At 70.3% G+C, this 111,693-nt stretch carries 109 protein-coding genes, 1 tRNA gene, 2 rRNA genes, 4 pseudogenes and 1 riboswitch (1 of these 117 only partly in view); of the genes and pseudogenes, 54 read left to right on the top strand and 62 right to left on the bottom strand.

The genetic code is table 11. From position 1 onward, the window contains the following. Positions 1–94: riboswitch (SAM riboswitch) on the bottom strand (it extends 49 nt beyond the left edge of the window). Positions 95–279: 185 nt separating this feature from the next. Together AB0M62_RS00580 and AB0M62_RS00575 are read left to right on the top strand one after the other, a co-directional pair. After that, positions 280–1,218, top strand: a complete 939-nt coding sequence (locus AB0M62_RS00580) for a glucosyl-3-phosphoglycerate synthase (protein ID WP_366071858.1) — start codon at positions 280–282, stop codon at positions 1,216–1,218. A gap of 78 nt (positions 1,219–1,296) precedes the next feature. Then, entirely contained in the window at positions 1,297–2,769 is a 1,473-nt protein-coding gene (locus tag AB0M62_RS00575) for a trehalose-6-phosphate synthase (protein ID WP_366071857.1), read from the top strand. A gap of 87 nt (positions 2,770–2,856) precedes the next feature. Here AB0M62_RS00575 and otsB read toward each other — a convergent pair whose 3' ends face one another. From otsB to AB0M62_RS00560, 3 genes are all read right to left on the bottom strand, one after another. After that, a complete protein-coding gene (otsB, locus tag AB0M62_RS00570) occupies positions 2,857–3,717 on the bottom strand; it encodes a trehalose-phosphatase (protein ID WP_366071856.1) in 861 nt (286 codons plus the stop codon). Between the two features lie 67 nt (positions 3,718–3,784). Further along, the gene (locus AB0M62_RS00565) at positions 3,785–4,099 is read right to left on the bottom strand and encodes a DUF3263 domain-containing protein (protein ID WP_366071855.1); all 315 of its coding nucleotides are present in this window, start codon (positions 4,097–4,099) and stop codon (positions 3,785–3,787) included. Positions 4,100–4,146: 47 nt separating this feature from the next. Next, complete coding sequence (locus tag AB0M62_RS00560; RefSeq protein WP_366071854.1) at positions 4,147–5,397, bottom strand: extracellular solute-binding protein; 1,251 nt, start codon at positions 5,395–5,397, stop codon at positions 4,147–4,149. Between the two features lie 204 nt (positions 5,398–5,601). Between AB0M62_RS00560 and AB0M62_RS00555 the strand changes: the two genes are divergently transcribed. The 3 genes from AB0M62_RS00555 to AB0M62_RS00545 all read left to right on the top strand — a co-directional run bounded on the left by AB0M62_RS00555 (position 5,602) and on the right by AB0M62_RS00545 (position 8,737). Continuing rightward, positions 5,602–6,534 carry an ROK family protein gene (locus AB0M62_RS00555; RefSeq protein WP_366071853.1) on the top strand — a complete coding sequence of 311 codons (933 nt, stop codon included), beginning with the start codon at positions 5,602–5,604 and terminating at the stop codon, positions 6,532–6,534. Further along, positions 6,534–7,688: an N-acetylglucosamine-6-phosphate deacetylase gene (gene nagA / locus AB0M62_RS00550; protein ID WP_366071852.1), complete on the top strand. Its 1,155-nt coding sequence runs from the start codon at positions 6,534–6,536 to the stop codon at positions 7,686–7,688. The genes AB0M62_RS00555 and nagA overlap by 1 nt, the downstream gene beginning before the upstream one ends. A gap of 122 nt (positions 7,689–7,810) precedes the next feature. After that, complete coding sequence (locus AB0M62_RS00545) at positions 7,811–8,737, top strand: 1-phosphofructokinase family hexose kinase (RefSeq protein ID WP_366071851.1); 927 nt, start codon at positions 7,811–7,813, stop codon at positions 8,735–8,737. Between the two features lie 57 nt (positions 8,738–8,794). Here AB0M62_RS00545 and AB0M62_RS00540 read toward each other — a convergent pair whose 3' ends face one another. After that, complete coding sequence (locus AB0M62_RS00540; RefSeq protein ID WP_366071850.1) at positions 8,795–9,766, bottom strand: CBM35 domain-containing protein; 972 nt, start codon at positions 9,764–9,766, stop codon at positions 8,795–8,797. Positions 9,767–9,855: 89 nt separating this feature from the next. Continuing rightward, positions 9,856–11,517 (bottom strand): diguanylate cyclase CdgB, encoded by a 1,662-nt coding sequence (gene cdgB / locus AB0M62_RS00535; RefSeq protein ID WP_366071849.1) that lies wholly within the window; start codon positions 11,515–11,517, stop codon positions 9,856–9,858. Between the two features lie 349 nt (positions 11,518–11,866). Here cdgB and AB0M62_RS00530 point away from each other — a divergent pair, with 349 nt between their 5' ends. Further along, positions 11,867–12,433, top strand: coding sequence for a flavin reductase family protein (locus AB0M62_RS00530; RefSeq protein WP_366071848.1), 567 nt, complete (start codon positions 11,867–11,869; stop codon positions 12,431–12,433). Positions 12,434–12,544: 111 nt separating this feature from the next. On the opposite strand, the gene arfB is transcribed toward AB0M62_RS00530, so the two are convergent. Beyond that, entirely contained in the window at positions 12,545–12,973 is a 429-nt protein-coding gene (gene arfB, locus AB0M62_RS00525) for an alternative ribosome rescue aminoacyl-tRNA hydrolase ArfB (RefSeq protein WP_366071847.1), read from the bottom strand. A gap of 163 nt (positions 12,974–13,136) precedes the next feature. Here arfB and AB0M62_RS00520 point away from each other — a divergent pair, with 163 nt between their 5' ends. The 3 genes from AB0M62_RS00520 to AB0M62_RS00510 all read left to right on the top strand — a co-directional run bounded on the left by AB0M62_RS00520 (position 13,137) and on the right by AB0M62_RS00510 (position 14,818). Then, positions 13,137–13,712: a TerD family protein gene (locus AB0M62_RS00520; RefSeq protein ID WP_366071846.1), complete on the top strand. Its 576-nt coding sequence runs from the start codon at positions 13,137–13,139 to the stop codon at positions 13,710–13,712. Positions 13,713–13,821: 109 nt separating this feature from the next. Beyond that, complete coding sequence (locus AB0M62_RS00515; protein WP_366071845.1) at positions 13,822–14,280, top strand: TIGR03618 family F420-dependent PPOX class oxidoreductase; 459 nt, start codon at positions 13,822–13,824, stop codon at positions 14,278–14,280. Between the two features lie 28 nt (positions 14,281–14,308). Continuing rightward, positions 14,309–14,818, top strand: coding sequence for a GNAT family N-acetyltransferase (locus AB0M62_RS00510; RefSeq protein WP_366071844.1), 510 nt, complete (start codon positions 14,309–14,311; stop codon positions 14,816–14,818). 7 nt (positions 14,819–14,825) lie between these two features. Here the strand turns inward: AB0M62_RS00510 and AB0M62_RS00505 are convergent, their stop codons facing one another. Both AB0M62_RS00505 and AB0M62_RS00500 read right to left on the bottom strand, forming a co-directional pair. Then, on the bottom strand, positions 14,826–16,169 hold the full coding sequence (locus tag AB0M62_RS00505; protein ID WP_366072225.1) for a M1 family metallopeptidase: 1,344 nt from the start codon (positions 16,167–16,169) through the stop codon (positions 14,826–14,828). A gap of 179 nt (positions 16,170–16,348) precedes the next feature. Beyond that, positions 16,349–16,492 (bottom strand): annotated as a pseudogene (locus AB0M62_RS00500) (heme-binding protein); the annotation flags it as partial. A gap of 240 nt (positions 16,493–16,732) precedes the next feature. Between AB0M62_RS00500 and AB0M62_RS00495 the strand changes: the two are divergent. Beyond that, positions 16,733–17,230: a hypothetical protein gene (locus tag AB0M62_RS00495; RefSeq protein WP_366071843.1), complete on the top strand. Its 498-nt coding sequence runs from the start codon at positions 16,733–16,735 to the stop codon at positions 17,228–17,230. Positions 17,231–17,243: 13 nt separating this feature from the next. On the opposite strand, the gene AB0M62_RS00490 is transcribed toward AB0M62_RS00495, so the two are convergent. Next, positions 17,244–17,921 (bottom strand): pentapeptide repeat-containing protein, encoded by a 678-nt coding sequence (locus AB0M62_RS00490; protein WP_366071842.1) that lies wholly within the window; start codon positions 17,919–17,921, stop codon positions 17,244–17,246. 118 nt (positions 17,922–18,039) lie between these two features. Here AB0M62_RS00490 and AB0M62_RS00485 point away from each other — a divergent pair, with 118 nt between their 5' ends. After that, positions 18,040–19,233 (top strand): FAD-dependent oxidoreductase, encoded by a 1,194-nt coding sequence (locus AB0M62_RS00485; protein ID WP_366071841.1) that lies wholly within the window; start codon positions 18,040–18,042, stop codon positions 19,231–19,233. 116 nt (positions 19,234–19,349) lie between these two features. After that, a complete protein-coding gene (locus AB0M62_RS00480; protein WP_366071840.1) occupies positions 19,350–20,354 on the top strand; it encodes a zinc-binding dehydrogenase in 1,005 nt (334 codons plus the stop codon). A gap of 271 nt (positions 20,355–20,625) precedes the next feature. On the opposite strand, the gene AB0M62_RS00475 is transcribed toward AB0M62_RS00480, so the two are convergent. After that, positions 20,626–21,102 carry a GNAT family N-acetyltransferase gene (locus tag AB0M62_RS00475; protein ID WP_366071839.1) on the bottom strand — a complete coding sequence of 159 codons (477 nt, stop codon included), beginning with the start codon at positions 21,100–21,102 and terminating at the stop codon, positions 20,626–20,628. A gap of 59 nt (positions 21,103–21,161) precedes the next feature. Then, positions 21,162–21,299, bottom strand: coding sequence for a hypothetical protein (locus AB0M62_RS00470; RefSeq protein ID WP_366071838.1), 138 nt, complete (start codon positions 21,297–21,299; stop codon positions 21,162–21,164). A gap of 24 nt (positions 21,300–21,323) precedes the next feature. Between AB0M62_RS00470 and AB0M62_RS00465 the strand changes: the two genes are divergently transcribed. Then, complete coding sequence (locus AB0M62_RS00465) at positions 21,324–22,715, top strand: FAD-dependent oxidoreductase (RefSeq protein ID WP_366071837.1); 1,392 nt, start codon at positions 21,324–21,326, stop codon at positions 22,713–22,715. Between the two features lie 11 nt (positions 22,716–22,726). Here the strand turns inward: AB0M62_RS00465 and AB0M62_RS00460 are convergent, their stop codons facing one another. Continuing rightward, positions 22,727–24,850 (bottom strand): restriction endonuclease, encoded by a 2,124-nt coding sequence (locus tag AB0M62_RS00460; RefSeq protein ID WP_366071836.1) that lies wholly within the window; start codon positions 24,848–24,850, stop codon positions 22,727–22,729. Between the two features lie 270 nt (positions 24,851–25,120). On the opposite strand from AB0M62_RS00460, the gene AB0M62_RS00455 reads away from it, so the two are divergent. Continuing rightward, on the top strand, positions 25,121–26,263 hold the full coding sequence (locus tag AB0M62_RS00455) for an amidase domain-containing protein (RefSeq protein WP_366071835.1): 1,143 nt from the start codon (positions 25,121–25,123) through the stop codon (positions 26,261–26,263). 62 nt (positions 26,264–26,325) lie between these two features. Here AB0M62_RS00455 and AB0M62_RS00450 read toward each other — a convergent pair. After that, a tRNA-Thr gene (locus tag AB0M62_RS00450) sits at positions 26,326–26,402 on the bottom strand. A gap of 181 nt (positions 26,403–26,583) precedes the next feature. Here AB0M62_RS00450 and ugpC point away from each other — a divergent pair. From ugpC to AB0M62_RS00435, 3 genes are all read left to right on the top strand, one after another. Continuing rightward, positions 26,584–27,720, top strand: a complete 1,137-nt coding sequence (gene ugpC, locus AB0M62_RS00445; protein ID WP_366071834.1) for a sn-glycerol-3-phosphate ABC transporter ATP-binding protein UgpC — start codon at positions 26,584–26,586, stop codon at positions 27,718–27,720. 222 nt (positions 27,721–27,942) lie between these two features. Then, positions 27,943–28,356, top strand: a complete 414-nt coding sequence (locus AB0M62_RS00440) for a hypothetical protein (protein WP_366071833.1) — start codon at positions 27,943–27,945, stop codon at positions 28,354–28,356. A gap of 89 nt (positions 28,357–28,445) precedes the next feature. Next, complete coding sequence (locus AB0M62_RS00435) at positions 28,446–29,198, top strand: nucleotidyltransferase family protein (RefSeq protein ID WP_366071832.1); 753 nt, start codon at positions 28,446–28,448, stop codon at positions 29,196–29,198. 172 nt (positions 29,199–29,370) lie between these two features. Here the strand turns inward: AB0M62_RS00435 and AB0M62_RS00430 are convergent, their stop codons facing one another. The 6 genes from AB0M62_RS00430 to AB0M62_RS00405 form a co-directional block, all read right to left on the bottom strand. After that, the gene (locus AB0M62_RS00430) at positions 29,371–30,969 is read right to left on the bottom strand and encodes a DoxX family membrane protein (RefSeq protein WP_366071831.1); all 1,599 of its coding nucleotides are present in this window, start codon (positions 30,967–30,969) and stop codon (positions 29,371–29,373) included. 366 nt (positions 30,970–31,335) lie between these two features. Beyond that, a complete protein-coding gene (rlmB, locus tag AB0M62_RS00425) occupies positions 31,336–32,292 on the bottom strand; it encodes a 23S rRNA (guanosine(2251)-2'-O)-methyltransferase RlmB (RefSeq protein ID WP_366071830.1) in 957 nt (318 codons plus the stop codon). Between the two features lie 85 nt (positions 32,293–32,377). Then, positions 32,378–33,781, bottom strand: coding sequence for a cysteine--tRNA ligase (gene cysS, locus AB0M62_RS00420; RefSeq protein WP_366071829.1), 1,404 nt, complete (start codon positions 33,779–33,781; stop codon positions 32,378–32,380). A 267-nt stretch (positions 33,782–34,048) separates the two neighbouring features. Beyond that, a complete protein-coding gene (gene ispF, locus AB0M62_RS00415) occupies positions 34,049–34,564 on the bottom strand; it encodes a 2-C-methyl-D-erythritol 2,4-cyclodiphosphate synthase (protein WP_366071828.1) in 516 nt (171 codons plus the stop codon). Then, positions 34,554–35,309 (bottom strand): 2-C-methyl-D-erythritol 4-phosphate cytidylyltransferase, encoded by a 756-nt coding sequence (gene ispD, locus AB0M62_RS00410; protein WP_366071827.1) that lies wholly within the window; start codon positions 35,307–35,309, stop codon positions 34,554–34,556. The genes ispF and ispD overlap by 11 nt, the downstream gene beginning before the upstream one ends. A 318-nt stretch (positions 35,310–35,627) precedes the next feature. Then, positions 35,628–36,110, bottom strand: coding sequence for a CarD family transcriptional regulator (locus tag AB0M62_RS00405; protein WP_003953493.1), 483 nt, complete (start codon positions 36,108–36,110; stop codon positions 35,628–35,630). Between the two features lie 585 nt (positions 36,111–36,695). Here AB0M62_RS00405 and AB0M62_RS00400 point away from each other — a divergent pair. Further along, a complete protein-coding gene (locus AB0M62_RS00400; RefSeq protein ID WP_366071826.1) occupies positions 36,696–37,391 on the top strand; it encodes a DUF461 domain-containing protein in 696 nt (231 codons plus the stop codon). Positions 37,392–37,526: 135 nt separating this feature from the next. Here the strand turns inward: AB0M62_RS00400 and AB0M62_RS00395 are convergent, their stop codons facing one another. Both AB0M62_RS00395 and AB0M62_RS00390 read right to left on the bottom strand, forming a co-directional pair. Next, the gene (locus AB0M62_RS00395) at positions 37,527–38,207 is read right to left on the bottom strand and encodes a response regulator transcription factor (protein ID WP_232268924.1); all 681 of its coding nucleotides are present in this window, start codon (positions 38,205–38,207) and stop codon (positions 37,527–37,529) included. Continuing rightward, a complete protein-coding gene (locus tag AB0M62_RS00390; protein ID WP_366071825.1) occupies positions 38,204–39,541 on the bottom strand; it encodes an ATP-binding protein in 1,338 nt (445 codons plus the stop codon). Before AB0M62_RS00390 ends, AB0M62_RS00395 begins: the two co-directional genes overlap by 4 nt. A 189-nt stretch (positions 39,542–39,730) precedes the next feature. On the opposite strand from AB0M62_RS00390, the gene phoU reads away from it, so the two are divergent. Both phoU and AB0M62_RS00380 read left to right on the top strand, forming a co-directional pair. Next, on the top strand, positions 39,731–40,411 hold the full coding sequence (gene phoU / locus AB0M62_RS00385) for a phosphate signaling complex protein PhoU (protein WP_366071824.1): 681 nt from the start codon (positions 39,731–39,733) through the stop codon (positions 40,409–40,411). Positions 40,412–40,530: 119 nt separating this feature from the next. Further along, positions 40,531–40,671: a hypothetical protein gene (locus AB0M62_RS00380; RefSeq protein ID WP_366071823.1), complete on the top strand. Its 141-nt coding sequence runs from the start codon at positions 40,531–40,533 to the stop codon at positions 40,669–40,671. Positions 40,672–40,818: 147 nt separating this feature from the next. On the opposite strand, the gene AB0M62_RS00375 is transcribed toward AB0M62_RS00380, so the two are convergent. Continuing rightward, positions 40,819–41,289, bottom strand: a complete 471-nt coding sequence (locus AB0M62_RS00375) for an SgcJ/EcaC family oxidoreductase (RefSeq protein ID WP_366071822.1) — start codon at positions 41,287–41,289, stop codon at positions 40,819–40,821. A gap of 186 nt (positions 41,290–41,475) precedes the next feature. Beyond that, complete coding sequence (locus tag AB0M62_RS00370) at positions 41,476–42,237, bottom strand: phosphoglyceromutase (protein WP_366071821.1); 762 nt, start codon at positions 42,235–42,237, stop codon at positions 41,476–41,478. A gap of 197 nt (positions 42,238–42,434) precedes the next feature. On the opposite strand from AB0M62_RS00370, the gene AB0M62_RS00365 reads away from it, so the two are divergent. Further along, positions 42,435–43,889 carry an MFS transporter gene (locus AB0M62_RS00365; protein ID WP_366071820.1) on the top strand — a complete coding sequence of 485 codons (1,455 nt, stop codon included), beginning with the start codon at positions 42,435–42,437 and terminating at the stop codon, positions 43,887–43,889. Positions 43,890–43,980: 91 nt separating this feature from the next. On the opposite strand, the pseudogene AB0M62_RS00360 reads toward AB0M62_RS00365, so the two are convergent. The 3 genes and pseudogenes from AB0M62_RS00360 to mshA form a co-directional block, all read right to left on the bottom strand. Continuing rightward, positions 43,981–44,360 (bottom strand): annotated as a pseudogene (locus tag AB0M62_RS00360) (glycosyl hydrolase family 28-related protein); the annotation flags it as partial. 162 nt (positions 44,361–44,522) lie between these two features. Then, entirely contained in the window at positions 44,523–45,026 is a 504-nt protein-coding gene (locus tag AB0M62_RS00355) for a YbjN domain-containing protein (protein WP_366071819.1), read from the bottom strand. Beyond that, entirely contained in the window at positions 45,019–46,362 is a 1,344-nt protein-coding gene (gene mshA, locus AB0M62_RS00350) for a D-inositol-3-phosphate glycosyltransferase (protein ID WP_366071818.1), read from the bottom strand. The genes AB0M62_RS00355 and mshA overlap by 8 nt, the downstream gene beginning before the upstream one ends. Positions 46,363–46,660: 298 nt before the next feature. Between mshA and AB0M62_RS00345 the strand changes: the two genes are divergently transcribed. From AB0M62_RS00345 to AB0M62_RS00335, 3 genes are all read left to right on the top strand, one after another. Further along, entirely contained in the window at positions 46,661–47,440 is a 780-nt protein-coding gene (locus tag AB0M62_RS00345) for a class I SAM-dependent methyltransferase (protein ID WP_366072224.1), read from the top strand. A gap of 262 nt (positions 47,441–47,702) precedes the next feature. Next, positions 47,703–48,737: a C40 family peptidase gene (locus AB0M62_RS00340; RefSeq protein ID WP_366071817.1), complete on the top strand. Its 1,035-nt coding sequence runs from the start codon at positions 47,703–47,705 to the stop codon at positions 48,735–48,737. 569 nt (positions 48,738–49,306) lie between these two features. Further along, a complete protein-coding gene (locus tag AB0M62_RS00335) occupies positions 49,307–50,641 on the top strand; it encodes a fused response regulator/phosphatase (RefSeq protein ID WP_366071816.1) in 1,335 nt (444 codons plus the stop codon). 51 nt (positions 50,642–50,692) lie between these two features. On the opposite strand, the gene AB0M62_RS00330 is transcribed toward AB0M62_RS00335, so the two are convergent. The 3 genes from AB0M62_RS00330 to AB0M62_RS00320 all read right to left on the bottom strand — a co-directional run bounded on the left by AB0M62_RS00330 (position 50,693) and on the right by AB0M62_RS00320 (position 52,181). Then, positions 50,693–51,025 carry a DUF2516 family protein gene (locus AB0M62_RS00330; protein WP_366071815.1) on the bottom strand — a complete coding sequence of 111 codons (333 nt, stop codon included), beginning with the start codon at positions 51,023–51,025 and terminating at the stop codon, positions 50,693–50,695. A 104-nt stretch (positions 51,026–51,129) separates the two neighbouring features. Then, positions 51,130–51,717, bottom strand: coding sequence for a hypothetical protein (locus AB0M62_RS00325; RefSeq protein ID WP_366071814.1), 588 nt, complete (start codon positions 51,715–51,717; stop codon positions 51,130–51,132). A gap of 32 nt (positions 51,718–51,749) precedes the next feature. Further along, a complete protein-coding gene (locus AB0M62_RS00320; protein ID WP_366071813.1) occupies positions 51,750–52,181 on the bottom strand; it encodes a helix-turn-helix transcriptional regulator in 432 nt (143 codons plus the stop codon). A 252-nt stretch (positions 52,182–52,433) separates the two neighbouring features. Here AB0M62_RS00320 and AB0M62_RS00315 point away from each other — a divergent pair, with 252 nt between their 5' ends. The 4 genes and pseudogenes from AB0M62_RS00315 to AB0M62_RS00300 form a co-directional block, all read left to right on the top strand. Beyond that, positions 52,434–52,877 carry a helix-turn-helix transcriptional regulator gene (locus tag AB0M62_RS00315; protein WP_366071812.1) on the top strand — a complete coding sequence of 148 codons (444 nt, stop codon included), beginning with the start codon at positions 52,434–52,436 and terminating at the stop codon, positions 52,875–52,877. 10 nt (positions 52,878–52,887) lie between these two features. Then, on the top strand, positions 52,888–53,298 hold the full coding sequence (locus tag AB0M62_RS00310; protein ID WP_366071811.1) for a VOC family protein: 411 nt from the start codon (positions 52,888–52,890) through the stop codon (positions 53,296–53,298). Positions 53,299–53,650: 352 nt separating this feature from the next. Further along, complete coding sequence (locus AB0M62_RS00305; protein WP_366072223.1) at positions 53,651–56,050, top strand: excinuclease ABC subunit UvrA; 2,400 nt, start codon at positions 53,651–53,653, stop codon at positions 56,048–56,050. A 190-nt stretch (positions 56,051–56,240) separates the two neighbouring features. Further along, a pseudogene (locus AB0M62_RS00300) lies at positions 56,241–56,765 on the top strand (ABC transporter permease); the annotation flags it as partial. On the opposite strand, the gene AB0M62_RS00295 reads toward AB0M62_RS00300, so the two are convergent. The 3 genes from AB0M62_RS00295 to AB0M62_RS00285 all read right to left on the bottom strand — a co-directional run bounded on the left by AB0M62_RS00295 (position 56,746) and on the right by AB0M62_RS00285 (position 59,739). Then, the gene (locus AB0M62_RS00295; RefSeq protein ID WP_366071810.1) at positions 56,746–57,798 is read right to left on the bottom strand and encodes an aminoglycoside phosphotransferase family protein; all 1,053 of its coding nucleotides are present in this window, start codon (positions 57,796–57,798) and stop codon (positions 56,746–56,748) included. The pseudogene AB0M62_RS00300 and the gene AB0M62_RS00295 sit on opposite strands and share 20 nt — an antisense overlap. 295 nt (positions 57,799–58,093) lie before the next feature. Next, on the bottom strand, positions 58,094–58,837 hold the full coding sequence (locus AB0M62_RS00290) for an HAD-IA family hydrolase (RefSeq protein ID WP_366071809.1): 744 nt from the start codon (positions 58,835–58,837) through the stop codon (positions 58,094–58,096). Continuing rightward, a complete protein-coding gene (locus AB0M62_RS00285; protein ID WP_366071808.1) occupies positions 58,837–59,739 on the bottom strand; it encodes a GntR family transcriptional regulator in 903 nt (300 codons plus the stop codon). The genes AB0M62_RS00290 and AB0M62_RS00285 overlap by 1 nt, the downstream gene beginning before the upstream one ends. Before the next feature lie 173 nt (positions 59,740–59,912). Between AB0M62_RS00285 and AB0M62_RS00280 the strand changes: the two genes are divergently transcribed. Then, the gene (locus AB0M62_RS00280; RefSeq protein WP_366071807.1) at positions 59,913–60,101 is read left to right on the top strand and encodes a hypothetical protein; all 189 of its coding nucleotides are present in this window, start codon (positions 59,913–59,915) and stop codon (positions 60,099–60,101) included. Positions 60,102–60,141: 40 nt separating this feature from the next. Here the strand turns inward: AB0M62_RS00280 and AB0M62_RS00275 are convergent, their stop codons facing one another. After that, on the bottom strand, positions 60,142–60,981 hold the full coding sequence (locus AB0M62_RS00275; protein WP_366072222.1) for a GntR family transcriptional regulator: 840 nt from the start codon (positions 60,979–60,981) through the stop codon (positions 60,142–60,144). Between the two features lie 149 nt (positions 60,982–61,130). Between AB0M62_RS00275 and AB0M62_RS00270 the strand changes: the two genes are divergently transcribed. After that, positions 61,131–61,319, top strand: coding sequence for a hypothetical protein (locus AB0M62_RS00270; protein WP_366071806.1), 189 nt, complete (start codon positions 61,131–61,133; stop codon positions 61,317–61,319). A 4-nt stretch (positions 61,320–61,323) separates the two neighbouring features. On the opposite strand, the gene AB0M62_RS00265 is transcribed toward AB0M62_RS00270, so the two are convergent. Genes AB0M62_RS00265 through AB0M62_RS00255 form a run of 3 tightly spaced genes read right to left on the bottom strand, consistent with a single transcriptional unit; the run spans position 61,324 to position 64,166 of the window. Continuing rightward, positions 61,324–62,577, bottom strand: coding sequence for a GNAT family N-acetyltransferase (locus tag AB0M62_RS00265; RefSeq protein WP_366071805.1), 1,254 nt, complete (start codon positions 62,575–62,577; stop codon positions 61,324–61,326). Positions 62,578–62,600: 23 nt separating this feature from the next. Continuing rightward, positions 62,601–63,560 carry an asparaginase gene (locus AB0M62_RS00260; RefSeq protein ID WP_366071804.1) on the bottom strand — a complete coding sequence of 320 codons (960 nt, stop codon included), beginning with the start codon at positions 63,558–63,560 and terminating at the stop codon, positions 62,601–62,603. A gap of 21 nt (positions 63,561–63,581) precedes the next feature. Then, the gene (locus AB0M62_RS00255) at positions 63,582–64,166 is read right to left on the bottom strand and encodes an ABC transporter substrate-binding protein (RefSeq protein ID WP_366071803.1); all 585 of its coding nucleotides are present in this window, start codon (positions 64,164–64,166) and stop codon (positions 63,582–63,584) included. 158 nt (positions 64,167–64,324) lie between these two features. On the opposite strand from AB0M62_RS00255, the gene dtd reads away from it, so the two are divergent. Beyond that, positions 64,325–64,762, top strand: coding sequence for a D-aminoacyl-tRNA deacylase (gene dtd, locus AB0M62_RS00250; protein ID WP_366071802.1), 438 nt, complete (start codon positions 64,325–64,327; stop codon positions 64,760–64,762). Positions 64,763–64,799: 37 nt separating this feature from the next. Here the strand turns inward: dtd and AB0M62_RS00245 are convergent, their stop codons facing one another. From AB0M62_RS00245 to AB0M62_RS00220, 6 genes are all read right to left on the bottom strand, one after another. Then, positions 64,800–65,768, bottom strand: coding sequence for a folate-binding protein (locus tag AB0M62_RS00245; protein ID WP_366072221.1), 969 nt, complete (start codon positions 65,766–65,768; stop codon positions 64,800–64,802). A 36-nt stretch (positions 65,769–65,804) separates the two neighbouring features. Further along, positions 65,805–66,242: a transcriptional repressor gene (locus tag AB0M62_RS00240; protein ID WP_366071801.1), complete on the bottom strand. Its 438-nt coding sequence runs from the start codon at positions 66,240–66,242 to the stop codon at positions 65,805–65,807. A gap of 76 nt (positions 66,243–66,318) precedes the next feature. Continuing rightward, positions 66,319–66,891, bottom strand: a complete 573-nt coding sequence (locus tag AB0M62_RS00235) for an FABP family protein (protein WP_366071800.1) — start codon at positions 66,889–66,891, stop codon at positions 66,319–66,321. Positions 66,892–67,120: 229 nt separating this feature from the next. After that, positions 67,121–68,041 (bottom strand): hypothetical protein, encoded by a 921-nt coding sequence (locus tag AB0M62_RS00230; protein ID WP_366071799.1) that lies wholly within the window; start codon positions 68,039–68,041, stop codon positions 67,121–67,123. Further along, entirely contained in the window at positions 68,038–68,823 is a 786-nt protein-coding gene (locus AB0M62_RS00225) for a hypothetical protein (RefSeq protein ID WP_366071798.1), read from the bottom strand. The genes AB0M62_RS00230 and AB0M62_RS00225 overlap by 4 nt, the downstream gene beginning before the upstream one ends. Beyond that, positions 68,820–69,566: a hypothetical protein gene (locus tag AB0M62_RS00220; protein ID WP_366071797.1), complete on the bottom strand. Its 747-nt coding sequence runs from the start codon at positions 69,564–69,566 to the stop codon at positions 68,820–68,822. The genes AB0M62_RS00225 and AB0M62_RS00220 overlap by 4 nt, the downstream gene beginning before the upstream one ends. A 157-nt stretch (positions 69,567–69,723) precedes the next feature. Here AB0M62_RS00220 and AB0M62_RS00215 point away from each other — a divergent pair, with 157 nt between their 5' ends. Beyond that, entirely contained in the window at positions 69,724–70,086 is a 363-nt protein-coding gene (locus tag AB0M62_RS00215; RefSeq protein ID WP_366071796.1) for a DsrE family protein, read from the top strand. A 35-nt stretch (positions 70,087–70,121) separates the two neighbouring features. Here AB0M62_RS00215 and AB0M62_RS00210 read toward each other — a convergent pair whose 3' ends face one another. The 7 genes from AB0M62_RS00210 to AB0M62_RS00180 form a co-directional block, all read right to left on the bottom strand. Further along, entirely contained in the window at positions 70,122–70,379 is a 258-nt protein-coding gene (locus AB0M62_RS00210) for a DUF3099 domain-containing protein (RefSeq protein ID WP_366071795.1), read from the bottom strand. 111 nt (positions 70,380–70,490) lie between these two features. Then, on the bottom strand, positions 70,491–70,778 hold the full coding sequence (locus AB0M62_RS00205) for a DUF1416 domain-containing protein (RefSeq protein WP_366071794.1): 288 nt from the start codon (positions 70,776–70,778) through the stop codon (positions 70,491–70,493). Between the two features lie 48 nt (positions 70,779–70,826). Further along, a complete protein-coding gene (locus AB0M62_RS00200) occupies positions 70,827–71,666 on the bottom strand; it encodes a sulfurtransferase (RefSeq protein WP_366071793.1) in 840 nt (279 codons plus the stop codon). Between the two features lie 487 nt (positions 71,667–72,153). Continuing rightward, positions 72,154–72,903, bottom strand: coding sequence for a DUF2993 domain-containing protein (locus AB0M62_RS00195; RefSeq protein WP_366071792.1), 750 nt, complete (start codon positions 72,901–72,903; stop codon positions 72,154–72,156). Between the two features lie 76 nt (positions 72,904–72,979). Further along, on the bottom strand, positions 72,980–74,119 hold the full coding sequence (locus AB0M62_RS00190; protein ID WP_366071791.1) for a hypothetical protein: 1,140 nt from the start codon (positions 74,117–74,119) through the stop codon (positions 72,980–72,982). Between the two features lie 8 nt (positions 74,120–74,127). Further along, on the bottom strand, positions 74,128–74,382 hold the full coding sequence (locus tag AB0M62_RS00185) for a MoaD/ThiS family protein (protein ID WP_366071790.1): 255 nt from the start codon (positions 74,380–74,382) through the stop codon (positions 74,128–74,130). Positions 74,383–74,427: 45 nt separating this feature from the next. Then, on the bottom strand, positions 74,428–75,300 hold the full coding sequence (locus AB0M62_RS00180) for an alpha/beta hydrolase (RefSeq protein ID WP_366071789.1): 873 nt from the start codon (positions 75,298–75,300) through the stop codon (positions 74,428–74,430). A 221-nt stretch (positions 75,301–75,521) separates the two neighbouring features. Between AB0M62_RS00180 and AB0M62_RS00175 the strand changes: the two genes are divergently transcribed. The 5 genes from AB0M62_RS00175 (at position 75,522) to AB0M62_RS00155 (ending at position 80,712) form a co-directional block, all read left to right on the top strand. Further along, positions 75,522–76,325 (top strand): response regulator transcription factor, encoded by an 804-nt coding sequence (locus AB0M62_RS00175; RefSeq protein ID WP_366071788.1) that lies wholly within the window; start codon positions 75,522–75,524, stop codon positions 76,323–76,325. Between the two features lie 24 nt (positions 76,326–76,349). Beyond that, a complete protein-coding gene (locus tag AB0M62_RS00170; protein ID WP_366071787.1) occupies positions 76,350–77,372 on the top strand; it encodes a LacI family DNA-binding transcriptional regulator in 1,023 nt (340 codons plus the stop codon). 93 nt (positions 77,373–77,465) lie between these two features. Next, complete coding sequence (locus tag AB0M62_RS00165; protein WP_366071786.1) at positions 77,466–78,464, top strand: trypsin-like peptidase domain-containing protein; 999 nt, start codon at positions 77,466–77,468, stop codon at positions 78,462–78,464. Positions 78,465–78,532: 68 nt separating this feature from the next. After that, positions 78,533–79,246, top strand: coding sequence for a response regulator transcription factor (locus AB0M62_RS00160; RefSeq protein WP_366071785.1), 714 nt, complete (start codon positions 78,533–78,535; stop codon positions 79,244–79,246). Beyond that, positions 79,243–80,712, top strand: a complete 1,470-nt coding sequence (locus tag AB0M62_RS00155; protein ID WP_366071784.1) for a HAMP domain-containing sensor histidine kinase — start codon at positions 79,243–79,245, stop codon at positions 80,710–80,712. Before AB0M62_RS00160 ends, AB0M62_RS00155 begins: the two co-directional genes overlap by 4 nt. On the opposite strand, the gene AB0M62_RS00150 is transcribed toward AB0M62_RS00155, so the two are convergent. Next, complete coding sequence (locus tag AB0M62_RS00150; protein WP_366071783.1) at positions 80,674–81,549, bottom strand: phosphatidylinositol-specific phospholipase C; 876 nt, start codon at positions 81,547–81,549, stop codon at positions 80,674–80,676. The genes AB0M62_RS00155 and AB0M62_RS00150 overlap by 39 nt on opposite strands. 235 nt (positions 81,550–81,784) lie before the next feature. Further along, the gene (locus AB0M62_RS00145) at positions 81,785–83,608 is read right to left on the bottom strand and encodes a bifunctional metallophosphatase/5'-nucleotidase (protein WP_366071782.1); all 1,824 of its coding nucleotides are present in this window, start codon (positions 83,606–83,608) and stop codon (positions 81,785–81,787) included. A 159-nt stretch (positions 83,609–83,767) separates the two neighbouring features. Between AB0M62_RS00145 and mshD the strand changes: the two genes are divergently transcribed. From mshD to pstB, 8 genes are all read left to right on the top strand, one after another. Continuing rightward, positions 83,768–84,694: a mycothiol synthase gene (gene mshD, locus AB0M62_RS00140; protein WP_366071781.1), complete on the top strand. Its 927-nt coding sequence runs from the start codon at positions 83,768–83,770 to the stop codon at positions 84,692–84,694. 226 nt (positions 84,695–84,920) lie between these two features. After that, positions 84,921–87,155 carry an RNA degradosome polyphosphate kinase gene (locus AB0M62_RS00135; protein WP_366071780.1) on the top strand — a complete coding sequence of 745 codons (2,235 nt, stop codon included), beginning with the start codon at positions 84,921–84,923 and terminating at the stop codon, positions 87,153–87,155. Next, entirely contained in the window at positions 87,136–88,137 is a 1,002-nt protein-coding gene (locus AB0M62_RS00130) for a CHAD domain-containing protein (protein ID WP_366071779.1), read from the top strand. The genes AB0M62_RS00135 and AB0M62_RS00130 overlap by 20 nt, the downstream gene beginning before the upstream one ends. Positions 88,138–88,147: 10 nt before the next feature. Next, positions 88,148–88,552, top strand: coding sequence for an NUDIX hydrolase (locus tag AB0M62_RS00125; RefSeq protein ID WP_366071778.1), 405 nt, complete (start codon positions 88,148–88,150; stop codon positions 88,550–88,552). A 546-nt stretch (positions 88,553–89,098) separates the two neighbouring features. Next, positions 89,099–90,235 (top strand): phosphate ABC transporter substrate-binding protein PstS, encoded by a 1,137-nt coding sequence (pstS, locus tag AB0M62_RS00120; protein ID WP_366071777.1) that lies wholly within the window; start codon positions 89,099–89,101, stop codon positions 90,233–90,235. Between the two features lie 97 nt (positions 90,236–90,332). Continuing rightward, positions 90,333–91,331 (top strand): phosphate ABC transporter permease subunit PstC, encoded by a 999-nt coding sequence (gene pstC, locus AB0M62_RS00115; RefSeq protein WP_366071776.1) that lies wholly within the window; start codon positions 90,333–90,335, stop codon positions 91,329–91,331. Continuing rightward, positions 91,328–92,401 (top strand): phosphate ABC transporter permease PstA, encoded by a 1,074-nt coding sequence (gene pstA, locus AB0M62_RS00110; RefSeq protein ID WP_366071775.1) that lies wholly within the window; start codon positions 91,328–91,330, stop codon positions 92,399–92,401. The genes pstC and pstA overlap by 4 nt, the downstream gene beginning before the upstream one ends. A gap of 29 nt (positions 92,402–92,430) precedes the next feature. After that, positions 92,431–93,207, top strand: a complete 777-nt coding sequence (gene pstB, locus AB0M62_RS00105) for a phosphate ABC transporter ATP-binding protein PstB (RefSeq protein WP_366071774.1) — start codon at positions 92,431–92,433, stop codon at positions 93,205–93,207. Between the two features lie 142 nt (positions 93,208–93,349). On the opposite strand, the gene AB0M62_RS00100 is transcribed toward pstB, so the two are convergent. Continuing rightward, the gene (locus tag AB0M62_RS00100; RefSeq protein ID WP_366071773.1) at positions 93,350–94,348 is read right to left on the bottom strand and encodes an inorganic phosphate transporter; all 999 of its coding nucleotides are present in this window, start codon (positions 94,346–94,348) and stop codon (positions 93,350–93,352) included. A 5-nt stretch (positions 94,349–94,353) separates the two neighbouring features. Next, the gene (locus AB0M62_RS00095; RefSeq protein WP_030858724.1) at positions 94,354–94,974 is read right to left on the bottom strand and encodes a DUF47 family protein; all 621 of its coding nucleotides are present in this window, start codon (positions 94,972–94,974) and stop codon (positions 94,354–94,356) included. A 195-nt stretch (positions 94,975–95,169) separates the two neighbouring features. Between AB0M62_RS00095 and AB0M62_RS00090 the strand changes: the two genes are divergently transcribed. After that, the gene (locus tag AB0M62_RS00090; RefSeq protein WP_366071772.1) at positions 95,170–95,514 is read left to right on the top strand and encodes a metal-sensitive transcriptional regulator; all 345 of its coding nucleotides are present in this window, start codon (positions 95,170–95,172) and stop codon (positions 95,512–95,514) included. 47 nt (positions 95,515–95,561) lie between these two features. On the opposite strand, the gene AB0M62_RS00085 is transcribed toward AB0M62_RS00090, so the two are convergent. Continuing rightward, the gene (locus AB0M62_RS00085) at positions 95,562–95,756 is read right to left on the bottom strand and encodes a hypothetical protein (protein WP_366071771.1); all 195 of its coding nucleotides are present in this window, start codon (positions 95,754–95,756) and stop codon (positions 95,562–95,564) included. Between the two features lie 119 nt (positions 95,757–95,875). Continuing rightward, positions 95,876–96,721, bottom strand: coding sequence for a hypothetical protein (locus AB0M62_RS00080; protein ID WP_366071770.1), 846 nt, complete (start codon positions 96,719–96,721; stop codon positions 95,876–95,878). Positions 96,722–97,149: 428 nt separating this feature from the next. Here AB0M62_RS00080 and AB0M62_RS00075 point away from each other — a divergent pair, with 428 nt between their 5' ends. Beyond that, complete coding sequence (locus AB0M62_RS00075) at positions 97,150–97,935, top strand: hypothetical protein (RefSeq protein WP_366071769.1); 786 nt, start codon at positions 97,150–97,152, stop codon at positions 97,933–97,935. Further along, a pseudogene (locus AB0M62_RS00070) lies at positions 97,890–98,567 on the top strand (sortase); the annotation flags it as partial. The gene AB0M62_RS00075 and the pseudogene AB0M62_RS00070, both read left to right, overlap by 46 nt. Positions 98,568–98,599: 32 nt before the next feature. On the opposite strand, the gene AB0M62_RS00065 reads toward AB0M62_RS00070, so the two are convergent. The 4 genes from AB0M62_RS00065 to AB0M62_RS00050 form a co-directional block, all read right to left on the bottom strand. Next, on the bottom strand, positions 98,600–99,310 hold the full coding sequence (locus tag AB0M62_RS00065; RefSeq protein WP_366071768.1) for a phosphatase PAP2 family protein: 711 nt from the start codon (positions 99,308–99,310) through the stop codon (positions 98,600–98,602). A gap of 268 nt (positions 99,311–99,578) precedes the next feature. Continuing rightward, on the bottom strand, positions 99,579–100,589 hold the full coding sequence (locus AB0M62_RS00060; RefSeq protein ID WP_366071767.1) for a bifunctional lytic transglycosylase/C40 family peptidase: 1,011 nt from the start codon (positions 100,587–100,589) through the stop codon (positions 99,579–99,581). 59 nt (positions 100,590–100,648) lie between these two features. Continuing rightward, a complete protein-coding gene (locus AB0M62_RS00055) occupies positions 100,649–102,355 on the bottom strand; it encodes a serine/threonine-protein kinase (RefSeq protein ID WP_366071766.1) in 1,707 nt (568 codons plus the stop codon). A 122-nt stretch (positions 102,356–102,477) separates the two neighbouring features. Next, the gene (locus AB0M62_RS00050) at positions 102,478–103,065 is read right to left on the bottom strand and encodes a hypothetical protein (protein WP_366071765.1); all 588 of its coding nucleotides are present in this window, start codon (positions 103,063–103,065) and stop codon (positions 102,478–102,480) included. A gap of 470 nt (positions 103,066–103,535) precedes the next feature. On the opposite strand from AB0M62_RS00050, the gene AB0M62_RS00045 reads away from it, so the two are divergent. The 6 genes from AB0M62_RS00045 (at position 103,536) to AB0M62_RS00020 (ending at position 110,758) form a co-directional block, all read left to right on the top strand. Further along, positions 103,536–103,844: a hypothetical protein gene (locus tag AB0M62_RS00045; RefSeq protein ID WP_254373822.1), complete on the top strand. Its 309-nt coding sequence runs from the start codon at positions 103,536–103,538 to the stop codon at positions 103,842–103,844. A 192-nt stretch (positions 103,845–104,036) separates the two neighbouring features. Then, a complete protein-coding gene (locus AB0M62_RS00040) occupies positions 104,037–104,879 on the top strand; it encodes a hypothetical protein (RefSeq protein WP_366071764.1) in 843 nt (280 codons plus the stop codon). Further along, a complete protein-coding gene (locus AB0M62_RS00035; protein ID WP_366071763.1) occupies positions 104,869–106,209 on the top strand; it encodes a hypothetical protein in 1,341 nt (446 codons plus the stop codon). The genes AB0M62_RS00040 and AB0M62_RS00035 overlap by 11 nt, the downstream gene beginning before the upstream one ends. Beyond that, complete coding sequence (locus tag AB0M62_RS00030) at positions 106,206–107,756, top strand: SCO6880 family protein (protein WP_366071762.1); 1,551 nt, start codon at positions 106,206–106,208, stop codon at positions 107,754–107,756. Before AB0M62_RS00035 ends, AB0M62_RS00030 begins: the two co-directional genes overlap by 4 nt. A 25-nt stretch (positions 107,757–107,781) precedes the next feature. Further along, entirely contained in the window at positions 107,782–109,200 is a 1,419-nt protein-coding gene (locus tag AB0M62_RS00025) for an ATP-binding protein (protein WP_366071761.1), read from the top strand. Between the two features lies 1 nt (position 109,201). Then, positions 109,202–110,758 carry a type IV secretory system conjugative DNA transfer family protein gene (locus AB0M62_RS00020; RefSeq protein ID WP_366071760.1) on the top strand — a complete coding sequence of 519 codons (1,557 nt, stop codon included), beginning with the start codon at positions 109,202–109,204 and terminating at the stop codon, positions 110,756–110,758. A gap of 12 nt (positions 110,759–110,770) precedes the next feature. On the opposite strand, the gene AB0M62_RS00015 is transcribed toward AB0M62_RS00020, so the two are convergent. From AB0M62_RS00015 to AB0M62_RS00005, 3 genes are all read right to left on the bottom strand, one after another. Continuing rightward, complete coding sequence (locus AB0M62_RS00015; RefSeq protein ID WP_366071759.1) at positions 110,771–111,322, bottom strand: N-acetyltransferase; 552 nt, start codon at positions 111,320–111,322, stop codon at positions 110,771–110,773. A 106-nt stretch (positions 111,323–111,428) separates the two neighbouring features. After that, a 5S ribosomal RNA gene (rrf, locus tag AB0M62_RS00010) occupies positions 111,429–111,545 on the bottom strand. Between the two features lie 74 nt (positions 111,546–111,619). After that, positions 111,620–111,693: ribosomal RNA gene (locus AB0M62_RS00005) — 23S ribosomal RNA — on the bottom strand; the annotation flags it as partial.

Here is a 111,693-nt window from a genome sequence, read left to right as displayed (position 1 = left end):
TCCCTAGCCGGGAGCCTCGCGGTGATATGCGAGACCGACTGGAGGGTTGCCGGGGCTTCAACGGGCCGTTTCCCTCTGCCCCTCTGGATGAGCGGTATGGCACTGGGCACGGGCCCAGGCGTTTGTGTGCGTATCGACCCCCGGCATGCGAGGGTCGTCCGCGTTGTTCAAGACTGTAACCGAAGGCCCGGACGGTTGAGACAGTCGTCCGAACCGCGAGATGGATCAACGGTTCACCGGGCCGGCTCATACGACTCATACGGTCAAGGAGACGCGCACGTGCTGGAAGAGGTGGAACGCTGGCTGCGCCGGCGTTCCTGGTCCGCCGCCGACCGCCCGCTCGACCAGCTCATCGCGGCCAAGCGTGGCACCGCGGTGAGCGTGGTACTGCCCGCGCTCAACGAGCAGGAGACCGTCGGCGACATCGTCGCCGTGATCCGCCGCGAGCTGATGGAGGCCGTCCCGCTCGTCGACGAACTGGTGGTCGTCGACTCCGGTTCGACCGACCGCACCGCCGAGGTGGCGGCTGCGGCCGGCGCGCGGGTCGTACACCGCGACACGATCCTGCCGCGGCTGCCCGCCGTGCCCGGCAAGGGCGAGGTGCTGTGGCGCTCGCTGCTGGTGACCGGTGGCGACCTCGTCTGCTTCGTCGACGCCGACCTGAAGGACTTCTCCGCGGACTTCGTGTCCGGGATCGTCGGGCCGCTCCTCACCGATCCGGACGTGCAGTTCGTGAAGGCGATGTACGACCGGCCGCTGGCCGGCGCCGCGGGCCAGGGCGGGCGGGTGACGGAGCTCGTGGCCCGGCCCCTGCTGAACCTGCACTGGCCCCAGCTGGCCGGGTTCGTGCAGCCGCTGGGGGGCGAGTACGCGGCGCGGCGCTCGCTGCTGGAGCGGCTGCCCTTCCCGGTCGGATACGGCGTGGAGCTGGGTCTGCTCGTCGACTCGCTGCACACCGTGGGCCTGGACGCGATGGCGCAGGTGGACGTCGGCGAACGCGTCCACCGCCATCAGGACGGGCAGGCGCTCGGCCGGATGGCGGCAGCGATCTACCGGACCGCGCAGCTGCGGCTCTCACGCGGACATCTGGTGCGGCCGGCGCTCACCCAGTTCGAGCGGGGTGCGGAGGGGTTCGTACCGCAGACTCACGCCGTGGACACCGAGGAGCGGCCGCCGATGCTGGACATCCGCGAGTACGCGGCGCGGCGCGCCGCATAGGGGCGCGGCGTGGGGAGCGCGGTGTAAGTGTCCTCTTCCGTACGTTTGAGCGTTTCCGTGACGGGCTAGGTTCGCGTCATGGCTTCCCTGCTCGGTGCCCAGGTCCTTGTCGCCTCCAACCGCGGCCCGGTGTCGTACGCGCTAGGTGAGGACGGCTCGCTCGTCGCCAGGCGCGGCGGCGGCGGGCTCGTCTCCGGCCTGTCGTCCATCGGCCCGGAGACAGAGGCGGTGTGGGTCTGCGCGGCCCTCGGAGACGGCGACCGGGAGGCCGCTCGCCGCACCGGCGGGTCCCTCGACCCGGCCGACACCGGCGGACAGAGCGTCCGGATGCTGGACATCAATCCCGGCGTCTACACCGACGCGTACAACGGGGTCGCCAACTCCACGCTTTGGTTTATCCACCATCTGCTCTACCAGACCCCGCTGGAGCCCGTGTTCGGCGCGGAGTTCCGGTCGCAGTGGGCGGCTTACGAGGCGTACAACACGGCCTTCGCGGACGCGCTCGCCGAGGAGGCGGCGGAGGGCGCGGCCGTCCTGGTGCAGGATTACCACCTCGCCCTGGTACCCGGGATGCTCCGCGAGCGCCGCCCCGACGTGCGGATCGGCCACTTCTCGCACACACCGTGGGCGCCGGTGGAGTACTTCCGGATGCTCCCGGACGACATCGCCGAAAAGCTGCTCCACGGCATCCTGGGCGCGGACCGGGCGGGGTTCCTCACCCTCCGGTGGGCGCAGGCGTTCATGCAATGCTGCCAGCGGATCCTTGGCCCGGACTGCCTGGTCCAGTGGCCCAAGGACGACACGCCCAGCCTCGTGTCGTTCGAGCCGGGGCGGGCGCACAAGACGTGGATCGGGGTGCACGGGCTCGGCGCCGACGCCGACTTCCTGCGCGAGCGTGCGCACCGGCCGGACGTGGACGAGCGGATGGCGGCGCTGCGTGAGCAGATCGGCCCCGGCCGCAAGACCGTCGTCCGCGTCGACCGGACGGAACTGTCGAAGAACATCGTGCGCGGGCTGCTCGCCTACCGGCAGCTGCTGGCGGACCGCCCGGAGTGGCGGGAACGGGTCGTGCATGTCGCCTTCGCCTACCCCTCGCGCCAGGACCTCGAGGTGTACCGGACGTACACGGCGGAGGTCCAGCGCGTCTCGGACGAGATCAACGCGGAGTTCGGCACGGCTGGCTGGACGCCGGTGATCCTCCACGTCAAGGACGACTTCGCGCGCTCCCTGGCGGCGTACCGGCTGGCGGACGTGGCCCTGGTCAACCCGATCCGCGACGGCATGAACCTGGTCGCGAAGGAGATCCCGGTCGTCTCGGACGAGGGCTGTGCGCTGGTCCTGTCGCGGGAGGCGGGGGCGTACGAGGAGCTGGGCGACGAGTCGATCGTCGTCAACCCCTACGACGTCCTGGGCACGGCGGAGGCGCTGCACGAGGCGCTGACGATGCCGGACGCCGAACGGGCGGAGCGCACCAAGCGCCTGGCGGCCGCGGCGACGGCCCTGCCCCCGCAGCAATGGTTCCTGGACCAGCTCCACGCCCTGACGGACTGACCCGGTGGCGGCCCTCACCAACCGGCGCCGCCCCGCGCGCGTCGGGCCCGGGCGTCGGGCACCAGGCTCAGGTGTCGGGCTCGGGCGTCAGGCTGCCGCCGGCGGAGGGAGCACCTGCGCCAGCCCGGACAGGAAGTCGACCACCGCGGAGGGCCCCGGCACCAGGAGGTCGGCCCGCTCCGCCAGTTCCGGCACTTCGCCGCTGCCGCTGCATACCAGCAGGCCCGGTACGCCGTCCGAGCGGAGCTTCTCGACCGCCGCGAACGCGGCGAGGTCGCCCAGGTCGTCGCCCGCGTAGAGGACGGACCCGGCCTCCACCTCACGCACGTACTCGGCGAGCGCCACACCCTTGTCCATGCCGGGGGGCCGCAGTTCCAGCACCGCGCGGCCCGGTTCCAGCAGGAGGCCGTGGCGGGTGGCGAGCGCGGCGAGCGGTTCCCGCAGGGCCTCGAACGCCGCCTGAGGGTCGGAGGCACGGCGGGTGTGGACCGCGACCGCCTGGCCCTTCTCCTCGATCCAGGTGCCCCGCCAGGCGCCGATGGACTCCAGGAAGCCGGGGAGCTCGGCCCGCGCCGCGGCCACGCCGGGGTGCGGCGCGGGGGCGCGCACCGTACCGCTGACGGCGTCCCAGCGTTCCGCCCCGTAGTGGCCGAGGACCACGAGATGTTCGAGGCCCGGTACTCCGGCGAAGCCGCCGTACCGGACGGCGACACCGGCCGGCCGTCCAGTGATCACCGCGACCGACCCGACGCACGGCGCGAGCGCGGAGAGGGCCGGGACCGCGCCGGGATGGGCGCGGGCCTGTTCCGGGTCGGGGACGATGTCGGCGAGCGTGCCGTCGAAGTCGAGGCCGATGACGGCACGCCGCGGCTCACGCAGCAGTGCGTCGAGGCCCTCACGCCCGGCATCGGTGACCGGCGTCGGCAGGCTGTGCGGTTGGCTGCCCATGCCTACGACCCTACCGGCGGCGGACGGCTCCGTGAGGGGCGTACGTCCTCACTGGCTTGCGGAATCCTCAGCGGCGCTCACGCTGGGCCGCCCTGATACGGCGGAGGCGGTTGACCGTCACCGGATCGTGGGCCAGCGCACGGGGATCGTCGAGCAGGGCATTGAGCAACTGGTAGTAGCGCGTCGGCGAGATACCCAGCTGCTCCCTGATCGCCCGCTCCTTGGCGCCGGGACCGGGCCACGCCCGGTGCTCGACGGCGAGCACCGCCCGGGCGCGCTCGGAGAGCGCGGGCGGAGCCAGGGGCTCGGCCGAGGCAGGGGGCGTGGCCTGGGCAGGGGGCGTGGCCTGGGCCGGGGGCTGCTCACGACCGTCGTCAGTCATATGACCAACATAATCGCGCCCCCGCTCCAACCCCGCGCTGCCCGGCGCTACTCGGCGCTCTCCGCCGCCCCCGCCTCCTGGCTGATCTGGGTCAGGACGCTTTCCGGACTGCCGTTGGGAGTGACGGCCTTGCCGATCCGCAGCTTGACGTTCTCGCTGACCTTCGCCCAGGACTTCTTGCCCACCGGGTAGAGCTTCGAGGTCGGCAAGGCCTCCAGGAACTTCTTCAGGTCGTCGTTGCCCGGGGTCTCCGCCATCGCGCGGGAGCCGCTCGTGGTGACGGGCAGCAGACCGTACTGGTTGGTGAACTTCGTGACGTTCTGCTCGGCGTAGACGAAGTCGAGGAACTTACCGGCCTCCACCCGGTGGCCGTTGTTCTTGAACGCCATGATCCAGTCGGCGACGCCCATCGCCGCCTGCTCGTTGCCCTGGGCGCCGGGCATCGGCACCATGGCGAACTTCACGCCCTTCGCCTCGGCCTGCTTCATCAGCGTCGGGTGTCCGTTGAGCATGCCGACCTCGCCGCGCGAGAACGCGTCGAACGCCTCCTGCCGGTTGAGCTTCCCGGGGGCAACCGGACCGGTGAGGCCCTCACCGACGAGTTCGTTCTTCAGCCATTTGAGCGTCTTGATGTTCTCGGTGGAGTCGATCGTGTACGCGTCGTCGGCGTCGGTGTAGCCGCCACCTCCGCTGAGCAGCCACATCATGGTCTCGGCCTGGGCTTCTTCCTTGCCCAGCGGCAGCGCGAACGGGTACTTCGCGACGCCCCGGAGCTTCTTGGCGTCGCGTTGCAGCTCGCCCCAGGTCGTCGGCGGGCTCTTGATGCCGGCCTCGTCGAAGAGCTCCGTGTTGTAGAAGAGCAGCCGCGTGCTGGCGACGAACGGCAGGCCGTACTGGACGCGCCGCACCTGGCCGGCTTCCGCGAGCGGGCGAAGGAAGTCGGCCTGGGTGGCCACGGAGAGCAGCTCGTCCGCGCTGTAGAGCTTGTCGTCGGCGGCGTAGTCGGCGTAGGCGCCGATCTGTGCGACGTCGGGCGCCTCGCCGGCCTTGACCATCCCGGCGACCTTGGCGTCCACGTCCTCCCAGGAGTAGACGCTGACGTCGACCTTGATACCGGGGTTCTCGGCCTCGAAGGTCTGGGCGAGGTTCTTCCAGTACGTCTTGGAACTGTTGCCGGGATTGTCCCCGTAGTCCGCCGCGACCACCTTGAGGGTGACCTCGTCGGAGCTGCCGAGGCTGCCGCAGCCGGTCAGCGTCGCCGTTATGCCCAGTGCGGCTCCGGCCGCTGTCAGACCCAAGAAGCGACGCTGCACAGCGCTATCCCACCCTCAATTGTCAGCCCGGCCCCCGTGACCACCTGTGATTACGAACTGGCATCTTCACCCAGGTCACCGCCTGAGGTCTACACCAGTCCCATATCACTTCTGCAACACCGTGCTTCCGGATCACTGGCCGGGACAGTGGACTAGACCTTTCCCGGGTCGGCGCGCGAGACTGTCCTCGTGAGACACGTCATCGCCCTCGATGTGGGCGGCACCGGGATGAAGGCCGCCCTGGTCGGGCCGGACGGCGCACTGCTGCACGAGGCGCGGCGGGCCACCGGCCGCGAGCGCGGGCCGGCGGCCGTCGTGGAGTCGATCGTCGGCTTCGCGGCAGAGCTGAGCACCCTCGGCCTGGAGCGGTACGGCCGGAGCGCGGCGGCCGCCGGCGTCGCCGTGCCGGGCATCGTCGACGCCGCGAACGGCGTCGCGGTGTACGCCGCCAACCTCGGCTGGCGGGATGTACCGCTGCGGGAGCTGCTCAGCACCCGGCTCCAGGGCATCCCTGTAGCGCTCGGCCACGACGTCCGTACCGGTGGCCTCGCCGAGGGCCGGATCGGCGCGGGCCGGGGGGCCGACCGGTTCCTCTTCGTACCTCTCGGCACCGGGATCGCGGGGGCCATCGGCATCGCCGGACAGATCGAGGCAGGCGCCCACGGCTGCGCCGGGGAGATCGGCCACATCGTCGTACGCCCCGGTGGGCCCGAATGCGGCTGCGGGCAGCGCGGCTGTCTGGAGACCCTGGCCTCGGCGTCCGCCGTGACCCGCGCCTGGGCCGCCGCGAGCGGCGATCCGGAGGCCGACGCGGCGGACTGTGCCAAGGCCGTGGAGTCAGGGGACACGCGTGCGGCGGCGGTCTGGGCGGACGCGGTCGGCGCGCTCGCGGACGGCCTCGTCACCGCGCTCACCCTGCTCGACCCGCGCACGCTCATCATCGGTGGCGGCCTGGCCGAAGCCGGGGAAACGTTGTTCACACCCCTGCGGACCGCCGTGCGGGAACGCGTGACGTTCCAGCGGCTGCCCGACATCGTCCCGGCGGCCCTCGGGGACACCGCCGGATGCCTGGGCGCGGGGCTGCTCGCCTGGGATCTTCTCTCCACGGAGGTAACCGCCTGATGGCCGGACGCGCAGGAATCACCGTTCTCTCCGGCGCCCGGGTGGTGCTGCCCACCGGAACCGTCGAGGGCGGGCGGGTGATCGTCGAGGGAGGCACGTTCGCGGGCAGTGCCCCTGCCGGCGCCCCCTCGCTCGACCTGACCGGCCACTGGGTGGTTCCCGGCTTCGTCGACATGCACAACCACGGCGGAGGCGGCGCCTCCTTCACCTCCGGTACACCGGAGGACGTCCTCAAGGGCGTCCGTACGCACCGCGAGCACGGCACCACGACCCTGGTGGCCTCCACGGTCACCGGCGACCTCGACGTTCTGGCCAGGCGTGCCGCGCTGCTCGCCGAACTGGTCCAGCAGGGCGACCTGGCCGGCGTGCACTTCGAGGGGCCGTTCATCTCGCCGTGCCGCAAGGGCGCGCACAGCGAGGACCTGCTGCGCGACCCGGACCCGGCCGAGGTGCGCAAGCTGATGGACGCGGCGCACGGCACGGCGAAGATGTTCACCCTGGCCACCGAACTGCCGGGCGGCATCGATTCCGTACGGCTGCTCGCCGAGCACGGGGTGATCGCGGCGGTCGGGCACACCGACGCGACGTACGAGCAGACGGTGGAGGCCATCGAGGCGGGCGCCACCGTCGCGACGCACCTCTTCAACGCGATGCCCGCGCTCGGCCACCGCTCACCCGGGCCGATCGCCGCGCTGCTGGAGGATGAGCGGGTCACCGTCGAGCTGATCAACGACGGCACGCACCTGCACCCGGCCGCGCTGGAACTGGCCTTCCACCACGCCGGCCCTGCCCGGGTCGCCCTGATCACGGACGCGATGGACGCGGCCGGGTTCGGCGACGGCACGTATCTGCTCGGCCCGCTGGCGGTGGAGGTCAAGGAGGGTGTCGCGCGGCTGGCGGAGGGCGGCTCGATCGCCGGCTCGACACTCACCCTGGACACGGCGTTCAAGCGAGCGGTGACCATCGACAAGCTCCCCGTCGAAGCGGTCGTCCAGGCAATCTCGGCCAATCCGGCGCGGCTGCTCGGCATGGACGACAGGATCGGCTCGCTGGAGCCCGGCAAGGACGCCGACCTGGTCGTACTGGACGGGGAGTTCTCACTCGTCGGCGTGATGCGCAGGGGCGAATGGGTGGTCCATCCCCAACTGGGCTGATTCGGAGGCCGTTCAAGCCAGGGAGGTTGGCCGGGAGGTCTGGGCCGACCGCCCCTCCTTTGGCATGATCGCCCCCTGATGGGCAAGCACGTTCTAATAAAGCAGCCGGGAGGTGTCGGCAGGTGATCCTGACGGTCACACTCAACACCGCCCTGGACCTGACCTACCGGGTCCCCCGCCTCACCCCGCACACCTCGCACCGCGTGACGGAAGTCGTCGAACGCCCAGGCGGCAAGGGGCTGAACGTGGCCCGGGTGCTCGCGGCACTGGGCCACCAGGTCACGGTGACGGGCTTCGCGGGCGGTACGACGGGCGCCGTCCTGCGCGATCTGCTCACGCAGTACCCGCTCACCGACGCCCTGGTCCCGGTCACGGGCAACACCCGCCGGACGATCGCCGTGGCCGACGCCGCCTCGGGCGACACGACCCAGCTCAACGAGCCTGGCCCGGCGATCACTTCGACCGAGTGGCACGCCTTCCTCGCCAGGTACACCGAGCTCCTGCACACCTGTGAGGCGGTCGCCCTCTGCGGCAGCCTGCCGCCGGGCATCCACGTCGGCGCGTACGCCGACCTGGTACGCAGGGCCCGCGCCGCCGGGGTTCCCGTACTCCTCGACACCAGCGGCGAGCCCCTGCGCCGAGGCATCGCCGCCCGCCCGGACCTGATCAAGCCGAACGCCGGTGAACTGGCCGAACTCACCGGCTCCCGCGACCCGTTGCGGGCCACGCTGGACGCGCGCCGCCGGGGCGCCCACACGGTGGTCGCCTCACTGGGCCCGGACGGCCTGCTGGCGGCCACCCCGCGGGGTACCTGGCAGGCGACCCCGCCCCGCGGCCTCAAGGGCAACCCGACCGGAGCGGGCGACTCGGCGGTGGCGGGCCTGCTTTCGGCCCTTGCGGAGGCCCAGGACTGGCCAACTCGACTGACCAGGGCCGTAGCCCTCTCGGCGGCAACGGTACTGGCGCCGGTGGCGGGCGAGTTCGACCACGAGACGTACGAGGCGATGCTGCCCCGGGTGACGGTGACGGAACACGCACGGGCGGCGTGAACGCCTCCGCCCCGGCTCGCGGAGCGAGGCCGGGGCGGAGGGTGAGTCGCGGTGGGGTCAGCCGTTGACGCCGGTGATCCAGAGCTGGTCGATGGCGGCGTTGCACTGATTGCCCTGCTCGCAGGAGACCTTGATGGTGTTGGTGCCCTTGTTCAGGTTCACCTGACCCCAGGTGGTCTTCCAGCCCTTCTCCCAGTCGCCCTTCGGAGTGTTGCCGAAGTTCTTCAGGTTGAGCGGCGAGGTGTTCGGCTTCCCGTTCGCCGTGAGGGTTGCGTTGGCGTCCTCACCAGGAGTGCCGTAGCGCAGGTAGACGCGGTACGTGCCCGCCTCCGGCACGTCGACCGTCCACGTCACCGACGCGCCCACCTGGTTGAAGCCGCCCACGTACGAGCCGCCCGCAGCCTTCGCGCCCGGCACCGTGGTCTCCGCCGCCGCGCCGCCCGCCAGGACCAGGCCGGGGCCCGTCGCGTCCGTCTTGGGGAGTTCCGCCGGCTTCTCCTCGGACTCGCTCGGCTGGGGGCTCGGGTCCTGGGGCGCCGCGTTGTTGCCGCCGGCGTTGCCCGCCTGGGGGGCGCCCTTGGGGTCGTCGTCGCCCGACGCCAGCGCGATGCCGATGCCGATCACGACGGCCGCGACCACCGCGACCGCACCGATCAGAAGGCCCTTGGTGTTGGGGCCACGGCCCCGGCCACCGCCGTGGCCGCCGGAGCCGGAATCCGGGTGCGGCTGGTACTGGGTGGCGGCAGTCGGGCCGTAGCCCTCGGCCCGCAGTGCCTCGGGGGCCTGGTACTGAGCCTGGGGCGGGACCTGGGGACGGGCGCCGCCGTACTGGCGGTCGCCGACGGTACGCACGTGGTTGTACGACGTTCTCGGGACGCCGGGCTGTGCGGCTCCGCCCGCTGCAGGACCCGGGTATCCGTAGCCGCCCGAGTTGGGCGGGGTGGCACCGGCCGCCTGGCCATCCTCGTACAGATAGCCGAACGGATCGTCGTTCTCGGGCGTGCCTGCGCCGTTGTTCGCGGGCGTCATCCCTGGTCACTCCTCAACATGTCGCCGGACGCGGGCGAGCCTACCCCGAACGGGTGCCTCCCCGGGGTGGCAGTGACCTGGCGCACGTGCTAACCGGCCCTCCGATGAGCCTTGGAGCGGGAGCGCTTTTCGATGTACATCCGCTGATCGGCGGATTGCAGCACCTCTTCGGCCGACATCCCGCAACTGGCCCAGCCGATTCCGAAGCTGGCCCCCACCCGGACGGCCCGTCCGTCGACGCGGATCGGCGGGATGATCGCGTTCCGCAGCCGCACCGCGAGGTCGGCGGCGTCCGCGGCACCGAGCCCGTCTGCGAGCACCACGAACTCGTCGCCACCCAGCCGGGCGACCGTGTCGCCGTCCCTGACGCCGGTGGTCAGGCGCCGCGCGACCTCGATGAGAACCGCGTCACCCGTGTGGTGCCCGAAACGGTCGTTGATCGACTTGAAGCCGTCCAGGTCGCAGAAGAGGACCGCGAGCCCCTTCGTGCCGTCGTCGATGTCCGTCGCCGGGGCGACCATGTGCACATGGTGGTCGTACAGGCCCGCGCCGGGCGCGGCGGGGAAGTCGAGCCCGCCGGCCCGGAAGCCGTGGTCGTCCGCGTGGATGCGGACGTCGCCACCCGTCTCGTACGCCGCGTCGAGCGCTTCCACCGCCGTCGCCCGCACCGACTGCGGCCGCCGGCACAGCCTGGCCCCGAGGCGGGCACGCAGCTCGGCACTGTTGGGCAGCCCGGTGAGGGCGTCGTGGCTGGCCCGGTGGGCGAGCTGGAGTTCGTGGCGCTTGCGCTCCTCGATGTCCTCGACGTGGGTGAGGAGGAAGCGCGGCCCGTCGGCGGCATCGGCGACGACCGAGTTGCGGAGGGAGACCCAGACGTACGTACCGTCGCGCCGCCCGAGTCTGAGCTCCGCCCGGCCGCCCTCGGCCGAGGTCCGCAGCAGGGTGCCGATGTCCTCGGGGTGGACGAGGTCGGAGAAGGAGTAGCGGCGCATCACCGAGGCGGGGCGCCCCAGCAGCCGGCACAGCGCGTCGTTGGTGCGCAGCAGACGGCCGTGCTGGTCACCGCCCATCTCGGCGATGGCCATGCCGCTCGGCGCGTACTCGAAGGCCTGCCGGAAGGATTCCTCGCTGGCGCGCAGCGCCTGCTGCTCGCGCTCCAGGCGGACCAGAGCGCGCTGCATGTTTGCTCTGAGGCGAGCGTTGCTGATCGCAATGGCGGCCTGGAACGCGTACATCTGGAGCGCCTCGCGTCCCCACGCGCCCGGGCGGCGGCCGTTGCGCGGCCGGTCGACCGAGATGACACCGAGGAGCTCGCCGGCGGACGCGTACATCGGGGCGTAGAGCCGGTCCTCGGGGTGCCACTCGTCCTCGAAGCGGGGGTCGGGGCCTTCGGTGTGCCACTGCGGGACGTCGTCCTCGATCAGGACCCAGCCCTCGGTGTGCGGGATGAATCGCAGGCCGTCCCAGGCCTCGCCCATGGAGAGCCTGCGTTCCCAGGAGGAGCGGGAGCCGACCCGGCCGGTGATCAGCGCTTCGGCGGCGGAGTTGCCCGCGAAGGCGGCGACGACGAGGTCCCCGTCGGGGCGTACGAGATTGACGCACGCCAGCTCATAGCCGAGCCCGGCGACGATGCCGTCCACGACGGTCTGCAGCGTGTCTGCCAGACTCCGGGCCGTGTTGAGGTCCGCGACCACCTTGTGCAGCTGCCGCAGGGTCGCAAGACGGACGTACGGCTCCGACTCGGTCTCCATTGCTCGCTCTCCCCGAGACCTCGACAGCAACTCCAGGATTCTGATCGGCGTTCATGTTGCAGTGTCTCCGCCACTGAATCACAGTGAGCTGTTCCGCCGGTACACAGGGTCAACAAATCTTGCGCTCTGTGACTCAAGTCACATCAGGTGATGAAGAGTCCGAGGGGTCCTATGGGAGCGCTCCATAGGTTTCTTGTACGCAAATCCGCACGCAGGTCTGCGCGGATCTGTACGGGAAATGAACCGGAAATGTACGGGATCTGTACGGCGGTTCGGTCTCCGGACCTAGGCCGCGGCCGGGTCCATGGGCCGATGCGCCCGCGGGGCGGACGGGGCTAGCGTTCCAGACGTGCTGAAAACGACCCCTGCCGCCACACCGGTGCAAAGCCCGGAATCCGTCCCCCATCCTGAGGGGGTGAGCAATGACGAGTTCCGCGCCGCCATGTCCCGGCTGGCAGCGGGCGTGGTCCTGGTGACGGCGCACGATCCCGACGACGGGCCCCGCGGCGAGGACGTCGGCATGACGGCGACCGCGTTCATGTCGGTCTCACTGGACCCGCCGCTGGTACTGGTCAGCGTGCGCAACGGCTCGCGGATGGACGACCTGCTGGCGGAACAGCCGTTGTGGGCGGCCTCGCTGCTCTCCGAGAACCAGCGGCAGGTGGCCGGCCGGTTCGCGATGAAGGGACGGATCAGCGACCGGCTGCTCTTCGAGGACATCCCGTTCGAACGGGGGAAGGAGAGCGGCGCCCCGCTGGTGACCGGCGCGGTCGCCACCCTCGAGTGCCGGACGGAGCAGCGGGTGGAGGCCGGGGACCACACTCTGGTCATCGGCCGGGTCCTCGCGACAGACCTGCCCGATATGGACAGCGGACCGCTGACGCACTTCCGGGGCCGCTACCGGCACCTGCGCTGAGCGGACACCTGGGCTGAGCGCGGAGACGGGCAGCCCTGCGGTCGGCTCAGCGGGACGGGTCCGGCGCGGACGGACGCCCGCCGGTCGGATCCGGCCCGGACAGCCCGGCGGTCAGGTCCAGCCCTGTCCGGTACGGCCGCGCTTGGTCTCGCTGCGCTGCTTCTTGTTGCGCAGCCGGCGCTCGTTGATACCGCGGGGGATCTTCGTCGCGCGGCGGGGCTTCGGCGGCGGCGCGGTCGCCTCCGCGAGCAGCGAGGCGAGCCGGACGGCGGCCATCTCACGGTTGCGCCACTGGGACCGGTGCTCGGAGGCCCGCACCGATACGACCCCGTCGACGAGACGGGATGCGAGGCGCTCCAGGGCGCGCTCCTTCCAGACCGGCGGCAGCGCCTCGGTGTTGACCAGGTCGAAGCGGAGCTCCACCTGCGTGTCACTGGTGTTGACGTGCTGTCCGCCAGGGCCGGACGACCGGGAGAAACGCCACATGAGCTCTGACTCCGGCAGGGAGACAGAGCCGCGGATGACATAGGGCCCGGACATGTGTCCCATGATCCCGTGCCGCGGCGGCCGCGTCACCCTGTTTTCACGTACGGCGGTCCGGGTGGAACCCGATGGTCCCCTGCCCGCGTTATGACCGGTGACGGTAGCTTCGCTCCTGTACTCGGTGCGAAGCCCGCACCACGACTAGGAAAGGGACCTCCCCATGGCTGTAAGCCTGTCCAAGGGCGGCAACGTCTCGCTCACCAAGGAGGCACCGGGCCTGACCGCCGTCACGGTCGGCCTCGGCTGGGACGTCCGTACCACCACCGGCACCGACTTCGACCTCGACGCCTCGGCGATCGCGGTGAACCCGGGCGGCAAGGTCGTCTCCGACGGCCACTTCGTCTTCTTCAACAACAAGTCGACGCCGGACCAGACCATCGTGCACACCGGCGACAACCGCAGCGGTGAGGGCGCCGGCGACGACGAGGCGATCAACGTCAACCTGGCGGGTCTGCCGGCCGACGTCGACAAGATCGTGTTCCCGGTCTCGATCTACGACGCCGTGACCCGCAGCCAGAACTTCGGCCAGGTGCGCAACGCGTACATCCGCATCGTGAACCAGGCCGGCGGCAGCGAGATCGCCCGCTACGACCTGAGTGAGGACGCCGCCACCGAGACCGCCATGGTCTTCGGCGAGCTGTACCGCAACGGCGCGGAGTGGAAGTTCCGCGCCGTGGGTCAGGGATACGCCTCCGGTCTGTCGGGCATCGCCCAGGACTTCGGCGTCAACATCTGAGCCGGCTCGCGTCTCGGTGAGGGCCCCGGTTCCGGCCGGGGCCCTCACCGGGGGTCTTGGGTTCCAGGCGTCGGGAATACGCCCTGTGCGTCAGGGAGTTGATCGGCTCATGACTGAAGGTCCCGCACCCCGCGCCCTGTCCGATGCCGAACTCTCGGCTCTGCTCGCCGCCCGCCGGTTCGGCACACTCGCCACCAACAAGCGCAGCGGTCATCCCCATCTGACCACGATGCTCTACGACTGGGACGCCGAGGCACGCGTCGTGCGGTTCTCGACCACGGCCGACCGCGTCAAGGTGAAGCAGCTGCGCAGTGATCCGCGGGCCGCGTTGCACGTACCGGGCGAGGACGTCTGGTCCTTCGCCGTGGCCGAGGGCGAGTCGGAGGTCTCGGACGTCACCACCGTGGCCGGCGACGCAACCGGCCGCGAGCTCCTCGCGATGGTGCAGGAGGCGGCGAAGCCCGAGGACGAAGCCGCCTTTCTGGCACAGCTGGTCGCGGAGCGCCGGGTGGTCATCCGGCTCAAGGTGCGGAAGCTCTACGGCACGGCTCTCGACATCAGCGGCTGACCGCCCGGCGCGGCATATCGTGCGGCGGGTGATTCTTGAACCGCTGCTGCCGGTGGACGGCGCCCTTCCGGGGGTCCTGCTCACCGAGATCACCGCGCTCTACGCGTCCAACCGGGAGTTCCACGAGATCACCGGCGACTTTCCCGACCCCGACGACATCCGGATCGAGCAGGTGGCCGCGGAACTGGCCCGCGAACTGGCCCATCCGGACGTGGAGGTGCTGCTCGCGCGCGTGGCGGGGCGGCTCGTCGGGATCGCGGTCACCCTCTCCGTACATCCGGATCCGGCGGATCCCGATCCATGGATCGGGCTGCTGATGGTGGACGCACGCGAGCACCGCTCGGGGTACGGGCGGCAACTGGCCGAGCTGGTGGAGGAGCGTTTCCGGGCCGCGGGGCGCGAGGCCGTGCGCCTGGCCGTACTGGAGAACAACACCAGGGCCCTGCGCTTCTGGACCGCCCTCGGCTACCTGGTGACCGGGCACCGCGAGGACCGGCAGCGGGGTCGGCCCTGCGCGGTCCTGCGGAAGGTGCTGTAAGCCGTATTCAGGGCTGGCCCGGCTTGTCCTCGCCGTGCAGCCAGACCTTCCACACCTCGCCGAGGTCCTGGCCGGACTCCTCCTCGACGTATGCCTTGAAGTCCTCGGTGTCCGCGTTGCCATGGCGGTGGTCCTGCGCCCAGCCCTCGACGATGCCGAAGAACAGCTCGTCGTCGTCCAGTTCCTCGCGGATCTTGTGGAGGACCATCGCCCCGCGCCCGTACACGGGCGGGTCGGAGATCACGTCCGGACCCGTCGGATCGGCGGGCGGGAAGGCCCAGTTGGCGGCGTCTTCGAAATTCTCGTCGAAGTGCTCCTGCACGGTCTTCGCGCCCTGGTCCTCGTCCCAGAGCCACTCCGCGTACGTCGCGAAACCCTCGTTGAGCCACATGTCCCGCCATGACTTCGGCGTGACGGAGTCACCGAACCACTGGTGGGCGAGTTCATGGACGAGGTCGTTCCCGGCGGACTCGGCGCCGGGGAAGACGGGCTTGGTCTGCGTCTCCAGGGCATATCCGGCAGCACCTTCGCGGGCGACGATCGCCCCCACGGAGGAGAACGGGTAGTCGCCGAACAGCTCTTCCTGCCAGTCGATGATCTCGGGGATGCGGGCGAGGCTTGCGGCGCTCGCCGACGCCTCGGCAGGGTCGACGGCGATGAAGACCGGCAGGCCGTCCTTCGTGGCGGAGGTCTTCGTGTCGTACCTGCCGACGGCGACCGTGGCCAGGTAACTCGCCATCGGCTCCTCGGAGTGCCAGCGGAAGGTATCCCGGCCGCCATCGCCGGCGCGGGACTTCAGCTCGCCGTTGGAGACGGCGGTGATGCCCTGGGGGACGGTGACCTCGATGTCGTACGAGGCCTTGTCGCTGGGATGGTGGTTGCCGGGGAACCAGGCCATCGACCCGGTCGGCTCGCCGAGTCCCAGCGAGCCGCCGGCGGTCTTCAGCCAGCCCTCCGCCGAGCCGTCGGGGTCCCTGATCGTCTTCGGCTTGCCGGCATAACTCACCACCGTGCGGAACGTCTTGCCCTTCTCCAGGTTGTCGGGCGGCCGGATCGTCAGCTCCTGACCCGCGCGGTTGAAGCGGGCGCCCCGGCCGTCGACCGTCACCTCCGTGACGGTCATCCCGTAGAGGTCGAGGTTGAAGGCGCTGAGCGCCTCGGTGGCGCGTGCGGTGATCTCCGCGGTGCCGGTGAGCCCGCCGTCCCGCGGTGTGTAGGCGAGGCCGAGCCGGTAGTGGGTGACGTCGTACCCGCCGTTGCCGGCCTTCGGGAAGTACGGGTCGCGCAGGCCCGCCGCGCCCGGCCTGCCCTCCACACTGCTGCCGCTGCAGGCCGTGGTGAGAGCGAGCAGGGCGGCGGAGGCGAAGGCGGCGAGGCGTACAGGCGTGCGGTGATCCACACCGATGATCCTATGTGGCAAACCGTGCATTCCGGGGCGGAATCCAGTCTGTCCGCACGGGGCCCACGCCGAACGCCGCGGCTCCGCCGGGATCGCCGCCCTGCGCGGCGGGGCGGGCGAGGTGGCAGGTCCTACTTGCTCAGCGCCGCGACGCCCGCCTGGGCGAACTTCTCGTCCAGGTCACCGCTCGGGGCGCCGGCCACACCGATGCCCGCGATCGGAGCGCCCTTGGCCTGCACCGGGACGCCGCCGCCGAGGAACAGCGTGCCGGGAAGCCTGAGTACCCACGACGCACTTCCCGAGCAGGTACATATGTCGCCAGATCATAACAATCAGGCAAATCTCCGCCCCCTCGTGCGCCGCGGGCCGGCCGAGTGATTTCCGGCTCCGGGTGTGGACCGCGCAGCTATCGGGCGGGGCGAAATCCGTTCACGCGACCGAGCGGGCCCCCACGTTTCCGCAGATGAGAGCCGTGCGGCCAATACCCTCCCCGCCCCCGTGACACCATCTCCTACGTGCTCGACATCGGTTACTCCCTCTCCCGCCGCTTCCCCGACCCCCCGCAGACGGACTACCGCACCGCGGACGTCCACTCGCTGCGTCACGACCTCTTCTGCGGGGACGTCTACCTCGCCGACACCAAGGCGGACCGCGAGGTGTCCACAGCCTGGGGATGGGTGCCCGTCCTGGACTTCGCGTGGGCGCTGTGCGACATCGTCGAGCAGCTGGACCGGGATCCGCGCGGCAGCCGCTCGGCGAAGTCGCAGTACGCCGAACTCGACTTCACCGAGTCGAGCGACCGGATGCTGTTCGAGCGCCGCTTCGGCTGGGTCGAGATCGAGGCGGACTGGATGGCCGCCGAGGAGCCCGCCCTCACCTTCAGCCACAGCCTGCTCCGCCGTGAGGCCCGGGACTTCCTCCAGGACCTGATCGCCGACCTCGCCGACCTGCACGAGGGACTCGCCGACAACCCCGTCATCTGGGACCTCCAAGCCCGCTTCCCCCGCATCTGACGACCACGGCACCTCAGCCCTCCACTCGCACCCCGACCTGCGCGGCGAACGCCGGGGCCAGGTCCAGCAACTGCGCCGGGCTGATCACCGCGCCCGACAGCCGGTCGATGCCCCGCGCGATGTCCAGTTCGGCCGCCCCCCGCAGATCGACGTCCGTCATCCGCACCCCGCTGAAGTCCGCCCTCTTCAGTACGGTGTCCCGGAACTCAACCCGCTCCAGCTGGGCCTCCCCGAAATCCGCCTCGGCCAGGACGCACCCCTCGAACACGACGTCCTTGAGCCGCGCCGTGCGCAGATTGAGATAGTCGATCTTCCCGCCCCGCACGAGCACCCGCTCCAGGACCGACCCGTGCAGCTGGACCCCGCCGAGCCGGGCGTCCAGCACCTCCACATCACGGAACGAGGCCTGCGCGAGATCGGTGCCCACGCCCCGGACACCGTCAAGCACACAGTCCAGGAACCGCGCCTTGCCCAGCCGGGTCTCGTCCAGCGCACAGCGGTACAGTCCGCAGTCCATGAAGCGGGCGCCGCGTCCTTCCTGGCCCCCGAAGTCCAGGCCGGTGAATGCCAGCCCGTCGTAGTCGCCGTCCGGCTCCAGGCGTTCTCCCTCGTACGACCGCAGAGGCGGCAGCCGCACCTCCGGTCGCCGCACGGCCCGTACCCGCTGTGCTCCTGATCCCTTTCGTGCCATGTCCCCATCGTGGACCCGGGGTATGACAACGCGTCTCAGGTCCGCGATGTCACATCCCGGCCCACCGCCCTCGTCACCACTCTTGAGAGCGACCGCGACGGGCAGGAGACCAGGGACCATGCAGCGCATCAGCGTGATCGGCGGCGGCTTCGCCGGGCTCACGGCGGCCATCAGCGCCGCCGAAGCCGGCCTCGGAGTGACCTTGTACGAGTCCCACCACACCCTCGGCGGCCGAGCCAGGACAGCCGAGGGCCCTTACCGCACCAACGAGGGCCCGCACGCCCTCTACAGCGGCGGCCCGCACTGGACCTGGCTGAGGCAGCGCCATCTGACCGGCCCGGTCGTGGCGGTCCCGTTCCTCGAAGCAGCCCGGCTGCGGCTGCACCGCGACGGCGCGCTCCACCGGGTACCACCGCTCGCGATGCTGCGGCTGCTGCGCCGCCCTGCTCGGCAGGCGCCCGTGGACCGGGACTTCCTGAGCTGGGCCACCGACGAGGTGGGCGCGGCCGGGGCGCGCGCCGCCGCGCACTTCAGCGCCGCCGCGCTGTTCCACCACGATCCGGGCGCGCTGTCCGCGGCCTTCGTGCAGGAGCGGCTGCGCCGCACCACCAAACTGCCGCCCGAGGCCCGCTATCCGCGCGGCGGCTGGGCGTCGATGATCGACCGGATGGCGGCGCGCGCCTGGAACCTCGGCGTACGGATCGAGACGAGCGTACGGATGGACGAACTGCCCACCGGGGAAGGGCCGGTGATCGTCGCCACCTCACTGGACTCGGCGCGGCGGCTGCTCGCCGACCCCACACTCACCTGGGACAGCGGCCGTACCGTGCTGGTCGACGTGGCGGTACGCACGCGCCGGGGTGACGTCTTCGCGATCTCCGATCTGGACGCGCCCGGCTGGATCGAGCGCTTCACCGCCCAGGACCACAGCCTCGCCCCGGCCGGCGAGCAGCTGATCCAGACTCAGATACCCGTTGCGCCGGGCGAGTCGAAGGCCGACGGGGTCGCCCGTGCGGAGCGGCTGCTCGACCTCGGGTTTCCCGGCTGGCGCGGACGCACGACCTGGCGGCGCGAGGCCGTCGCCTCGGGGCGTACGGGCGCGGTGGACCGCCCCGGCACCACGTGGCGGGACCGGCCGGCAGTCGACCGCGGTGACGGGGTGTACCTGGCGGGCGACCAGGTCGCGGCTCCGGGGGTGCTCAGCGAGGTGTCGTTTACCAGCGCCATCGAGGCGGTCGCGCTGGCACTGAAGGCGATGGGCACACCCGGCCGTACCGTCCGGCCGGAAAGGCTTGACCTCAAGCGCACTTGAGGCAGTTGGCTGGCCATGCAGCGCCCCACGCGGCACACAGACGCGCCCGGGCACACACCGGTGCATACCGGCAACCCGCAGCCGGCAGTGCGCGCCCACCACACGAGGAGCCAGCCATGCACGCGATCCGCCTCCACACCTTCGGCCCCGCGGAGAACCTCATATACGAGAAGACCGAGGACCCGCTGCCCGGCCCGGGCCAGGTACGGATCGCCGTCGCCGCGGCCGGGGTGCACCTCCTCGACGCGGCACTGCGGGAGGGCGCGCCCGGCCCGTACTCCCGGCCGCCGGAGCTGCCCACCATCCCCGGCCGAGAGGTGGCCGGCACGGTCGAGTCGCTCGGCGAGGGGACCGGCCCGGCCTGGCTGGGCAAGCGGGTCGTGGCCCATCTCGGCATGGTCCCCGGCGGATACGCCGAGCTGGCCGTCACCGACGCCGCGAAGCTGCACGAGATCCCGGCAGGTCTCGACGAGGGCCAGGCTGTCGCGATGATCGGCACCGGCCGTACGACGATGGGCATCCTGCTGTTCGCGGATCTCGGCCCGGAGTGCGTCGCCGTCGTCCCGGCCGCGGCCGGCGGTATCGGCACGCTGCTCGTCCAGTACGCGAAGAACGCCGGAGCGACCGTCATCGGCCTTGCGGGCGGACCTCGGAAGGCGGCCAGGGTGCGGGAGAACGGCGCCGATCTGGCAGTCGACTACAAGCAGTCCGACTGGCCGGAGCGGGTCCGCGACTTCCTCGGCGACCGGCGGGCCACGATCGTCTTCGACTCGGTGGGCGGCGCGACCGCCCGAGCAGCCGTCGGCCTGCTGGGACGCGGCGGCAAGCATCTGGTCTTCGGCTGGTCCGGGGAGGGTCTGAACACCGGCGGCCCACTGACCTTCACCGAGGACGAACTGGCCGAGCGGGGCATCGTCTCGGAGAGCGTGCTGGGCCCGGTGATGATGCGGAAGGCGGGCGGGGACAACCCCGGCCGGGTACTGGAGGTCCGGTCGCTGGCCGAGGCGGCAGCCGGCCGGCTGAACCCAGCGATCCAGCGGTTCCCGCTCGCCGAGGCCGCGGCCGCCCATCGCGCCCTGGAGACGCGCGACACGATGGGCAAGGTCGTCCTGGTGCCGTGACCGCCGCACCGCCGGGCCCGGTCGGTCAGGCTCCCCGGGGGTGCTGGCAGGCCGGGCAGAGTTCGTGGCGGCCTTGGGGCGTGACCCTGGTGCCCCACTCACCGCACTCGTGACAGCCGCGGGCCAGGGCGATGTTCACTCGGGGTTCCGTGGTTGAAGCTTTCGGATGGGCTTCGTGGGCCATGCCTGGATGCTCCTTGACTGCTTGCTCCTGGGTAAGGTGCTGGGCATAGCATTGCATAAAGCTGCATAGATATGCAATTCCGACAGTTCAGCCCGCCGTGCCCAGCTTCGCCAGTGCCTCGTCGGCGAGCCGGTACACCGTCCACTCGTCCTGCGGCGCGGCACCCAGCGACCGGTAGAAATTGATCGACGGCTCGTTCCAGTTCAGGACCGACCACTCCAGCCGTTCGTATCCCCGCTCCACGCAGATGCGCGCCAGCTCGGCGAGCAGCGCCTTGCCGTGGCCGCCGCCGCGCATCTCCGGGCGTACGTACAGGTCCTCCAGGTAGATGCCGTGCACCCCGCGCCAGGTCGAGAAGTTCAGGAACCACAGCGCGAAGCCGACCGTCTCGCCCGCGTCCGTCTCGGCGATGTGCGCGAAGGCGGCCGGGCGCTCACCGAAGAGCGCCTCGTACAGCTGGGCCTCCGTCGCTCTGGCCTCGTCGAGAGCCTTCTCGTAGTCGGCGAGCTCACGGACCATGCGGTGGATGGCGGGAACGTCTTCGGGCGTGGCGGTACGAATCATGGAGGCAGGTTAGGTCGCCGCCCCACCCTCTGGCCAAGAGTTTCCACGGCCGTCCCACGTCACCGCCCGAGCAGCACCCACACCACTTCGGCCCGCTCCTCCGGCAGTTCCTCCTCGCCGTCCTCCACCTCCCACAGGCTGTCCTGCAGTACCCGCCCGAGCGTCCAGGCCCGCGGCGTCCGCCTGGACAGCGGCATCACCACAGGTGTACCAACAGCCCCATGAGCACGATCAACGGCGGTATCTCCTTCTGGTACGTGCAGGACGGCATACCCGCCCCCCGCGAACCCCTTCCCGGCGACGCCACCGCGGACGTCTGCATCGTCGGCGGCGGCTACACCGGCCTGTGGACCGCGTACTACCTCAAGAAGGCCGTCCCGTTCCTGCGGATCACCGTCCTTGAACAGAAGTTCTGCGGTTACGGCGCCTCCGGCCGCAACGGCGGCTGGCTCTACAACGGCATCGCCGGCCGCGACCGCTACGCCAAGCTGCACGGCCACGAGGCCGCCGTACGTCTCCAGCGCGCCATGAACGACACCGTCACCGAGGTCGTGACCGTGACCGGGGACGAGAACATCGAGGCGGACGTCCACCAGGGCGGCGTACTCCGGGTCGCGTACACCCCGGCCCAGTTGACCCGGCTCAAGGCGTTCCACTCGGTGGAGATCGCCTTCGGCGAGAAGGAACGCGTCCTGATGGGCGCCCGTGAGACCGCCGACCGCGTCCGTGTCACCGGAGCCGTCGGATCCTCCTGGACCCCGCACGGCGCCCGGCTGCATCCCGGCAAGCTCGTCAAGGGCCTGGCCGACACCGTCGAAGCCCTCGGCGTCACCATCCACGAGTCGACGCCGGTCACCGAGATCAAGCCCAAGCACGCCATCACCCCGTACGGCACGGTCCGCGCCCCCTACGTCCTGCGCTGCACCGAGGGCTTCACGGCGAACCTCAAGGGGCAGCACCGCACCTGGCTGCCGATGAACTCCTCGATGATTGTCACCGAGCCCCTTCCGCGGCACATCTGGGGCACCATCGGCTGGGACGGGCGCGAGGCCCTCGGCGACATGGCGCACGCTTACATGTACGCCCAGCGCACCGCCGACGACCGCATCGCCCTGGGCGGCCGTGGCGTCCCGTACCGCTTCGGTTCCGGGACCGACAACGACGGCCGCACCCAGCCCGCCACCGTCGAGGCGCTCCGCGAGATCCTGGTCAGGTTCTTCCCCACCACTGCGGGCGCCCGGATCGACCACGCCTGGTCCGGCGTCCTCGGCGTGCCGCGCGACTGGTGCGCCACCGTCACCCTCGACCGCTCCACCGGTCTGGGCTGGGCGGGCGGCTACGTCGGCAGCGGTGTCGCCACCGCCAACCTCGCCGCCCGCACCCTGCGGGACCTGGTGCAGCAGGACTCCGGCCAGGCCGGCCCCACGGACCTCACCGCACTCCCGTGGGTGAACCACAAAGTCCGCCGCTGGGAACCGGAACCGCTGCGCTGGCTCGGAGTGCACGGCATGTACGCGGCCTACCGCACCGCCGACCGCCGCGAGGCGGCCGCCCACAGCACAGCGACGGACTCGATCGCCCGCGTGGCGGACCGCCTCTCCGGCCGCCACTGAGCGGCCGGCGGCTACGCGACCTCGATGCCGTGCTCCTGTACGAGGGCTTCCAGGCCGCCCGGGTAACCCTTGCCGCCGACGACGAACTCCCAGTCACCGCTCGCGCGGCGCCGGAACGAACCGAGCACCAGAGCCGTTTCTCCGGCCCGTCCGTCCGAGACGTCCAGCCGGTCCAGCTCGTTCCCCGCCGAGTCCCGTAGCCGGATCCCGGCCTCGGTGAACCCGGCCAGGTCGGCCTCCGGGTTGACCTCGGGGTCGACCGCCGCGACGAGCACGAGGCGGTCGGCCGGCTCCGGCAGGCTGTCGAACGAGACGCGGATCGCCGCCTTGTCCCCCGCTCCGCCGTTGACCGCGCGCACCGAACCGTCCGGGGTGCGCGGATTGTTGAAGAAGACGAAGTGCTCGTCACTGAGCACCCGGCTCCCCCGGCAGACCAGGGCGCACACGTCCAGCGCCACACCGCCGGACCACGACATGCCGAGCACGTTGTAGTCGTCGTCCGCCGCATCGGCGGCGTCGGCCGCGTCCGCCGCGGCGGCCGACGCCGCTCGGCCGGGCACCGCGGCCGCGCCCCCGCCTCCGCCCCCGCCCAGCCGGCCGCGCAGACCGCACCGGCCCAGCAGATCGACCAGTTCACCGCCGGACACCAGAGTCAGCGGCTTGCCGTTGGCGAACGTGTAGGAGCCGGGTCCGAATCCCGAAGTCGTCACCAGTACGCCTTTGTTGGCACCCGCCCCCTGGACCGTGCCGTACAAGTCGCGGACCGCGCTCGGCGGCACCGTGTTCCGGTAGCGCTTGACCTGCACGATGATCTTCCCCCCGCTGATGGGATCGGGGTCGAGCGCCTCCACGTCGACGCCGCCGTCATTGGAGCGCTGGGTCGTCACCGCCTGCATGCCCCTGGCCCGGAACAGCTCGGCGACGAGCCCTTCGAACTCCACCGGGTCCATCTCGAGCAGATCCGGCTCCGCCCCGCCGCCGTGGGACACCACCCCGGCTCCGACCTCATCCGGGACCCTGCCGGGCCGTACCGCGACCCGCTGGTCCGGCCGCGCGGACAACTGCCCTCGCACGCCGTCCACCAGGCAGTCGACCGCACTGACCTGCGCCAGGTTCAGGGCGCCGAACGCGGCCCGGGTGACCATCACCGTGCCCAGGACGATCTGGGCCCGAAGCCCGGTGGCCGGGTCGACGTCGTCGACGAACCCGTTCAGCGCCACCGAATCCAGCGTCCCGAACTCGTCCGCGGCAAAGAGGTCCCGGAGCGCGAGCAGCACACACTGCGCGAGCACGTCCCGGTACAGCACCCTGCGCTGCGCGGCCGGCCGGGCCACCTCCTTGTACTGGTCCGAACCGACCAGGTACTTCACGGCCTTCGACTCGGGCACCACGTCGTAGGCCGGCAGTTCCCAGTTCAGTACCAGCTGCCGGGCAGCAGGGTCGAATGCCGCCGCCACCTGCCGCGGCAGCCCCTCCGGCCAGGCCGTGGACGCGTACAACGCGGCCGAGAAGTACTCGACCACCGTCTCCGGTTCCCCGGCGCGCAGCGCGGTGGCCATCCCCGCGATGCCCGCGTTGTGCCGCCGTATCTCCGCCAGCTGCGCCGCCGCCCACTCGTCGTACTGGCGCCGGTACGACGCCAGTTGCTGCAGCCGCTGCGCCTCGGCGGCCTGCGCCGCATGCCAGTCCTGCTGGTACCGCGCCTGCGCCTCCTGCTGCGCCTGCTCCCGCCGGCCCGCGGTCCAGCCGCCCTGGGCCCGGTACCGGTTCACGTCAGGCATCGGTACGGGATGAGCCAGCTGTCCGGGCGCGAACGGCTCGATCCGCTCCGGCCGCGTCAGCGAGGCCGTCCGGAACGCCGGAGCCCCACACCCGGAGGCCAGCAGCCCCGTCAGCACGGCCACCCGCTCGTCAAGCTCCTCCGTACGGCGCCGGGCATCCCCCTCGCGCCGCTGCCGGTAGGCGGCCTGCTGCTCCCGGTGCATGCGCGCCATGTCCCGCTCGTACGCGCGCTGTTGCCGCTCCTGCTCCCGCTGCCCCTGGACCCAAGCCCGGTGCTGGGCCTCCTGTTGACGCTGCTGCCGGCGCTGCGCCTCTGCCCAGACCCCGATCATTCCGCTCGAGCGACGACTCATCCGACGGCCTCCCCACCCCGGGGCCGGCGACACCGTGCCCCCGTCACATGTCCCACACATACGTAAGGCACAAGTGTCGCGGATGGAAGTGACCCGGGACACACGTTTCGCGGCGGCTTCGGCGACCACTTCTGCGTCGGCGCCGGCGAGTTGACCTTGTGACTGATCCGTGATCGGCCGTCCCCTCCGAGGAACCGGAAGTGCGTGCGAGGATGCCGTCCCCCGGTTCGTCCGGACCGGGGGACAAGGGGAAACTTCGTGAAACCAACGATGTTCAGATCCACCAGATCCAAGGTGGGAACAGCACTGACAGTTGCTCTGTCGGCCGTGGTCCTGCCCGCCGCGGCCGTCACCGCGACCGCGGGGGACGGGGCGCCCGCGACCAGCACGGTGGACAGCGCGACGGCCAAGTCCTTCGGGCTCCTGGCCGATGCCGTACTCACCGAACGCACGGCAGCGCTTCTGGACACCCGGCAACAGCAGCGCATGACCGCGCAAGCCGGCCGGAAGATACGCCTCTCGGACCGCCTGGCGGCGGTGGAGGGCAGCTCGCTGTCCTCCCTCCGGACCCGCAAGACGCGGCTTGCCGCCCTGGGTGAGGCCTACACCGCCGCCGACACCCGGGTGACCGTGGACAGGACCAGCGTCAAGGACGGACGTGCCACGGTCCAGGTCACCGAGACGACCACGCTCACGTACAAGAAGATCCGCGGTGACGAGCCTGCGACGACCGGTTTCGAGGCCCACCACGAGCTGAAGTTCGCCGTCACACCGGACGCGAAATGGGAGCTTACGGGCATCACGCCCACGGACGAGGGCCCCAGCCAGATCAACCAGCCCCTCACGGCGGCGGCCGTGACGGACGGCGGAGCCGGCCCCAGCGGGACCCCGGCCGCCACCTCGTGGCCCGCGCCTGCCAACCCGAAGAATCCGGGAACCTCCGGCTACGACTACAAGGCCATGGCGGTCTACGCGGAGACGTACTGGAAGAACTACAACCCCGCCTACCGGAAGTTCAACGACGCCGGCGGAGACTGCACCAACTTCATCAGCCAGGCCCTGAAGGCCGGCGGCTGGAAGCACGACTCCGGCCTGTACTCGGACTATCGCAACTGGTGGTACGACGCCTCGTACCAGACCAATTCCTGGGTGGGTGCCGACGACTGGGCCTGGTTCACGCTGCACCACAAGCGGGCCACAAACCTGACCAATGTGTACCAGCTGGGCGTCGGGGACATCATGCAGATGGACTTCAACAGGGACGGGTCCAAGGACCACTCCATGATCGCCACACACCGGAGCCGGAGTGGCGTTCCTTACCTGACCTACCACTCGACGAACACCTACCGGAAGTCGGTGGCGAGCATCGTCGCGTCCAACCCCAGGGCGATCTACTTCGCCTACCGCACCTGACACCGCGCACGCCGACGAGAAAACCCCCAGGTCAGAGCAGTATCCGACCTGGGGGTTCTGCGTGGAGCCCCCTGTCGGATTCGAACCGACGACCTACGCATTACAAGTGCGTTGCTCTGGCCAGCTGAGCTAAGGAGGCAGCCAGAGAAGTGTACCCAGCCCCCGGACCAAGTCGTTCGAAGATTTGCCGGACCTCCGGCTACTGACAGATCGGACCCGGCCAGGTAGCGTCACTCAGAGTTCACCCAGGTGGACTAGACCCATCCACTCCTTTACTCGGATCGTCCGGCACGTTCCTGCCGGTGAAGGGACACATCACCATGGCCACTGTCTCGTTCGACAAGGCAACCCGGATCTACCCGGGTGGCGACAAGCCCGCCGTCGACCAGCTCGAGCTCGATGTCGCGGACGGCGAGTTCCTCGTACTCGTCGGCCCCTCCGGCTGCGGCAAGTCCACCTCCCTGCGCATGCTCGCGGGACTCGAGGACGTCAACGGCGGATCCATCCGGATCGGCGAGCGTGACGTCACCCACCTGCCGCCGAAGGACCGGGACATCGCCATGGTGTTCCAGAACTACGCGCTCTACCCGCACATGACCGTCGCCGACAACATGGGCTTCGCGCTCAAGATCGCCGGCGTCAACAAGGCCGAGATCCGCCAGAAGGTCGAGGACGCGGCGAAGATCCTCGACCTCACGGAGTACCTGGGCCGCAAGCCCAAGGCACTCTCCGGCGGTCAGCGCCAGCGCGTGGCGATGGGCCGCGCGATCGTACGTGAGCCGCAGGTGTTCCTCATGGACGAGCCCCTGTCGAACCTCGACGCCAAGCTCCGCGTCTCCACCCGTACGCAGATCGCCTCGCTGCAGCGCCGCCTCGGCATCACCACGGTGTACGTCACCCACGACCAGGTCGAGGCCATGACCATGGGCGACCGTGTGGCCGTGCTCAAGGACGGGCTGCTCCAGCAGGTCGACTCGCCGCGCAACATGTACGACCGCCCGGCGAACCTCTTCGTGGCCGGCTTCATCGGCTCCCCGGCCATGAACCTGGTCGAGGTCCCGATCACCGACGGCGGAGTGAAGTTCGGCAACAGCGTGGTCCCGGTCAACCGTGAGGCACTCTCCGCCGCCGCGGACAAGGGTGACCGTACGGTGACGGTCGGTGTGCGCCCCGAGCACTTCGACGTGGTCGAGCTGGACGGAAGCGCCGCGAAGTCCCTCTCCAAGGACAGCGAGGACGCCCCCGCCGGCCTGGCCGTGACCGTGAACGTCGTCGAGGAGCTCGGCGCCGACGGTTATGTCTACGGCACCGCCGAGGTGGGCGGCGGGCAGCAGGACCTCGTGGTCCGGGTCAACGGCCGCCAGGTGCCGGAGAAGGGCGCCGTGCTGCACGTCGTCCCGCGCCCGGGCGAGACCCACGTCTTCTCGACCTCCACCGGCGAGCGCCTCAGCGACTGACGGGGAGCCGCCCGCGCATCTCGCTGCCGCGGCCCCGCACTTCCGCCTCCGGGCGGCGGTGCGGGGCCGCGGCGCTCCGGCCATACTGTCGACAAATACCCCGGCAAACCGGACAATTCGAATTCTGTACGTCAACACCCGATTCGCAAAGCCGCGTCGAACCATCCCCCGACCGAGTGACTAAATGTCGCCAAATCATTACCGCCCGCTACGATCGCCTGCGTGACCCACACAGCCCGCCGTATCGGCCGAACTCTCGCCCTGGTCCTGCCCGTCGTCCTGGTCCTCTCCGGGACGCTCGCGGTCACCTTGGTCCCCTGGGCGGACAACTCCCAGTCGCAGATTCTCACCGCGTCCGCCGAGACCGTCTCCGTACGCGCCAAGTCCCGCGCCCCGCAGGACGTACTGCGTGACCAGCTCATCGCCGAGCTTCAGCAGAAGGATCCCGGAATCGCGCTGACGCACCTCCAGCTGGAGGTCGACCGCCGACCGTCGCTCGCCAAGCACTGCATGTCGATCGCCCGCGCGCTCGGCCGTGCCGCCGTCAGCCACTACGGTCCCGCCCGCGCCCAGTCCTTCTCCCGCCCCGTCTGCGACACGTCCTTCGCCTCGGGAGTTGCCGCGCACTCCGGCTGACGCCCCCGCCCCGTGTCACCGGCCGGCGTCACCGCCCGGCATCCAGACCGCTTCACCTGTCCGTCATGCGCGCCGCATAGGCTGCGCGCATGACGGCAGACTCCTCCGCAGGCGCACCCCTGACCGCAGAACAGCCCACGCAGGCCGTGGTGCTTGCGGGTGGCCAGGGCTCACGCCTGCGCCCGTACACCGATGACCGGCCGAAGCCGATGGTCGAGATCCCCGGAACCGGGGTGCCGATCATCGGCCATCAGCTTGCCTGGCTGGCGTCCGAAGGTGTGACGGACGCCGTGGTCTCCTGCGGCCATCTCGCCGAAGTCCTCCAGGACTGGCTGGAGTCGGCCGATCTGCCGCTGCGCGTCACCACCGTGGTCGAGAAGGAGCCGCTGGGCCGCGGCGGCGGCCTCAAGTACGCCGCCGCCCGTCTCCCGCACGCCGACCGCCCCTGGTACGCCACCAACGGCGACATCTGGACGCGCTTCTCCCTCCGCGAGATGGCCGCCTTCCACCAGGAGCGCGCCGCCGTCGCCACGCTCGCGCTGGCCCGTCCGCGGATCCCGTGGGGCGCTGTGGAGACCAACGAGTTCGGTCATGTTTTGGACTTCATCGAGTCGCCGCCCTCGCCGTATCTGATCAACGCGGGCGTGTACGTCTTCTCCCCCGAGTTCACGGCGCTCCTGCCCGACCGGGGCGATCACGAGCGCACCACGTTCCCGCACCTGGCGCGCGAGCGGCGGCTGGCCGGCTTCCCGCTGCCCCAGGGGGCGTACTGGCGGGCCATCGACACCGCGAAGGACCTGACGGAGGCGGCGAAGGAACTGGCGATGCAGACGCGCCCGTAGGCGGCACAGCTGGCGTCGCGGCTGCCGCGGCTGCCGCGGACCCGGCGACTACAGGGCGGACGCACGGCAGCACGGCAGCAGGCCGTCCAGCGGCACGACGGCACGGAAGAGGGGCCCGGCGCGCGGGGGAATGCGCGCCGGGCCCCTCTCCTGCCTGAGCGGTACGTACGGGTCAGCCGAGCAGGCCGCCCACCAGCCGGCCGGGCTCCTCGCCCGATCCGCCGCCGTTCCCGCCGCCGGAGCCACCACTCCCGCCGCCGCTTCCGCCACCGCTTCCGCCACCGCCGCCGTTGCTTCCGCCCGAGGACGACGGGCCCGAGGAGCTGGACGGGGGCTGCTGGGGGGTCGACTCGCGGGGCGGCCGCTGACCGGTGCCCTGGGTCTCGGTGGGCTGGTCCGCGCCGACGCTGCCGGTCTCCCGGACCTCCTCCGGCGTCGGCTTGTCGGCCGTGGGGCCTGCCGAGTGCTCCGCGGACGGCGAAGCGGACTTCCCGGGCTCCAGCGAGGAGCGGCCCTTGTCCTTGGACTTCTGCGGCAGCGGGGAGCCCGGGAGGTGGTTGCTCGGCGCGTCACCGGGGCCGGGCACGGTGATCACGGTCGCGGAGCGCACGGCCCCGCCCAGTACGGAGCCGACGAGCAGCGTGAGCCCGACGACGAACGCGGCCATGACCGAGCCGCGGCGCAGCACCCGTCGCCGCAGTTCCCAGAGTTCGACGCGCGGGCCGAGCCGGCGCCAGGCCTCGCCCGCGAGCCGTCCGTCGACCGAGTAGACGGGCGCGCCCGCGATGATCAGCGGGCTCCAGGCGGCGAGGTAGATGATGTCGGGCGCGTCGTACGCCGGCACGGTCTTCCAGGTCACCGTCATCAGCAGCGCCGCGGAGAGCACCGCCCCGAAGCAGGCCGCGAACCGCTGCCACAGTCCCAGCACGGTCAGCACGCCGACGACGACCTGAAGGAACGCGACGGTCAGCCCCGCACCGACGGGGTGGGACAGGGCGAAGTCGCGCAGCGGCTCCGCGAGCGCCCAAGGGTGCAGCCCCTGGAGCCACTTGACCATGGATCCGCGTTCGCCGCCGTCGAAGTAGACGGGGTCGCAGAGCTTGCCCATGCCGGCGTAGATCGAGATGAAGCCGAGGAACACGCGCAGTGGCAGCAGTACGACGCCGAGGTTCATTCGCCGGCCGGGGTAGTAGGCGTGCCGTACGCCCACCGCGTCGGCGGCTGATGCGCGCGTCGCGCCGTGCCGACGTGCGCCCCGGCTGTCCGCGCCCGCCTCTGCCGGCTCACCGAACTCGCCGCGTCCGCCCGGCACTTCGTCGTACGCGCCGACCGCCGTACGCACGCGGGGCAGCAGCCGCGTGCCGGAGTCGTGGTGGCGCGGCCTGACGACGGTCGGCGTCGGCCGGGTGTCCTCGTCCAGCGCGATGCGCGGGATGACCTGGGTGGCGCCCACGTCGAAGCCGTCCCGGCCGGCGTCCCGCACGGCTTGCAGCAGCCCGGTGGCCCCGGGGTCGCCCGGGGCGGATTTGCCGCTCCACACCACAGGCGCCCGGCGCCGCGTCACGGCCGCCCCGCTCATGGCTGGGATCCTGGACGTGTCGGCCCCGGCCGCCGCGAACCGCGGCGCGAGGCGCGGTGTCGGGCCGGTGGCGAGCTGCACGCGGAAGCTGGCGTGGTTGACGATGACCTGTGCGGGATCGCACGGCACCTTGACCATGCTCAGCGGCGCGGGCTGGTCGTCGAACCGGGGTGTTCTGGTGTCCACACTCATCTAACCGAGTGACGGCTGTTTAGGACACTGCCTTGACGGCGAGATCTGTCCGAGACCCGACAAACCACATGGTGTGGGACACGTAGGCCGCAGGGGGCGGCCAGAAGCCATCACATAACGGACGCCCACCGAGTGCGACCTCGGCGCCGCACGGCCGACGACCCCGAAGCCGGCCGGCCGTTCACCGGAAACGGTGCCTGGCGCCGTCCCGCAGCGGACGGGCCACACCCGGCTGCACCTAGGCCACCCGGGTGCCGCCGCGGTCCGCAACGGGTACCCGCGCAGCCTCACCCGGGCGGATCCCCGCGACCGAGACCGGGCACCCCGGCCGTCGGCCGGAGGCGCCCACGCCGGAGGCGCCGCGTCTCAGGCGCGGCGCTTGGCCGCTTCGTACAGGACCACACCCGCCGCGACGCCCGCGTTCAGGGACTCCGCGCCACCCGGCATCGGGATACGCACCAGGAAGTCACAGGTCTCGCCGACCAGACGGGACAGGCCCTTGCCCTCGCTGCCGACGACGATGACGACCGGGCCGCCGAGCTCCTCGAGGTCGCCGACCTCGTGGTCGCCGTCCGCCGAGAGGCCGACCACCGTGAGGCCGGCCTTCTGGTAACCCTCCAGGGCGCGGGTCAGGTTGGTCGCGCGAGCCACCGGCGTACGGGCCGCCGTTCCCGCGGAGGTCTTCCAGGCGCCCGCCGTCATGCCCGCCGCGCGGCGCTCGGGCACGACCACTCCGTGCCCGCCGAAGGCGGAGACGGACCGGACGACCGCACCGAGGTTGCGCGGGTCGGTGACGCCGTCGAGTGCGACGATCAGCGGGTCCTCGCCTTCGTCGAACGCGCCGGCGGCCAGGTCCTCGGGGAATGCGTACTCGTACGGCGGGACCTGGAGCACCAGCCCCTGGTGGTTGAGCCCGTGCGTCATCCGGTCGAGCTCCGGCCGCGGCGCCTCCATCAGGTGGATGTTGCCGCGTGCCGCGGCGAGCGCGAGCGCTTCGCGCACCCGCTCGTCGTTGTCGATGAACTGCTGGACGTAGAGCGTCGTGGCCGGAACGCCGTCGCGCAGTGCCTCGAAGACGGGGTTACGGCCGACGACCATCTCGGACGTGCCCTTGGCGCCGCCGCGCCGCGGCGCAGGGCGACGGGCCGCGGCCTGCTTGGCCTTCGCGTTGGCGAGGCGGTTCTTGACGTGCCCCTTGCGGGCGGAGGCGGGCGGGGTCGGCCCCTTGCCTTCGAGGGCACGACGCCGGTTACCGCCGCTGCCGACCTGCATGCCCTTCTTGTTGGACGTGCGGCGGTTCCTGCGCTGGCTGTTCCCGGCCATGACCTACCTGTTTCGTTGCTTCAGAAGTACGTACGTATTACGAGTGTGCCGCCCGGAGGCCCGGGCAGCACAATCAAGCGGTCTCTCAGCGGGGTCCGAGCGTCCAGCGCGGCCCGGTCGGGCTGTCCTCGATGACGAGCCCCGACTGCTGCAGCTGGTCGCGGATCGCGTCCGCCGTGCCCCAGTCCTTGCGGTCCCGCGCGGCCTGCCGCTGGTCGAGCACCAGCCGTACGAGCGTGTCCACGACCCCGTGCAGGTCCTCGCCGCGGTCAGAGCCGCCGCCGGACCAGTGGTCGTCGAGCGGATCGAGGCCGAGGACCCCGAGCATGGCCCGCACCTCGGCTAGCCGGGCCACGGCCGCTTCCTTGTCGTCGGCGGCGAGCGCGGAGTTGCCCTGGCGCACGGTGGTGTGGACGATCGCGAGCGCCTGCGGCACCCCCAGGTCGTCGTCCATCGCCTCGGCGAACGCCGGCGGGACCTCGGGCGCGGGTGCGACCTCGCCTCCCGCCTTCTCGACGACGCGCTGGATGAAGCCCTCGATGCGGGCGAAGGCGGACTCGGCCTCGCGCAGGGCTTCTTCGCTGTACTCGATAGTGGAGCGGTAGTGCGGAGTGCCGAGGTAGTAGCGCAGGACGATGGGCCGCCACTGCTTGACCATCTCGGACACGAGCACCGAGTTGCCGAGCGACTTGCTCATCTTCTCGCCGCTCATGGTGACCCAGTGGTTGTGCACCCAGAAGTTCGCGAAGGCGTCGCCGAACGCCTTGGCCTGGGCGATCTCGTTCTCGTGGTGCGGGAAGATCAGGTCGATCCCGCCGCCGTGGATGTCGAAGGCCTCGCCGAGGTACTTGTGGGCCATGGCGGAGCACTCCAGGTGCCAGCCGGGCCGGCCGCGCCCCCAGGGGGTCTCCCAGCTCGGCTCGCCGGGCTTCGTGGCCTTCCACATGGCGAAGTCGCGCGCGTCGCGCTTGCCGGTCTCGCCCTCGCCGGACGGCTGGCGCAGATCGTCCAGGTCCTGATTGGAGAGTTCGAGGTAACCCGGCAAGGAACGGACGTCGAAGTAGACGTTGCCGTCGGCCTCGTAGGCGTGGCCGCGCTCGATGAGGCCGCGCATCATCTCGACCATCTCGGTGATGTGTCCGGTGGCGCGCGGTTCGCAGGTGGGCGGGAGGCAGCCGAGGGTGTCGTAACCGGAGTTGAAGGCGCGCTCGTTCTCGTACCCGATGGCCCACCAGGGGCGGCCCTGTTCCGCCGACTTGGCGATGATCTTGTCATCGATGTCGGTGACGTTGCGGATAAACGTCACGTCGTAGCCGCGGTACTCGAACCAACGACGCATGATGTCGAAATTGAGCCCCGACCGGACGTGCCCGATGTGCGGTGCGGCCTGCACGGTCGCGCCACAGAGGTAGATCGAGACGCAGCCCGGCGTGAGCGGGGTGAAGTCACGGATCTGCCGGGCGCTGGTGTCGTACAGGCGAATAGTCACGGCATCCAGGGTAGTGGGCCCACGGCAGTGCCCCGCGACCCTTCCGGGCCACCGGGGACAGTTTGTTGCCGAAGCGGTGTGCCGCCGCGTGCTACGACCTCGCCGACGATCCGCCGCGGGGTGCTCCGGACGACCACGCGCGGCTGGTCGACCTTGGACCGCGGGGTCGAAGTCGGCACGGAGGTCGTTCTCAGTTGCGGCGCCCGAGCCTGGCCGGGATCGAACGCCGTGGCCGTCACGCTTCACCCGGACAGGCGACACCTGCGGTCAGCCCGTCCGTACCACCAGCGCCGTCGCGATGGCAGCCAGTCCCTCGCCCCGGCCGGTGAAGCCGAGACCGTCGCTGGTCGCGGCGGAGACGGCGACCGGAGCACCGGCGGCCTCGGAGAGGATCTTCTGCGCCTCTTCGCGGCGCTTGCCGATCTTGGGCCGGAGGCCGACCACCTGGACGGCCACATTGCCGATCGTGAAGCCCGCGTCGCGGACGGTACGGGCGGCCTCCGTGAGCAGCGTGAGCCCCGAGGCGCCGGACCACTCCTGGCGTCCGGTGCCGAAGTGCGTTCCGAGGTCGCCGAGCCCGGCCGCCGAGAACAGCGCGTTGCAGGCCGCGTGGGCGACGACGTCGGCGTCCGAGTGACCCGCGAGGCCCGGACCCTCGTCCTCCCAGAGCAGACCCGCGCACCACAGCTCGCGGCCCTCCTCGAAGGCGTGGATGTCCGTACCGATCCCCACCTGCGGGAGGAACGGCATGGCGGAGAGCGGCACGGCGGGATCAGAAGCCATCGTTGGCCCTCCTGCGTGCGAGTACGGCTTCGGCGAGGACGAGGTCCAGCGGCCGGGTCACCTTGAAGGCCTCCTCGTGGCCCCGGACGATCACCACGGGGACACCGAGCCGCTCGACCATGCCCGCGTCGTCGGTGGCTCCTTCGCCGTCCACCGCGATCGCGTCGTGGGCGCGTACCAGCGTGTCCCGGTCGAAGCCCTGCGGGGTCTGTACGGCGCGGAGCCTGGCCCGCTCGGGGGTGGCGACGACCGGCTCGGGATCGCCGCCGAGCTTCGGCTCGACCTCCTTGACGGTGTCGGCGAGCGGCAGCGCGGGCACGACGGCCGGCGCGCCGTCCCGTACCGCCTCGATCACCGCGTCCACGGTGTCGACGGGGACGAGCGGGCGGGCCGCGTCGTGCACCAGGACCGCGGTGATGTCGTCCGGGAGTGCTTCGAGACCGAGGCGCACCGACTGCTGGCGGGTGCCGCCGCCCGGCACGACCAGGAAGTCGGTGCGGTCGGGCAGGGAGTGGTCGTCGAGCAGGTTCTTGACCTCGGCGGCGTCGTCCGGCGGGGCGACCACGACGACCAGCGAGACGGCCCGGGAGTTGGCCATGGCCCGTACGGCGTGGATCAGCATGGGTGTCCCGCTCAGCGCGCGCAGCGCCTTGGGGGCGCCCGGGCCGAGTCGAACGCCGCGGCCTGCGGCGGGGATCACGGCGGCGGTGCGGGGCGGGCGGGCGGGGCGCGATTCGTCAGACATCCATAGCTCCGGGGGTCCGGGGGCTGTGCCCCGGAATTGACGTGGCCAGGTTTGTGCCAACGGCCGACGTGGGTATGGCCTCAGCGTGCCGCGTACGGCGCCTTGACCGGCCCCTTCCGTGACGACCGGTCAACTCGGCACCGGGGTACGGAACATCGGCAGAGGCAACAGAGGCAGGAGAGCCGGCTACAGCATCAAAGGCAGCGGAGAAGTGGCCAGACATGCCGCAGCGCCCGGCGACAGCGAATGTGTCATCGGGCACCGCGGCACAACTGTGCTCAGCGTGCTCAACCGGAGGTGGGCCTCCGGACTCTCGCGTCAGGACGCGAGGACCTCGTCGAGCAGAGCCTCGGCCTTGTCCTCATTGGTGTTCTCAGCGAGCGCCAGCTCGCTCACGAGGATCTGCCGCGCCTTGGCGAGCATGCGCTTCTCACCGGCGGACAGTCCACGCTCACGCTCACGACGCCACAGGTCACGGACAACTTCCGCCACCTTGATGACATCGCCGGAGGCGAGCTTCTCGAGATTTGCCTTGTAGCGACGAGACCAGTTCGTCGGCTCCTCGGCATACGGTGCGCGCAGCACCTCGAAGACCCGGTCCAGCCCGTCCTGACCGACCACATCGCGTACGCCGACGAACTCCGCATTGTCCGCCGGTACCCGAACCGTCAGGTCGCCCTGGGCGACCTTGAGCACCAAGTAGGTCTTGTCCACGCCTTTGATCTGGCGAGTTTCGATGGCCTCGATCAGCGCGGCCCCGTGATGGGGATAGACCACGGTGTCGCCAACCTTGAACGTCATGTGACAGGTACCCCTTCCGTGGCTATCCAGAGTAACACGAGAACGGACCGTTCTGAATGGCGTTTCCGCAGGTCAGGGCATATCTCGGGGCTTGACAACAGCAACACGAACGTGCTGCGGAAGCCTTCCGGAGGCGGGTATTCGCAGGTCGGAGCGGCTCTGCGGACGGCGGGAAACGTCCACGCCGCACCCTTCGCGCCACCCGCACGAAGGGCCCAAAGTCCCGTTTTGCCGGGTTCCGAGCGGTGAACTTTGCCTACTCCGTTCGGCTGTCGACGACCCGTACGGAAGCCCCGCGGAACCAATCCGGAATTGATCACGACGCGCCGATGGCGGTTTTGTGGGAGCAATGAGTTCCGGCCAGGGAAATTGATCACAGGGCTTATGTGAACGGAGTGCGAAATCCCCCGGCCGGTCACCGTCGCAGGCGTGGCGGTCCCGCGCGGAGGGTCGGGTGCGGCCCGGGGACGGCGGCTCGGTAACCTAAGCCCGCTGACACACCCTTAGGGCGTCTTTACGCCGCCCTGCCGCTGGACCCCGCTCGACCCACCCGTCCGTCCGTACGTCCAAGGAGTTGCCGCCGCCGTGAGCCGCAGCCTTCGACGCGGTGCTCTCGCCGCTATCGCCATCGCGTTCTCGACCGCCTCGCTCTCCGCGTGCGGTGCGGGTCAGGACGCGCAGACGCTCGGCGTCCAGCCGGACAACGCCGCGACCTCCGTCGGCAACATCAAGATCCAGAACGCGCTGGTGATCACGCAGGCCGAGGCTGACGCGAAGGGCCCGGCCGTGGTCTCCGCGACGCTCTTCAACGAGGGCTCGAAGCCGGAGACCCTCGAGGGCATCAAGTTCCCCGGGGCCAACGCCGAGGTGAAGGTGACGCCGGCGACGGGGTCCGGCCCGGTCACCGTGCCCGCAGGCGGCTCGCTCATCCTCGGCGGCAAGGGCAACGCGTCCGCGGTCGTCGTCAACGGCCGCGAGGCCGCGGAGCCCGGCGAGGCGCAGGAGGTCGTGTTCGAGTTCAGCGACGCCGGCGATGTGGGACTGGAGGCGTTCGTCGTCCCGGCGACCGGCTACTACCAGCCCTGGGGCCCGTCGGAGGCCGCCCCGCAGCCCGGGGCCGAACCGTCGAAGTCCGGCTCCGAGTCGGGCGAGCCGGGCGAGCCCGCCGGGTCCGGAGAGCCCACCGGCCAGGCGTCGGGCGAGCCGGCCGAGGACGGCGAGGAAGCGGGCGCCGGCACCCCGTCGGACGAGTCGTCCGCGTCGCACGGCGCCGGTCACTGACCTCGCCGTACACAGCCTCTTACGAACGCACGGCGCACGAGCGCACGCCGAAGGCGCCCCTGCCGGGAGAACCCGCGGGGGCGCCTTCATACGTACGGCCGGAGCCCGGACCGGCGGCGGCTTACGGCTTACGGCTTACGGCTCGAACTTGTACCCGAGACCGCGGACCGTCACCAGGTAGCGCGGAGCACCCGGGTCCGGCTCGATCTTGGCCCGAAGTCGCTTCACGTGGACGTCCAGGGTCTTGGTGTCGCCGACGTAGTCCGCGCCCCAGACCCGGTCGATCAACTGCATCCGGGTCAGTACGCGGCCCGCGTTGCGCAGGAGCATCTCCAGCAGGTCGAACTCCTTCAGCGGGAGGTCGACCTTGCCGCCGGACACGGTGACGACATGGCGGTCCACGTCCATCCGGACCGGTCCGGCCTCCAGGGCCGCCGGCGTGACCTCCTCCGGCTCGCCGCGGCGGCGCAGGACCGCCCGGATGCGGGCGACCAGCTCCCGCGAGGAGAAGGGCTTCGTCACGTAGTCGTCGGCTCCTATCTCCAGGCCGACGACCTTGTCGATCTCGCTGTCCTTGGCGGTCACCATGATCACCGGGACGTTCGACCGTCCGCGCAGCTGCCGGCACACCTCGGTGCCGGGCAGTCCGGGCAGCATCAGGTCGAGCAGGACGAGGTCGGCGCCGTTGCGCTCGAACTCGTCGAGCCCCTCGGGCCCGGTGGCCGCGATGGCGACCTCGAAACCCTCCTTGCGGAGCATGTAGGACAGGGCGTCGCTGAAGGATTCCTCATCCTCGACGACGAGCACTCGGGTCACGGAAGGACCTCCGGGGCAGGAATGGCTGCTGGGGCAAACGCGGAGCGGGTGGCTGTGGTCGTGCGGGTGGTGTCGTAGGAGGGGCCATCGTCGCCGTCTTCGCCGCTGTTCTCGAAGTCGTCCACGTCGTCCGGCACCAGCAGTGCGCTGCCGCCGCGGCCTTCTGTCGTGGCCTGGTCGCGTACGGCGCCGGCCTCGGGGAGCCGCAGCGTGAACGTGGAGCCCTGGCCCTCCGAGCTCCACACCGTGACCTCCCCGCCGTGCGAGGCGGCCACGTGTTTGACGATGGCGAGGCCCAGGCCCGTGCCCCCGGTTGCCCGGGAGCGGGCCGGGTCGACCCGGTAGAAGCGCTCGAACACGCGCTCGCGGTCCTTCTCGGAGATACCGATGCCCTGATCGGTCACGGCGATCTCGATCAGATCACCGCCGGGTGCGGTGACCCGGCGGCCGGCTATGCCGACGCGGGTACGGGCGGGACTGTAGTTGACCGCGTTCTCCACGAGATTGCCCAGGGCGGCGGCCAGCTGGCCGCGATTCCCCCAGACGTAGAGGTCGGCGGTGCCGCCCGTGGCCATGGTGATCTGTTTGGACGACGCCGTGTGACGGCACCGGTCGATCGCCTCGGCGACCAGGGTGTCGACGCGGACCGGCTCGGCGTCCTCCAGCGGGTCGTCGTTCTGCACCCGGGAGAGGTCGATGAGCTCCTGCACGAGATTGGTCAGGCGGGTCGCCTCGATCTGCATCCGGCCGGCGAAACGGGTCACCGCCTCGGGGTCGTCGGACGCGTCCATGACGGCCTCGGAGAGGAGCGAGAGCGCGCCGGTCGGAGTCTTGAGCTCATGACTGACGTTGGCGACGAAGTCGCGCCGGACCGCTTCGATACGGCGGGCTTCCGTGAGGTCCTCCACCAGCAGCAGTACCAGGCGGGAACCGAGCGGGGCGACCCGCGCGGAAACCGCCAGGGCCTCGCCGCGGCCGGTGCCACGGCGAGGCAGATCCAGTTCCACCTGTCGTATCTCACCGTCACGACGGGTGTCGCGCGCCATGTGCAGCATGGGTTCGACGGCGAGTTTGCCGCCGCGGACCAGTCCGAGCGCGTACGCCGCTGAGCTGGCCTTCACCACGCCGTCCGCCTCGTCGAGGACGACGGCGGACGAGCGCAGTACGGAGAGAACGGTGTCCACGCCGGGCGGCAGCACGGCGTCCGTATGCAGGGACGTCCTGGTGGGGCGGGCCTGGTCGCGCTCGCTCCAGCGGAACGCCAGCATGGCGATCACGCCGGTGCAGGCCCCGGCGATCGCTGCCAATGCGGCGACCGCCGCGTTCACGTCCATGCATCCAGGTTAAGCGGGGTCAATGACACTTCCACAGCCGTTCGGGTGGCACCTCGAACAGTCGTCGCCCAGAGTTCACCGTGGGGATGGGGCCGGTTCACTTCTGGTGCCGGAACCGGACGCGTACGGCACGGAACGTGGGAGCGTGGGGTCTATGAGAGCCTCCTGAGGACGAGAGAGGGACAACCAATGCGGGACGCGTACCACGAGGAACTGGACTCGATCGGCGAAGGCCTGGTCGAGATGGCCCGGCTCGTCGGCTCCGCGATCGGGCGGGCCACCACGGCCATGCTCGACGCCGATCTGAAGCTCGCCGAAAACGTGATCGCCGCAGACCAGAAGGTCGACGATCTGCAGCACGACCTGGAGGCCAGGGCCATCGCCCTGCTGGCCCGCCAGCAGCCGGTCGCGACGGATCTGCGCATCGTGGTCACCTCACTCCGGATGAGCGCCGACCTTGAGCGGTCCGGCGACCTTGCGCAGCACGTGGCCAAGCTCGCCCGCCTCCGCTTCCCGAACTCGGCCGTGCCGGGCGACCTGCACGCCACCATCCTCGAGATGGGGCAGCTAGCGCAGCGCCTCATGGCCAAGGCGGCCGAGGTCATCATCACCAAGGACGTCGACCTCGCGCTCCAGCTGGAGCAGGACGACGACGAGATGGACCTGCTGCACCGCACCCTGTTCCAGCACCTGATGGACGACCGCTGGAAGCACGGCATCGAGACGGCGGTCGACGTGACGCTGCTGGGCCGCTACTACGAGCGATTCGCGGACCACGCGGTCTCCGTGGCGAAGCGCGTGGTCTACCTGGTCACGGGTGAGCACGCGGACGAACTCCAGATCACGCCGGCGCAGGCCGACACCCCCTAGCCCGACTTCGTGCGTGATCCGGCGCGATCCTGCGCGCGTGCGCCGTTGACGCGCCCGCGGGACTGGGCATGCAATGGGCAGCAGGCAGTACGCCTCGTACGCCCTCGAGGAGGAACCTCATGGCCGATTCCCCCACGCCCAACTCCCAGCAGGAGCAGCCGACCGAAGTGGTTCACCTGCCACTCCTCGGCGCCTGCGGCTGCGGCTCGGGCTGCGGCTGCGGCTGCCAGTCGGGCGCGCCGTGCCAGTGCGGCGGCTAGCAGGCACCCGTATCCGTATCCGCACCTGCGGTACCAGCGAAGGAGTGCCCCGTCCGCACGGACGGGGCACTTTCGTACCGCCTGGTCAGCCGTTCCCGGTGGCGAGGACCTCGGGGCGCGCCGACGTGGACTACACGGGCGACAGCCTCAGTGGAGCGGCGTGCCGTTCTTCAGCAGCTCGCTGAGTTCGGCGGTGTCCTGCTCCACCAGGTGCGGGCGCCCGTGGTACTGCGCCGGCGTGTTCTGGAACAGGGCGATCCGCCATGCCTCGCCCTGCCGCTCTGCCACGACGGTCTGATGCGCATTGGTCGCCGGGTTCAGCCGGGCCGACCCGGGCGGGAGCATGCCGGCGAGGGCGCGCAGCAGGGCTGAGTCCGGACCAAAGGGCCGGACCTCGCGCACCTTCGCCACATACGCGGCGGTCGGGTGGTCGGCGAAGATCGGCGCAAGATGGCCGCGGATCCGCGCGGCGCCGCTCTCCAGGCTGCCGTCGAAACCGATCATCGTGCCGTCGTCGGTGAAGAGCGCGGCGAAGTCGTCGTGGCTCCGGCGATTCCACGCGTCGAGCAACCGGGAGTAGAGGCTGCGGACAGCGACGTCGGTGCTCTGAGCGGTCACGGGATGCTCCCGGTCGGATTGAGTGAGTGTGCATGGCCGCCGTACAGGAAGCCGGCGAGGCCACCTTGTCCTGCTTCGACCACTTGTACCACCAGGTGTCACACAACGCAGGTGTCGTAGGCGGCCCACGGATAGCAACAAGCCCCTGCCGGCGGGAAACCGCTGGCAGGGGCTTGAGGCGCGCTGTTACTTCTTCTTGCCCTGGTTCTTGACGGCCTCGATCGCCGCCGCCGCCGCCTCCGGGTCCAGGTACTTGCCGCCCTTGACCAGCGGGTGGAAGTCGGCGTCCAGCTCGTAGTAGAGCGGGATGCCGGTGGGAATGTTCAGGCCCGTGATGTCGGCGTCCGAGATGCCGTCGAGGTGCTTGACCAGACCGCGCAGCGAGTTTCCGTGCGCGGCGACCAGGACGGTGCGGCCGGTCAGCAGGTCCGGGACGATGCCGTCGTACCAGTAAGGCAGCATGCGCTCGACGACGTCCTTCAGGCACTCGGTGCGCGGACGCAGTTCGCCCGGGATCGTCGCGTAGCGCGGGTCGTCGCTCTGCGAGAACTCCGAGCCGTCCTCGATGGGCGGCGGCGGGACGTCGTACGAGCGGCGCCACAGCATGAACTGCTCCTCGCCGAACTCGGCGAGCGTCTGTGCCTTGTCCTTGCCCTGGAGCGCACCGTAGTGACGCTCGTTCAGGCGCCAGGAGCGGTGCACCGGGATCCAGTGGCGGTCCGCGGCCTCGAGCGCGAGGTGCGCGGTGCGGATGGCACGCTTCTGGACGGAGGTGTGCAGTACGTCGGGCAGCAGGCCGGCGTCCTTCAGCAGCTCACCGCCGCGGACCGCCTCCTTCTCGCCCTTCTCGGTGAGGTTGACGTCCACCCAGCCGGTGAACAGGTTCTTCGCGTTCCATTCGCTCTCGCCGTGGCGGAGGAGGATCAGCTTGTACGGTGCGTCGGCCATGCGTACGAGCCTAATAGACGCGGCCATCGGCCGGCGCGTGTGGTGAGGCCGGTCCCCAGCACCGCCCCGATTGACGTCCACCGTCAATTCGGTGGCGTCCGGGAGCGCCGCGAATGTAACGTGCGTTAGTCGCCTGCACCTCTTACACATAGCTACTGCCTGCTGCCTGCGCTCTTTCATCCCTGGGGGGAATCCCGATGTCCGTTGCCAGTCTCAGACGGGCCGCACGAGAGAGCGTCGCGGGACTCCCCCGGGCCTTCTGGTGGCTGTGGGCCAGCACGCTGGTCAACCGGCTCGGGGCCTTCGTCGCCACCTTCATGGCTCTGTACCTGACGCTGGAGCGGGGTTACTCGGCCTCCTTCGCGGGGCTGGTGGCTGCCCTCCACGGCCTGGGTGGCGTCGCCTCCTCGCTCGGCGCGGGCGTGATGACCGACCGGCTGGGGCGGCGGCCCACTCTGCTCATCGCCCAGAGTTCGACGGCCGCATCCGTGGCGCTTCTCGGCTTTATGCAGCACCCGGCCGCGATCGCGGCCGTCGCCTTCCTGGTCGGTATGACGAGCAACGCCTCACGTCCGGCCGTGCAGGCGATGATGGCCGACATCGTCCGCCCCGAGGACCGGGTCAGGGCCTTCGCGCTCAACTACTGGGCCATCAACCTCGGTTTCGCGATCTCGGCAGCGGGTGCGGGCCTCATCGCCGAGTCCAGCTACCTGGCGGGCTTCCTCGGCGAGGCCGCGCTGACCGCGCTCTGCGCGGTACTGGTGTTCCTCAAGCTGCCGGAGTCGAGGCCGGACCGCGGTTCCTCGGCGGAGAAGGACGAGCCGGCGATCGGACTCGGCACCGTACTGCGCGACCGGCGCTACATGGGCGTCGTCGCGCTGTCCTTCCTGATCTCCCTGATCTTCCTGCAGGGGTCGGTGGGTCTGCCGGTCGCGATGGGGCGGGACGGATTCTCACCGTCCGACTACGGACTGGTGATCGCGGTCAACGGTGTGCTGATCGTCGCCCTCCAGATTCCGGTGACCCGGTTCATCGAGCATCGCGATCCGCAGAAGCTGCTGGTCATCTCCGGCCTGCTGGCCGGATACGGCTTCGGGCTCACCGCGTTCGCCGGGTCGATCGGCGTGTACGCGCTGACGGTGTGCGTCTGGACCGTGGCCGAGATCATCAACTCGCCCACGCAGATGGGCCTCGTGGTCCGGCTGTCCCCCACGCACGGGCGGGGCCGCTACCAGGGCATGTACACGATGTCCTGGTCCGTCGCGGGGCTGCTCGCGCCCCTGATGGCCGGTTACGTCATCGACCGCTTGGGTGCGCAGTGGCTGTGGGGGTCGTGCGCGGTACTGGGCACGCTGGCGGCGCTGGGTTACTGGCTGCTGATGCGGGGACTGCCTGCGGACTCCGGGGCGTTCCCGGCGGACGGCGGGGCGCGCCCCGCGGACGGCGTGGCCGACGAGGCCGCGGCCGCCGGTGCCGTGACCGGTTCCGCAGCCGCAAGCGCTGAGCTCATGGCCGCGGACGTCGCGCCGATGGCCGTGCCGCCCACGGCCGTCGCACCCACGGCCGTCGCACCCACGGCCGTCGCACCCACGGCCGCCGTGCACCCAACCCCCCTACCCGCGGACGACAGGAAGGCGAGCGCCGACGGCTGACGGTCAGGCGCCCCGCCGGGCGGCCCCGCCCGTGCTCGTGGGCCCTCGGGCCTGTCGATACGGGTGATGGGAGCCCCGGCCCTCGACACGCGGTGCCTGGCGGGATGAGGACCGTGCCACCGCCGCGCTCTCCGGCGGCGGCGATGGCACGGTTGATCGCGGGGGCGGCGTCGGCCGAGCCGTCCGGCTTCGCGCCGTACGCGCGGACGTCCGCCACCACGGGACGCCTGGGGAAGTCGGCGCCCGCGCGGTGGCCCGCGCGGCCGATATAGGGGATCTGCGGGTGGGTGTACGGCTGCGCGGCGAACTCCCGCCACAGGGCCGACGTTCGGCGGTGGCCGGGCGCCGCGTGGGCCTCGGCGGCGGCGACGCCGCCGGTTGCCGCGCCGCCGGTTACGGCCGCGGCACCGACGGCTACGGCGCTGCCGAGCAACTCCGCCTGCTGATGCCGCCTCGACCGGTCGTCCCCATGACCCGCCCTCCATAGACATGGATCTGAACGCTGTTCATGTGTGCGTTGGCGGTGAGCATGCCACGCCGCGCATTGGGCGGGAAGGGGTCGGGCGGGGAGAGCGATGCGTCAGCGGGAGGCATGCGTCAGGCCCGGCGAGGGCTCAGGCGTCGGGGGTCGCGTCAGAGGGTCGCGTCAGGAGCCGGACGCTGGGTCAGGTTTGTGAACGCGTCCAAGTTGCGCGTCGATTCACCCCGCGCCACCCGCCACTCGTACTCCCGGCGGATCGCACTCGCGAACCCCAGCTCCAGCAGCGTATTGAAGCTGCCGTCCGCCGCCTCGAGCACCGTGCCGAGCAGCCGGTCCAGCTCCTCCGGAGTCACCACCGCGAGCGGCAGCTTGCCGGCGAGGTAGATGTCGCCGAGCCGGTCGATCGCGTAACTCACTCCGTACAGACGGAGGTTGCGCTCCAGCAGCCAGCGGTGCACGGCGGCGTCGTTCTCGTCGGGATGCCGGATCACAAACGCGTTGACCGACAGCGAGTGCTTGCCGACGATCAGCGAACAGGTCGTGGACAGCTTGCGCGTGCCGGGGAGCTTCACGACGTAAGAGCCGGGCGTCGGGCTCTCCCACTCCAGTTCGGCGTCCGCCAGCGTCTGTTCGATGACCTTCAGCACGTCAGCCATGGTGCGAGCGTACGCGACGGCGGTGATCGTGCATCGCCGCGGTGTACACGTCCGCCGTGGCCGACGCGGCCGTGTCCCAGCCGAAGGACCGGGCGTGCCGGGCGGCCGCGTCGCCCATCCGCGCGGGGAGGTCCGGGTCGTCCACGAAGCGCCGCAGGGCACGCGCGTAGTCGGCCGGGTCGTGGCCGGGGACGAGCAGTCCGCTGACCCCGTCGCGCACGGCCACCGGCAGGCCGCCGACGGCGGCTGCCAGGACGGGCGTGCCGGCTGCCTGGGCTTCTATGGCGACCAGACCGAACGACTCGCTGTACGAAGGCATGACCAGGACCGACGCGGCACGGAACCAGTCGGCGAGCTGGTCCTGCCCGACGGGCGGGTGGAAGCGGACGAGATCGGCGATGCCGAGGCGGGCGGCCAGCTTCTGCAGGCCCTCCGGCTTGGCCAGGCCGCTGCCGCTGGGGCCGCCGACGACCGGCACGACGAGTTTCGTACGGAGCGAGGGGTCCTGCCCGACCAGCATGGCGGTCGCCCGGAGCAGGATGTCCGGGGCCTTCAGGGGCTGGATGCGGCCCGCGAAGAGCGGGATCAGGGCGTCGGCGGGCAGCCCGAGGCGGGCCCTGGCGGCGGCCCGGCCGTCGCCCGGGCGGAAGCGGTCGAGATTGACCCCGGGGTGGACGACCGCGACCTTGCCGGGGTCGGCCTCGTAGTGGCGGACCAGCTCGTCCGCCTCCTCCGCCGTGTTGGCGATGAGACGGTCCGCGGCGTGCACGATCTGGGTCTCGCCGATGACGCGCGCGGCCGGCTCGGGGGTGTCGCCCTCGGCGAGCGCGGCGTTCTTGACCTTGGCCATGGTGTGCATGGCGTGGACAAGTGGAACGCCCCAGCGTTCGGCGGCGAGCCAGCCCACATGACCGGAGAGCCAGTAGTGGGAGTGGACGAGGTCGTAGTAGCCGGGGCGGTGGCCGGCCCAGGCCTGCATCACTCCGTGGGTGAAGGCGCACAGCTGGGCCGGGAGGTCCTCCTTGGCAAGGCCCTCGTACGGACCGGCGTCGACGTGGCGGACCAGGACACCGGGGGCCAGCTCGACCAGCGGCGGCAGGCCGCCGGTGCTGGACCGTGTGAAGATCTCGACCTCGACGTTGATGGCCGCGAGGCGCTTGGCGAGCTCGACGATGTAGACGTTCATGCCGCCCGCGTCGCCCGTGCCGGGCTGGTGCAGCGGGGAGGTGTGCACGCTGAGCATCGCGACTCGGCGCGGCTTGCGGTGACCGCCGGAAAGCCGCAGCCGGGGCGGGGCGGCGAGCCGCCCGCCGAGCCGGGACACGTACTGGCTCACGTGGCGGGTCCTCTCGCTCGGGGCGGGCATGACAGACGGCGGGCATGACAGGGAAGGGCGCGGAAGCCCTTCACAGACCCCAACCGCCGGAGCCCTGTCTCGCATTTCCGCTTTGCCAAAGCATTACCGGGGTGGACTCGACCATCGCGCGCACCGACGCGCTGCGCGTGGCATGCCGTCCGGGTCGCCGGCGCAGCGCGTGGGATCCGGGCGGGACGGGAGTGGGGCCACGACCGCCTACCCTCATTGGATGGCCCCCCGCACCCCTCCCCAGCCCTCGGCGCGCCCTGGGCTCCCTGTGGGCACGGTGACACGCGGGACCACCAACCCCAACCGCCTGCGCCGCATGGACCGGTGGATCGCCGCCACCCACGGAACGGCGCTGCGCGGCTGCGCCGACCCCGTGGCCGTCGACCTCGGGTACGGGGCCGCTCCCTGGACTGCGGTGGAGCTGCTGGGCCGGCTGCGGACCACGGTGCCGGCAACCCGCGTGGTGGGCATCGAGATCGACCCGGCGCGCGTCGCGGCCGCGAAGCCGTACGAGCGCGAGGGTCTCGCATTCCGGCACGGCGGCTTCGAGGTTCCGCTGGAGGGCGCCAAGGCCCCTGTGCTGATCCGGGCGGCGAATGTGCTGCGCCAGTACGACGAGGCCGAGGTGGCCGCCGTGTGGGAACGGCTGCGCGCCCGGCTGGCCCCGGGCGGACTGCTGGTGGAGGGGACCTGCGACGAGATCGGGCGCCGGCACGTCTGGGTCGCGCTGGGCCAGGAGGGCCCGCGCACTGTGACGTTCGCCACCCGGCTGGGTTCCCTGGAGCGCCCGTCGGACCTGGCGGAGCGTCTCCCGAAGGCGCTGATCCACCGCAACGTGCCCGGCGAGCCCGTGCACGCGTTCCTGCGCGACTTCGATCGCGCCTGGGCGGCCGCGGCCCCGTACGCGTCGTTCGGGGCCCGGCAGCGCTGGATCCGCTGCGCGCGCGACTTGTCGGCGGACTGGCCGCTGACGGACGGTCCGGGGCGGTGGCGGCAGGGGGAGATCACGGTCCGCTGGGAGGCTCTTCGGCCCGCTCCCGCCGGCTGACGGAGCGTATGCCGCCCCCTGAGGGACCGGGCCGGTCACAGAACCTGACGGGGCCGGTCACCGGGGCGTCGGACACCTCCAGCAGAATGGTCCGAGAACGAGTCCGCCGGGCGGGAACGCCGGACAGCCACCGGCCGTTTCACGATCACGCGGGGAGGGGCTGTCGGTTTCGGCGGAGTCGTGGCACCATCCCGGAGTCGATGCGAAGTTACTGACGGTAAATCACATTCGGCTGCCGACCCACGTGTCCGGAGGGGGACCTGTGAACCGACGCCGCGGCGCCACCGCACTCACTCTTGTCTGCGCGATGTCACTGCTGGCCGCCCCTGGCCTGGCGCACGCCGCGCCGAAGCCCAAGGCACCCAGGTCGCTCGAAGAAGTCCGCAAGGAGATAGACAGCCTCTATCACAAGGCTGCGGCCGCCACCGACGCGTACAACGCCGCGGAGGAGCAGGCCGATAAGCAGTCGGCCCAGATCGTCGCGCTGGCGAAGGCGATTGTCGCGGGTCAGGGCAAGATCGAGAGGCTGAAGGGCTGGGCCGGCGCCGCCGCCCGCGCGCAGTACCGCGCCGGCGGACTGCCTCCCGAGGCCCAACTTGCCCTGAGTGACGACCCGCAGCAGTTCCTGGACGGGGCCGGCCGCATCCGCCAGGGCGAAAAGGCGACCAAGAACCTTCTTGCCGAACTCGCCCGCACACAGGACGACTTGCAGACGTACACCCAGAAGGCCGGCGACCACTGGCAGACCCTCGAGGCCAACCGGCTGAAGAAGGAAGCGGCCAAGCGGCAGATCACCAAGCAGATCGCCGAGGCCAAGGCGCTGGAGTCCACGCTGGAGGCGAAGGAGCGGGCGCGGCTGCTCCAGCTGGAGCGCGACGCGCAGTTCAAGGCACAGACGGCCTGGCTGGACTCCGGAGTCCTGAAGGACATCAACAGCAAGGCCAGCGAGCAGGGCAGAAAGGCCGTGCAGTTCGCAACGGCCCAGATCGGCAAGCCGTACGAGTGGGGCGCCGAGGGCCCGTCGACGTACGACTGCTCGGGCCTGACCTCGCAGGCGTGGGCGGCGGCGGGCCGGGGCATTCCCCGGACCTCGCAGGAGCAACTCCGGCTGCTGCCGAGGGTGGACGTGAAGAACATGCGGCCCGGCGACCTGATCATCTACAACAAGGACGCCAGCCATGTCGGGATGTACATAGGCGACGGGGCAATCGTGCACGCGCCGCGCCCGGGCCGGAACATCACCATCGCGGGCGCGGGCTCGATGCCGATCCTGGCGGTGGTCCGCCCGGACGCGTGACCGCGCGCGGCAGCAGTGTGTGCTGAGCCTCCCTGCCCGGTGTGACCGGGCAGGGGGAACGGGCAGCCCCCGCGGGATGTCGAACCGGACGCGCCGAGGAAGAGCGGCCGCCGGGGTACCGGGCTCCCGCTGCGATCTTTCCGGGGTCAACCGGACAGCCAAGGCCGACCCGCCGCCCGGGTGAACGAACCGGACGGACCGACGGCGGGCCTGGCGGCCGCAGGTGCGGTCGGACCGGTTCGATGAGCCACCAAGCCGGCCCGTCTCCCGGGTGAACGAGGCATCGCCGACGGACGGCCGGGGTGGCCTGCTGCCGAGGTGATCGGACCGGCGAGCGCGGACGACCGCCAACGGCCTTCGGGAGCGGCTCCCGGAGGCTTGTCGATCACGGCTTTTTCGTGATGTTCGTCATCCCCCGACACGCCCTTTCCCAACGGATGCGGCATATGACGGGGGCGGATCTTCCTTCGCCATTCCGCATCTGCGGCCGCTAACGCTATGGTCCCCGTCTGGCGGAACGTGGATCTGCGCTCCGCCGACCCTCGGGGGGAGGGAAGGAAACCGAGACGATGCCCGTACCCGTACCGCGGCAGAGGGCCATCCCGGCCGCGGAGAGCGGTCAGGCCGGCCTGCCGCAACAGGCCAGAAGTACCAGTGACTCCGGCCTCACACTGCTGGTGATCGAGGACGACCCCACCGGCGCCTTCACCGTCCCGGAAATGCTCGACGCCGAGGGCAAGCGGATCCGTATTCGCACCGCCCGCAACCTCACCGAGGCCGAGCGGCTGCTCACCGACGACGTCCACTGCATCCTGCTCGACCTCGACCTGGAGCTGCCGGGCAGGCCGGCCACGCCGGGTACCGGCACCGGATCCACCCAGAGCACCAGCACCGGACCCGGACTCGGCACCGGCAGTGCCACCGCCACCGGCCACGGGCTGGACACCCTGCGGAACGTCCTTCGGATCGCGCCCCGGCACGCCGTCCTCGCGCTCGCCGGCCAGGCCGACGCGGAGCGCGCCGCCGAGGCGGTGCGCGTCGGCGCCCAGGACTACCTCTTCCGCGACGAGCTCGACGGGCGGCTGCTCAGCCGCGCCATCCGGTTCGCGGTTGAGCGCAAGCGCGCCGACACCGCCCAGTACAAGCTCGCCGAGTCCCGGCTGCGCGCCCAGGAGAACGCCCGGCTGGAGCGCGGGCTGCTCCCCACCCCGCTGCTGCACGGCTCCGACCTGCGCTTCGCCGCCCGATACCGGCCCGGCCGCAGCAGGGCCCTGCTCGGCGGCGACTTCTACGACACCGTTCGCACGCCGGACGGAACGGTCCACGCGATGATCGGCGACGTCTGCGGCCACGGCCCGGACGAAGCCGCTCTGGGCGTCGAACTCCGCATAGCCTGGCGCGCCTTGACCCTCGCCGGGCTCTGCGGCGACGAGCTGCTCTCCACGCTGCAGCAGGTCCTCGAACACGAGCGGGACAACGAGGAGATCTTCGCGACCCTCTGCACGGTGGACATCGCCCCGGACGGCCGCCGGGCCGGACTCTGCCTGGCCGGTCACCCCGCCCCGCTGATAGTCCGCCCGGGACGTCCCGCCCAGCTGCTCCCGTACGACGACAACGGACCCGCCCTGGGCTTGCTGCCGCGCGCCCGCTGGCCGCGCCGTCAGGTCGAGCTCGGCGGTTCATGGAGTCTGATGTTGTACACGGACGGCCTCATCGAGGGGCGCGTCGGAGCGGGCACCCAACGCCTGGGCCAGGACGGAATGGTCGAGATGATCAACCGTCAGCTCATACAGGGTCTTGGTGGCGAGGAGCTGCTGGAGGCCGCAGTGGCGCAGGTGCGCGAGCTGAACGGCGGCGAGCTGACGGACGACGTGGCCGTCCTGCTGCTCGACCGCGGCCGCTGACGACGGTTACCCCCTGCCGGGGGTTCCTGGGCTGCTGGGGCTCACTGGGGCTCAGCGCCCGCCGTTGTACGGCCCGTACGGCCCATCGCTGCTGCTGCCGCCCCGCCGGGGGCCGCCACCCGACACCTGCTTGAGCGCGGGCCGGACGTCGACCATGAAGACGATGCTGGCGATCAGGCCGGCGATCTGCAGGAACAGCAACGGCAGCAGATTCACCACGACCGCCAGGCCGAGGATGATCAGCCAGAACGGCTTGGTCTTCTTGTCTGCAGCTCGGTAGGCGTCCTCACGCGCCGTGACCGCGAAGAAAAACGCCACCACGGCCATGGCAAGCATGGCCAGGCTGAGCAGCCAGAGCAGAGTGCCGAAACCCTCGAGCAACATGCCGTGCACCACCTAGTCAGTCAATGAAGCGCCTCGCGGCCAACGTACCCGGAGAACGAACCGGGCACCCACAGGGTGCCCGGTTCGTGTACTTCCGCTGCCGCCTAGTTGTCGGCAGACGACGTGGTCTTCTTGGCCACCGGCTTACGCGGAGCGGCCTTCTTCGACGGCGCCGGCGCCGGAGCGGCCTTGGCCTCGGCCGGCTTCTCGTCGGCCTTCCCTTCGGCCTGCGGCCGGGCGTCCGGCTCGACGGCCACGGCGATCTCGGCGATCTCGTCGGCAGCCTCGCCGCGCCACGCCCGCACAGTCTGCTCGCCGTGCTCGGCGACCTTCTCGTACGCCTCACGGGCCTTGACCGCGTACTCCGCGGCCATGCCCACGCTGCGCAGTGCGAGGTCCTGAGCGGTCTCGCCCAGCTTCTTCAGGTCGGTGTCGATCGTGCCGAACACCTCGTTGACCTTGGCGGTGACGGTGGCCTGCGCCTCCTTGGCCTGCGCGGTCACCTTCTCCTGTACGACCTTGGGGTCGGTGTTGCGCACGGCCTCGATACGGCCGGGGGCCTCGGCCTGGATCTTCTCGATCAGCGCCGGGACCTTCTTGGCCTGCTGGACGGCGAGGTCGGCGGTGCCGGCGGCGAAGTAGAGGGGAGTCGGGTCGGTGAGGGTCTTACGCAGGTCATCGGTGATGGCCATGACTGTGGTCCTCCCGGATCGCAGTTCGGAGTTCAGCTTGAGGGATGTGCTGCATCACTGCCGCCGGCCGTGCGGGGGCCGTCAGCGGCGGTGTCGTGTCCGGCGTCCTGAGCCGTGTCGAGCCCGTTCTCCTTGCGGAAGGACTCATAGATCTGGAGCAGCACCTGCTTCTGCCGCTCGTTGATCGTCGGGTCGGCGAGTATGACCCCACGTGTCTCGACCTCGTCCCGGTCCCGCTCGTCGAGAATCCCGGCCTGCACGTACAGCGTCTCGGCGGAAATCCGCAGCGCCTTGGCAAGCTGCTGCAGAATGTCCGCGCTCGGCTTGCGCAGACCGCGCTCGATCTGGCTGAGATACGGATTGGACACCCCTGCGGCGTCGGCGAGCTGCCGCAACGAGAGCTGGGCGGTACGCCGCTGCTCGCGCAGATACTCACCGAGATTGCCGACGTTCAGTGATGCCATGCTCCGATGGTGCAACATTTCCGCTAACTATTGCAAGCACCTGCTTGCAAAAGTGCGCCACTTCACCCGAACCCCACCCAGGAGAATCTGCGAGGGACCAACGAGACGTGTTGAGGTGGGACGAGTGGCGGATACCTCAGGGCCTGAGCACGTCGAGGACATGAGCGGAGCAGGCCGGCCAGAGCGGACGCGGAGTGGGTGGGGGCCGGCGGGCACTGGGCAACTCCGGTGCGACGTGGCACGATCGCGCAGGTGACCAGCAGACCCGCCGCGGCGCAGCACCTGCGCGACCTCGCCCGGCTGCGCCGTGTTCGCGACCGGATCGACCGGGAGTACGCGCAGCCCTTGGACGTCGAGGCGCTCGCCCGCGGCGCACACATGTCGGCGGGGCACCTCAGCCGGGAGTTCCGGGCCGCGTACGGCGAGTCGCCGTACAGCTACCTGATGACGCGACGCATCGAGCGCGCGATGACGTTGCTGCGTCGCGGCGACCTCAGCGTCACCGAGGTCTGTTTCGCGGTCGGCTGCTCGTCGCTGGGTACCTTCAGCACTCGCTTCACCGAGCTGGTCGGCGTGCCGCCCAGCACCTACCGGCGCCAGGCGGCGAGCGCGACGGCGGGGATGCCGCCGTGCGTGGCGAAACAGGTGACCAGACCGATCAGGAATCGAGAAGCGGCGCCACCGAGCCGCAGCTAGCGTGACCGCCATGGACATCACCATTCACGCGAGCTTCCTCCCGCACAACGACCCGGACGCCTCGCTGGCCTTCTACCGCGACACCCTCGGCTTCGAGGTCCGCAACGACGTCGGATACGAGGGGATGCGCTGGATCACAGTCGGCCCCGCCGACCAGCCCGGCACGTCCATCGTCCTGCACCCGCCGGCGGCCGACCCCGGCGTCACCGACGACGAGCGCCGCACCATCGTCGAGATGATGGCGAAGGGCACCTACGCCGGCATCCTCCTGGCCACCGCCGACCTCGACGGCACCTTCGAGCGGGTGCAGGCCGGCGACGCCGAGGTCGTCCAGGAGCCGACCAAGCAGCCGTACGGCGTTCGCGACTGCGCCTTCCGCGATCCCGCGGGCAACATGGTCCGCATCCAGGAGCTGCACTGAGCCGTCCGGCGATCGCAGTCATGACCTGCACAGACGGCACCGTGACAGAGCCCGCGCACGACGCCGGTGGCGGCCTGGTGGTCACCGTCACGGACCCCGATGGCAACGTCCCCGAGCTGCTTCACGACCGATGAGTGCTGCCGCCCCCCGCTCCCGCGCTCGGCGTGGTCACGTCGCGACGATCTCGCGCCACCCCGGCCGAGACCGCCGATCAGGTAGACAGTGGACCGTTGCCGCGACCGCGCCGACTTAGTACAACCTGGCGTACTGCTCGAAGCTGGTCAGATCGAGCCAGGCGACGCCGACGGAGACCGCGAAGGCGGCCCGCCCAACAGATGGAGAAACGATGAGCATGGCCCCGAGGACGGACACGCAGTCGCCTGCGCTGCACGCTGCCGACAGCCACGAGATGATCCGCGTGCACGGCGCGCGCGAGAACAACCTCAAGGACGTCAGCATCGACATTCCCAAGCGCCGGCTGACGGTGTTCACCGGCGTCTCCGGCTCGGGCAAGAGCTCGCTGGTGTTCGACACGATCGCCGCGGAGTCGCAGCGGCTGATCAACGAGACCTACAGCGCCTTCGTGCAGGGCTTCATGCCGACGCTGGCACGGCCCGAGGTCGACGTACTCGACGGGCTGACGACCGTGATCAGCGTCGACCAGCAGCGGATGGGTGCCGACCCCCGCTCCACGGTCGGCACCGCCACCGACGCGAACGCCATGCTGCGCATCCTCTTCAGCCGGCTCGGGAAGCCGCACATCGGCCCGCCCAGCGCGTACGCCTTCAACGTCCCGTCGGTCCGGGCGAGCGGTGCGATCACCGTCGAGCGCGGTGCCAAGAAGGCGGTGAAAGCGACCTTCAGCCGCACCGGCGGCATGTGTACGCGCTGCGAAGGCCGGGGCACGGTCTCCGACATCGACCTCACCCAGCTCTACGACGACTCCAAGTCGATCGCCGAGGGCGCGTTCACCATCCCCGGCTGGAAGTCGGACAGCTGGTGGACCGTGCGGACCTACGCCGAATCGGGCTTCCTCGACCCCAACAAGCCGATCTGCAAGTTCACCAAGAAGGAGATGCAGGACTTCCTCTACCGGGAGCCGACCAAGGTGAAGGTCGAGGGCGTGAACCTCACCTACGAGGGGCTGATCCCCAAGATCCAGAAGTCGTTCCTGTCCAAGGACAAGGAGGCGCTGCAGCCGCACATCCGGGCGTTCGTGGAGCGGGCGGTCACCTTCACCACCTGCCCGGAGTGCGATGGCACCCGGCTCAGCGAGGGAGCCCGGTCGTCGAAGATCAAGGGGATCAGCATCGCCGACGCCTGCGCGATGCAGATAAGCGACCTGGCCGAATGGGTCAGCGGCCTCGACGAGCCGTCGGTGGCGCCGCTGCTCGCCACGCTGCGGCGCACCCTCGACTCGTTCGTGGAGATCGGCCTCGGCTACCTCGCGCTCGACCGGCCGTCGGGCACGCTCTCGGGCGGCGAGGCGCAGCGCGTCAAGATGATCCGCCACCTCGGCTCCTCGCTCACCGACGTCACCTACGTCTTCGACGAGCCCACCATCGGCCTGCACCCCCACGACATCCAGCGGATGAACCACCTGCTGCTGCGGCTGCGGGACAAGGGCAACACAGTGCTCGTCGTGGAGCACAAGCCGGAGGCGATCGCGATCGCCGACCATGTCGTCGACCTCGGCCCCGGCGCCGGTACGGCGGGCGGCACCGTCTGCTTCGAGGGCACCGTCGAGGGACTGCGGGCCGGCGGCACCGTCACCGGCCGCCATTTCGACGACCGGGCCTCCGTCAAGGACACGGTGCGGAAGCCCACCGGCACGCTGGAGATCCGTGGCGCGACGGCGAACAACCTGCGAGACGTCGACGTCGACATCCCGCTCGGGGTGCTGGTCGTCGTCACCGGCGTCGCCGGCTCCGGCAAGAGCTCGCTCGTGCACGGGTCGCTGCCGAGGCAGTCGGGGGCCGCCGGCGAGGGTGTGGTGTCGATCGACCAGGGCGCGATCCGCGGCTCGCGACGGAGCAACCCGGCGACGTACACCGGGCTGCTCGACCCGATCCGCAAGGCGTTCGCCAAGGCCAACGGCGTGAAGCCGGCGCTGTTCAGCGCCAACTCCGAGGGGGCCTGCCCCAACTGCAACGGTGCCGGCGTCATCTACACCGACCTGGCGATGATGGCCGGCGTCGCCAGCACCTGCGAGGAGTGCGAGGGGAAGCGGTTCGAGGCATCGGTGCTGGAGTACCACCTCGGCGGCCGCGACATCAGCGAGGTGCTCGCGATGTCGGTGACCGAGGCCGAGGAGTTCTTCGGCGCCAGCGAGGCGCGCACGCCGACCGCGCACAAGATCCTCGACCGGCTCGCCGACGTCGGGCTCGGCTACCTCACCCTCGGCCAGCCGCTCACCACGCTGTCCGGTGGCGAGCGGCAGCGGCTCAAGCTGGCCACGCACATGGCCGAGAAGGGCGGGGTCTACGTTCTCGACGAGCCGACCACCGGCCTGCACCTCGCCGACGTCGAGCAGTTGCTCGGCCTCCTCGACCGGCTCGTCGACTCCGGCAAGTCGGTCATCGTCGTCGAGCACCACCAGGCGGTCATGGCGCACGCCGACTGGATCATCGACCTCGGCCCCGGCGCCGGCCACGACGGCGGCAAGATCGTCTTCGAGGGCACACCCGCCGACCTCGTCGCCGCCCGCTCCACCCTCACCGGCGAGCACCTCGCGGACTACGTCAGCAACTGACCGAGGATCTCGCAGGTGCCGACGGCGCAGCCGCACTTCCCGTTCGGCCCGTACGCAAATTCCTCAGTCGACGTGCTGTTCAGGGCACTACTGTCCTCGGCTGTGACCGAACCGACTCATCTGCGTGCCACTCGGGCGGCCTACGACACCGTCGCCGTCGACTACTCCAAGCTTGTCCGCAACGAACTACGTCAAGGAGGACATGAAGGGCGGCATCATCGACCGGTTCCGCTCCAAGGACGTCGGCGGCACCTCGGTCATCGCCGGCCACATGGCGGCCAGCGCCGCCCGTAACGTCGTCGCGACGGCCCTGGTTCTCGGCGTCGCGTTCCTGATCGGCTTCCGCCCCTCGGCCTCGGCCGCGGCATGGCCGGCCGCGCCGGCCCTCCTGCTCGCATTCATCGTCGCCGTCTCGTGGCTCTCGGCGGCCATGGGGCTGCTCGCCAAGTCTCCGGAGGCCGCCGGCGGTTTCACCTTCTTCATGATGTTCCTGCCGTACCCGAGCAGCGCCTTCGTCCCCATCGAGACAATGCCCGGCCGGCTCCACGGCTTCTCCGAACACCAACCGGTCACCCCGGTGATCGAGTCCCTGCGCGGCCTGCTCCTCGACCAGCCGGTCGGCAACACGCCCTGGATCGCACTGGCGTGGTGCGCGGGAATCCTGGCGGTGGCGGTGGCGCTGTCGGGAGTGCTGTTCAGGAAGCGGACCACGTAGGGTCCGCACGCCGGGTGCGCCGCCAGGCGACGAGAGCCGATTGGACCTGCCACACGGTCGGCACGGACTCGATGTCCAGCGGCTCCTCGGCACGCGCCAGCACGTTTTGCAGCTTCCGTGCCGTATTGAGCGACGAATCCGGATCCGGATCCGCGCCAAGCGTGAGAGCGGCTCTGATGACATCTGTGTAGACGGACTGCGCACGCTTGAAGTCGAGCAGCCGCGGGAGATCCTCCTCCCAGCCCTTGGAGCTTCCCCCTCTGACCGCTTCGACCGCGTCCTGCCAGCGCCTGGCCACGGCCATCGCCTGGGAAGGGGGATAACGCATCAGATACAGGTGGCTGGCAAGGTCGTAGAGCGGATCGCCGAACATGGCCAGTTCCCAGTCGATCGCCCACAGTTGATCGTGCTCGTCGATGACGAAGTTTTCCCGGTGCAGATCACCGTGCAGAAGACAGAAGGGCCGGCGGCTGAGACCGGACACCCGCTTTCTGAGCCGGTCCAACCCGTCGGACGGAACTCTCAGCGCCTCGAACAGGGTGCCGTAGTTGTCGAGGTGCTCCCGGAATACCCGCTCCTCGGTGAAGAGGATCAGCCGCTCGAGAAACCCGGACGTATCACGGTTCTCCGGACGGTCCTCCATGTCACAGCGGCGGGCAACGGACAGCATGTCGGGCTGTACGGCGATCAACTCACCGAAAAGCTGCATAAGCTGATCGACGTACCGAAAGGGAATCGCTTCACCTGACCTGAAGTAGAAACCGAGGGTGCGCCCCTCGATAAATCTCTGCAGCCCGAAGCCTTCGACATCGATGATCTCCGGAATGCGGGTGACGTGGCCGGCGAGGGCACGGATGAGTGCATCTTCCGAGTCGAAACACCGCCGGTCGAACCAGAGCAGACCCTTGCGGGGTTCCCGGCATTTCAACCGGACCTGCCCGGCGGCGCCGCCGCTGGAGGGCAGCGGGAAGACATAGGTCTCGTGGTGGTAGCCCTTGAGCGGCCCCTCCACCACCTGCTCGTTCCGGCTCACCTGGCCAGGGTTCCGCCGATTCTCGGTTGCCGGTTCGGCTGTCACGGCCCGCACTCTCGCTGGGTTGACTCTCGCCTGCTGGATCGTGGCCCGGATTGGTGCCGATGATGCAGAAGGGCAGCACGGTACTACTTCCCGCAGCGCAGACATCGTTTTTGGCGGGAATTTGACCGGCGTATCGCCTCTACGAGCGTACCCATGCGCGCATGTACGACCGCCTGGCGGCCCCCGAACGCGTTCCGGCCACGGTGTATACGCGTCATCGAGTCTCCGCGTCGGTCCGGTCGCTCCTCCGTCATGCCCGGCCACCCGTCCGGACGATGTCCAGGATCGGCTGCAGCGAGTCCACCACGCTCTCCGCGCCCGCGTCGTACAGCCTCTTCGCCCGTTCGTCGTCCCGCGCGTAGCCCAGGAACGGTACTCCCGCCTGCTGCGCCGCCTGCAGGTCGGACGGGGTGTCGCCGATCATCAGCGACGTGGCGGGGTGCGCCCGCAGGGACTCCAGGGCGCGGTTGAGGCAGTCCGGGTCGGGCTTCAGCAGGTGCAGCTGAGTGCTGCGGCCATGGATGTGCGTACCGAAGCATTCCCGTAGGCCGCGGCCCGTGAGGTAGCGCTCCACCACTCGCGGCGAGTTGTTCGTCGCTATGGCCAGCCGGGCACCGGTGGCCAGCCAGGTGCGTATCAGCGGGTCGACGTGCGGAGTGGGCCAGGCGGTGTCCGTGGCCTGCAGTTCCTCGCCGGTGAGCAGCTCCTCCAGCGCCTCCACGAGGTCGCTGCCCGGATGGAGGCGGTCGACGGCCAGCAGTACGGCGTGGGGGTCTCCGGACAGGCGGTCCTCGTCGGTCAGCAGTACGTGCTGCCCGCGTTTCTCCAGCCAGGCGACCAGCCGGTCCGCCACTTCGTCGGCCAGGTGGCCGGCGAAGAGACGGCAGATGGGGCCGTCGAAGTCGAAGAGCACGTGCTCCGCTCGCGAGACCAGAGTCCGGAGCTTTTCGGCGGATGATGCCGCTTGTTCGGTCGGCGTCGTATCAGAAGTCACTAGGCGAGTGTCAGGTCCGACGCGATCGTGTTCCAGAGGGCCTCGAACCACTTCTGCGACTCCTCCACGAACGCCTGGTCCTGTGCTCCCGCATGCTGCTCGAAGGAGAAGAGCAACGACTGGGTTCCGAGCGTGTCGTACAACTCCACGGCCGTGTCGCCGATCTCCTCCTCCCGCTTGGTGACCTGGTAGTACGCGAAGAGCGCCTCGCGGCCGTTGAGGACGTAGAGCTTCACCGGCGGGGTGAAGGGCAGCGCCCGGAACGACACCGTGACGTCGATACCGTGCGAGCGGCGCAGCGCCAGCAGGTTGTGGCGCAGTACCTGCCCCTGCGAGTTGCGCATGGCCAGCCATCGGTCGTGCACCGGATTGTCGCCGGTGGAGCCGCCCGACGGCCCCGCGACGGCGATGGGGAACGCGAGCTCGATGTCCCGGCTCGGCAGCAGGACGCGGACCTCCACGCGCGCCGGCTTGATCCGGCCCGCGTGGATCAGGCGCAGCGGTTCGCCGAGTGCCAGCATCAGGGATTCCGAGGTCAGACTGATGGCGTCGATCCGGACGTCGGGCACCGAGAAGGCTGTCGCTATCCGAGGAGCGAGGGCGACCATCGTCGGCTGCGGCTCTTCGCCCGCGGGCGCCGTGTGGCCACTGGCGCGATCCGCGATGCGGGCCGGCGCGCCCCGCGCGACATCGGTGAGCAGGCCCGCGTCCTGGAGGATCCGGAGCGCGTGGCGGATGGTGCCGCGCTCCACGTGGAACTCCTCGGCCAGCTCCGCCTGGGTCGGCATCCGCTCGCCGGCCCTCAGCTCACCTGCGTCGATGCGGGCACGAAGAACGTCCGCCACGTCCTGGGACGAGCGCTTTCTGCCGTTCAGTGCCGGGCTCTCCTGGGTCACCAACAAACCGTACAACTGAGCGCCAGCCAATGGGAGTTGTTTGTAAGTTGTTTATGGATCGCAACCAAGTGGGGACAACTTCAGTGTAGTTGGCTGCCAACTTTCGATCTGGCCGCAGAGCCGCCCGTCCACCGATGTACGGGCATCACCCGCGCCTGAAGAACCGAAGGGGGAACACCATGCCCGCCATCGCACTTCTCGCCGCCCTCCTCGCCATCGGATTCGAGCAGCTCATCGAATGGCGGTACGGAACCATCGGAGTCATCGGCCTGTTCCTGCTGGCAGTCGGCGTCAAGGCCAAGAACCCCACCTGCGCCGGCATCGGCGCCGCCGTCCTCGCCGTCCAAGTGGCCGGGCCCTCCGCCTAGGCACCTCGGGCCCAGGCACCTCCGCCTGGGGCGGCTCGGCCTAGAAACTGAGGTCCAGCTCCGAACTGATGGTGTTCCAGAGTGCGTCGAACCAGAGCTGGGACTGCTCGACAAAGGTCGTGTCCCGCAGGCTCACACCACTCTGGGCGAACGCGAAGAGCATCGACCGCGTCCCCTGGGTGTCGTACATCGCCAGGGGCTCGTGGTCGATCTCCTCCTCCCGTCGGGCGACCTGGTAGTACGCGAAGAGCGCCTCGGTGTTGTTGAGCAGATACAGCTTCACGGGCGGCGTGAACGGCAGCGCCCGGAAGGCCACACGGACGTCGATGCCGTGCGAGCGGCGCAGGGACGTCAGATGGTGACGCAGGACCCGGCCCTGCGCGTTGCGCTGCGTCAGCCAGCGCCGGTGTACCGCATCACCGTCGGCCGCGTCCTCGACCGGGGTCGGGAAAGCCAGCGTGATGTCGCGGCTCGGCACCAGGATCCGGACGTCCACCCGTGCCGGTGCGAGGTGTCCGGCGTGGATCCGGCGCAGCGGCTCGCCGAGCGCGAGCGTCAGCGTCCCGGCGGTCAGGCAGAGCGCGTCGATCTCCACATGGCGGGCGGCGAAGGCCTCATTGACACGGGGAGCCAGACCGGCGGTGGCCGGCTGCGGCCGGGCGTCCCCCGCCGCGTACCCATGGGCCGGACGATCGGCCACCCTCGCCGGGCTGCCCTTGGTCACGTGCGTGAGCAGGCCCTCGTCCTGGAGGATCTTCAGCGCCTGCCGGACCGTGCCCCGCTCGACCCCGAATTCCTCGGCCAGAAGCGCCTGCGTCGGCATACGGTCACCCGGCCGCAGGGCCCCCGACCTGATCCGGTCCCGCAGCGCGTCGGCCACGCCGAGCTCTTTGACGCTCACAACCAAACAGTACAACCACCGGCCATCTTTGGGGAGTTATTGAGGAGATGGTTATAGCGGATCTCGAACAGGGGACAACTTAAGAGGAGTTGGCAACCAACTCGCCGTACACCCAGGGAGGGACCGCAATGCCGCTCATCGCTCTCCTCCTCGCCGGCCTCGCCATCGCCCTCGAAGAAGTCATCCAGTGGCAGTTCGGTGCCATGGGCCTGGTCGCCGTCGCCCTGCTCACCGTCGGCGTCAAAGCCAAGAACACGGCCTGCCTGAGCATCGGGGCCGTGGTGCTGGTCCTGCTCGTCCAACCGGTTCTCGGCTGAGCCCTCAGAAGATGTCCGGGCACCAAGGGCGCCTCGGCGTACGGAACAAGGCGTCCGCCACCGCCGCCGCGCCCTTGGACTCCTCCGTGACCCGGCCCAGCGCCGCGAGCCGGACCGCCGACTCGTCCCCGAGGTACAGCGCCCCCAGCTCCGCCACCCCCAGGGCGAGGTCCGCCGACTCGGTGGTCCGCGCACAGACCGTCCCCGTCGGCGAGGCATCCAGGCGGAAGCGTCCTCCCGCGAGCCCCGCCGGATCCTCGATCTCCAGGACGAGAGTGCCGGGTACGGGGTACGTACGGGCCTCCAGTGCCCGTACGACATCGAGCAGCCTCACCCAGAGCAGGTCCGCGTGTGTGACGACGCGGGCCGCGCGCGGATCCGGCAGCAGCAGCGGAAGCAGATCGTCCGGGGCACGGAATCCGGACCGGACCCTGGCGATCCAGTCGACCGAACAGAGGAAGTGCCACAGAGCACGCTCAGCGGCCGGCGTCACCGCGATCATGTCCAGCACGGTGGCCGTGTTCTGCGGGAGCTTGCTGTCGCCCCAGTTGTCGTCGGCCTTGTAGGCGAGCAGCCCCTCCACCGTGCCGCCCGCCGCGTCTGCCGAGCGGTATACCGCATAGAACGGCTCGGTCCATGGCCGGCCGGGCATGCGGTCCAGGCCGGTGCTCGAATTCCAGGCACGCTCGTCTCGATCGACCACGCCGTGCTGGAAGGCCCTCAGCCGCTCGTGGAGTGCGGGGCCGGTCTTGCGTACCTCCGCGCCGTCCACGAGGTCGACCCGTCCTCCGTCACCCGGACCCGACCAGCGCGGGTCGAGCCCCGCGCGCGGAACGTCGACCTCCCACTCGGTGGTCCAGGCGGCCGGACCGTACCCGTACCGCCCGTAGATCGGGTATTCGGCGGCGATCAGCGTGGACACGATGTCCCCGCGCTCTTTCGCCGCTGCCAGGTCCGCGGCCATCATCCGGCTGAGCAGCCCGCGGCGGCGATGCGTGGGCGAGACCGTCACGTTGGTGACGGCGCTCGCGGGCAGTGCCGCCCCGCCGACCGCTGTGAGCTGCTGGGTGAAGGACCGGAAGGTGGCGACACAGCGGCCCGCATCGAAGGCCCCCTGCGTCCGGGAGAGATCGGTGTGCGCCCTGCGGGCCTCCACCTCCTCGTCCGTGACCAGCGGCGGCCGGAGGAAACCGGTGTTCAGCGCGCGCAGCCAGTCCGGGAACTCGGCATGGGTGACGGTACGGACGTCAAGGCTCATACGGCCACGCTAGGCGAGGCGCCTCAGAAGGTCGCTCGAATTTCGCCAACCCTGTGACCTCCGCCCAGCAGCGGCACATCGGCGATCCGGTCCACCACCGGGCCATCGACACCCAGCAGCGTCAGGGCCCGCGCCAGCACCGGGCCCAGCGCGCGTGCCGAGCCGTCGTCGATCTTGAACGCCAGCGCCCGGCCGTCCGCGAGGGCGACCGCCTGAACCGCCTCCGCGCCCATCTTGGACAGGGCGCCCGGCACCTCGCGCATCAGCCATGTGTCGGCACGGCGGGTGCCCGCGACGTATTCGGGGTGTGCCCGCATCGCGTCGGCGACCTGCCGCTCGGGCGCAGCCGGGTCCGCGAGGACGAAGTACCGGAAGGCGCGGGCCAGACCGGTCAGGCTGATCGCCATCAGCGGGGCACCGCAGCCGTCCGTACCGACCGCCGCGACGCGCTCGCCGGACGCGGACTCCACCCCGGTGCGCACCAGCTGCTGCAGGGGGTGGCCGGGGTCCAGGTAGGAGTCGCGCGGCCAGTCGTTCAGCACGCAGGCGGCCAGCATCGCGGTGTGCTTGCCGGAGCAGTTCATGGTGACGCGGTCGGGGACCCCACCGGCCGCTACGTACGTCTCGGCCTCCGCCCGGTCCAGCGGCAGGTCCGCCGGATTCCGCAGATCGGCGGCGGACAGCCCGTGCTCGGCCAGCATCTTGTGTACGAGGTCGAGGTGGAAGCCCTCCCCCGAGTGACTCGCGGCAGCCAGTGCCAGCCGCTCACCGCTGAGCCCGAGCCCGGCCCGCAGCGCCGCGGCCGCCTGCATGGGCTTGTTGCTGGAGCGCGGGAAAACGGGCCGGCTCACGTCGCCGAGCGCCAGCTCCACGCCCCCGTCGGCGGACAGCAGCACCAGAGAACCCCTGTGGTGGCCCTCCACGAAGCCGGACCGTACGACTTCGGCGAGGACCGGGGGTATCGCGGATTCGGTGCTGGTCATCGTCGGCCTTCCCATCCGGGGTCACGCAAGCAGGTCGTCCACCTGCGCTTCGCCCTCACGGTACCTGCGGGTGATTTCCGCGCTGCACTCGTCGGCCGTGCGCTGCAGCAGCTGGCGGCGCCGCGAGACCTGCTGTTCGTACCGGACGAGCCGCCCCATCGCGCTGTGCAGCTCCTGGTCGGTACGGGCGCCGAGGTCCGACAGCTCGACGTCGGCGAGCATCTCGGCGGCCAGCACCCGGTACTCCTCGCTGTGCGGGGTACCGAGCGTGACATGCCGGGCCGAACTCCGGTGGCTCGACGGCGCGTCGGCGAGGATCTCCGAAAGCCGGTCGACCACCGGCACCTCGGGACTCGAACGGCGGGCCAGTTCGGCGCGCAGGATGTCGATACGGCCCTGCAGGAGCCGCCGTACGTAACTCAGGTCGGCCTCGTGCCGCGTCGACTCGCGGCGCAGCGCACGCAGCTCGGGCAGCCGGAGTACGGCGAGATCGTGCGGCGGCGGCTCGGGCAGCGAGCCGCCGGTCCGTTGCGCGGGTGGTCGTGCCGCGGTCGTACCGGCCGTAGGTACGGGACCGGGGGGCTGCCCGGTGCCAGATGTACTCATGCGTCTTCCGTCCCCTCGAACGGTGCTTGGGGGGTCTCCCCGGGGCCCGAAGGGCCGAGGGGAAGCACCGCCTGCATGCATCGTGCCACTCTCCGTGGCGCGGACGCAGGCGCACTGCCCCGGATCGGCCCCGGATGGCCGCACGGCATGATGTCCTCATGCGTGCAGTGGTACAGCGGGTGGACGGCGCGAGCGTCGTCGTCGGGGGCGAGCCCGCGCCGGAAGTGGTCGGCGAGATCGTCGGCGAAGGATTGTGTGTGCTGGTCGGAGTGACCCACGCGGACACGGCGGAGAAGGCGGCGCAGCTCGCCCGCAAGCTGTGGTCGCTGCGCATCCTGGAGGGCGAGAAGTCCTGCTCCGACGTGAATGCGCCCTTGCTGGTGATTTCGCAGTTCACTCTCTACGGGGACGCACGAAAGGGCCGCAGGCCCACGTGGAACGCCGCCGCACCCGGCGACATGGCGGAGCCACTGGTCGACGAGGTGGTCGCGCAGCTGCGGGCACTGGGCGCCCAGGTGGCTACGGGCCGGTTCGGTGCGGACATGCGCGTCTCGCTCACGAACCACGGCCCGTTCACGGTCCTGATCGAGGTCTAGACCGAGGTGGGTTCCTAGGGGCTCCAGACGAGAGACCCTAGGGCTCGACCACGACTTCCTGGGCCGCCGCCGTGGTGTCGGCGATCAGCGCGGCGTCCAGCGGGACATTGCGCTTGACCAGAGCCAGCGCGATCGGGCCCAGCTCGTGATGGCGGGCCGACGTGGTGATGAACCCCAGCTGGCGGCCCTCAGGGCCGTCCGCCGCGAGCCGGATCGGTGTGCCGTGGCCTGGCAGGTGGACCTCGCTGCCGTCCAGGTGCAGGAAGACCAGCCGCCGCGGCGGCTTCCCCAGGTTGTGGACACGTGCGACCGTCTCCTGGCCCCGGTAGCAGCCCTTCTGCAGATGGACGGCCGTACCGATCCAGCCCAGCTCGTGGGGGATCGTGCGGTGGTCGGTCTCCAGGCCCAGCCTCGGCCGGTGAGCCTCGATGCGCAGGGCCTCGTACGCGAGAATCCCGATCGCGGGCTTCGCCGGGCCGGCCGCGAAGGACTCCAGCTCCGCGCGCGGCAGGAAGAGGTCCCGGCCGTGGGCGGTTTCCCGTACGACGGTGCCGTCGGGAATCGGGGAGATCGACCCGGCCGGCAGATGGAGGACGGCGAAGTCCTCCGTCCGGTCCGCGACGTCGACGCGGTAGAAGAATTTCATCGACTCCAGGTAGGCGGTCAGCGCCTCCTGCGTACCCGGCTCGACGTGCATCCAGACCGTCGTACCGTCGTCGACGAGATAGAGCGCGTGCTCGATGTGCCCGTGGGCCGAGAGGATCAGCGCCTCGGTGGCCTCCCCGGCGGGAAGCTCGCTGACGTGCTGGGTGAGCAGCAGATGCAGCCAGCTCAGCCGGTCGTCGCCGGTGACGGTGACGACGCCGCGGTGCGAGAGGTCCACGAAGCCGGTGCCGTCGGCGAGGGCGCGCTGCTCCCGGAACAGATCGCCGTAGTGGGCGGCGACACCTTCGTCGCGTCCCTCGGCGGGAACGGCGCCGGGCAGGGACAACAGGGGGCTGCGCATCGAATGTCGCTGCATAGGCGTAAGCGTACGACCTGCCTACGGCTGACCCGTCGTCGCCTTGGCGGCGCAGCTGCGGCAGCGCCCGAAGATCGCGAAGTGCTTCATGTCCGTCTCGAAGCCGAAGGTGTCGCGCAGCTTCGCGGTGAAGCCGGCCGCGACCTCGATATCGGCCTCTATGACGTTCGTACAGTCCCGGCACACCAGGTGGATGTGGTGGTGCCGGTCCGCGAGGTGGTACGTCGGGGCTCCGTGGCCGAGGTGGGCGTGAGAGACCAGCCCCAGCTCCTCCAGCAGCTCCAGGGTCCGGTAGACGGTGGAGATGTTCACGCCGGAGGCGGTCTTGCGCACCTCCCCCAGGATGTCGTCGGGGGTCGCGTGCTCGAGGGTGTCGACGGCTTCGAGGACAAGCTGCCGCTGCGGGGTCAGCCGGTAACCGCGCTGCCGCAGATCGCTCTTCCAGTCGGTACTCACCACAGGCCCAGTGTAGGCAGGCGTGAGGGGGATCACCGGAGCCTGCGGTGATCCCCCTTCGCGTACGCGCTCGGCGGGCTCAGCGGAAGAAGGCGATCCCGTCGTCCGGCAGGTCGCCGAGGTCCTTGGCCCACGACGCGACCTCTTCGGGCGAAACGACCTTCTTCAGGTGCGCCGACATGTAGGGGCGCAGCGGGACCTCCGGGGTCGCCTTCTCGCCCACCCACATCAGGTCGCTCTTCACATAGCCGTAGAGGCGCTTGCCACCGGCGTACGGGCCGGCGGCCGCGGTACGGGCGACCGCGTCCGTGGCGAGGTCGATCTGCGGCTTCTGGTGGGCCAGCTCGCCGTACCAGACCTCGACGACGCCCTGGTCGCGGGCCATGACGACCTCGACCTTGCGCTCCTTGTCGATCCGCCAGTAGCCGGACTCCGACTCCAGCGGCTTGACCTTCTTACCCTCGGCGTCGAGCACCCAGGAATGCGAGACGTACTCGATGAAGTCCCGCCCGTCGTGGCTGAAGACGACCTCCTGGCCGAAGTTGCACTTCTCCGACCCCGGGAAGTCGGAGACGCCGGCGCCCTCCCAAGTGCCGAGAAGGAATGCGAGGGGGACGAGGTCCGGGTGAAGGTCGGACGGAATCTCGATCATGGGGTGCTCAGGCGATCTCTAGAGGGAAATGGTCAGCGCTGACCCTGGTACAGCTTCTTCACGGCCAGGACGGTGAAGGCGAGTACGCCGACGCAGACCAGGACCAGCAGGGAAGTGAAGACTGCCTCAAGCACGGGGTGCTCCTCGGACGATGTGTAGGGCGGCGGTACGGAACCGGGCCCCAGCTTAGTCGCCTGGGGCCCGGTGCTCACTCTGAGGTGGCCGGCTGTCAGCCCAGGAGCTGGTTCTGCAGGACGACCGCCTGGTGGAAGGGAACGGCGTTGGCCGTGCCCTTCTTGGACTGGACGACGAGGGCGAGCGTGTCGCCCGCGCTGATGTACGCGTGACGGACGTGGGCCGCACCGTACGGGGCGGCCTCGTCGTACACGTCGTTCAGCGTGGACGGGGAGGACGCCTGCGAGTCCCAGTCGGCGTCCAGGGGTGCGGTGTCCTCCACCCCAAGAACCGGAAGGTCCGCCTCCGCCCCGCCGTCGAGCTGGCCGTAGAACGCCCCGGCGTATGCGACGGAGTGGAACCGGAGCAGGTAGATCCGACTGGTCGTGCCGTCCGGCATCGTCCAGCCACGGGCAACGACATGGCGCAGACCGCCGTCGGCGAGATCCTGCTTCATGTCCTCCCGCTCCTCCTCGGCGTACTCGGCGAGGAAACGGTCGACCGGAACCCGGTTGCCTTTGCCCTGCAGGGCCTTGTCCGGCCTGGCACCCTCCGGCGCCGGGAGCAGCAGCTGCCCCAGATCGGCGTAATGGATCTCGCCGGGGTTGTCCTCGGCGAACGGCAGTTTCGCGCCCGGCGGCAGGGCTGGCTTAGCCAACTTCGGGTAGACCCACCGGCCGTCGTCCTTGGTCCCGAGTCCCGGGACATCCGTGCGCTCCTGCGCGGCGATGCCGTACGCGGCACCGCTGCCCAGCACACCGAAGACGAGCACTGCGGCCGTCCAGCGCATGGCGGCGCGCAGTCGGCGCCGGTCACGCTTCGGCGCGGGCTCCTCCGGCGGATCGGCCGGCGGATCGGCAAGTGGCTCGGCCGCCGGATCGACAAGCGGATCGGCCGCCGGGTCGGCCGACGGCACCGCGAGCGGGTTCCCTTCGGGTTCGGCTGCCTGGAGCACGGGAGTGGTCGGATCGGTCACACGAGCTCCCCGGGAGTTTCCAGATGGTCGAGCTGCTTGCGCAGCAGTTCCGCAGCGCCGGAGGTGTTCATCGGCATCGGTCCGTACGCCTCCAGGCTGATCAGCACATCGCCCTGGTAGGCACTGCAGAACATGACGTCGAGCTTGTCCTCGGAGTCCTTGGGCGTGAGAAAGCACTTGGCGTTCTTGAAGCCCTTGACGGCCGGGCCCTTGCGGAAGATACCGAGTGCATCGGCGAACTCGCTCTGGAACGCCGCCAGTTTCCGGCCGTCCTTGGCGTTCTCGATCTGGGCCAGCCGCATCTCGACGATCAGCTGCCCGTCCACGGCGTCGCGGTAGCTGCGCATCGCGAGACCCTGCAGCCGCAGTTTCTCGATCGCCTTGTTGCGCTTCTTGCGCTGGTCGGATGGCAGGCCGCGCGAGCCCTCCTTGAATTCCGCCACGGCCTGCTTCTTGCCGAGGACCGTGTCGTTCCCGTGGTTCTCGATGTCCGGGCCCAGCTCGAAGCCGAACGGCACCGGCATCAGACGGCTGCCAAGGCCCTTGAGCGGTACGGGCGTGGCCGGCTTGGCGGCGTCGGCGTCCTCCGCCGGCTCGGCCCAGACAATCGTGGGCGCGGTCCGGTCGGCGTCGCCCAGCCTGTCCAGCGCCCAGACACTCCCGCCCGTGAGGACGGCGAGCCCGAGGGCGGCGGACACCGCGGCCACCAGCTTGCGCCTGGGGCGGCGGCGTGGCGCCTGTGGTTCTACGGGGATGGGGCCCAGGGGCTCCGGCGTGGTCACAGGCGCTCCAACTGACGCTTGGCGAGAGCCATGACGGCCTTCTTCGAGATCGGACGGGAGTTGTTCCAGTAGTGGATCTCCATGAAGACGTCGCCACGCTGCGCGAGCGCGCGGGCCGCGTACAGCGGCTTGTAGCCCGCCTCCCGGTGCGGCTCGTCGTAGACCCAGACCCGTCCGTTGCCGCTGCCCGGGATGACAGTGCCGGCATTGCCGGCGTACTCCTTCCCTGGCATGTAGCGCTGCTGGTCCTCGTTCATGTTCAGCGCTTCGGGCCGCTTCGTGTCCCGGAACTGGACCAAGGAGATGACGACCGAGACCTCGTCGCCCTCGCGCCAGGAGGTCGAGGCGATCCGCCGGAGGTCATTCATGGCGAAGGAGCGGAGCATCCAGGCCGGGTCCTTGTACTCGCGCGCATACTCGTCCACGCTCACCCAGCCGTCGATACCGAGCCTCAACTCGTCGGCCTTCGCGCCCTTCGGCTTCTTCACCAGGAGATCCCGAAGGTCACCGTCGGTCTTCACCCAGCGATGGGCGGACACCGACCGGGCAGTCGTCCGCGCGTCTGCCGGCACCACCTTCGACGCGCGCAGATCCGGCTGCGACAGCGCCGGCAGCGGTGTCGGCTCGCGGTCGTACTGGATGGCGTAGCCGGTGACCGTGCCCGCGAGCACGCCGAGCACCGCCGCCCCGGCGACGATCAGGGCCGTACGGCCTCGTACGCGCGGTTTCCGCGGTTCGGGCACTATCTGTTGATCTTGCCGTTCCTGCTGTTCAGGAACGGTTCCCGCTGATTCCAAGGGGTCTCCCCACAGACCTGAGCGCCAGGTTCCGTTACCTGCGCACACACCAGACCCGCGACCCTCAGACGTGGTTGTACGGCGAACCATTACAGTTCGGCACATGGCGAAGAGTCTCGTGATCAAGGTGACCGCAGGTGCCGACGCCCCCGAGCGCTGCTCGCAGGCCTTCACCGTGGCGGCGGTCGCCGTCGCCAGCGGCGTCGAGGTGTCCCTGTGGCTCACCGGAGAGTCGTCGTGGTTCGCGCTGCCGGGCCGCGCCGCGGAGTTCGAGCTGCCGCATGCGGCGCCACTGCCCGATCTGATCGAGACGCTCCTGGCGGCCGGCCGGATCACCCTGTGCACGCAGTGTGCGGCACGGCGCGACATCACCGAGCGGGACGTGATCGACGGCGTGCGGATCGCGGGGGCGCAGGTCTTCGTCAGCGAGGTCACGCCGGACGGCGTGCAGGCGCTCGTTTACTAGAGGCGACAGGTACCGGAAGACGCTCGGGCGCTCGCTCAGTAGCGCTTCTTGCCGTCGAGCTCGTCCCACCACTCGTCGGACTTCGGGTCGCCCGAGGGATCGTCCCACCACCGGTCCTCGGGCCCCCGCCGGTTGGCGATCATCGCCGCGACGGGCGGGATCACCATGGCCACGAGACACATGCCGACGGCGACCGGCATGGACCACAGACGCACGACGGACCAGGCGGACACGAAGAGGAAGATGCATCCGCCCATCAGCAGGAAGTAGCCGCGCCGGCGTCGCGCGTACATACCTCCAGGGTAGGCCCGTTGGGGCCGGAACGGCACGAAGGACCGCACCCCCTCAGCAAGGCGTCCAACCCCTGGGGTGCGGCCCTCCGGCCGGTCGGTCGAGCTGCCGCGTCAGACGGCGATGGCGACCTCGGCCAGTCCGCCCGTCAGGGCGACGACCGTACGGTCCGCCGTCGCGCCGGGCACCAGGGCGCGCAGCGTCCACGTGCCCTCGGCCGCGTAGAAGCGGAACTGTCCGGTCGCCGAGGTCGGGACCTCGGCGGTGAACTCGCCGGTGCTGTCCAGGAGGCGGACGTAACCGGTGACGGGCTCGCCGTTCTTGGTCACCTGGCCCTGGATGGTGGTCTCACCGGGCTTGATCGTCGAGGCGTCGGGGCCGCCGGCCTGCGCTCCACACATATGTCTTCTGTTCCTTCGGGTCGGGAGGTCCGGGGAGGGGGCCGGGAGTTACTTGTTGGCGCCGAGCTCGATCGGCACGCCGACGAGGGAGCCGTACTCGGTCCAGGAGCCGTCGTAGTTCTTGACGTTCGGCTGGCCGAGCAGCTCGTGCAGCACGAACCAGGTCAGCGCGGAGCGCTCACCGATACGGCAGTACGCGATGGTGTCCTTCGACAGGTCGACCTGCTCCTCCTCGTAGAGGGCCTTCAGCTCCTCGTCCGACTTGAAGGTGCCGTCGTCGTTGGCGTTCTTGGACCACGGGATGTTGCGGGCGGTCGGGATGTGGCCGGGGCGCTGCGACTGCTCCTGCGGGAGGTGCGCGGGGGCGAGCAGCTTGCCGCTGAACTCGTCGGGCGAGCGGACGTCGACGAGGTTCAGGTTGCCGATCGCGGCGACCGCGTCGTCACGGAAGGCACGGATCGAGGTGTCCTGCGCCTTGGCCTTGTAGTCGGTCGCGGCGCGCTCCGGCACGGCGTCGACCAGGTCGCGGGAGTCGAGCTCCCACTTCTTGCGGCCGCCGTCGAGGAGCTTGACGTTCTCGTGGCCGTAGAGCTTGAAGTACCAGTAGGCGTAGGACGCGAACCAGTTGTTGTTGCCGCCGTAGAGGACGACCAGGTCGTCGTTGGCGATGCCCTTCGCGGACAGGAGCTTCTCGAAGCCCTCCTGGTCGACGAAGTCACGGCGCACCGGGTCCTGGAGGTCCTGCTTCCAGTCGATGCGGACCGCGTTGCGGATGTGGTTCTTCTCGTACGCCGAGGTGTCCTCGTCGACCTCGACGATGACGACCTTCGGGTCGTCGATGTGGGCCTCGACCCAGTCGGCGTCTACGAGGACGTCGCTGCGGCTCATGTTGTTTCTCCTCCGGGGCAGTGTGCGGCGGGGTGGTGCGCGGTGCTGGTGCTGTGGTGCGTGGACTGCGCGTTACGGGTGCGCGCTCACGTCTCCGGCATCGTGCGGAGGCGGAGAGGCAGGTGCGGTCACGCGGGAGGCGGCCGTCAGAAGGCCTGCGGGATACGGGAGTCGGAGACCCGCTCAGAAGGTGCGACAGAGCATGGCGGCGACGCGACACAGGTCTACTGCCCGCCGCTTCGTGAGATCCGCCTGTCGCTTCATGGGTCCGATCGTAGGGACGTCCCGCCGGACATGCCACCGGCGTGTCGGATACTGAGACGAGATCGTCCGCGATGCGGGACGCAAAGGCCGCCGAGAGCGCCCTGACCGGCTCTCCGGCGGCCGTGTCCCCTCCGCATCTGCGGAGCGGACGCCACCGTCTCACCATCCGGCCCATCGGACCGGACACCAAGGCACCCCGGTCACCCCGGTACCGGGCGCGCAATCACCCGGTGAGCGAAACGCCTGTCCCCGTACCGGAGAACTGCAGACCGTCCTCGGAGGTGGTCACCGTGTTGAGGGCGATGGTCGACGGCAGTCCGTCGATCTTGAGGTCGTAGTCGACGACATCCCTGACCCTGTCCTTCAGACCGGGCAGCGGCAGCGTCGGAAGCGACTCGGCGCGGAGCCGGACGGTGTCGCCGCCCTCGATGGACACCTTGCTGTACGTGGTGAAGATCCGGCCCTTCAGCATTCCCTCGAAGGCCCCGGGCACGTCGATGCCCGCTCCCTCGAGGAGGTCACTCAGCGGACCGGAGACCTTGACCTGACCCTGGCCGGCCCGCTCGGGACCGGCATAGCTCACGGTCGCGCCCTTGGGCGCCGACTTCGTCAGGTCGGCGTACGAGATGCGGGCCGAGCCGGTGGCGCGGCCGGCGGTCGCGGACGAGAAGCTGCTGTCGATGCGTACGTCGCGCAGTTCGGCCCGGACCTCGGTCACCTGGACCGAGTGGCCGTCCGCGCTGGCGGTGATGCCGTCGAGGCTTATGTCGACCTCGTCCAGCGAGGAGCCCAGCACCTGGGTCAGGAACGGGAAGCCCTTGATGGAGACCTCGGGCTGGGCGGCCAGGCCCTGACTGGACTTGATCTTTCCGGCCGCCTCGTCCTCCGCGAAGTTGACCGCGAGGCGGTCGGCTGCGACGAATATCCCGCCGAGCACCACAGCCAGGACCAGCAGTATTCGCAGTGCGCGCATTGCTCTCGTTCCCCCACCCTCTCGGCTCGGGCCCCAGGTCCCGAGCCCCCTGTGCCCGCGAGCCTAACCCGGTCACCTATGCGATGGCCCGGCCGATCAGGTAGACCGCCGGGGCGGCCGCGGCCAGGGGAAGCGCGACCCCGGCCGTCATGTGGACGAACCGGGACGGGTAGTCGTACGCGGCCACGCGCAGCCCGACGAGCGCGCACACACCGGCCCCGAGCCCCAGCAGGGCCCCCTGGGCGCCGATGCCTGTCACGCCACCCGTCGCGATGCCGGATCCGGCGGCGGCGAGCAGCGCGACGACGACCGAGGCGGGCGTGGGCAGCGGCAGGGCACGTGCGAGGGCGGCCACGGCGACCGCCACCGCGCCGACGGTCACCGCGTCGGGCTCCGCCGCCAGATGGCCGGCCGCGACGACGGCGAGGGCGGCCGAGGTCACGGTGGCCGTCAGGCCGTACATGCGCTCGTCCGCGGAGGCCCGGTTGCGCAGCTGCAGTACGAGCGTGAGGAGCACCCACACGCCGAGCGTCCCGATGATGGCGGCCGGCGCGTACTCCTGGGAGACGGAGAGCAGAGCGATGTCCGCGGTCACCCCGCCCGCGAAGGCGAGCGCGATGCCCTGCCGGGCGGGCCACATGCCGTTCAGCCGGAACCAGCCGGCGGCGGTGACGGCCTGCAGGGCCACCAGCGGCAGGACCAGGGCGTACGAACCGAGGGCCGCGGTCCCTGCCAGCAGCAGTCCGAGCACGGCGGTCAGCACGGCCGGCTGCATCCCGGGATCGATGATCGGCGAGCGGCCCTCGGCACGGGCCCGCTGGGCGTCGGTGATCCGGGCGTTGCCCGCGGTGGTGGGGGGCGTGTACGCGGGCCCGCCCGCTGCAGGGCCGGCGGCCGGCGCGGCGGGCTCGGGCGCGACGGCCTCCTGGGCCGGCTCGTACCCCTGGTAGTTCTCGTACTGCTGGTACTGCTGGTACTGCTGGTGGGCCACTGGCGCCGGGGCCTCCGGAGGCAGCGGCTGGGATCCCTGGGACGGCAGGTACGCGGCGTCGGCCGCCGGAGGCGCCGACGGCTGCTGAACGGGCTGGAACTGGGTGTCCCAGGTGTCGCCCTGCCAGGTCTGGGTCGTGTACGGGTCGGGCTGCCCCTGCGGGCCCTGCCCGCCGTACGAGTCGTACGGGTCGTACCCGTGCTGATGCTGCTGATCGTTGCTCATGCTCGCGGTCATCCTCCTGCGAACGGCGGGAGCACCTCGACCGTGCCGCCCTCGGCCAGCCGTACCGTCTCATGGCTGCGCTTCCCCACGGGGTCACCGTCGACGAGGAAGGAGCACCGCAGCAGCACCCGCGCCAGTTCCCCGGGGTGCCGCTCGCGCACCGCGTCGAGCGCCTCGGCGAGCGTCTCGGCGGCGTACGGCTCCTCATGGGTCCCGGCGGCGGCCTTGGCCGCGGCCCAGTAGCGGATGGTTCCCGCTGCCATGGACTCGTTCCTTTCGTCGGCGGGTGTGCCGCCCTCCATGATGGGCTACCCGGCGGGCTGCTCCGGGACCAGCCAGTCCGCGATACGGGCGAGCAGCGCCTCGTCGGCCGCGTTCTCCGCGTGGCCCATGCCCGGCTCCAGCCACAGTTCGGCCGTTCCCGCGGCGGCCGCGGCCAGCATCCGCGGATGGTCGAGCGGGAAATACGGGTCCCGGTCGCCGTGTACGACCAGCAGCGGGGTCGGCGCGATCAGCGGAACCGCCTCCACAGGGGAAAGCGGCACCGGGTCCCACTCGCGGGGGTGGATACGGGTCCGGAAGCCGTACCGGCCGACCGCCCTTCCGACGGGGCGGGTGACCACCCAGTGCAGGCGCCGCATGGGAGCCGTACCACGGTAGTACCAGCGGGCGGGGGCGCTCACCGCGGCGACCGCGTCCGTACGCGCGTCGATGCGCGCTTCGGTGCGCGCCTCCGCGCGCCCCACGAGAGCCTCCCCGTACAGAGCGGCGTGCCGCAGCACCACCGAGCCGCCCATCGAGAAGCCGACGGTGACCACCCGGGAGTGGCCCCACGCACGCGCCCAGCGGACCGCGGCGGCCAGGTCCAGCACTTCGCGGTCGCCGACCGTCGAGCGGCCTCCGGAGCCCCCGTGACCACGGAACGAGAACGTCACCACGGCCGCACGCCGGCCGAACGCCCGCGCCGCCCGGCGTACCGCGGGGCGGTCCACCGAGCCGGTGAAGCCGTGCGCGACCACGATCACGGTGGCCGCCGGACCGGCCTCGGAGGGGTGGTACACGGTCTCGATCGGGACCCTGTCCTCGGTAAGCAGCGTCGCGCGCCGCACGCCTGGAACTGCCGCCCGAGTGATCGAGCCGACAGCTGATCCGCGGAATTGCCCCTCTGCGCCGGAACTCATGTGGGCTATTCTGCTGTGAAGAGGATCCGGGCAATGTTGCCCCCGGGTCCTTTTGTGCTTTCAGTACGTTGAAGAGAGCACGAACACTTGCGGACCCCAGGGCGCGGGGGCCGTACGCGTTCGAAGCAGTGCCACATACGTCCTCGCAGGGACCGAGGAGGAACCGACGTAATGGGCGAGCGAACCGTGCATGACCGTATGACCAGGGCAGGTGGCCGTCGATGAGCTCTCTGCTGCTCCTGACCAATGCCCTCCAGCCGTCGACGGAGGTGCTGCCCGCTCTCGGCCTGCTCCTGCACAACGTGCGCGTGGCCCCCGCCGAGGGGCCGGCTCTGGTCGACACCCCTGGTGCCGACGTGATCCTGGTCGACGGCCGCCGCGACCTCCCGCAGGTCCGGTCGCTGTGCCAGCTGCTGCGGTCCACCGGACCCGGCTGTCCGCTGATCCTCGTCGTCACGGAGGGCGGCCTCGCCGCCGTGACCGCGGACTGGGGCATCGACGACGTACTTCTCGACACCGCCGGGCCCGCAGAGGTGGAGGCGCGGCTGCGGCTCGCGATGGGCCGCCAGCAGATCACCTCCGACGACTCCCCGATGGAGATCCGCAACGGAGACCTCTCCGTGGACGAGGCCACGTACAGCGCGAAGCTCAAGGGCCGGGTCCTGGACCTGACCTTCAAGGAGTTCGAGCTGCTCAAGTACCTCGCGCAGCACCCGGGCCGGGTGTTCACCCGGGCCCAGCTGCTCCAGGAGGTCTGGGGCTACGACTACTTCGGCGGTACGCGGACGGTCGATGTCCATGTACGCCGGCTGCGCGCGAAACTGGGTCCCGAGCACGAGTCGCTGATCGGAACCGTACGGAACGTCGGGTACCGCTTCGTGGCACCGGAGAAGGTCGAACGCGCGGCCGAGGAGGCCCGTACGAAGGCCGCATCGGCCACTGCTTCACCGGCAGCCTCACCCGTCCCTCCGATGGAGGACAGGGCCGGACAGCGCGAACCGGCAGTACGCCCTGCCCAGAGGTAGGTCACCCCGCGTAGACTGCCGCGCGTGGCCAAGGTGACGCGGGATGATGTGGCACGACTGGCGGGGACCTCTACCGCGGTCGTCAGCTACGTCATCAACAACGGACCCAGGCCGGTTGCCCCGGCCACGCGCGAGCGTGTCCTCGCCGCGATCAAGGACCTGGGCTACCGGCCCGACCGGGTCGCCCAGGCCATGGCCTCGCGGCGCACGGACCTCATAGGCATGATCGTCCCTGATGCGCGGCAGCCCTTCTTCGCGGAGATGGCGCACGCGGTCGAACAGGCCGCGGCCGAGCGCGGGAAGATGGTGCTCGTCGGCAACTCCGACTACCGGGACGAGCGCGAGGTCCACTACCTCCGCGCCTTCCTCGGTATGCGCGTCTCCGGGCTGATCCTGGTCAGCCAGGGCCCGAGTGAGCGCGCCGCCGCGGAGATCGAGGCCTGGGACGCACGGGTCGTCCTGCTGCACGAGCGGCCCGAGGCCATCGACGACGTCGCGGTCGTCACCGACGACATCGGTGGCGCCCAGCTGGCCACCCGGCACTTGCTGGAGCACGGCCATCCGTACGTCGCCTGCCTCGGCGGAGTCGAGTCGACCCCGGCGGTGGGTGACCCGGTGGCCGACCATGTCGAAGGCTGGCGCCGCGCCATGCGGGAATCCGGGCGGCCCACCGAGGGCCGCCTCTTTCAGGCCCCGTACAACCGCTATGACGCCTACCGGGTCGCGCTCGACATCCTCGCGGGGCCCGACCGGCCCCCGGCGATCTTCTGCGCCACCGACGACCAGGCGATCGGCGTCCTGCGGGCGGCGCGAGAGCTGCGGATCGACGTTCCGGGCGAGCTGGCCGTGGCCGGGTTCGACGACGTGAAGGAGGCGGGACTCACCGATCCCCCGCTGACCACGATCGCGTCCGACCGCCCTGCGATGGCCCGGGCCGCGGTCGACCTGGTGCTGGACGACGGCCTGCGGGTGATGGGCTCGCGCCGGGAGCGGCTGAAGCAGTTCCCGTCGGCGCTGGTTGTCCGCCGCTCCTGCGGCTGCGCCTGACCTCCGACGGCTTTATATCGGGCATACAGGGTTCTGTCGGGCTTCTCAGCGGGGACTCAGGAAGCTCTCATGAAGCGCCGCGAGAGTCTGTGCATGACCGAGAGCCCCCGCCGCGACGGCGTCGAGCACCCCCCGCAGCAGCCCTCGTACCCGGCGCGCCCCGAGCACGCGCCCGAGTACGCACCGGCGTACGCCCCCGGGCCACCGGCACAGCCCCGCCGGCATCGAGCCAGGCGGCCCGTCGGTCTGCTCGTCGCCGTCGCGATCGCCGCGGCTGCCGTCGGCGGCGGTACGGCCGCGGCCGTACAGGAGCTGGCCGGCCGGCCGGACTCCGGCGTCACCGGGGTCAGCGGTACGAACGTGTCGCAGACCAGCGAGGGAACGGCCGCCGGGGTCGCGCAGGCCGTAGGCCCGAGCATCGTCGAGATCAACGCCACGTCCGGCTCGGGGCAGTCCACCGGCTCGGGCGTGATCATCACGAGCGACGGCGAGATCATCACCAACAACCACGTCATCGCCGGGGCGTCCTCGGTCAAGGTGCGGCTCAGCGACGGCAGGACGTACGACGCCGAGGTCGTCGGCACTGACCCGGGCAAGGATCTCGCCCTCATCAGGATGAAGGGCGCCGAGGGCCTGAAAGCGGCCACCCTCGGCGACTCCGACGACGTCCGCGTGGGTGACGAGGTCGTGGCGATCGGCTCGCCCGAGGGCCTGACCGGCACCGTGACCAGCGGCATCGTCTCCGCACTGGACCGGGATGTCACCGTGGCCAAGGACCAGGACCCGGACCGGCAGCAACAGCAGCAGGGTGGCGACTGGCCGTTCGAGTTCGGTGGCCGGGAGTTCAACGGCGACACCGGATCCTCCAAGACCACGTACAAGGCCATCCAGACCGACGCCTCGCTCAACCCCGGCAACTCCGGCGGCGCCCTGATCAACATGAACGGCGAGATCATCGGCGTCAACTCGGCCATGTACTCGCCGAGTTCGGCCGGCGGCTCGACCGCGGGCAGCGTCGGCCTCGGCTTCGCGATCCCCGTGAACACGGTCAAGGCGGACCTGGACGCCCTCCGCGACGGCTCCAGCACCTGATCTCCCGCCTCCGTGCGAGGCTGAGAGCGAGCCCGCCGCCCGCCCGTACGACCCACGAGGAAGCCACCATGAGCTCCGCCGAGCGCATCCTGATCGTCGACGACGAGCCCGCCGTGCGGGAGGCCCTGCAGCGCAGCCTCGCCTTCGAGGGCTACGGGACCGAGGTCGCCGCCGACGGTCTGGACGCGCTGGAGAGGGCCGCCGCGTACGAGCCGGACCTGATCGTCCTGGACATCCAGATGCCCCGGATGGACGGCCTGACCGCGGCCCGCCGGCTGCGCGCCGCCGGGTCCACCACGCCGGTGCTGATGCTCACCGCGCGCGACACGGTCGGTGACCGGGTCACCGGTCTGGACGCCGGCGCGGACGACTACCTGGTGAAGCCGTTCGAGCTGGACGAGCTGTTCGCGCGGATCAGGGCCCTGCTGCGGCGAAGCTCGTACGCCGCCTCGGTCACCGACCAGCCGCCGGGCGACGTGCTGACCTTCGCCGACCTGCGGATGGACCTGGCCACCCGCGAGGTCACCCGGGGCGGACGGCAGGTGGAGCTGACCCGGACCGAGTTCACGCTGCTGGAGATGTTCCTGGCGCATCCCCGCCAGGTGCTCACGCGCGAGCAGATCCTGAAGGCGGTGTGGGGCTTCGACTTCGAGCCGAGCTCCAACTCACTGGACGTGTACGTGATGTACCTGCGCCGCAAGACGGAGGCGGGCGGCGAGCCGCGCCTGGTGCACACCGTGCGGGGCGTCGGGTACACCCTGCGGGCGGGCGGCGGCGAGTGAGAGGCCCTGTCCGCCGGTTCCGCGCGCTTCCGATCCGGTCCAGACTCGCGCTGCTGGTCGCCACGGCGGTCGCGGTGGCGGTGGCCGCCTCGGCTCTGGCGTGCTGGTTCGTGGTGCGCAGCACGCTGACGGACTCACTGGACCACACGCTGCAGACCAACCGGGTCGACGGCGGACGGGTGCTCGCCGAGGTCAGGGCCGGCAACTGCACGGCGGAACCGCCGGCCGCCCAGAACATCGCGAACCCGTTCAAGCTGACCATCGAGGTCGTCGACGCCAAGGGCGGAAGCTGCACCCTGGTGGGTTCCCAGAAGCTCGTCGTCACGCAGGACGACATCGCCGTGGCGGACGGCAGCTCACCGGAAGTGCTGCACAACACCACGGCCGAGGACGGGGTCGAGTACCGCGTGCTGGTCTCTCCGCTGCCCGGCCCCGGCGGCGGCGCCGTTCTGGTGGCCCGGCCGCTGTCCGAGGTGACCGACCCGCTCGGCACCCTGGCCATCGTGCTGGCGATCGTCGCCGGAGTGGGCGCGCTCGGCGCCGGCGCGGCCGGGCTCTGGGTCGCACGCACCGGGCTCAGGCCGGTCGACGAGCTGACCGGCGCAGTCGAGCACGTGGCCAGGACCGAGGATCTGACCGTCCGGATTCCCGTCGAGGGTGAGGACGAGATCGCCCGGCTGTCCCGGTCCTTCAACTCCATGACCGCCGCCCTCGCCTCCTCCCGCGACCGCCAGGCGCAGCTGATCGCGGACGCCGGGCACGAGCTGCGGACCCCGCTGACGTCCCTGCGTACGAACATCGAGCTCCTCGCGCGCAGCGAGGAGACGGGCCGGGCCATCCCGGCCGGGGACCGCAGGGCACTGATGGCGTCCGTCAAGGCGCAGATGACCGAGCTGGCCTCCCTTATCGGTGATCTTCAGGAACTCGCCCGGCCGGACGCCGCGGGGCCCGGTCCCCTCAAGGTCGTCGCGCTGCACGACATCGCGCGGGCCGCACTGGAGCGCGCCCGGCTGCGCGGGCCGGAGCTGACGGTCGCAGCGGACCTGCGGCCCTGGTACGTGCGGGCCGAGCCGGCCGCCCTGGAACGGGCCGTCGTCAACGTCCTGGACAACGCGGTCAAGTTCAGCCCGCCGGGCGGCACGGTCGAGGTCGCCCTGCACGGCGGTGAGCTGTCGGTGCGCGACCACGGCCCCGGCATCCCGGCCGAGGAGCTGCCACACGTCTTCGAGCGGTTCTGGCGCTCGCCGTCCGCCCGCGCACTGCCCGGCTCGGGCCTCGGTCTGTCCATCGTCGCCCGTACGGTCCAGCAGGCGGGCGGCTCGGTCGCCCTGCACCCGGCGAACGGCGGCGGCACGCGGGCTGTGATCATCCTCCCCGGTGCGCCCGAGCCGCCACCGGAACCGCCGCCCGGGCCGGAGGCGGAGCCGTCAGCCGTTGTGCCGGATGAGGGATTCCACCAGCCCTGAGCGGGTGCTGGGGAAGTCCATCGGGACGATGCCCAGGCCCTTCCAGCCGGCGGCCGTGCCGTCGAGGAAGCCGTGCACCCTGGGGTTCAGGCGGTCGGAGTTCCAGCGGGGCGGCAGCAGCGCGGATGTACTGACGTAGTTGATGAACAGCCTGCCGGGCTGCTCCGCGGCCTTGCGGAAGTGCGCTTCGATCTTCGGATACTTGGCGCCGGGCTCGGCCATGTAGTCGTCCTGGATGTCGAACAGGGCGCCGTCGCCGTACCGCAGCCCCGGCAGTCCGCCGTTGTCGCCGAGCAGGACGACCCTGCCGCGGGCCTGGCCCAGCGTCGGCAGGCCCGCGTCGATGCGGAACAGCGACCGCCAGCCCTTGCCGTCCAGGTAGAGGTCGAAGATCCGGCGGAACTCGGTGTCCGCGGCCTCCGAGTACTCCTGCTTGACCCGCATCAGGACCGTCTCGGAGGGATGCGCGGCCAGGAAGTCGCGGCAGGCGACGAGGACATCGCCGAACATCAGGTTCTGGTAGTACGCGCCGTGGTGGATGGCGAAGGAGTCGCCGGTGATCCGGCACCGGACGTCCAGGAATCGGATGCCGCTGTTCAGCTGGTCGGCGACGGAGATGCTCTGGCACGCCACCCAGGGCCCGCCGACCCGTGCGCCCGAGTCATGGGTGCCGGGGATGGTCAGCCGCTGTACGGGGGTCGCGTCGCCGTGGCCGGCCATCCAGTCCTGTACGGAGAGGGTGCGCGGCGGGGCCGCTACGGCGGTCCGTACGCCGAGCAGGGCGGTGGCGGAGACCGCCACCGCTCCCGTCAGAAAGCTCCGCCGGTCCACGCTCATGTGCCGTCCCCTCGGTAGGCCGTCGGGGTCGTCGGTGGTCGGCCGCCCGATCGGCCCTCGGATTATGACGTGTACAGGTCATGTTCGAAAGGACCGCGTGGGGAGATTCCTGTCGTGAGGTTCGTATCCGGGTTTCGCGGCGGGAAGGCCCGCGACGGGAGATTCGCGACGCACAGCGGGGCGGCAGGCACACCATGCCCACCGCCCCGCTGCGGTACGTCCCGCTGGTCAACGACTACTTGACGACCGTGATCCGGTCGGCGGCGGGCGGCGCGATCGGCGAAGACGCCGTCGAGTGCGCCGCCAGGTAGGCGTTGAAGAGATCCAGGTCGGACGCGCCGACCAGCTTGTTCTTGTGCTCCTTCAGGACGGGGAAGCCGTCACCGCCACCCGCCAGGAACTCGTTCATCGCGACGCGGTAGGTCTTGGCCGGGTCGATCGCGACGCCGTCCAGCTTGACCGAGTCGACCACGATCCGGGCAGCGCCCGCCTTGGTGAGGTCCAGCGTGTAGGTGAAGCCCTTCGAAACCTGAAGGATCTTCGGCGAGGCCTCGTTCGGGCCGCTGACCTGCTGCTGCAGCGTGGTGATCAGCTGAGCGCCGGTCAGGTCCACGACGTTCATCATGTTGGTGAACGGCTGCACGGTGAACGCCTCGCCGTACGTCACCACCCCGTCGCCCTCGCTGCCGCTCGCCTTGAAGACCAGGTCCGAGCGGATGCCGCCCGGGTTCATCAGGGCGAGCTGCGCGCCGCCCTTGTCGGCCGGCGCCAGGCCTTCCAGCTGCGCGTCCGCGATCAGGTCACCCAGCGGCTTCTCGGGAGCGGTCGAGCCACGCCCGTTGATATCGGCGGAGATGAAGCCCTGCGGCTTGTTGGCGATCGGCGCGGCCAGCTTGTTCCAGCGCTCGATGAGCGAGGTCATGTCCGCGGCCTTCTCCTGGTCGCGGGTGACGACGTGGTTCGCCGACTTCACGGACGTACGGACGATGTCCTTGGTGCGGCGGTCGTACGTGAGCGTGGTGTCCGTGTAGAGCTTGCCGTACGAGGATGCCGAGGTGACCATGCGCGGCTTGCCGGACGGGTCCGGGACCGTGCACACGTACGCCTGGTGGGTGTGGCCGGTGACCAGCGCGTCCACATTCGGAGTGATGCCCTTGGCGATGTCCACGATCGGGCCGGAGATGCCGTCACCCGCACCCGGGGAGTCGCAGTCGTAGTTGTACGCCGTCGAAGCGGGCGAGCCGCCCTCGTGGATCAGCGCCACGATGGACTTGACGCCCATGCGGTCGAGCTTCTTGGCGTACTTGTTGACGGTCTCGATCTCGTCGTGGAACTTCAGGCCCTTGACGCCGTTGGCCGTGACGATGTCCGGAGTGCCCTCGAGGGTCACCCCGATGAATCCGATCTTGACGCCGTTCTTCTTCCAGACCGTGTACGGCTCCAGGATCGGCCGGCCGGTCTTCTCCTTCGTCACATTCGCGGCGAGGTACGGGAAGTCGGCTCCCCGGAACTTCTTGCCCTCCTCGAAGCAGCCCTCGACCGGGTGACAGCCGCCGTTCTGCAGACGGGCCAGCTCGACCGCGCCCTCGTCGAACTCGTGGTTGCCCACGGCCGATACGTCGAGCTTCAGCTTGTTGAGCGCCTCGATGGTCGGCTCGTCGTGGAAGAGCCCCGAGAGCAGCGGGCTCGCGCCGACCATGTCGCCGCCGGCCGCGGTGACGGAGTACGGCCGGCCCTCGCGCGCCTTGCGCAGCGAGGTTGCCAGGTACTCCACTCCACCGGCCGGTATCACCTTGCTCGTACCGTCGGCCTGCTTCTCGGTGACCGTCCCGGCCGAGCCGGCCGGCGGCTCCAGATTGCCGTGCAGGTCGTTGAACGACAGCAGCTGCACGTCGACGGTCCGCGACGGCTTGTGGTGGTATCCCCCGCCTTGGCGGTCACCACTGTCGGCCCCTGCCGGAAGAGCGGCGGCGGCCAGGGCGCCTGCCGTGGCTGCGACCGCCACGGCGCCGAGGGTCAACCGGCGCGTTCTGCTGGGCCGTTGTGGTGTCGCTGACATCAGTTCCCCTTTGCGGACAGCGAGACAACTGTGAAATTGCTTGCGCAGCCTACGGTCAACGCGCGTAGCGCGACAGGGGGTCAGGGTTACGAGCAGGTTGCGGGAAAGGGGTGCGGCACACGCCCTGGGCCGGGCCTGTCTCGCCGTAGGCTCGTACTCATGACTGACGCAGCAGCAGCTCTGGAGCCCGGCCGGCAGATCCAGACCCTCGACGAGCTCACCGCCGAACAGGCACAAGCGGTCCTGGACCTGCTGGCCGAGGCCGCACACAGCGACGGCATGCAGGCCGTCTCCGAGCAGGGCAGGCTCCAGCTCCGCGCAGGCAGGCGGGAAGGCGTACGGCACTTCCTGCTCACCGAACACGGCAGGCTGGCGGGGTACGCGCAGCTGGAGGACACCGACCCGGTGGAAGCCCCGGCCGCCGAGCTGGTCGTCCACCCGTCGTTCCGCGGCCGCGGCCACGGCCGGGCGCTCGGCGCCGCGCTCCTCGCCGCCTCCGGCAAACGTCTCCGGGTCTGGGCGCACGGCGGCAAGTCGGCCGCCCGGCACCTCTCCCAGGTCCTCGGCCTCACCCTCTTCCGCGAACTGCGCCAGCTCCGCCGCCCGTTGAACGACGGCGACCCGATCCCCGAGCCGGTACTGCCGGCCGGCATCACCGTCCGTACCTTCGTCCCGGGCGACGACGACGCGGCCTGGCTCGCCGTGAACGCCGCCGCGTTCGCGCACCACCCCGAACAGGGCTCGCTCACCCAGCGCGATCTCGACGACCGCAAGGCGGAGCCCTGGTTCGACCCGAAGGGCTTCTTCCTGGCCGAGCGTGGAGGCGAGATCGTCGGCTTCCACTGGACGAAGGTCCACGCCACGGAACAGCTCGGCGAGGTCTACGTCCTCGGTATCAGTCCGGGCGTCCAGGGCGGCGGCCTCGGCAAGGCCCTCACCTCGATCGGCCTGCGTCACCTGGCGGCCCAGGGCCTGCCGGCGGCGATGCTCTACGTCGACGCGGACAATGCGGGGGCACTGAAGGTGTACGAACGCCTCGGCTTCGTCACCCACGAGACGGACCTGATGTACCGCACGGAGTCCTGACCGGGGCTCCTGAAACGGGTCCGAAGGGGCCTGCGCACCGGGTCTCCCTTCCGCGGCGGGACGGGGCACCGCAGCCTGCACGTCATGTCGCCGTTACCGGCCATTCAGACACGCTTGCGAACCTCGGTGAATGCAGCCCGCTGTCACCCCACCCAACGGGAGCTTTCACCTCACCCCGGCCGCTTCCGGCGCGCCTGTACTCCCCCGCGCGCGGAACAATGGACTTATGAGCCAGCAGCCCAGCGCCGAGGTCCCGGTCCAGCACCCCCAGCCGTCAGTCGGCTCCATAGCCGCGCACCGCCCCCATACGGTCGCCGCGGTCGTGTCCGACCTGGAACCGGACCTCGATGCCGACCTGGACGGGTACGAAGAGGCCGACAACGATGGCGAGGAACTCCCCCAGGGCCGTTTCCTGGACCGGGAGCGCAGCTGGCTGGCGTTCAACGAACGCGTTCTCGAACTGGCCGAGGACCCGGCGACCCCTCTCCTGGAACGGGCGAACTTCCTCGCGATCTTCGCCAGCAACCTGGACGAGTTCTTCATGGTCCGGGTGGCCGGCCTGAAGCGCCGCATCGCCACCGGCGTCGCCACCCGCTCCGCGTCCGGCCTGCAGCCCCGCGAGGTGCTGGACCTCATCTGGACCCGGTCCCGCGAGCTCATGGCCCGGCACGCCGCCTGCTTCCAGCAGGACGTCGCCCCGGCGCTGGCCGAGGACGGCGTCCACCTCATCCGCTGGCCGGAGCTGACCGAGAAGGAGCAGGCGCGCCTCTTCACGCTCTTCCGCCAGCAGATCTTTCCCGTCCTGACCCCGCTGGCCGTCGACCCCGCGCACCCCTTCCCGTACATCTCGGGCCTCTCGCTGAACCTCGCCGTGGTCGTCCGGAACCCGGTCAGCGGCCACCGGCACTTCGCCCGGGTCAAGGTGCCGCCGCTGCTGTCCCGCTTCCTGGAGGCCTCGCCGCAGCGGTACGTCCCGCTGGAGGACGTCATCGCGGCGCACCTGGAGGAGCTCTTCCCCGGGATGGAGGTTCTGGCGACCCACATGTTCCGGGTGACCCGGAACGAGGACCTGGAGGTCGAGGAGGACGACGCCGAGAACCTCCTCCAGGCTCTCGAGAAGGAGCTCATGCGGCGCCGCTTCGGCCCGCCCGTCCGCCTCGAGGTCGAGGAGTCCATCGACCCGGGTGTACTGGACCTCCTCGTCCAGGAGCTGAAGGTCTCCGCCGCCGAGGTCTACCCGCTGCCCGGTCCGCTGGACCTCACCGGCCTCTTCGGCATCTCCTCGCTGGACCGGCCCGAGCTGAAGTACCCCAAGTTCGTGGCCGGCACCCACCGCGACCTCGCGGAGGTGGAGTCCGCGTCGGCGCCCGACATCTTCGCCGCGCTGCGCGAGCGGGACGTCCTGCTGCACCACCCGTACGACTCCTTCTCGACCTCCGTCCAGGCCTTCCTGGAGCAGGCCGCAAGCGATCCTGACGTCCTGGCGATCAAGCAGACGCTGTACCGGACCTCGGGCGACTCGCCCATCGTGGACGCCCTGATAGACGCCGCGGAGTCCGGCAAGCAGGTCCTCGTCCTCGTCGAGATCAAGGCCCGTTTCGACGAGCAGGCCAACATCAAGTGGGCGCGAAAGCTGGAGGAGGCCGGCTGCCACGTCGTGTACGGACTGGTCGGCCTGAAGACGCACTGCAAGCTGTCCCTGGTGGTCCGCCAGGAGGGCGACACCCTCCGCCGCTACTCGCACGTCGGCACCGGCAACTACCACCCCAAGACGGCCAGGCTGTACGAGGACCTCGGCCTGCTCACCGCGGACCCGCAGGTAGGCGCGGACCTCTCCGACCTCTTCAACCGGCTCTCCGGCTACTCCCGCCGCGAGACCTACCGGCGTCTGCTGGTGGCCCCCAAGTCCCTCCGGGACGGGCTGATATCGCGGATCAACAAAGAGGCGCAGCACCACCGCGCGGGCCGCCCCGCGTACGTACGCATCAAGGTCAACTCGATGGTCGACGAGGCCGTCATCGACGCGCTCTACCGCGCCTCGCAGGCCGGCGTCCCCGTCGATGTCTGGGTCCGCGGCATCTGCGCGCTGCGGCCGGGCGTGACCGGCCTCTCGGAGAACATCCGGGTCCGGTCCGTCCTCGGCCGCTTCCTCGAGCACTCGCGGGTCTTCGCCTTCGGCAACGGCGGCGAGCCCGAGATCTGGTTCGGCAGCGCCGACATGATGCACCGCAACCTCGACCGCCGGATCGAGGCACTGGTCCGGGTCACCGACCCGGCCCACCGCGCGGCACTCGACCGGATGCTGGAAACGGGCATGTCCGACTCCACGGCGTCCTGGCACCTCGGTCCGGACGGCAACTGGACCCGGCACGGCACGGACGCGGACGGTCATCCGCTGCGGCATGTACAGGAGATGCTCATAGACGCCCGGAGGCGCCGGCGTGGCTCAGCAACACCATGACTCCACCGCAGGTGACGCACTTACGGAATACCTGCAGAGCCAGGCCACGGAGTTCCTCCGCAGCCTGCGCATGCACGGCGAGAGCGGAGTGGCCGCGGCGGAGGCCTCGGACGCGGCGCGCGCGCTGCGCCGCGCCGCCCGCCGTATCAGCGGCACCCTGCACACCTTCCGTCCGCTGACGGACCAGGCCTGGGCGGACGGCCTCCGTACGGAGCTCGCCTGGCTCTCCGGCACCCTGGCACTCGAGCACGCCTGCTCCTCCCGGCTGGACCGGCTCCTCGACGCGCTGCACCGCCTCTCGGGCGCCCAGCTGCCCACCGCCCGCACCGAGCCGGACGCAGCCGGAACCGTCGCGAAGCCCGGCGCACTCACCGTGGGGGCGGCCCGCGCGGGGGCGCTGCTGGAGCGCCAGCTCACCCTGGCGCGGACCCGAGCGCACTCGGCGGCCCTTCAGGCCCTGGGCTCCTCCCGGTTCCATGCGGTCGCCGACGCCGTGGCCGTGCTGGCCTCGGACGTACCCCTCGCCCCGGCGGAGGCCGCCCACGAGTGCGACGCCCTGCTTCCGCTCGCCGCCAGGGTCGAGGCGCGCCTCGCGGAGGCGGTGGCCGCGCTGCCCCTGGGCCGCGCCGCGCACCCGTACAACGCCGAGGCGCTCGTCCACGGCCTCGGCTCCGCGCCCGCGAGCGAGCGGCAGGACGCGCCCTGGCACCAAGTCCGCCTGCTGCTCCGGCTGCACCGTTACGCGCAGGAGGTACTGGGAGCCGACGCCACCCGGCTGGCCGGCGCCAGCGAGACACTCGACCGGCACCGGGACGCGGCCGAGGCGGCTGCCGCCTCCGCGGCGGCGGCCCGCACGCCACGCATCGCCCCGGCCACGGCGTACGCGCTGGGCGTGCTCCACGCGGACCAGCGGCACGAGGTGGAGGCGGCGCGATTCGGGTTCCAGCAGCTCTGGCAGCGGAGCGTGGTGACCGCGACATGAACGGCCGGCCATGACCGATGTGGTGCTCGCCGCCGGCTGCGTGCTGTGGCGTCGCTCGGGCGGGCTGGAGATCTGCCTGGTGCACCGGCCGAAGTACGACGACTGGTCGCACCCCAAAGGCAAACTCAAGCCCGGCGAGACCCCGCTGGCCTGCGCGGTGCGCGAGGTGCTGGAGGAAACTGGTTACGTCTGCCTGCCCGGGGCGCGTCTGCCCACCGTCCGGTACTTCGCCCAGGGCCGCCCCAAGGTGGTGTCGTACTGGGAGGCGGAGGCGGTCTCCGGCGGCTTCGTCCCGAACTCGGAGGTGGACCGGATTCTATGGCTGCCCCCGGCGGCGGCCCGCAACCGCCTCACCCAGCCCCGCGACAAAACCCTGATCGACGCCCTGCCCCACAACCTCCACCACCCCACCTAACCCCCACCACCTCCCCCACCCGCACGAGGACGCCGGGGTGGGGACGACCGAAGTGGGAACGCCCCGGGGTGGGGACAAGCGGGGTGCGGATGCCCCGGGGGTGGGGGGCCGGGGGGACAAGCGGGGCGAGAAAGCGGGGCGGGGATGCCCCGAAGGTGGCGACGTCTCGGGGTGGGGACGTCTCGGGGTGGGGACGTCTCGGGGCGCTCCCCGCAGGGCGGCGAACAAAAACCCGCCGAAGAACCCACCCCGCCGAACGTTCGCCGTCCGAGGAGACGCCCCGGGGCGGCACCGCCCCGGGGCGTCCGCCCCACCCCCGCACCCGCACCCGCACCCCACCCCGCCAGGACCCCCGCACCGGGCTGTCCGCCACGGTTCACCCGCCGTTCACTCACCCCCGTCGGCCGCTTCACCTGTTCTGCCTAATTTCGGCAGTGCACGGTGCGAGCCACGGACGCAAGCTGGTCCCAGCCGCGCAACGACGCATAGAACTCTTCGCACGCCGCCCTGACAGAGACCGGCGGCTCCTGGAAGGAACACCCGAAAGTGAAGCTTCAGCGCAAGAACCGGCTTCGCGCCACCGCGCTCGGCGCCCTCGCCGTCTCCGGCGCCCTGGTCCTCACGGCGTGCGGCTCGGACGACAACAGCGGCACGGGCGGCACGGACGGCGGCAACACCAAGGCCGCCAGCAACATCAAGTGCGACGACGCCAAGGGCCAGCTCCTCGCCGCCGGCTCGTCCGCGCAGAAGAACGCCATGGACCTGTGGGTCAAGAACTTCCAGGCCGCCTGTTCCGGCGTGGAGATCAACTACCAGCCCATCGGCTCCGGTGGCGGTATCACCAAGTTCAACCAGGGCCAGGTCGCCTTCGCCGGTTCCGACTCGGCGCTGAAGGACACCGAGGTCGCCGACTCGAAGAAGATCTGCACGGGCGGCCAGGGCATCAACCTCCCGATGGTCGGCGGCCCGGTCGCGATCGGCTACAACCTGAGCGGCGTGGACAACCTCGTCCTGGACGCCCCCACCCTCGCCAAGATCTTCGACTCGAAGATCAAGAAGTGGGACGACCCGGCTATCGCCAAGCTCAACCCGGGCGTCAAGCTCCCGAGCACCACGATCCAGGCGTTCCACCGCTCCGACGAGTCCGGCACCACGCAGAACCTCGGCAAGTACCTCAGCAAGGCCGCCCCGGCCGAGTGGAAGCACGACCCGAAGTCGAAGTCGTGGCTCGCCGCCGGTGGCCAGGCCGCCAGCGGTTCCTCCGGTGTCGCCGCGGGCGTCAAGGGCACCGACGGCGCGATCGGCTACTTCGAGCTGTCCTACGCCACCGCCAGCAAGCTGAACGCCGTCAAGATCGACACCGGCGCCTCCGCCCCGGTCGAGGCCAACTCGGAGAACGCCTCCAAGGCGATCGCCGCCGCCAAGGTCAAGGGCACGGGCAAGGACCTCGCCCTGGAGCTCGACTACGCCACCAAGGCCGAGGGTGCCTACCCGATCGTCCTGGTGACGTACGAGATCGCCTGCGACAAGGGCAACAAGGCCGAGACGCTGCCCGCCGTCAAGGCGTTCCTGAACTACGCCATCAGCGACGAGGGCCAGAAGATCCTGTCGGACGCCGGCTACGCGCCGATCCCGGCCGAGATCGCGGCCAAGGTCCGCGAGGTCGTTCCCACCCTGTCCTGACCCCCGACCGCGGCCGGCCCCGTAACCCGAGGCCGGCCGCGCCTTCCGGTGCACCGCCGCCAGGAGCCTCCAAGGCTCCGCAGACCGGAGAAAACCGATGGATATAGCAACACAGACCAATGGAGCCCCGCCGCCGGCGGAGCCGCTCGATAAGCGCACGAGCCGGGGGGCCACCCGCCCCGGCGACCGGATCTTCCTGGGCCTGTCCCGGGGGTCCGGCATCACCCTGCTGGTGATCATGGCCGCCATCGCGGCCTTCCTCACCTACCGGGCAGCCCTCGCCATCTCCAAGGACGAAGGCAACTTCCTCACCACCTCCGAGTGGAACCCGGCCGGCGACCCGCCGGTCTTCGGCATCGCCGTCCTCGCGTACGGCACGGTCGTCAGCTCGGTCATCGCCATGGTGATCGCCGTGCCGGTAGCGATCGGCATCGCGCTCTTCATCTCCCACTACGCGCCGCGCAGGCTGGCCGGTCCGCTCGCGTACGTCGTCGACCTGCTGGCCGCGGTACCGAGCATCATCTACGGCCTCTGGGGCGCCGTCTTCCTGGTCCCGTACCTGGACGGCCTGAACAAGTGGCTGAACGAGTTCCTGGGCTGGACGTACATCTTCGAGCGGACAAGCGAAGGCGTCGCCCGCAACCTGTTCACCGTCGGCATCCTGCTGGCGATCATGATCCTGCCGATCATCACCAACGTCACCCGCGAGGTCTTCCTCCAGTCGCCGAAGGCACACGAAGAGGCCGCGCTGGCCCTCGGTGCCACCCGCTGGGAAGTCATCCGGATGTCGGTCCTGCCCTTCGGCCGCTCGGGCATCATCAGCGCCTCGATGCTGGGTCTGGGCCGCGCGCTCGGCGAGACGATGGCCGTCGCGGTCGTCCTCTCCCCCAGCTTCATCATCTCCGGCCACCTGCTCGACCCGGGCGGCGGCACCTTCGCCCAGAACATCGCCGCGAAGTTCAACGAGGCCGACGAGTTCGGCCGCGACGCCCTGATCGCCTCCGGCCTCGTCCTCTTCGCCATCACTCTGCTGGTCAACGGCGCAGCGCGGTGGATCATCGCCCGCCGCAAGGAGTACTCGGGGGCCAACGCATGAGCCAGACCCTTCAGGACAAGCGCCCCGCCACCCCGGTACGCCCGACGTCCCTCGCCCACGCCCGCCTCCCGCGCTGGGCCCCGGCCGCGATCGCCGTCGGCTCCGTCGCCGCGGGCTGCGGCCTCGGCCTGGCCGCGGGCTGGCACAGCCGGGTCCAGTGGGGCCTGCTGTCGGCCCTGATCTTCGTGATCGCCACCTACGCGATCACCGCCAAGGTCGAGGGCAGCCGCCAGGGCAAGGACCGGGTCGCCACCAGTATCGTCTGGGTCTGCTTCATCCTCGCCGTCATCCCGCTGCTCTCGCTGGCCTGGGTGACGATCACCAAGGGCATGAAGGTCCTCGACCCGTACTTCTTGTCGCACTCGATGAGCGGTCTGCTCGACACGGACGAGGGCGGCGGCGTCTACCACGCGCTGCTCGGCACCCTGGAGCAGGTCGGCATCGCGACCCTGATCGCCGCGCCGATCGGTCTGCTCACCGCGGTGTACCTGGTCGAGTACGGGCGCGGAAAGCTGGCGCAGGCGGTCACCTTCTTCGTCGACGTCATGACGGGCATCCCGTCGATCGTCGCGGGTCTGTTCATCCTCGCCACATGGAATCTGATCCTGGGCTTCGGGCCTTCCGGATTCGCCGGCGCGATGGCCCTCGCCATCCTGATGATGCCGGTGGTGGTCCGCTCCACCGAGGAGATGCTCAAGCTCGTCCCGAACGAGCTGCGCGAGGCCTCCCTCGCCCTGGGCGTCCCCAAGTGGCGCACGATCATCAAGGTGGTCCTCCCGACCGCCATCGGCGGCATCACCACCGGTGTGATGCTGGCGGTGGCGCGTATCACCGGTGAGACCGCCCCGGTTCTGCTGCTCGTCTTCGGCACGAAGCTGATCAACCCGAACCCCTTCGAAGGCGCCCAGTCGTCGCTCCCGCTGTACGTGTACGAGCAGTACGCGGTCGGCACCGACGCCTCCGTCGACCGGGCCTGGGCCGCGGCTCTCGTCCTGATCGCCTTCGTCATGATCCTGAACCTGGTGGCCCGCGGCATAGCCCGCTGGAAGGCCCCGAAGACCGGTCGCTGACCGCGGCCACAAGAAAGTGAAGTGACCTCATGGCCAAGCGAATCGACGTCAGCGGCCTCTCCGCCTACTACGGCAGCCACCTCGCCATCGACGACATCTCCATGACCGTCGAGCCCCGCTCCGTGACCGCCTTCATCGGCCCGTCCGGCTGCGGCAAGTCCACGTTTCTCCGCACCCTCAACCGGATGCACGAGGTCACCCCCGGCGGCCGCGTCGAGGGCAAGGTCCTCCTGGACGACGAGAACCTCTACGGTGCGGGCGTCGACCCGGTCGCCGTGCGCCGTACGGTCGGCATGGTCTTCCAGCGCCCGAACCCGTTCCCCACCATGTCGATCTTCGACAACGTGGCGGCCGGGCTGCGCCTGAACGGCTCGTACAAGAAGAACGAGCTCGCCGAGATCGTCGAGCGGTCCCTCAAGGGCGCCAACCTCTGGAACGAGGTCAAGGACCGCCTGAACAAGCCCGGCTCGGGCCTGTCCGGCGGCCAGCAGCAGCGTCTGTGCATCGCCCGCGCGATCGCGGTCGAGCCGCAGGTCCTGCTGATGGACGAGCCCTGCTCCGCCCTCGACCCGATCTCCACCCTCGCGATCGAGGACCTGATCGGTGAGCTGAAGGAGCGCTTCACGATCGTCATCGTGACGCACAACATGCAGCAGGCGGCCCGCGTCTCAGACCGCACGGCGTTCTTCAACCTCGCGGCGGTCGGCCAGCCCGGCAAGCTCATCGAGCTCGACGACACCGAGCGGATCTTCTCCAACCCGTCGGTTCAGGCGACCGAGGACTACATCTCCGGCCGCTTCGGATAAGCAGCCGGCACAGAGCCGTCCTGCGGTGCTGCATGGCGGTGCCACCGCAAGACGAAGGGCCCGCCCCCTCTCCCAGGGGGCGGGCCCGCTTTCTTTGTCCGGTGCGGTGCCGCGGCCCTCGCCGCTGTGGCTCCGCGAGCCGTCAGCCGAAGGCCAGGTTCACGATCCAGAAGCTCAGCGCCGCGACCATCGCCGCGGCCGGCATCGTGATGAACCAGCCCAGAACGATGTTCTTCGCGACACCCCACCGCACCGCGTTCACCCGCTTCGTCGCTCCTACACCCATGATCGCCGAGGTGATCACGTGGGTCGTCGAGATCGGCGCGTGGAAGATGAACGCCGAGCCGAACATGATCGAGGCGCCGGTCGTCTCGGCCGCGAACCCCTGCGGCGGATCCAGTTCGATGATCTTCCGGCCGAGCGTCCGCATGATGCGCCAGCCACCCGCGTACGTACCGAGCGACAGCATCACCGCACAGGCGACCTTCACCCACACCGGGATGGGGTCGCCCGCATCCTCCACATCCGCGATGACCAGGGCCATCACCACGATGCCCATGGTCTTCTGCGCGTCCTGCAGACCGTGACCGAGGGCCATGCCCGCCGCCGAGACGGTCTGCGCCATCCGGAAGCCGCGCTTGGCCTTGGCCGGATTCGATCTGCGGAACATCCACATGATCGCGACCATCACCAGATAGCCGGCCGCCATGCCCACGAGGGGCGAGAGGAACATCGGGATGACGACCTTCTCGAGCACCCCGGTCCAGATCACCTCTGTACCGCCGGCGAGCGCGGCACCCACCATGCCGCCGAACAGCGCGTGCGAAGAAGAGGACGGCAGTCCGAAGTACCAGGTGATCAGGTTCCAGACGATCGCGCCGACCAGCGCCGCGAAGAGAATGCCCATACCCCGCGCGCCCTGCGGCGTCGCGATCAGTCCTTCACTGACGGTCTTGGCGACCCCCTGCCCGAGGAACGCCCCGGCCAGGTTCATGACCGCGGCCATCGCGAGGGCCGCACGCGGAGTCAGCGCCCGCGTGGACACCGAGGTCGCGATGGCGTTCGCGGAGTCGTGGAAGCCATTGGTGTACGTGAAGCCGAGCGCGACGCCGATGGTCACGATCAGCGCAAAGGTGTCCACGAGATTCAGGACTCCTTGACCGCGATGGTCTCCACCGTGTTCGCGACGTGCTCGAACGCGTCGGCAGCCTCCTCGAGCACATCGACGATCTGCTTGAGCTTGAGCACCTCAATGGCGTCGTACTTGCCGTTGAAGAGAGTGGCGAGGAGCTTGCGGTGGATCTGGTCGGCCTGGTTCTCGAGCCGGTTGACCTCGATCCAGTACTCCGTGAGGTTGTCCATGGTCCGCAGGTGCGGCATGGCCTCGGCGGTCAGCTCGGCCGCCCGCGCCAGCACCTCGATCTGCTGCTCGACACCCTTGGGCAGCTCCTCGACCTGGTACAGCACGACCAGGTCGACGGCCTCCTCCATGAAGTCCATGATGTCGTCGAGCGAAGAAGCGAGGTTGTAGATGTCCTCGCGGTCGAACGGCGTGATGAACGAGGAGTTCAGCTGGTGGAAGATCGCGTGGGTGGCGTCGTCCCCCGCGTGCTCCGCTGCCCGCATGCGCTCCGCGATCTCGGCCCGGGCGGAGGAGTCCGCCCCGAGCAGTTCCATCAGGAGCTTGGAGCCCGTGACGATGTTGTCCGCGGATGCGGCGAACATGTCGTAGAAGCTCGTCTCCCTGGGGGTCAGACGAAATCGCACGTGGGGTCCTCGGGGTGCATTGGATTCGGTCAGGGTGATGCTAGGCGCATCATCCGGCCACGGCTAACCGGCAAGACCTCAGTGTCGCCCATCGGGCACTTCGAGCGGCACGGGCCCCCGGGTCGTATCCGTACCATTCGTTACCATATACCCATGAGGGGTATACGACCCCTTGAAATACAACGGGAGGACGCGATGACGACCACCGAAGCGGCCGGCGCGACGACGCCCGAAGCGACCTCCGGACACGAGGCGGTAGTGCACGGCTACCACAAGCAGAAGGACGAGCACCTCAAACGACTGCGCCGCATCGAGGGTCAGATCCGCGGGCTGCAGCGGCTCGTCGACGAGGACGTGTACTGCATCGACATACTCACCCAGGTATCGGCATCCACGAAGGCCCTGCAGTCCTTCGCCCTCCAGCTCCTGGAGGAGCACTTGCGCCACTGCGTCGCCGATGCCGCGGTCAAGGGCGGCGAGGAGATCGACGCGAAGGTCGAGGAGGCCACGAAGGCCATCGCCCGGCTGCTGCGGACCTGACCACGGAGGCGGGGGGCAAGGCCGTGACCGGCAAGCCCCCCGCGGCACTACAACCGATAGTCCGCCGTCCGCCCGCGCTCGGACTGCTGCGCGGCGACTTCCAGCACCTCGTCGATACGGTCCGCGCTGAGCCGCTCCTCGTCCGCGGCGGATGCCGCGATGATCAACTCACCACACAGCTCGATCTCGGCGAGGGCCACGTGATCCTGAACTGCCGTACCGCGAGCCGGAGTCACGTGCATCACCTCTTTCTGCCGTCGTCGGCTTCCTAGCGTAGGGAGCGGGATACACACCGCGCATGGCACGGACGGACCATTTAGCGCCACCATCCGAGCGGTTTCCGGCCCGCCGACCGCCCCTGTCAGTCAGCGATCTTCCCCGCGAAAATGTCCCGGGCGGGAGGGAGCTGCACCTTCACCGGTGCACCGAACCCGAACAACAGCGTCGTCGACGCGACCGCCACCGCACCGCCCTCCTTCCCCTTCCCGTTGACGAAGCTGAACCGGTGCCGGACCTTGCGCAGCCGCCCCTGCTCGTCGAGGTACACGTCGAACGGCACGGCGTTCTTGCTGAACCCTTTCGCCGCTGCCGCCAGCGCGCTCCGCGTCTGCGGTGACGCGACCCGCGCGGCCCGCGCGATGTCGGTGACCCCGCGGTAGTGCAGGACCTTGGTTCCGGCCAGATCGGTCTCGCCCACGTACGTCACGTCCCGCGCGCCCCGCAGCAGTTCTGCCGCGGCGAGGGGATCGGTGGCCCCGCCCGTCACCAGGTTCCCGTCCGGCAGGGTCGTCGTGTCCACCCGCACCCACTTGTCGGCCGGCACGCCCGCTCCCCGGTTCTTCATGTACAGCGCACCCGGAGCCAGCAGCTCCGTGATCGGCCGGTGCCCTTCCTTGCCACTGGGATCCTTCGGCAGCATGACCTCCAGCTGCCCGATCCGCTGCCGGAAGTCGAAGCTGCCCTCGCCCCGGATGGTGACCCGCGTCCCACCGGTCGCCATCTCCATGGACGTACGGGCCTTGGCGCTCCCCGTTCCGGCGAGCACGTCCGCGGACCGGCGCACGGCATCCACCGCGTCCGCGCCGCGCCGGTCCTCGGCCGCGGCGTCCGCGCCGCTCGAACACCCGGAGGTCGCCACCGCACCCGCCACGGCCAGGGCGACGACGGCAAGAGCCCCGCCTCTGCGCCTGTGCTGCTGCACCACCATCGCCTGCCAACCCCCAACTCCGAACCGCTGCCTGCCCGAGTCCCCACCCGTTCCGCTTAACGACGGCCTGGTGCGGTCGTCACGCCCGCTCCGGAGAACCCCCCCGTCCAGGTACCGTGAAGACGTGCTTTCCCAAGCCCCGCCAAACGCCCCCGAACACCGCACCAGCACGAGCGAGCGAGGCGCGTTCTGCGTCGCCCGCTGCACCTGCGGCTGGAAGGGCCCGGCCCGCCGCTCCCGCGAACGAGCCCGCCAGGACGCAACGGTCCACAGCACGGAAGCCTGATCCCGGGCAGACGTAAGAACCGGCTGAAACACACCCGCACCGCACCCGTGTAGCCCGAACGGCCCATCACCGCTGGCCGACCGGCTCCGGTACCGATGCCCTGTAGGGAGAGGGACGACCCGAACCTGCGAGGGCGGAGCCGATGCGAGGACCCCGAACAGCCGTGCTCACCGCGGCGGCCACGGTCGTACTGGCGCTGGGCAGCGGACCGGCGGCGGCGGTGGACGGACCCACGGATCCCGAAGAGCTGACACTGATCAGCACCCGGGACGGCATGGCGCTCGCCGACCGGGACGGCAACCCGCTCTACCTGCGGGAGGCGGACCGCCCCGACGTGCCGGGCTGCTCGGGCGGCTGCGCGACGACCTGGCCGGCGGCGGTCGGTTACCCGACCAAGGCGGCCGGGCTCGCGCAGGAGACCGCGCAGACCGTCACGGACGCGCCGGGCGCCGACCAGCCACAGGTCATCTACAACACCCACCCGCTGTACTACCACCGGGACGACCGCCCGGGCCGGCCGACCGGCCAGGACGTGCCCGGGTGGAGTCTGGTCGCCGCCGACGGCAGCCCGTTGCAGCCCGCCCCGGCCACCACACCGGCCGGGGATTCCCCCGGCGGGGCGGCGTCCCAGCTGCCCACGACGTCCTCGACCGCGGCCAGGGGGTCCACCACGGCGCCGCCCACCGCCCCGAGGAGCGAGACCCCCGCGGACTCCGGGCAGACCTCCCCTTCCGTCGGCGCCCTCCAGGCCACCCCGTCCGGCGCCGCGCGCGGCGGAGCCGACCACGGGGCGAGCGGGGCGGCCACCCGTAACGGGCCCAGCCCCGCCGACATCGCGCTGGCGATCGGCGCGACCGGGACAGCCGCCGCCGGCACCGTGCTGTGGCTGCGCGCCCACCACCGCCGAAGCGCGGGCGAACAGCGCTGAAGCGCAACCGCCGCAGGCCGGGCCACAGGTCACGCGGCAGGCCGGGCTACCGGTCGGGCAGTACGGCGGTGCGGGCGCTGTTCACCGCCTCCGCCCTGTGCGCACTGGCGGCCCTCCTGCTCAACCTCGACGCCGTGCACCCGTCGGGGGAACGCCGGGCCGTTCCCGCCGCAGGCCCAACCGCCCCGGTGCGGCTGCGGATTCCCGCCCTCGGCCTCGACGCGCCGGTCCTGCCGCTCGGTCTGGACGACCACGGCACCCTGGAGGTACCGGAGTTCGAGGACGCGATGAAGGTCGGCTGGTACCGGCTGGGTCCACCCCCCGGCCGGCCGGGTCCGGCGGTACTGGTGGGTCATCGTGACGCCCCGTCGGCCGACGGCACCGGGGACCGGGACGGCTTCCGCAACGCCGTCTTCGCGCGGCTGGGCCGAGTGGGAGTGGGGGATCTGATCGAGGCGGAACGCAGGGACGGGCAACGGCTGCGCTTCACGGTCACCGGCGTCGAGACGTACCGCACGGACAGCTTTCCGACGGAGCGGGTCTACGGTCCCGTCCCCGGCCCGGAGCTCCGGCTGATCACCTGCGGCGGCGCCATCGGCCGCAGTGGGCACTGGGACTCCAACATCGTCGTCAGCGCGGAGCTGTCCGCGGTGGTGAGCCCCGGTCAGGCGGCGAGGTCGTTGTCCTCGGATCTCGGCTCGGGGATGTCCAGCGGAGTCGCCCGCTCGGGGCCACTCGTCCGGTCCGCCCTCTTCGCCCGGACGAGCCATCCCACCCGCTCCGACCGCGCGACCGCCGACACGACCGGTGTGAGCAGCGCCATCGCGAGCGGCGCGAGCAGCAGCGTGACGGCCGTACCGAGCGCGAAACCGCCGATCACGTCCGTCGGGTAGTGCACGCCCATGTAGACGCGGCAGAAGCCCTCGACGACCGCGAGAGCGATGCCCATGAGGCCGAACTTCCGGTTGGCGACGAACAGACCGACACCCATGGCCATGGCGAGCGTCGCGTGGTCACTGACGAACGAGTAGTCCGTCTTCCCCGACGCCAGGACTTCGAGGCCCTGGTGTCCGACGAACGGTCGCGGCCGTTCCACGAAGCCGCGGATCGGAATGTTGACGAGGACGGCCAAGCCTGCCGCGAGCGGCGCCCAGACGAGCCCGGCGACCGAGGACACCGCCTGCGTCTCGTCCTCCCGCCGGCGCACACTCCACCAGCACCAGAGCACCAGCAGAACCAGGGCGAGCAGGATTCCGTACTCGCCGACGAACTCCATCACGCGGTCGAACCACCGCGGTGCGTCCGCGGCCAGTCCGTTGATGTCGTAGAGCAGGCTGACGTCGGCATTCGACCCATCCGTCGCGAGTCCAGCCATCTGCTGCCCCTTGCCTTGTCGCCTACGGGCGCACCCCTGCGTGCGCCCTTGCTATCAACCCCCGTGGTCGTGCTGGTCACTGCATGCACGTCTGTTGCTGCTGTCCCAGTACCAGGAAACGCCGTGCTTCCTGTGTACGTTCCACTCTCCACCGAACGATCACTGAGACGTTATCGAAGAGAGACACATCACCGCAGCTCAGGGCCACCACTTTACGGAGAGTTCAAGCCATGTGACCCGGCTTGTCGCCGTCTCGGCACTCGCCTCGTCACGCCGCCGGGAAGGTTTTCGGGAGCGCTTTCGCGCCATCCTCGGTGACCCGCGTCGCGCCGAAGTAGTCCGGCGTATCGATCTTGTCGAAGCGGATCACGGCGCCGGTGTACGGGGCGTTGATCATGTATCCGCCCCCCACGTACAGCCCGACGTGCCGGATGGTGCGCGAGTTGGTCAGGTCGTCCGAGAAGAACACCAGGTCGCCCGGCAGCAGCTCGTCCCGCGACGGATGCGGCCCGGCGTTGTACTGGTCGTTCGCGACGCGCGGCAGCTCGATCCCCACCGTCTCGTACGCGGCCTTGGTCAGCCCGGAACAGTCGAACCGCCCGCCCTGGTCGGGCGTCCCGTTCCCGCCCCACAGATACGGCGTGCCCAGCTTCTTCTGCGCGAAGTAAATGGCGCCGGCCGCCTGCCGGGACGGCGCGACCCGCCCCACGGGCCGCGCGAAACTCTTCTCCAGCGTCCGGATCACCTTGACGTAGTTCTGCGTCTCCCGGATGGCCGGGACGCCGCCCGCCTTGATGACCCGGTACGCGCCGGCGTTGTACGCCGCGAGCATGTTGTTGGTGGGGTCGCCGGGCACGTCGTCGACATATCCGGCCAACTCGCAGTCGTACGAAGCGGCTGACGGAATGGCATCGGCGGGATCCCATACGTCCCGGTCCCCGTCCCTGTCCCCGTCGATCCCGTGCGAGGCCCAGGTGCCAGGGATGAACTGCGCGATGCCCTGCGCGTTGGCATGGCTCACGATGTCGGGGTCCCAGCCGCTCTCCTGGTACAGCTGCGCCGCCAGCAGCGCGGGATTGATGGCGGGGCACAGATTGCCCCACTTCTGTACGAGCGGCTGGTACAGCGCGGGGACGGCACCCTTGGCCAGCCCGACGGCCCGCCCGCCGCCCCCGGCGGCCAGGCTCGCCGCCGCCGAGTACGTACCGACGACGAGCAGCCCGAGGAAGCTCAGGCAGAGCCCGATCCCGATCCCACCCGCGACCCAGAATTTCCGCACCCCTCAACCCTCCCCCATCCGGCCCGGATTCACGGCTGTTTTGCAGCCTGCCGTGTCGGCTACTTGGCCTCGAATCCGTGACACACGATGCTCGTGTACTCCTTGGGGCCCTTGACGTGATGGAAGAGCAGGGTCCAGTTCCCGGGGTCGTTTCCGGCCGGAATGGCGGGCCGTGGCTCGCCGCGGACCGTTTCGGTGAAGTCGTCCGGGTAGGTCAGGAACTTCCACTCCGTGGGTTCGCCCGCCGCCAGGTCCACAGGCTTACTGGAGTAGCCGAGCCCGAGGTTGTCGCTGAGCAGCCCTTCGATGGGCCTGCCGGTACCGGAGTCGATCTCGTGCGGCGGCTTCACCGTGGCGGACAGGTAGTACGGCCCCTCCTCCTCCGGGGGGAACTTGAGGCGGTATCCGATCCGCGCCTTTCCGGTGACGCTCTGGACGAGTTCGTCGTCGGCGTCCGAGACCGAGAACTGGAACTGGAACTGGAGGTCGCTGCGCTCCTCCGGGGGCAGGTTGCAACCCTCGTCGCCCGGCTGCCAGGAGTCACGCGACGGCGCGGTCTGCTCGATGTACGGCGGCGGCTCCGGCGGCTTGTTCTGCGGCTTCTTCTGCGGCTGCCCGCTCGCCGGGTCCGGCGTCGGAGCAGACGGCGAGACCGCTTCCTCCCCTTTCTGGTTTCCCTTCGCCGAGTTGCCCTCCTCCTTCTCCTTCTCCTGGAGCAGCAGCGTTCCGGCGACCGCCGACGTTCCCACCACCAGCCCCACCGCCGCCGCCACCAGCCACGGCGAGGCCCGGCGCCGCCCGCGCTGCGGGGTCGTCACAGCGCCCTCGGTCGGGACGTACGCCGGTGCATGGCCCAGTCCCGGCCCCGCCGTCGGCAGGTCGTTCGGGGTCTGCGGTACGGGAATCCGCGCCGCAGAGTCACCCGGACCCGCCAGCGGCCCGTACACAGGGTCGTCCACGAGCGCCGAGTCCACGGCGCACAGCCGGATGATCTCCGCAGGACCCGGCCGGTCGGCCGGCCCCTTCGCCACGCAGGCCCGGATGAGCGCCGCCAGCCCCGGCTCCACACCGTCCACATCGATCTCGTCGTGGACGGCCCGGTAGCTCACTCCCGCCGAATCGCCCGCACCGTAGGGGGCCCGGCCCGTCGCCGCGTACGCGAGAGTCGCGCCCAGCGCGAAGATGTCCGCCGCGTCACCCACTTCGTTGCGCATCAGCACTTCGGGGGCGGTGTAGCCGGGCGTACCCGGAGCCAGGCCGTCCTGCGTCAGCGCAGTCTGTTCCGCACCGCGAGCGATCCCGAAGTCGATCAGCTGCGGCCCCTGCGGGGACAGGATGACGTTCTGCGGCTTCAGATCGCGGTGCGTCACTCCGTACGCATGCACACTCGCCAGCCCCTCGGCCAGCGCCGCGAACAGCCGCTTGCAGGTCTCCGCCGGGAAGGGCCCACGCTCGCGCACCGCCTGACTGAGCGTCGGCCCGGAGACGTACTCGGTCGCCAGCCAGTAGGGCGGCGCGTCCAGCGAGGCGTCGATCAGGTTCGCGGTGTAGGCGCTGCGTACCGCACGTACGGTCTCGACCTCCCGCCGGAACCGGGCCAGCGCCTCGGGATGGTCGACGATCTCGTCCCGGACGACCTTGATCGCCACCAGCCGGCCACCCGGCGACCTCCCCAGGTAGACCTGTCCCATGCCACCGGCACCGAGGCGGGCAAGAAGCTTGTGCGCACCCATCTGCGCGGGATCCTGGGTCCTGAGCGTGTCCACCGGCACGACTCTGTCATATGGACTCGGCGCCGCTCAGCGCGAGTTGGTGCGTAGGCAGTGGCCGTGCCCGTAGTGCGGACGGGCACGGCACACAGGCCCCGGGACCTGGCGGGCCGGATACGTCAGACCGGCCTGACCAGCTGCACCCAGCGCTCGTCGCAGTAGAGCGTCGGCCGCGGTGTGTCGCAGTGCGTCTCGTACACGCGCCCGTCGGTGGTGACGACCCTGATCCACGCGTGCAGTCCGATGGCGGAAATGGAGATCCCGCAGGCGTTCCGGGGATAACCGGGATTCCGGGAGGTGGTTAGGTTCTGCCAGAAGAAGCGCCCCGGCGGACGAACGTTGATGATGCGACGTCCGGCGTACGCCCTGCCGTTGACCAGTACGGCACCGTACTCCTCGCCCCGGGGAAGAGCTACCGCGTCGAGGTCGTTGCACGGCAGGGGGACCGGCCCGGGAGCCGGCGGCCTGGGGCCGCGGGGCCCGGCCGAGTCCTGGCAGTCGTCGGCCGGGAGCCCGCCGGACTCGGGGCCGGCCCCGCCGTCCGGCAGAACACAGGTGACGGGGTCCGCCGGGCGCGCTTCGTCGCTCGTGGCGGCCAGGGCGGGATTCGAGACCCCGGCGACGGCGAGGGCGAGGCCGAACGCGAGCGGGGCGACCACTCCGCCGGCCAGCCGCGCGCGTCGGCCAGTCCTGGTTTCAGGGCCCATACGAAGCTCCTTTTCGAACCGAATCGCTTGATACTCCGAGGCCGGAGGCCAAGAGGGAGCATCCGTCGTTTCGACAGACTCGTAGGGGAGACCAGGCCGAACAGTGCGGATATATCAGCGTATTGGTCCAATGAATCCACGGATGGCGCACACCATCAACCCCCGTACAACGGCCGCCGCCACCATCGGGACACGCACAACCCGAACGGCTCCCCCGCCCGGCCGACATCTGTCCCTCTCCCGCCAATCATTGCCCGGCGTCACACCACGTGATACACAGAGTGACCATACGGTTTCCGTGAGCACCGGTCCGCGCCCAGGTCGGGGCGTTGCGACCGGCAACACGTGCGGGATCGGGTAAAGAGAGCCGCCAAGTCGACATACGAGCGCGGTTCATCAGCGAAGATAGTGCGTGACCCCTGCCGTCCGGCGCGGGGGCACGGAACTACCCATCAGGGGCGGTGAGTTACATGATCCTGGCAGCCGAGAAGGGCGACATCACCACCATCATCGGCGGTATCGCCCCGAACTGGGGGCCGTTCGGGAGCCTGGGCGCAGAGGCGAAGGTAATGATCGAGGTCGTCATGGCCGTCGCGATCCTCCTCTGTCTCGGCATCGCGATCTGGGGCGCCGCGAAGCAGCGCATCGGCGCGACGGCTCTGCGGGACACCTTCAGTGCGGAGCAGGGCAAGGGCCTGATCGTCGCCGGCCTGACCGGGGTCTTCATCATCGGATCCCTCGGCACGCTCTTCACCATCGTGTACGGGATGGCCGTATAGCCCCGGCGAGTCCCCTGCCTGTCCTCACCGGGCCCGCCCGGACCACCCCCGACACCATCCGTCCGTCGTGCCCACCGGCAGAGGTTGCGTCTCCCTGATGTCGAGTCACCACTCCGCGCCCGCGCGGAAACCAGCACGGCTACCGTCGTACTACGACGCGGAACGACACACGGTTGAGGGGGCTTACGCGGTATGAGCCACGACGACGAGCACGGTTTCGGCGACCGTACCGACCGGGTGGGCGGCTCGGGCCAGACCCGCACGCGCCTCCCCGAAGCCCCCGGGAGCGACGTCTACGGCGGCGCCCGCCGCCCGGTGAGGAGCTCACGGAGCCTGGCGGCGGTGGTGAGCGTGGTGGCGTTGCTGATCGCGGCCATCGCGTTCGCGAACCGCGGCGGTGGCGACGACACCACCACGGAGGACGCCGCTCCGAAGCGGGCGGAAAGCGGCCCGACGGCGGCGACGGGCGTAAAGCCGGTGGAGGACAAGAACGGCGGCATCGCGTCGGGCTTCGCACGGAACGAGCAGGGGGCGCAGTCGGCGGCGGCGAACTACGCGGTGGCGCTGGGCTCTGACGGCATGTTCAACGCATCCCGTCGACACGAGATTGTCCAGTTGATCGCCGATCCCGGCGCGCTGAGCAGGCTTCAGGCCGGTTTCGACGCCGATTACTCCCTGTCGTTCCTCGCCCAGATCGGCCTCAGCGCCACCGGCAAAGCGCCTGCCGGGTCGACATTTGTCAGCCGGACGATTCCCGCCGGATCCAAGGTCCGCGGCTTCAGCTCTACCGGCGCCAACGTCGATGTCTGGTGCGCGGGTCTCTTCGGGCTGACGGGCGACAAGTCGACCAAGCCTGTGACGAGCGGCTGGTTCACCGTGACGGTGCAGCTCAAGTGGGTGGGCTCCGACTGGAAAGTCCTGGACACCAGCCAGAAGGAAGGACCAACTCCGGTCACCGGCGACAATGCCGTTTCGGGATCCGATGAGATCAGCGGCGCGGTCAATGAATTCGGAGGGTTCACTTATGCCCGGTAGCCCCCGACACCAGGCGCGCAGAGTTGCCGCTGTCCTGGCGGCTGTCCAGACCGCCGCCTTCGTGTTGGCGGCGAGGGCTGCCGCGGCGCCCTCGCCGACTCCGACTCCGACGCCCGGCCAGAGCAGCGACCCCTGCGAACTCATCGCGGGTCCGGCGCGCGAATACTGCGACAGCGGCGAGGCCGGATCCGGCGGCCCCGCACGCCGCGCGCCCGGCGACCCCATGGAGCAGCTCGATCCGCTCTCCTCCCTCGCCAGGGGCTGCGCCGACGCCGCCGCCTGGATCGTCACCAAGCTGTCCGATGCCGTGAAGAACACCGCCAACGTCGACTTCACCAACGCCGCCTTCCTGCGCCAGTACGCAGTCGTCTTCGCGGCCTCCACCGTGCTGACGCTCGTCCTCTGGCTGCTCGCCGTCACCAAGCGCGCCATCCGCGGTGTGCCGCTCGCCACCGCGCTCTCCGAGGCGATCGGGTTCCTCTGGCTGACCGTCCTCGCGTCCGCCTTCACTCCGCTCATCCTCTACACCGTGGTCTCCGCGACCGACGGCGTCACCGAGGTGATTTCCTCCGGCACCGGCGGTCAGACCGACGTCTTCTTCGGGTCGTTCGCCGAGGCGCTCAAGAAGGGCGAGGACATCGGGGGCGGGCCGATCATGCTGATCGTCGTCGCCCTCGTCACCGTGCTCGCCGCCGGCGTGCTCTGGCTCGAGCTGGTCATCCGGGCCGCCCTGCTCTACGTCGGCGCCCTCCTCGGCACCGCCGTCTACGCCGGCCTCGTCGACAAGAACATGTGGGGCCACGTCCGCCGCTGGGCGGGAATCATGATCGCGGTGATCCTGGTCAAGCCGGTCATCGTCATCGTGCTCGGGCTCGCCGGGGCCCTCTCCGCCGACGACGGGCCCAACGCCTTCTCCGCGGTGGTTTCCGGACTCGCCATCATCCTGCTGGCCATCTTCGCGTCCGCGATGATCTACCGCTTCGTACCCGGCTTCGGCGACGAGATCTCCTCCGCCCGTTCCAACCGCAAGCAGGCCACCGACGGCTCGCAGGCCGCCGCCCTCATCAGCTCCCCCGCCGCCCTCGTCTCGCAGGGCATCAAGACCCACAGCAGCCGGGGCGGCGGCCAGGACAGAGGCAACACCGGCGAAGGCGCACAGTCCCGGCCGGCCAATCCGCTGTCCGGCGGAGTCGCGGCCCACAGTTCCCGCAATTCCGGCAGCGGACACGGGAGCGGACGCGGGGTCGGCGGCGGAACTGTCCCCTCCGCCGCACCCCCGCCCCGTACATCCGGAACCAGTACCACCAGCACGGGAGGTGAAGGGCGTTGACGACCCAGTCCCATCCGGTCGCGCCCCGCCGTACGTATCTGATCGGCAGGGCCCGGCCGAACGCGATCGTCGGAAAGAACCGCGAGACCGGCGAAATCGCGTTGATCATCGGCGGCGCGTTCCTCGGCATGATGAGCGGGCTGATCGTCCCCGTGCTGTCTCTGCGGATTGTGCTGCTGATGGGCTTCCCCATGCTGGCGCTGGCCGTGGTGTACCTCCCGTACAAACAGCGCACTTTCTACAAGTGGTTCGAGATCAACCGCAGCTACAAACGCAGCCTCCGCCGCGGCACCGCCTACCGTTCCGGCGCCATGGAGGCCGGCGTACGGGGCGACGGCAAGGAGGTCGAGGTCGGGCCACCGCCGGGCATCGGACGGATCAATTGGCTCGCCGCGCCCTTCGGGCCCGACGAGATCGCCGTACTGCTGCACGCCGACCGCCGGACCGTGACCGCCGCCATCGAGATCGAGGGCCCGGGCGTCGGACTGCGCGACAGCGAGGACCAGGAAGCCCTGGTGGACCGCTTCGGCACGCTCCTCAAGCACGTCGCCAACGGCGACGGCTTCGTGACGCGCCTTCAGATGCTCGCCCGCACCCTCCCCGCAGACCCCGACGCGCACGCGAAGGACGTGGGTCAGCGCGGCGACAAGAACGCCCCCGCCTGGCTCCGGGACTCCTACGACCAGCTCCAGTCGATGGTCTCCACCTCCAGTGAGCAACACCGCGCCTACCTCGTCGCCTGCATGCACTACACCCGTGAACTGGCCGCCGAGGCGAACACCATGGCGCGTGCCGCCAGTCCCCGCACGGGCCGCAAGCTCGACCGGGACGCCGGACTGGCCGTCGTCATGGCGCGCGAGCTCACCGACATCTGCGCCCGTCTCGCCGAGGCCGACATCCGGGTCCGGCAGCCTCTCGGCCAGGGCCGGCTGGCCTCCCTCGTACACTCGATGTACGACCCGGACCACCCGATCGACCACATCCAGGCGATGACCAAGCGCAACGCGTGGCCCGCCGAACTGGACGCGATGGAGCCCACCTATCTCCAGGCCAAGACGCGCGAGTCCTCGACCCGCGCACCCTGGTGCCACGCCACCGCCTGGGTGAAGGAATGGCCGATGACTCCGGTGGGAGTCAACTTCCTCGCGCCGCTGCTCGTCCACACGCCCGATGTCATCCGCACGGTCGCCGTCTGCATGGACCTCGAACCCACCGAGGTCGCCATCGAACGCATGCTGACCGAGAAGACGAACGACGAGGCGGAGGCCAGCCGCGCCGCCAAGATGAACCGGACCGTCGACCCGCGCGACATCGCCGCTCACGGGCGGCTCGACCAGAGGGGTGAAGATCTCGCCAGCGGTGCGGCGGGAGTGAACCTTGTCGGGTACATCACAGTGTCTTCGCGATCGCCGGAGGCGCTGGCGCGCGACAAACGGACGATCAGAGCATCGGCCGGCAAGTCGTACCTGAAGCTGGAGTGGTGCGACCGCGAGCACCACCGTGCCTTCGTGAACACCCTGCCGTTCGCCACCGGCATCCGCCGCTAACCCGAGAAGATTGGGGCAGAGCCGCATGCGAGATCCGATGTCCGCGTTGACGGATGCCTTCACCAGCTTCGTGTTCGGGAAGGTGGAGACGACGCGGCTGCCCGTACGCACGTCGACCGGTCAGGCGCAGGCGGTCTACCTGCCCACCGCCGCCCCCGGCCTCGGCGACTCCGGCGTGATCATCGGGCGCGAGGTCTACAGCGGCAAGGGTTACATCTACGACCCCTTCCAGCTGTACGGACAGCAGCTGCCGGCCCCGCACTGGCTGGTCCTCGGCGAGTCCGGCAACGGCAAGTCGGCGCTGGAGAAGACGTACGTCCTGCGCCAGCTCCGCTTCCGCGACCGCCAGGTCGTGGTCCTGGACGCCCAGGGCGAGGACGGTGTGGGTGAGTGGGCCCTCATCGCGCAGCAGCTGGGGATAACCCCCATCCGGCTCGACCCGATGGCCGCGCTCGACGGCGGCATCCGGCTCAACCCGCTCGACCCGGCGATCACGACGACGGGCCAGCTGGCCCTGCTCCGCACCATCATCGAGGTCGCGATGGGGCACGGGCTCGACGAGCGGTCCGGCTTCGCCCTGAAGGTCGCGCACGCCTACGTCAACGAGACGATCATCGAGCGGCAGCCCGTGCTGACCGACATCGTCGAGCAACTGCGCCACCCGGAGCCGGAGTCGGCCGAGGCGATGAACGTCGACATAGACGACGTACGGGCATGGGGCCTGGACGTGGCGCTGGTGCTGGACCGGCTGGTCGACGGTGACCTGCGGGGCATGTTCGACGGGCCGACGACCGTCGGCATCGACCTGGACGCGCCGCTGATCGTCTTCGACCTGTCCCACATCGACCGGAACTCGATCGCAATGCCGATCCTGATGGCGATCGTGGGCGTCTGGCTGGAGCACACCTGGATCCGTCCCGACCGGAAGAAGCGCATCTTCCTGGTCGAGGAGGCCTGGCACATCATCAACTCGCCCTTTGTGGCCCAGCTCTTCCAGCGGCTGCTGAAGTTCGGCCGCCGACTGGGTCTCTCGTTCGTCGCCGTGGTCCACCACCTGTCGGACGTGGTGGACGGCGCGGCGGCGCGGGAAGCCGCGGCCATTCTCAAGATGGCGTCCACGCGGACGATCTACGCCCAGAAGGCGGACGAGGCACGGGCGACCGGCCGGGTCCTCGGGCTGCCCCGCTGGGCGGTCGAGATCATCCCCACTCTTACGCCCGGTATCGCCGTCTGGGACGTCAACGGAAATGTGCAGGTCGTCAAACACCTCATCACGGAGGCGGAACGGCCCCTGGTCTACACCGACCGGGCGATGACGGAGAGCTCGGCGCCTGAACTGCCCGAACTTCCGGACGACGTACGCGCCGCGGAACTGGAGGCGGAGCGCCGCGCCACCCTCATCGAGCAGCAGATGAACGAGTCCTCGGAATCAACGGTGGCCTGACATGCCCCACAGTGACAACCGCTCCGCAGAGCGCGGCATCCCCGACTCGCTGCTGGTCGGTCTGCTCGCGTTCCTGCTCGGGCTCACCGTGCTGGCGTGGACGGCGACGGGGCTCGCAGCATGGCTCTCGCGCGGCGCCTGGCCGTCGACGGTCACGTTCTCCCGTACACCGTCGGCCATGCGCGCACTGGCATCGCAGCCGCACGACGTAGCGGGAGCGTGGCCGGACACGACCGCGGCGCAGCTCCCGGGCTACGGGCTGTTCTGGGGCATCTTCATCAGCGAGCTGATGGTGCTGTTCGTGCTGACGGTGTTCGTGATGGGTGTGCTTGCCCGCTGGAAGATCGTACGGGCCAACCGCCGCACACGGCACGCGGATATCTACGCGGATGCGTCGCCGGCCCAGAATCCGGCTGCCGTCCTTCCCGCCGAAACGGCCGCCCTGGAGCGGCAGACGCAGGTACCGGTCCGCACGGAAGCCGGCCCGCACCCGGCCACCATGCCTGAGCCTGCGGCAGCGACGACGTCTACGGCTGCGGCTACGGCTCCCGCGGCGACGCCGGGGGCGGACGGGTGGCAGGAGCAGCGGCCGCGCGCCGCGGACGCGCCGGTGCCCCTGCCTGCGCCCCGCACCCCTGTGCTGCTGTACGGCGCGGCGAGCGACCGGCGGCCCAGCGCCCTGCGGGCCATCGCCGACGCCGAGGGCCCCGCGCTCGTCGTCACCTCCGACCCCACCCTCTGGGCGGAGACGAAGGACGCCCGGGCCAAGCTCGGCCCCGTACTCGTCTACGACCCCGCGCACCTCTGCGACACGCCTGCCCGCCTGCACTGGTCACCCAGCGCCGGCTGCGAGTCCCGGGAAGTAGCCGCCGCACGCGCTGTGGCGCTGCTCGCGCCGGTACGCCCGTCGGCCAGGCTCGACGCCGCCGTGGCGGACGCCGCAGAAACGCTGCTGCGCTGCTGGCTGCACGCCGCGGCCGTCGACGACCGGCCGTTCAAGCAGGTCCACCGCTGGGCACAGGGCAACAGTGCCCATGAGCCCGTACGCATCCTCCGCACCCACCCAAAGGCGGCGTCCGGATCGGCGGGCGAACTGGAGTCGGCGCTCACCGCGCATGCCGAACGCCGCGAGATCGCACAGGAGTTGACGGCACGGACGCTCTCCGCCCTCTCCTCGATCCATATCCGCGAAGCTTGCACTCCGAATCGGACTGATTCGCTCACATTGGAATCATTCGTGGACGAGGGGGGCACTCTTTACCTGGTGGGTGAAGCTATCGAGGATCCCCGGTCTCGTCCCGGCGCGATGCCGTTGCTCACCGCACTCGCATCAAGCGTGGTCGAGCACGGCCGCCGCATGGCCGCACGGTCATCCGACGGTCGGCTCGACCCACCACTGATGCTGGTCCTGGACGACGTCGCGGCCGTGGCTCCGCTTCCCCAGCTGCCGGAGCTGCTGACGGCCGGGCCAGGCCAGGGCCTGCCGGCCCTGGCCCTGCTCCGCTCTCAGGAACAGGGCCGCGCCCGCTGGCCGCACGACCCACTCCCCGTGCCGTAGCCGTACTCCCCGTCACGGGTGCGCGAGCGCCATCTCGATCTCCCGCGCGCCAGGGTCGCCTGCAACCGGGATGGTCTCTCCGGTGGGTACGAAGCCGAACTTCCGGTAGAACGCCGAGGCACGGCCGTTGCTCTCGTGGACGTACAGCCGCACGCGCGCCGGCGTCGGGTCGTCGAGCGACCAGGCCCATTGCACCGCGGCGTCGACGAGCGCTTCGGTGAGCCCGATGCCGCGCTGGACGGGGCGTACGAAGACACCCACCAAGTGGGCCTGGTCCACCGGGATCGCCTCACCGAAGACGCCGGTCCCGCCCGCCTCCTCGACGAGCACGACGACCGTGCCGTCCCACTCGCCGTCCGACCGCTCGGCCACGAACTGCCGGTTGTGCCCGCCATGCGACGCGTCGGCCGCGCGTTCCTGCCAGAAGGAGTCCGGGCGGGCCACGGCCTGCTCACGCGTCTCCAGGAAAGCGATGGGCGCGGCCGGATCCTCCAGGGCGGCGATTCGCAGATCCCTGGCCTTGGCCCATTCCTCGGCTCGTACCGGTCGTATGACGTGTTCCATGGGCCGATGGAATCGCAGCGCCCACCGGACCGCAACACGATTCCCGTCGGCCTCGGAACGCAGAAAAGCCCCGCACCATGAGGTGCGGGGCTTTCCCACAATGATTGTTCGGCGGCGTCCTACTCTCCCACAGGGTCCCCCCTGCAGTACCATCGGCGCTGAAAGGCTTAGCTTCCGGGTTCGGAATGTAACCGGGCGTTTCCCTAACGCTATGACCACCGAAACACTATGAAGTTGACCGACCCGGCATCGACACAGGTCGTTACTTCAGAACCTACACAGTGGACGCGAGCAACTGAGGACAAGCCCTCGGCCTATTAGTACCAGTCAGCTCCACCCGTTACCGGGCTTCCACATCTGGCCTATCAACC

The organism is Streptomyces sp. NPDC051219, assembly GCF_040682335.1.
Taxonomy (GTDB): domain Bacteria; phylum Actinomycetota; class Actinomycetes; order Streptomycetales; family Streptomycetaceae; genus Streptomyces.
Note: the sequence above shows the minus strand (reverse complement) of the source record. Positions and strands in the feature narration are given on the sequence as shown.

Excerpts from the sequence above, each read along its gene's own strand:
- AB0M62_RS00575 (WP_366071857.1), top strand. The coding sequence starts at position 1,297 with ATGGCTTCCCTGCTCGGTGCCCAGGTCCTTGTCGCCTCCAACCGCGGC.
- otsB (WP_366071856.1), bottom strand. The coding sequence starts at position 3,717 with ATGGGCAGCCAACCGCACAGCCTGCCGACGCCGGTCACCGATGCCGGG.
- AB0M62_RS00565 (WP_366071855.1), bottom strand. The coding sequence starts at position 4,099 with ATGACTGACGACGGTCGTGAGCAGCCCCCGGCCCAGGCCACGCCCCCT.
- nagA (WP_366071852.1), top strand. The coding sequence starts at position 6,534 with ATGGCCGGACGCGCAGGAATCACCGTTCTCTCCGGCGCCCGGGTGGTG.
- AB0M62_RS00540 (WP_366071850.1), bottom strand. The coding sequence starts at position 9,766 with ATGACGCCCGCGAACAACGGCGCAGGCACGCCCGAGAACGACGATCCG.
- cdgB (WP_366071849.1), bottom strand. The coding sequence starts at position 11,517 with ATGGAGACCGAGTCGGAGCCGTACGTCCGTCTTGCGACCCTGCGGCAG.
- arfB (WP_366071847.1), bottom strand. The coding sequence starts at position 12,973 with ATGTCCGGGCCCTATGTCATCCGCGGCTCTGTCTCCCTGCCGGAGTCA.
- AB0M62_RS00520 (WP_366071846.1), top strand. The coding sequence starts at position 13,137 with ATGGCTGTAAGCCTGTCCAAGGGCGGCAACGTCTCGCTCACCAAGGAG.
- AB0M62_RS00515 (WP_366071845.1), top strand. The coding sequence starts at position 13,822 with ATGACTGAAGGTCCCGCACCCCGCGCCCTGTCCGATGCCGAACTCTCG.
- AB0M62_RS00490 (WP_366071842.1), bottom strand. The coding sequence starts at position 17,921 with ATGGCACGAAAGGGATCAGGAGCACAGCGGGTACGGGCCGTGCGGCGA.
- AB0M62_RS00485 (WP_366071841.1), top strand. The coding sequence starts at position 18,040 with ATGCAGCGCATCAGCGTGATCGGCGGCGGCTTCGCCGGGCTCACGGCG.
- AB0M62_RS00480 (WP_366071840.1), top strand. The coding sequence starts at position 19,350 with ATGCACGCGATCCGCCTCCACACCTTCGGCCCCGCGGAGAACCTCATA.
- AB0M62_RS00475 (WP_366071839.1), bottom strand. The coding sequence starts at position 21,102 with ATGATTCGTACCGCCACGCCCGAAGACGTTCCCGCCATCCACCGCATG.
- AB0M62_RS00470 (WP_366071838.1), bottom strand. The coding sequence starts at position 21,299 with ATGCCGCTGTCCAGGCGGACGCCGCGGGCCTGGACGCTCGGGCGGGTA.
- AB0M62_RS00465 (WP_366071837.1), top strand. The coding sequence starts at position 21,324 with ATGAGCACGATCAACGGCGGTATCTCCTTCTGGTACGTGCAGGACGGC.
- AB0M62_RS00460 (WP_366071836.1), bottom strand. The coding sequence starts at position 24,850 with ATGAGTCGTCGCTCGAGCGGAATGATCGGGGTCTGGGCAGAGGCGCAG.
- AB0M62_RS00455 (WP_366071835.1), top strand. The coding sequence starts at position 25,121 with ATGTTCAGATCCACCAGATCCAAGGTGGGAACAGCACTGACAGTTGCT.
- ugpC (WP_366071834.1), top strand. The coding sequence starts at position 26,584 with ATGGCCACTGTCTCGTTCGACAAGGCAACCCGGATCTACCCGGGTGGC.
- AB0M62_RS00435 (WP_366071832.1), top strand. The coding sequence starts at position 28,446 with ATGACGGCAGACTCCTCCGCAGGCGCACCCCTGACCGCAGAACAGCCC.
- AB0M62_RS00430 (WP_366071831.1), bottom strand. The coding sequence starts at position 30,969 with ATGAGTGTGGACACCAGAACACCCCGGTTCGACGACCAGCCCGCGCCG.
- rlmB (WP_366071830.1), bottom strand. The coding sequence starts at position 32,292 with ATGGCCGGGAACAGCCAGCGCAGGAACCGCCGCACGTCCAACAAGAAG.
- ispF (WP_366071828.1), bottom strand. The coding sequence starts at position 34,564 with ATGGCTTCTGATCCCGCCGTGCCGCTCTCCGCCATGCCGTTCCTCCCG.
- ispD (WP_366071827.1), bottom strand. The coding sequence starts at position 35,309 with ATGTCTGACGAATCGCGCCCCGCCCGCCCGCCCCGCACCGCCGCCGTG.
- AB0M62_RS00405 (WP_003953493.1), bottom strand. The coding sequence starts at position 36,110 with ATGACGTTCAAGGTTGGCGACACCGTGGTCTATCCCCATCACGGGGCC.
- AB0M62_RS00390 (WP_366071825.1), bottom strand. The coding sequence starts at position 39,541 with ATGGACGTGAACGCGGCGGTCGCCGCATTGGCAGCGATCGCCGGGGCC.
- phoU (WP_366071824.1), top strand. The coding sequence starts at position 39,731 with ATGCGGGACGCGTACCACGAGGAACTGGACTCGATCGGCGAAGGCCTG.
- AB0M62_RS00380 (WP_366071823.1), top strand. The coding sequence starts at position 40,531 with ATGGCCGATTCCCCCACGCCCAACTCCCAGCAGGAGCAGCCGACCGAA.
- AB0M62_RS00370 (WP_366071821.1), bottom strand. The coding sequence starts at position 42,237 with ATGGCCGACGCACCGTACAAGCTGATCCTCCTCCGCCACGGCGAGAGC.
- AB0M62_RS00365 (WP_366071820.1), top strand. The coding sequence starts at position 42,435 with ATGTCCGTTGCCAGTCTCAGACGGGCCGCACGAGAGAGCGTCGCGGGA.
- AB0M62_RS00355 (WP_366071819.1), bottom strand. The coding sequence starts at position 45,026 with ATGGCTGACGTGCTGAAGGTCATCGAACAGACGCTGGCGGACGCCGAA.
- AB0M62_RS00335 (WP_366071816.1), top strand. The coding sequence starts at position 49,307 with ATGCCCGTACCCGTACCGCGGCAGAGGGCCATCCCGGCCGCGGAGAGC.
- AB0M62_RS00330 (WP_366071815.1), bottom strand. The coding sequence starts at position 51,025 with ATGTTGCTCGAGGGTTTCGGCACTCTGCTCTGGCTGCTCAGCCTGGCC.
- AB0M62_RS00325 (WP_366071814.1), bottom strand. The coding sequence starts at position 51,717 with ATGGCCATCACCGATGACCTGCGTAAGACCCTCACCGACCCGACTCCC.
- AB0M62_RS00320 (WP_366071813.1), bottom strand. The coding sequence starts at position 52,181 with ATGGCATCACTGAACGTCGGCAATCTCGGTGAGTATCTGCGCGAGCAG.
- AB0M62_RS00310 (WP_366071811.1), top strand. The coding sequence starts at position 52,888 with ATGGACATCACCATTCACGCGAGCTTCCTCCCGCACAACGACCCGGAC.
- AB0M62_RS00305 (WP_366072223.1), top strand. The coding sequence starts at position 53,651 with ATGGCCCCGAGGACGGACACGCAGTCGCCTGCGCTGCACGCTGCCGAC.
- AB0M62_RS00280 (WP_366071807.1), top strand. The coding sequence starts at position 59,913 with ATGCCCGCCATCGCACTTCTCGCCGCCCTCCTCGCCATCGGATTCGAG.
- AB0M62_RS00270 (WP_366071806.1), top strand. The coding sequence starts at position 61,131 with ATGCCGCTCATCGCTCTCCTCCTCGCCGGCCTCGCCATCGCCCTCGAA.
- AB0M62_RS00265 (WP_366071805.1), bottom strand. The coding sequence starts at position 62,577 with ATGAGCCTTGACGTCCGTACCGTCACCCATGCCGAGTTCCCGGACTGG.
- AB0M62_RS00260 (WP_366071804.1), bottom strand. The coding sequence starts at position 63,560 with ATGACCAGCACCGAATCCGCGATACCCCCGGTCCTCGCCGAAGTCGTA.
- AB0M62_RS00255 (WP_366071803.1), bottom strand. The coding sequence starts at position 64,166 with ATGAGTACATCTGGCACCGGGCAGCCCCCCGGTCCCGTACCTACGGCC.
- dtd (WP_366071802.1), top strand. The coding sequence starts at position 64,325 with ATGCGTGCAGTGGTACAGCGGGTGGACGGCGCGAGCGTCGTCGTCGGG.
- AB0M62_RS00245 (WP_366072221.1), bottom strand. The coding sequence starts at position 65,768 with ATGCGCAGCCCCCTGTTGTCCCTGCCCGGCGCCGTTCCCGCCGAGGGA.
- AB0M62_RS00235 (WP_366071800.1), bottom strand. The coding sequence starts at position 66,891 with ATGATCGAGATTCCGTCCGACCTTCACCCGGACCTCGTCCCCCTCGCA.
- AB0M62_RS00215 (WP_366071796.1), top strand. The coding sequence starts at position 69,724 with ATGGCGAAGAGTCTCGTGATCAAGGTGACCGCAGGTGCCGACGCCCCC.
- AB0M62_RS00210 (WP_366071795.1), bottom strand. The coding sequence starts at position 70,379 with ATGTACGCGCGACGCCGGCGCGGCTACTTCCTGCTGATGGGCGGATGC.
- AB0M62_RS00205 (WP_366071794.1), bottom strand. The coding sequence starts at position 70,778 with ATGTGTGGAGCGCAGGCCGGCGGCCCCGACGCCTCGACGATCAAGCCC.
- AB0M62_RS00200 (WP_366071793.1), bottom strand. The coding sequence starts at position 71,666 with ATGAGCCGCAGCGACGTCCTCGTAGACGCCGACTGGGTCGAGGCCCAC.
- AB0M62_RS00195 (WP_366071792.1), bottom strand. The coding sequence starts at position 72,903 with ATGCGCGCACTGCGAATACTGCTGGTCCTGGCTGTGGTGCTCGGCGGG.
- AB0M62_RS00190 (WP_366071791.1), bottom strand. The coding sequence starts at position 74,119 with ATGAGCAACGATCAGCAGCATCAGCACGGGTACGACCCGTACGACTCG.
- AB0M62_RS00185 (WP_366071790.1), bottom strand. The coding sequence starts at position 74,382 with ATGGCAGCGGGAACCATCCGCTACTGGGCCGCGGCCAAGGCCGCCGCC.
- AB0M62_RS00180 (WP_366071789.1), bottom strand. The coding sequence starts at position 75,300 with ATGAGTTCCGGCGCAGAGGGGCAATTCCGCGGATCAGCTGTCGGCTCG.
- AB0M62_RS00175 (WP_366071788.1), top strand. The coding sequence starts at position 75,522 with ATGAGCTCTCTGCTGCTCCTGACCAATGCCCTCCAGCCGTCGACGGAG.
- AB0M62_RS00165 (WP_366071786.1), top strand. The coding sequence starts at position 77,466 with ATGACCGAGAGCCCCCGCCGCGACGGCGTCGAGCACCCCCCGCAGCAG.
- AB0M62_RS00160 (WP_366071785.1), top strand. The coding sequence starts at position 78,533 with ATGAGCTCCGCCGAGCGCATCCTGATCGTCGACGACGAGCCCGCCGTG.
- AB0M62_RS00150 (WP_366071783.1), bottom strand. The coding sequence starts at position 81,549 with ATGAGCGTGGACCGGCGGAGCTTTCTGACGGGAGCGGTGGCGGTCTCC.
- AB0M62_RS00145 (WP_366071782.1), bottom strand. The coding sequence starts at position 83,608 with ATGTCAGCGACACCACAACGGCCCAGCAGAACGCGCCGGTTGACCCTC.
- mshD (WP_366071781.1), top strand. The coding sequence starts at position 83,768 with ATGACTGACGCAGCAGCAGCTCTGGAGCCCGGCCGGCAGATCCAGACC.
- AB0M62_RS00135 (WP_366071780.1), top strand. The coding sequence starts at position 84,921 with ATGAGCCAGCAGCCCAGCGCCGAGGTCCCGGTCCAGCACCCCCAGCCG.
- AB0M62_RS00125 (WP_366071778.1), top strand. The coding sequence starts at position 88,148 with ATGACCGATGTGGTGCTCGCCGCCGGCTGCGTGCTGTGGCGTCGCTCG.
- pstC (WP_366071776.1), top strand. The coding sequence starts at position 90,333 with ATGGATATAGCAACACAGACCAATGGAGCCCCGCCGCCGGCGGAGCCG.
- pstA (WP_366071775.1), top strand. The coding sequence starts at position 91,328 with ATGAGCCAGACCCTTCAGGACAAGCGCCCCGCCACCCCGGTACGCCCG.
- pstB (WP_366071774.1), top strand. The coding sequence starts at position 92,431 with ATGGCCAAGCGAATCGACGTCAGCGGCCTCTCCGCCTACTACGGCAGC.
- AB0M62_RS00090 (WP_366071772.1), top strand. The coding sequence starts at position 95,170 with ATGACGACCACCGAAGCGGCCGGCGCGACGACGCCCGAAGCGACCTCC.
- AB0M62_RS00085 (WP_366071771.1), bottom strand. The coding sequence starts at position 95,756 with ATGCACGTGACTCCGGCTCGCGGTACGGCAGTTCAGGATCACGTGGCC.
- AB0M62_RS00080 (WP_366071770.1), bottom strand. The coding sequence starts at position 96,721 with ATGGTGGTGCAGCAGCACAGGCGCAGAGGCGGGGCTCTTGCCGTCGTC.
- AB0M62_RS00075 (WP_366071769.1), top strand. The coding sequence starts at position 97,150 with ATGCGAGGACCCCGAACAGCCGTGCTCACCGCGGCGGCCACGGTCGTA.
- AB0M62_RS00065 (WP_366071768.1), bottom strand. The coding sequence starts at position 99,310 with ATGGCTGGACTCGCGACGGATGGGTCGAATGCCGACGTCAGCCTGCTC.
- AB0M62_RS00050 (WP_366071765.1), bottom strand. The coding sequence starts at position 103,065 with ATGGGCCCTGAAACCAGGACTGGCCGACGCGCGCGGCTGGCCGGCGGA.
- AB0M62_RS00045 (WP_254373822.1), top strand. The coding sequence starts at position 103,536 with ATGATCCTGGCAGCCGAGAAGGGCGACATCACCACCATCATCGGCGGT.
- AB0M62_RS00040 (WP_366071764.1), top strand. The coding sequence starts at position 104,037 with ATGAGCCACGACGACGAGCACGGTTTCGGCGACCGTACCGACCGGGTG.
- AB0M62_RS00035 (WP_366071763.1), top strand. The coding sequence starts at position 104,869 with ATGCCCGGTAGCCCCCGACACCAGGCGCGCAGAGTTGCCGCTGTCCTG.
- AB0M62_RS00025 (WP_366071761.1), top strand. The coding sequence starts at position 107,782 with ATGCGAGATCCGATGTCCGCGTTGACGGATGCCTTCACCAGCTTCGTG.
- AB0M62_RS00020 (WP_366071760.1), top strand. The coding sequence starts at position 109,202 with ATGCCCCACAGTGACAACCGCTCCGCAGAGCGCGGCATCCCCGACTCG.
- AB0M62_RS00015 (WP_366071759.1), bottom strand. The coding sequence starts at position 111,322 with ATGGAACACGTCATACGACCGGTACGAGCCGAGGAATGGGCCAAGGCC.